Genomic DNA, 99,973 nt, shown 5'->3' on the forward strand with positions numbered 1-99,973 from the left:
AACTGGTCAGACGTGGTGGCGCATAGCGACGGCCTGATTGCGATTCTGATCCCCGATCAGGTGGATGATCGGCTGCGTACGGACCTCACGGCATTGGCGCAGTCGTTCGGAGACCGCGCCTTTCTGGCGCTGACCTTTAGGCGGCGTCCGGACGAGCTTGTGCGCTTACATGCATTAGCGGATCTGGCGCGTAAGACGGGCGTGCGTCCGGTCGCGACCGGCGACGTCTTTTATCATGCCCGCGAGGCCCGGTTGCTGCAGGATGTGGTGACCGCGATCCGAGAGAAATGCACGATCGACACGTTGGGGTTCCGGCGAGAACGGTACGGTGACCGCGCGCTTAAAAGCCCCGAGGAGATGTGCCGACGTTTCGCCGCCTTTCCTGATGCGCTGGCAGCTACGCTGGACATTGCCCGGCGTTGCACGTTCGATTTGGGCGAGCTCAGCTATCAGTATCCGCACGAAACCGTCATCGAGGGGCTGACCGCGCAGGAGGCGTTGAGCCAGCTCACGACTGCCGCGACCGATCGCATGTTTCCAGATGGCGTGCCGGAAGCCCATGCTCGGCAGATCAAACACGAGCTTAAGCTGATCGAGGCACAGGGCTACGCACCCTATTTCCTCACGGTCAACGCCATCGTTACCGAGGCTCGGCGTCGCGGTATCCTGTGCCAGGGTCGGGGATCGGCCGCGAACAGCTGCGTGTGTTTCGTGCTGGGCATCACCAGCATAGATCCCATCAAGCATGAATTGCTGTTCGAGCGGTTCATCTCTGGTGAGCGCAAGGAGCCGCCAGATATCGATGTCGATTTCGAGCATGAGCGCCGCGAGGAGATCATCCAGTGGATCTATGAGACCTATGGTCGCCAGCATGCCGCACTCACTGCCGTCGTAACCCGGTACCGGGCCCGGGGTGCGATCCGCGAGGTCGGCAAGGTGCTGGGCTTGCCCGAAGACATGACCAAGGCGCTGTCTGGTCTGGTTTGGGGTTGGTCCGCGGACGGCGTTGGCGAGAAACAGGCGACCGAATTGAACCTCAACGTTGAGGATCGACGGCTTCGTTTGGCGCTCGACTTGGCAAGCAAGCTGATCGGTACCCCACGACACCTATCGCAGCATCCGGGCGGCTTTGTGCTGACCCATGATCGGCTGGATGACCTGGTGCCGATCGAACCCGCGGCGATGGCCGATCGGCAGGTGATCGAATGGGACAAGGACGACATCGACGCGCTCAAGTTCATGAAGGTCGATGTGCTTGGCCTGGGAATGCTCGGCTGCATGAATCGAGCGTTCAATCTGCTGGAAACTGCCAAGGGTATCTCCGTCGGCATGGCCGATCTGCAGGATGATGATCCGGACGTGTTCGCGATGATCCAGAAGGCGGACACGCTGGGCGTGTTTCAGATCGAAAGTCGTGCGCAGATGGCGATGTTGCCGCGCATGAAGCCGCAGCGCTTCTATGACTTAGTGATCGAGATTGCGATCGTCCGACCGGGCCCCATCCAGGGCGATATGGTCCATCCCTATCTCCGTCGCCGGGAAGGGAAGGAGCGACCAGAATATCCACGGCCTGAACTGCGCGCGGTGCTCGAGAAAACCCTGGGCGTGCCCTTGTTCCAGGAACAGGCGATGAAGGTAGCGATCGTGGGGGCTGGGTTCACACCGGCAGAGGCGGATCAACTTCGCCGCGCCATGGCGACCTTCAAGTTTACCGGCGGCGTCAGCCATTTCTACGGCAAGCTGGTCGAAGGCATGGTGTCGCGTGGCTATCCGCGGGATTTCGCTGAGCGCACGTTCAAGCAGATCGAAGGGTTTGGCAGCTACGGCTTTCCCGAAAGCCACGCGGCCAGCTTTGCCAAGATTTGCTGGGTCAGTTGCTGGATGAAGCATCATCATCCGGACGTCTTTTGTGCGGCGTTGCTCAATGCCCAGCCAATGGGGTTTTACGCGCCGGCTCAGATCGTGCGCGACGCGCGTGACCACGGTGTGGAAGTTCGACCGGTATGCGTGAACGCGAGCCGTTGGGATTGTACGCTTGAGCCGGCGAAAGGGAATCAATTGGCGGTGCGGCTGGGACTGCGCTTAACGCGAGGGCTGGCCAACTTACACGGAGCCGCGATTGTGGTGGCCCGGGGCGATGCGCCATTTCAATCTGTCGAAGAGGTGTGGCGACGGGCGGGCGTTCCGCGGGCTGCCATTGAGCGGCTGGCGGAAGCCGATGCGTTTCATGCTTTCGGACAGGATCGGCGCCAGGGGATCTGGAAGGTCAAAGGGCTCGGCGAAGCACCGCTGCCCTTGTTTGCGGCTGCCGATGCGCGTGAGGATGCGTTCAGCCCCGAAGGGATCGAATCCGCTGTTGCTCTATCGCCAATGACCGATGGTCGGGAGGTGGTGGAGGATTATCGATCGCTTCAACTGTCGCTTCGCGCTCATCCGCTCACATTCTTGCGGGAGGACCTTCGCAGACGAGGAATCGTCACATGCGCTGACTTGGCCACCATCCGCGATGGGCGTCACGTCGAGGTGGCGGGTATCATACTGGTTCGTCAGAAGCCCGGAAGCGCCAAAGGCGTATTGTTCATCACGATCGAAGACGAAACGGGCATCGCCAACGGCATCCTTTGGCCCGACCGGTTTGAGTCGCAGCGTCGGTCAGTCATGACCTCTGCGATGGTCAGTCTCAAAGGACGGGTCCAAAAGGAAGGCGAGATCATCCACGTAATCTGTGACCGGATCACCGATCACACTGCTATGCTCAGCAGGGTAGGGGAGATGTCATTCCGCCCGGTTACGGGTCGCGGTGATGGAGCGCGCTATTCCGGTAGTCCCGATCGCGGCGATCCCGGCTGGCAACCTGCAGTTCGCAATTCCTATTGGCCGCCACACGACGGTGGAATGGATCCCGAAGATGTGGTCCGGGTCAAGACGCGCGACTTCCGCTGAGATGACAAGATTATCGCGACGTCAGCAGGTGATTGTCCGCCTGTATTTGCTGATCCTCGGCACCTGACACGAATCTATTGGTTCTCGACCAATCTGGATACGGCGATCCATCGCGAATGGGAATTATCATTGGGCAGGCGCGATGCGGTCTCCCGGCTCGCACATCTGTTCTGCGAACTCCATTCCCGCCTGGCCTTGGTTGGGCTGGCGGACGACACTGGATATCGGTTGAAGTTGACTCAGTCCGACCTTGCCGAATGCCTTGGTCTGACGCCCGTGCATATCAATCGATCGTTGCGTCAATTGCGCGAAGCGGGGCTGGTAACGTTTCGATCATCTCGGGTCGAACTGCATGATCTGGCAGGGCTGCGCGGCGTCGCCGAGTTCGATCCGGCATTCCTGTATCTTGAGCGCGTCGAGGTCTGACGCTTCGCGAGCGAAACAAGCGCTTGCTCAAGCAGCGCGAATTCAGCGAAATTTGCTTGGTCACACCGATAGGATGCGCAGATACAATGAAAGATACTCATCGGCCATCCTGTTAATACTGAAACGGTCGACTACGGCCTGCCGGACGGTCGTGCGATCGATGTCTGCCGCGCGTTCGATCGCGTCGATTGCCTGATGAATATTATCGACCAGAAAGCCGGTGACGCCAGGATCAATAATCTCTAGCATTGAACCACGGCGGTTGGCGATGACGGGGGTGCCACATGCCATCGCTTCAACCACCGATAGACCAAATGGCTCGTCGAAATTGATGAGGTGCAGCAGAGCGCGTGCGTTCCCCAGGGCGTCAAGCCGCACCTGACCGCCGACTACTCCATGATAGCGGATCGAGCTGTCGTTTAGCGCTGGCAGCACATGCCGATCGTGATACGCCGCGTCTTGCACGATGCCGTACAAGTCCAGCCGCCGCCCGCTTGCCTGCGCCGCCGCGATTGCCTCAGCCGCACCCTTGTCGGGATGAATACGGCCAAAGAAGAGCAGGTCGTCGCTGCCGGTCGGATTGAACGGAAAGGATTCGACCGGAATGCCGTGATGGATGGTCGCCGCATAGCGCAGCGCAGGATGTCGGTCCGCGGCGCTGATCGCGACATAATGCACGCGGTCCTGATAGGGCGCGTACATCGGCAAAATGCGGTCCGATGAAAATCCGTGGATGGTCGTGACGATCGGCGTGGTCGTCAGTGGCGCGAATGCATGAGCCGGGAAATCGGCCTGGTTGTGGATCAGGTCGAACTGGTCGGCGCGTTCGAACAAATAGGACAGATGCCGGAATTCCCAGACCTTTGCGTCGATGGCCGGGTCTTCGGAATAGGATCGCGGAACGACCCCGTCGAGCGTGCCGCTGGTCTCGCTATCGAGCGTGGCAAACAACGTCACGTCGATACCGCGCGCGACCAGCGCTTCGGTCAACAGGCTGGTCACCAATTCCCATGGGCCGTAATGGCGCGGCGGTGTGCGCCAGGCGATCGGCGCGAGCATTGCGATCTTCACGCCAGGATCATTCCTTCATTGGGCCTCAGCTTGCCCGGTTCGGGTGGGCCGGCCAGCGTGGACAAAAGCGGGGTCCCGCGCCAGTCGAAGATGACGGTTTCCGACGTCAGATTGAGCAGCACGCTCAGCCGTCGCCCATCTCCTATGCGCGCATAGGCCAGCACGCCAGCGGGGGCATCGACCAATGTCATCGCGCCCAGTGCAAGCGCCGGTTCGGACCGGCGCAGCGCCAGCAGCGCGCGATACAGTGCCAGCATCGAACCGGGGTCGGCGTCCTGCGCCGCGACGTTGCGCGTCGGCCAATCGGGGTGAAGCGGCAGCCATGGATCGCCCGCGCTGAACCCGGCATGGGGGGTGTCATCCCATGCCATTGGCGTGCGAGATCGGTCACGACCGATGTTCAGGCTCGGCTGGCGGAAATGCTGGGGATCGCGGATGCGGTCGGCGGGAATATCGACCTTGCCGATGCCGATTTCGTCCCCCTGATACAGGGTCGGCGTGCCGCGAAGCGTCAGCAGCAGCATCGCCGCGACGCGAGCCTGTGCCTCGCCGATTCGTTCGGCGATGCGCCGTGCGTCGTGGCTGCCGATTACCCAATTGGGCCATCCATGGGCGGGCAACGACGCTTCATAATCGGCGATGACCCGGCGCAGAACCGCCGTATCCCAGTTATTTTCGATCAATTGGAAATTGAAGGGCAGATGCACCTGTGGGCGCTCGATTGTACCGTACCATCGCGCATGGGCGTGGTTGGGGAGAAAGATTTCGCCGATCAGCACGCGGTCGCCGTACGCGTCGGCGAGTGCACGAAACTCGGCGGCGATTTCGTGCGCCTCTGGCTGGTCGGTCGAATAACGCTGGATCAGGCAGTCGCGTTCGGTCTGATCCGCAGTCCAGTTCGGGTTCGGCGGGTTATCGGGCAGCCCGTCCGCCTTCACGATGTGCCACAGCACATCGATGCGAAACCCGTCCACGCCGCGATCCAACCAGAAGCGCAGCACGTCCATCATTGCACGACGGAGGTCGGGGTTGCGCCAGTTGAGGTCAGGCTGTTCCTTCAGAAAGGCATGGAGATAATATTGCCCGGTGGCGGCGTCCCATTCCCACGCCGAGCCGCCGAAGTCGCTGATCCAATTGTTGGGAGGGCCGCCATCAGGCTTGGCATCGCGCCAGATGTACCAGTCGCGTTTGGGATTGTCGCGCGACGAGCGGCTTTGCACGAACCAGGGATGCTGGTCCGAGCTATGGTTGGGCACGAAATCGAGCAGCACCTTCAATCCGCGCGCGTGCGCCGCGGCCAGCAGCGCGTCGAATGCCGCCATGTCGCCGAACAACGGATCGATCGCGCAATAATCGGCCACGTCATAGCCGAAATCCGCCATCGGCGACGGGAAGACAGGGGACAACCAGATCGCATCGACACCCAGCCGGGCAATGTGATCGAGCCGCACGGCGACCCCCGCCAGATCGCCGACCCCGTCGCCGTCGCTGTCCTGAAACGAGCGCGGATAGACTTGGTAGATGACGCCCCGTTTCCACCACTGTGCCCGTTCGGGATTGTCGCTCATGGCGACGGTCTACCAGCGTTCGCCGGAAATCAGGAGCAAATCCCTGCGAGAACGACTGGCAGGCTTGCAGGATGAAACTTTGCTGAAGTGCCTTGATCAGCAACCTGTGACATCCATATACCATCCACATGGATGGTCTGGGGATGGAAAGAATGCCAGAGGTTCGCAAGATGCACGCCGACAGCGAAAAGATCACGATCAATCTCGGCTTCGTCGATCTGGGGCATATCGACCTGCTGGTGCGCGACGGCTTTTATTCCAACCGCACCGATTTCATCCGCACTGCCATCCGCAGTCAGATCGCGCGCCATGCGGACGAAGCGGGAAAGGCGGTCCGCCGTGCCGAACTCGATTTGGGTATCGCGCATTTCGACCGCGCTCGTCTCGAGGTGGTGGCGGCCTCCGGCGAGATGCTCGACGTCCGCGTGCTGGGCCTCGCCCGTTTCGACGAGGATGTTCCGCCCGAGCTTGCCCGCAAGACAATCCGCAGCTTGACCGTTCTGGGCGCGCTGCACGCCAGTCCCGCAGTCAAGGCGGCACTCGCCGACCGCATCACCTGATCCCGGCACCTTGCCTCTCCGATTATAGCGAAAGCCTCCCCATGACACTGTCCCCCACGATGCTCGATGCAATGCGCCTGATGAAATCCGGTGATCTCGCCAGCGCGACCGCGGCCCTTCAGGCGGGGCTTTCCCCGCATCGCTCGCCCAACCCGGACTTCACACCCACGATGGATCGTAATGTCATCGATCTGACGCCGACGCGCGTGACGTTGCGGCCATCGTCGGACACCGTCGGTTCCAAAGCCGTGCCCCGCCAGGGTGTCTTTTCCAGCGAGCGCCATGGGTCGACGGAGTACCGTCTCTATATCCCCACGGGCGCAGCGGAGGGGCTGCCGTTGGTGGTGATGCTGCATGGTTGCACTCAGACGCCCGAGGACTTCGCCACCGCCACCGGCATGAATGCGCTTGCCGACGAACTTGGCTTCATCGTCGCCTATCCGCGCCAACCGCAGTCGGCCAATCCCCAGAAATGCTGGAACTGGTTCCGCCCCGGCGATCAGCAACGGGGGCGCGGCGAGCCTGCACAAATTGCTGGCATCGTTGAGGACGTTGTGCGCGACCACCGTGCCGACCCTGCGCGCGTTTATGTCGCGGGGCTTTCGGCAGGCGGTGCTGCGGCCGCGATCATGGCCATGCGCTATCCCGATGTCTTCGCCGCGGTGGGCATCCATTCCGGGCTTGCCTGCGGCTCAGCCCATGATGTGCCCAGCGCCTTCTCAGCCATGCGTCGTGGTGGGGGGATACGGGATACGGCTAATGATGGCGTGATCGTTCCCGTAATCACCTTTCATGGTGACTGCGACCCGACCGTCCATCCCATCAATAGCGAAGAGATAGTCGCAATTGCCGCGGCAAGGTCGAGGACGCCACTTACGGCTCGTACCGAATATGGCGGTACGAAGAACGGTCAGACGTTTGAGCGGGAGATATCGATCGATGGGGCGGGAAGGATCGTCATCGAACAATGGACTATTCATGGTGCTGGCCATGCATGGTCGGGGGGAAATGCCCATGGTTCTTTTACCAACCCGACTGGACCCAACGCGTCACGCGCAATGATCGATTTCTTTCTTCATCACCGCCTACCTTAACGAGATTGTTTTAGGGTCGAGACTCGTTCAAAGCCAGAAGGCCACTGCGGCAGCGAGGCTTACGGCTGACAGGAAGTTTCGGGCGAGCTTGTCGTATCGGGTAGCAATGCGACGGAAGTCCTTTAGGCGGCAGACCATGGCCTCGACGCGCCAGCGGTCCTTGTAGCGGCGCTCATCGTATCGGATCGGGCGCTTGCGGTTGCGTCGACCGGGGATGACTGGGATCGTGCCCTGCTCGCGCAGGGCAGCCCTGATGCGGTTCGCATCGTAGCCACGGTCGGCGATCACCCGCTTCATTCCAGCCGTTTCGCCGATCAGCAGGTCAGCGCCTTTCACATCCGAGGTATTGCCGGGCGTCAGGACAAGGCGGAGGGGCCGCCCGAGGACATCGACAAGGGCGTGGATCTTCGTTGTCCGGCCGCCACGCGAGATGCCAATGGCATTGGCCCGCGCCCCCCTTTTGCGCCGCCGGCGGCGCGGTGAGCCCTGATGTAGCTGCTATCGATCTGACCGGTCTCCGCGATCCAGCCATCCTCGGTAAGCGCCGCCAGGATGCGGGTCCAGATGCCCCGGCGGCTCCACCGGTTCCAACGATTATAGACCGTCGTCGAGGGGCCGTATTCGAATGGGCAGTCCGCCCAACGGCCACCGCAACTGAGCATGTGCACGATGCCCGAGATAACCCGCCGGTCATCGACGCGCCGCGCTCCGGGCTGGTTCTTCGGCAAGTGCGGCTCGATTGCAGCCCACGCTTCATCCGACAACCAACACAAAGACCGCGAAATTCCTAAAAGCCTCCTCTCTCAGCGGAGACTCCCTGAATCAATGTGAGGGCAAAATTTCAAGAGGGTGATTGGGTTTGGACCCTAGCACACAAACCCGCCTTATCGCTCGCGTTCCGACGCCTTGCGCAGCGCGCTGACCTCCTCGGCCAGCGCACGCAGTTCGTGGAGAATTTGCTCTCGCTCGCTGTGCGCTTCCTCATCGGTCGCCTCGGACATGGCGTTGACGATCACACCGATGAACAGGTTGAGAACGATGAAGCTGGTCAGCAGGATGAAGGGCACGAAGAACGCCCAAGCGTGTGGATACACCTGCATCACCGGGCGCACGATCCCCATCGACCAACTTTCCAGCGTCATGATCTGAAACAGCGAATAGAGCGTCGCGCCGAAGCTGCCGAACCACTCCGGGAAGGCGCTGCCGAACAAATTGGTCGCCATCACCGCGCTAATGTAGAACAATAGCGCGAGCATGACGATCACCGTGCCGATGCTCGGGATCGCCTTGAACAGTCCGACGATCACCCGGCGCATGCTGGGCACCACCGATACCAGCCTGAGCGCGCGCAGGACACGCAAGGCACGCAGCACCGAGAACTGTGCCGAAGCCGGAACAAGCGCCACGCCGACGACGGCAAAATCGAAAACATTCCAGCCATTGCGGAAGAACTGAAGCCGGTAGACAAACAGTTTTAGCGCCAGCTCAGCCACGAAGATCGCGATCGCCACGCGATCGAGCAAGGCAATGACCCCGCCGAAGCGGGCCATCACTGCCGTCGAGGTTTCAAGCCCGAGACCGATCGCGTTGATCACGATCACCGCGACAACAGCCTGTTCGAAACGACGCGATTCGATCAGGGCACGCAGGCTTTGGCGATACGTCGGCTGGCTGTGGGTCACTGGCATAGCGGCGCGGATATAGACGCTGGCGGCGACAAAAACAGGGTTTAGAGCCGCGTATCGTTCCTTTGGCGACCGCCCGACAATGGCCCCTAGTTTTCCGACGTGGTCACGGGTGTACCATCACGCGGAGCCTCAAAGGTCGCCCAGTCGGCGTCACCGGGCGCCGGCGGCGGCGCGCCCGCGGCGCTTTCCGCTTCGTTGGCTTCGCGCGCGCGCAGACGGTGCAGGTGAACCTTGGCGATCATGTTCGCCGCGATTGGCGCGGTAATGAACAGGAACAGCGAGATCAGCAGTTCGTGCGCCGACCATTTCCCCTGATCGAGCTGAAAGAACAGCACCGATCCGACCAGCATTCCGCCCAGGCCCAGCGTGGTCGCCTTGGTAGGGCCGTGCAGCCGTTCCATCAGCGTTGGCAGCCGTACCAGCCCCCAACTGCCGACCAGCGCGAATCCCGCGCCCAGCACGATCATGACGCTGGTGGCGATTTCGGCGACGATGCCCAGGTCGGTCATTCGACGATGTCCCCCCGCAGCATGAACTTGCAATAGGCGACGGTGCCGACGAACCCGACCATCGCGAGCAGCAATGCCGCCTCGAAATAGGTGTCGTTGGCCTTGGCGATGCCGATCAGCACGATGACCGCGATGGCGTTGATGACCATCGTGTCGAGCGCGGCGATGCGGTCGCCGACGCTCGGCCCTTTCAACAGGCGCCACAGGTTGAGCGCGAGCGCGAGCGCCAGGCACGCAAAACCGAAGATGACGGCGTAGCCGATCATGCGAACACCCTTTTCAATCGGGCTTCGTAACGCGATTTGATCCGCGCGATCTCCGCAGCGGGATCGGCGGCGTCGAGCGCGTGGACGAGCAGATACTTGCCGCACGCCGATACGTCCGACGATACCGTGCCGGGTGTCAGGCTGATCGTGCCGGCGAACACGGTGATCGCCTCTGGCGTGTCCAGTTCCATCGGGATGACCAGCCAGACGGGCTTCAGGTCCCGGTTGCGTTTGAACAGGATGATCGCCGCCACCTGAAAATTGGCGACCACGATGTCCCACAGCACCAGGCCGAGATAGGCGAGACCGGCGCGGTAATTGACGTCGGGCCGCCCCGGCCAGAAGGGCGCGGTGAAGATCGGCAGCAGGATGCCGATGACTATCCCTAAGAATAGCCCGCCGAACGTCAGGCTGTTGGCCATCAGCAGCCAGACGATGACCAGCAGGACCGACAGGCCGGGATGGGGGATCAGGCGGCGCATGTCATCGCTCCCCCAGCACGGCGCGGACGCTGGCGGCGGAATCGAGCACTTGCGCGGCGGCGTCGTTCGCATAAGCGGTCGCCCATCCGGCACCGAGCGACAGCCCGCCCAGCAGCAGGATCGCGGCGATCGGCGCGATCATGTCGGTGCGCGCGATCTTTGTCGGCTCCGCGCCGTCGGTCGGCTCGCTTTCCTTCCAGAACACCGCGCTGCCCGTGCGCGCAAAGCCGATCACGCCGATCAGCGTCGTCGCCAGGATCGCACCCCATGCCCATCCCCAGCCACCGGTATCGGCGACCGATTCGAGGATCAGCAGCTTGCCGATGAAGCCCGACAGGGGGGGAAGGCCGGTGGCGGCGATTGCGGCCGCCATGAACAGCAGCCCGACCGTCTGCCGATCGGTAAAGACCGGACCGGCGCTGGCCTTGTCGGCAAAGCTCGCCCGCCTGCGCGCAACCACGTCGGCGACCAGGAACAGCGCCGCGCCCGCCAGCGTCGAATGGACGAGGTAATAAAGCGCCGCGCCCAGCGTATCGACCTGCCATCCGGCGACCGCGATCAACAAGGTGCCCGTCGATCCGATCACCGCATAGGCGGCCTGTTCGGACAGGCTGCGCGCGACGAACACGCCGGCAAAGCCGACGATCGCCGTCAGGATGGCGGCGGGAAGCAGCCAGGGGGCAGGGGCCCAGGCCGCAGCCCCTGCGCCGTCGCCAAACACTTGCGGCACCACGCGAATGATCGAATAGACGCCGACCTTGGTCATCAGCGCAAACAGCGCGGCGACCGCCGGGGTGGAGACCGCATAGGTGCGCGGCAGCCAAAGGTGCAGCGGCACCAGCGCCGCTTTCAGCGCGAACACGCTGACCAGCAACAATGCTGCGATGCGCAACAGCCCCTGATCCTCCGGCCCGATCGCCGCCACACGCAGACCCATATCGGCCATATTGAGCGTGCCGGTCAGCGCATAAAGCAGCCCCAGCGCGACGAGGAACAGCGACGACCCGACGATATTGACGACGACATATTGGACGCCCGCCTTCAACCGCGCCGGACCCTGACCATGCAGCATCAGGCCATAGGAGGCGAGAAGCAGCACTTCGAAGAACACGAACAGGTTGAACAGGTCGCCGGTCAGGAAGGCGCCGTTCAGCCCCAGCATCTGAAACTGGAACAGCGGATGGAAATGCCATCCCTTGCGATCGGCGCGGGTCAGTACGCCATGCAGCATCGCGATCAGCGACAGGGTCGCGGCGAGCGTCAGCATGATCGCCGACAACCGGTCGACCACCAGCACGATACCGAACGGCGCGGGCCAGTTGCCAAGTTCATAGGTGCGGATGGTGCCGTCCGCCGATGCGGAGAGCAGCACCAGCGCGGCAACCAGCATCGCCGCGCACGACGCGAAGGAAATGCCGACGCCCAGCCGCCGCTTGCGCCGCATGACGAGCAGCGCGATCGGCGCGGCCAGCGCCGGGATCACGACGGGCGCGATCGCGAGATGCGCGGTCAGGCTCATCGCTTCGCCTCCGCGCCCGGTTCGCTCGGCAATGTATCGTTCAGCCCGGATTCGCACGGATCGCCATCGACCTGGTCGCTACCCGTCTCAAGAAAGCTGCGAAGTGCCAGCACCACCGCGAACGCCGTCATGCCGAAGGTGATGACGATCGCGGTCAGCACCAGTGCCTGGGGCAACGGATCGGCGTATTCGGTGACCGCCTTCGACCAGATCGGCGGGCGGTTCACGGTCAGGCGACCGGAGGCGAACAGAAACAGGTTCACCGCATAGGAAAACAGCGTCAGGCCCAGCACGACCTGAAAGGTGCGGCCGCGCAGTGCGAGATAAATGCCGCCTGCGACCAGCACGCCGATCGCACTGGCGACGAGGAACTCAAGGGTCATGGCTGGCCCTCACTCTGGCTTTTCTTGTCCGCTTCGGCCTGAGCATGGGCACGCGCCGCACGTTGCGAAATGTGGCTGAGCTGCGCCAGCGCCAGCATCACCGCACCGAACACCACCGCGAACACGCCGATGTCGAACAGCAACGCGGTCGCCAGTTCGAACTCGCCGATCAGCGGCAGCGTATAGTAATCGAACGCGCTCGACAGGAAATTGGCGCCGAAGATCAGCGAGCCCAGCCCCGTCGCCATCGCCACCAGCACGCCGAAGCCGATCAGGAAATGCTCGCCGATCCGCCGTCGCGCATCGGTCCAGTCGAAACCGGATGCCAGATATTGCAGCAGGAACGCGATCGCCACGACAAGTGCGGCGATGAAGCCGCCGCCCGGCTGGTTGTGTCCGCGAAGGAAGATGTAGATGCCCGCCGCCAGCACCAGCGGCAACAGGATGCGCGTCGCCATCACGAACATCACCGGGTGGCGCTCGGGCGAATGCGGCATGTCTTCCTGCCACGACCGCAGCCGCGCGCCTGCCGCGCCGCGTGCGGTGGTGTCGAGCAGCGCAAAGATCGCGAGGCCCGCAATCCCCAGCACGATGATCTCGCCCAGCGTATCGAACGCGCGGAAATCGACCAGTGTGACGTTGACGACATTGGTGCCGCCGCCGCCGGCATAGCTGTTGGCGAGGTGATAGCCGGAAATCGGATCGTTGGGATTGCGCGTCAACATCGCCCAGGCCGCTCCGCCGACGACCGATCCCCCAAGCACGGCCAGCGCGGCATCGCGCCACCGGCGCGGCTTGCTCGACAGGAGCGGCGGCGTTTTGGGCAACAGGTTGAGCGCGAGCAGCAGCAACAGGATCGTCACCACCTCGACCGAGATCTGCGTCAGCGCAAGGTCGGGGGCGGAGAAATGGACGAAGCCCAGCGCGATGATCAGCCCGATCACGCTGATATAGATGAGCACCCGGAATCGCTGGCGTTCGGCAACCAGCACGGCGCCCGTCGCCGCGATCAGCAGCAGCCAGGCGAGGATCGCGACCGGCGATGCGGGCAAGCCTTCGCGCGGGCCGGTGAAACTGCCGCCACCGATGCTTGCGCCTTCGACCACGAGCAGCACGACGACCGCAAAGGTCGCGAACAACATGCGTTGCAGCGACGGCGTATGGGTGGCGACGATGGCCTTGCGAACGATCGCATCCGCGCCCGCCATGCCGCGTTCGAACAGCGATTTGGCGTCGGCGTGCCGTACCGCCTCGTACCGGCGCAGCAACCCGGGATGGCGCCACAGCAGCAGCGCACCGATGACGACTGCGGCGATGCTCATCATCAGCGCCATGTTGACGCCGTGCCATAAATACAGACCAAGGGCCGGTGCCGCGCCGCCGATCACCGCGCCCGCGACCGATGCCACGAGCGGCCCGGCGATCAGCATCGGGATCAGCCCCAGCAGCACCGCGATCACCACCAGCAACGCGGGCGATATCCACATGCCGATCCCCGGATCGTGCGCGCGCGCGTGCGGTTCGGGATCGCGGGGACGCCCAAAGAACAGATGTCCCGCCAGCCGCAGCGAATAGGCGACCGACAGCGTGGCGGCGATCGTCGCCAGCACCGGCACCAGCCAGGGCAGGCCGAACAATCCCACCGCCAGCGTCTCGTCGAGCATCAACTCCTTGGAAATGAACCCGCCCAGCGGCGGCAGTCCGGCCATCGCGGCGGCGGCGATGGTGGCGATGACGGCGGTGACCGGCATCACCTTGGCCAGCCCGCCCAGCCGCCTTATGTCTCGTGTGCCGGTTTCATGGTCGACGATCCCCGCCGACATGAACAGCGCCGCCTTGAACGCGGCATGGTTGAGGATATGAAGCACCGCCACTGCTGCGGCCATCTCGATCGAAAAACCGAGCAGCATGACCAGCAGCCCCAGCTGGCTGATCGTCGAATAGGCGAGGATGCTTTTCAAGTCGTGGCGGAACAACGCCACCCACGCGCCGAACACCATCGTCGTCAGCCCGACGCCGGTGACGATGACGGTGTAAAGATCGGTGCCCGACAGCACCGGCCACAACCGCGCGAGCAGGAACACGCCCGCCTTCACCATCGTCGCCGAATGAAGATAGGCGCTGACCGGGGTCGGCGCGGCCATCGCGTGCGGCAGCCAGAAATGGAACGGGAACTGCGCCGATTTGGTGAAACAGCCGATCAGGATCAGGATCAGGATGATCGGATAGAGCGGCGATGCCTGGATCACGTCGCCACTGTTCAGGATCGTCATCAAATCGAACGACCCGGCAACGATGCCGAGCAGCAGCATCCCCGCGATCAGCACCAGTCCGCCGCCGCCGGTAATCGCCAACGCCATCCGCGCGCCTTGCCGTGCCTCGGCGCTGTGCCGCCAGAAACCGATCAGCAGGAAGGACGACAGGCTGGTCAATTCCCAGAAGATCAGCAGCAGCAGGACGTTGCCTGAGATGACAATGCCCAGCATCGCGCCCTGAAACAGCATCAGGCTGGCGAAGAACCGCCCGGTCGCCTCGCCCTTGTAGAGATAGAAATGCGCGAAAATGCAGACCAGCAGGCCGATCCCCAGGATCATCCCCGCGAACATCAACCCCAGGGAATCGACGACAAGGGAGAAATCGAGCCCGATAGCTGGCACCCACGGCGTCGATACCGACAACACCTCGCCGCCGATCACCCGGCCCGCCAGCGACAGAATCAACGCAAAACCGATGGCGCTTGCGGCGATCGCGATCCCCGAATGGAGCGCGCGACCACGCGCGCTGCCGACAGCGATCAGCAGGGCTGCAACGAACGGCAGCACGACAAGCGTGTAGAGAGTCAATGGAATTGCCATTGGCTGACTGCGAAATTCCCCAAACCGATAATTCGCCGGTCGAGAACGCCGACCACCTGTTCACCCAGCCTTTAAGCGACGGATTTACGCTGGCGCAACCTTAACCGGTTTTCTGGGACGTTTATGTCGCCGACGCATGCCCGTGAGAACGCCAATCTTGTCCACCTCTGGAGCCAATTCCAACACCGCATTAGACCGCCGATCGAGGCTGTACGGTTGCAAACCAATGCCCGGCCACTGCGCAAGGCTTTCCGAGATTGCCGCCTCGTCCGAGGCTTACGGGGCGCCTACGTTCGATCCAATCCAGTTGGAGAGCGAGTCTGGGCAGGGCTATAGCCGGCTTCAGACAACGCAAACGCTTGCCGCGGCGGCCAGGTCCCTTATTCTAGGAGAGCCGTGGTCAGAGCAACTCGGGAGACTTGCGAACGCGCGCAAGTGTCTCGCCAGAACATTTTGATGCAGGGGGTGGGGCGTGGGAACCAAACGAACAACAGCGGCTGTTGCCTTTTTATCGCTCATTGCCGCGGCCCCTCCACAGACCCAGTCGCCGCCGCAGCGTGCTCGCGAAGCGGGCGTGACGATCGGTGTGCTTCCGCCAGGCCCCCTCAACGCCATCACTGATGTCGAAGGGGTTCGGGTTGGCCATGTCACGATTCGGGAGGGGCGCGATGTCCACACCGGCGTCACCGCGATCCTGCCGCACGGAGGAAATCCTTATCGCTCACGCGTACCTGCTGGCTTTGTCGCCTTCAACGCCTTTGGAAAGTTCATGGGCTCGACCCAGGTTGTGGAATTGGGCGAGATCGAAACGCCGATCTTGCTGACCAACACGCTCAGCGTCGCCGAAGCGGCGGCGGCGACAATCGAATGGACGCTCGCGCTGCCCGGTAATGATAAGGTGCGATCGGTAAACGCTGTGGTTGGCGAAACCAATGACGGGCTGTTGAACGACATTCGTCGCCGGCGCGTGACCATTGCCGATGCGCGGCGAGCCATCGAAATCGCAGCCGGCGGACCGGTTGCCGAAGGCGGCGTCGGTGCAGGTACTGGCACGGTCAGCTTCGGCTTCAAAAGCGGAATTGGAACGGCCTCGCGCCGCCTTTCCGGCGATATGGGCGGCTGGACACTCGGCGTTCTCGTCCAGTCCAATTACGGTGGTGTTTTGACCATCGACGGCCTCCCGGTGGGCGAACGGCTCGGCAAACATGCGTTCAGCGCCTTCAACGACCGGACAATGGCGGATGGGTCGGTGGTAATCGTGATTGCCACCGATGCGCCCCTTTCCGATCGCAACCTGCGGCGCATTGCGGAGCGTGCATTTATCGGAATTGCGCGCACAGGATCGTCGTTCTCCAACGGCTCCGGAGACTATGCCATAGCGTTCTCGACCAACTCTGCTGTGAGGCGTGAACAAGGGGTTTCACGAGCGTCCGGCCCAGAAATACGCAACGAAGCGATGACTCCGCTTTTTCAGGCGGTCGCCGAAGCAACTGAGGAAGCCGCGATCAACGCGTTGTTTGCGAGCACGCGGGTTGAAGGTCATCGCGGCACAGCTGAGCCCCTTCCACACGACGCAATAATGTCTTTCATGGGCGCGGAGCGGAAGTAGATCGGGATTATACTTCATGCTTGAACCGCTCTCCACTTGTCAGTGTTCCGATAATATATCTTATGTAAAGCGTCGAGATAGCGACGTCGCTTAGCGCGTCCTTAAGCGATCCGCGCTAGAGTTGCCGCCCATGAGCACCACACCTCGCACCCTCATCATCTTTGGCACCCGCCCTGAAGCGATCAAGCTGTTCCCCGTCATCGCCGCCCTGAAGGCGCGCGGCGATCTCGACGTGCGGGTGTGCGTCACGGCGCAGCATCGCGGGTTGCTCGATCAGGTGCTCGACATTGCCGGGCTGTCGCCCGACATCGACCTCGACCTGATGGAGCCGGGGCAGAGCCTAGACCGGCTGACCGCGCGGCTGCTGACGGGCCTGGGCGAGGTGATGGACCGCGAACGGCCCGACCGGGTGATCGTCCAGGGCGACACCGCCACCGCGATGGTTGGCGCGCTCGCCGCCTATTACCGCAAGATCCCCGTTTCGCATGTCGAGGCGGGGCTGCGGTCGGGCGACATCCACCATCCCTGGCCCGAGGAAGTGAACCGAAGGATCGTCGCTCCTATCGCCGACCAGCATTTCGCGCCGACTGAGACGGCGGCGGATGCGCTGCGTCGCGAGAATGTCCCGCCCGCTACCATCCATGTGACGGGCAATACGGTGATCGATGCGCTGCACGCGACGACCGCCCGGATCGAGGGCGATCCGTCGCTGGCCGCGGGGCTCGACGACATTGCCGTGCGCTTCGCAGGAAAAAGGCTGGTGCTTGTCACCACCCATCGGCGCGAAAACTTCGGCGGCGGAATGCTGGGCATTGCCGAGGCGATCGGCCGCATCGCGGCGCGCGACGATGTTGCGGTGCTGTTCCCCGTACATCCCAACCCCAATGTCGTGTCGGTGATGGACGACAGGCTCGGCGACCGCGCCAACATCGCGCGGATCGACCCGCTCGATTACCCGCATTTCATCCGCGCGCTGGGAATGGCCGATCTGGTGCTGACCGATTCGGGCGGGGTGCAGGAAGAAGCGCCCGCGCTCGGCAAGCCGGTGCTGGTGATGCGCGAAACCACCGAACGTCCCGAGGGTGTCGTGGCTGGCACCGCCAGGCTCGTCGGCACCGATCCGACGCGGATCGTTTCCGAAATCTCAACCCTCCTCGACGATGATGCCGCCTATCAGGCGATGGCGCGCGCGCACAATCCGTTCGGCGACGGCCATGCCTCGACTAGGATTTCGGGGATTATTGCGGATGGTTTCGGACTCTGAACTGAAGGTCGTCGTCCTCGGCCTGGGCTATATCGGCTTGCCGACCGCCGCCGTGATCGCGCGCACCGGCGCGCAGGTGCTGGGGATCGACGTCCACCAGTCGGTCGTCGACACCGTCAATTCGGGCAAGGTGCATATCGAGGAAATCGACCTCGACGGCCTCGTCTCGGGCGTGGTCGCGCGCGGCAATCTTCGCGCCTCCACTCAGGTCGAGCCTGCCGATGTGTTCGTGATCGCGGTGCCGACGCCGTTCGACGAGGATCACGCGCCCAATATCGGCTATGTCCTGAAAGCCGCGACCAATGTCGCCGCCGTCGTCAAACCGGGCGATGTCGTGATCCTCGAATCCACGTCGCCGGTGGGCACGACCGAGGAAGTCGCCAAACTGCTGTCGCAACTCCGCCCCGACCTCAAGGTGCCCGGCCACTGCGTCGGCACGCCCGACATCGCCATCGCCTATTGCCCCGAACGCGTCTTGCCGGGGCGTATCCTGGTCGAACTGGTCGATAACGACCGCGTCATCGGCGGGATCACCCCGCGTTGCGCTCGCAAGGCGCTGCAATTCTATCGCCGATTCGTGCGCGGGGCGTGCGTCACCACCAATTCGCGCGCGGCCGAAATGACCAAGCTGACCGAAAACGCGTTTCGCGACGTCAACATCGCCTTTGCCAACGAGCTGTCGGTCATTTCCGACAATCTGGGCATCGACGTGTGGGAAGTCATCCGGCTGGCCAACCGCCACCCGCGCGTCAATATCCTGTCGCCCGGCCCGGGAGTCGGCGGCCACTGCATCGCGGTCGATCCGTGGTTCATCGTGCACGGCGATCCAGAAAACGCCCGCATCATCCGCACCGCGCGCGAAGTGAACGACGCCAAGGTCGGCTATACGATTGGCCGCGCCGAAGCACTGATCGAAAGCCTGCCCGGCGTGCCGGTTGCGTGCATGGGCCTGGCGTTCAAGGCGAATATAGACGATTTCCGCGAGAGCCCGGCGATGAAGGTCGCCAGCCATCTGGCCCACCGCTTCGGCGACCGCATCCGCATCGTCGAACCCTATGCCGGCGCCCTGCCTCCCGCCTTCGACGGCAGCGGCGCGAGCCTGATCGACGTGGATGCAGCGATCGAGGATTGCCCGATCTTCATCGTGCTGGTCGATCACGAAATCTTCAAATCCATCCCGCTCGACGAGCGGGCGGACAAGCGGGTCTATGACACGCGCGGGATTTGGCCGGACCAGCCGCTTGACACCCCGGTCGAACATCCCCTCCGCATCGCGAGTTGACGCTCCCCTTCCGAAGCTGGCAGTCGATCGTTGCGACGCTCAGGCGAAGGCGCCGGCTTCCGGCTATTGAAGGATCGCAACGCCTTCGCTTCGCGGGTCGGCGGCACCTGCCCAGATGCCGTTGACGCGCTGAACCGCGTTGACCTTCGACCCGATCGACGCCTCTCTGACAATATGCCCCTTCGCGCGCAGACCCGCCAGCAGCCTCCCCGTATCGTTCGACGGCTCCATCAAGATCGTGTTTCCGTCAAAGAACAGGTTGGGCAGCGCGATCGCGTCTTGCGCCGATAGGCCGAAGTCGAGCACCCCGATAAGTGTCTTGGTCACGTGCATGATGATGCGCGGGCCACCAGCGGAACCGAGCGCAAGGATCGGTCGGTCGTCGGCGTCATAGACGATGGTCGGCGACATGGACGACAATGGTCGCTTGCCGCCTTCGACCCGGTTCGCAACCGGCAATCCGCCGCGCTCGGGCCGAAGGCTGAAATCGGTCAGTTCGTTGTTCAGCATCATGCCGTTGGCGACCAGCTGGCTGCCCCACACGCTTTCGATCGTCGACGTCATCGCAACGACATTGCCTTGCGCATCGACGGCGGAGAAATGCGTGGTTCCCGCCTCGGTCGACGGCGTGGGCGCACCGCGCGGTGGCGCGCCCGGCGGCATACCGTGTCGCACCGACGGCGCGGCACGATCGCTGCGGATCAGGCGCGATCGTTTTGCCAGATAACCGGGGTCGATCATCCCCGCCAGCGGCACCGATACGAAGTCGGGATCGCCGATATAATGATCGCGATCGGCGTAGGACAGGCGCATTGCTTCCGCGATCGCGTGCCACGCCTCGGGCGACTGCGCGCCCATCGCGCCAATGTCGAACCGCTCGATCATCCCCAATATGCCGAACACGGTGGTCGCACCGGACGATGGCGGCCCCATCCCGCAAACCTTGTACACGCGGTAACGCACGCACACCGCGTTGCGCGGGGTGGCGGCATAGCTGCCAATATCGGTCGTCGTCATCGTCGCCGGGTTGCGCCGACTGCCGCCGACGGCCGCGATGATCGCCTGAGCATTCTCACCCTCGTAAAATGCGTCTGGTCCCTCGCTCGCAATGCGTTTGAGCAACCGTGCGAGTTCGGGATTGCGGACCGTCGCTCCCACCTCGAGCGGACGACCACCGGGCGCATAGAGTGCCTGCGTTTCGGGAAAGTCCTTCCAGCGCGGGGTCGCGCTCGCGATGAAACGCGCCATCATGGGCGAGACGGTAAAGCCCTGTTCGGCATGGCGGATCGCGTGGTCGAACAATCGTGCCCAGGGCAGCTTGCCCCAACGCCGATGCGCATCCGCCATCAGCCGGATATTGCCGGGCACGCCGACCGACAGGCCGCCGGGATAGACGTCGGCATGATCGCGCGGCTTCCCGTCCGCTCCCAGAAAACGGTTCGGCGTCGCACCGGACGGCGCACGCTCGCGCCCGTCGATGGTATCGATCAGCCCCTGGCGCGCGTCGTGATGGACGAAGAATCCGCCCCCGCCGATCCCGCTCGATTGCGGTTCCACCACGGTCAGCGTCACCATCATCGCCAGCGCCGCGTCGGTGGCGCTGCCGCCCTCTCGCAGAATCGCAGCGCCCGCTTCGGACGCGCGCGGGTCGGCGGCGGAAACCACCCCTTGCGCAATCGCCGTGAGCGGGCTGCCGACCGCCAGCGCGAACAGAAGCGGCGCCAGAATGCCAAACCAAATCCGACTGATCATCCCGCCCTCTTGTTGCCATGCCGATCGACTGCACCGTTTGCACGGTGTCGATCGACGCTTCGGCAACCGCCAGTCGCATTCATTTCCTGTCGTGAAACCGACAGTTATGGCCGTAGATGGCGACTAGGCGACAGACGTCCATTTCTCCGCGCCGCGATCGTTGGCGATCATTGCTTCGATAAACGCCATTGTCCGCAGACCGTCATCGAGCGAGGGGAACCAGTGCGTCTCGCCCGCGATCGGCGCAGCGCTCGCGTCTACGCGGATCGCGGTGGCGAAATCGCGGTAGAGGTTGGCGAAGGCTTCGATATAGCCTTCGGGATGGCCCGCGGGGGTGCGCAAACGCGCCAGCGTGGTTTCCGCCAAAGCAGGGCCGCCTGCACGGACGATCTCGGCCGGACGGTCGAGCCAGCGCAGCGTCAGCGTATTGGGCTCCATCTGCGCCCATTCCAGCCCGCCGCGTTCGCCGTGGATGCGCAGCCGCAGGCCGTTCTCGTCGCCCGCCGCGACCTGGCTTGCCTTCAGCGTGCCGCGGGCGCCGCCTTCGAACCTCAGCAGCGCCGATACGTCATCGTCGAGGCGTCGGCCCTCGACATGGGTGGTCAGGTCGGCGCTCAGCGCCTCCACCCGCAAGCCCGACACATGTTCGGCAAGCTGGAATGCGTGGGTGCCGATGTCGCCCAGGCAACCGCCCATCCCTGCGCGTGCGGGATCGGTGCGCCATTCTGCCTGCTTGTTGCCGCCCGCGTCGATCGGCGCGCTCAGCCAGCCTTGCGAATATTCGACCTGGACCAGACGGATGGGGCCGAAATCGCCGCGCGCGACCCGCGCCCGCGCCTCCTCGACCAGCGGATAGCCGCTATAGGTGAACGCCAGCGCATAGAGCCGCCCGCTGCGTCGTACCGCTTCGGCGATGGCGCGCGCTTCGTTCAGGTTCAGCGCCATCGGCTTTTCGGACATGACGTGAAACCCCGCATCGAGCGCGGCGATCGCCATCGGCGCATGGAGGTGATTGGGGGTAACGATCGCCAGCGCCTCGATGCGTCGATCCTCCGGCAGCCCGCGCTCGCTGGCCAACAGCGCATCGATCGTGGGATAGACCCGGTTCGCCGCAATGCCCAGCGCATCGCCGCTGCGCCCATTGCGCGCCGCATCGGTGCTGAACGACCCGGCGACCAGTTCAAATTCGCCGTCGAGCGCCGCCGCCATCCGGTGCACCGCACCGATGAACGCCCCTTCGCCACCCCCCGCCATGCCGTAACGGATTTTCGATCTGGCGTTCATACTGACGTCACTCCTGAATTCGTATGCATGGTTGCGCTAAACACAGCCGGGGGGTTACATGCAGCGAACGATCGTTGCCAGAGCGGAGAGGATAATGAAATTTCTTATCGGGCTGCTGCCCGTCACGGCAGCGTCGCTCGCGTTTGCGTACTCCCCTGCACCGTCGGCGCCGGTCACGCCTGCCGCCAACCAAGGTGCCGCCACCTTTGCCTCTTGCAAGGCGTGCCATACGCTGAACGCCGGCGGGAAAAGCGTCATGGGACCCAATCTGCACGGCATCTTCGGCCGTCAGGCCGCAACCGACGCGACATTCAAGAATTACAGCCCGGCGCTGAAAAACTCCGGCATCCGCTGGAACGAGCAGACACTCGACCAGTATCTCGCCAACCCGACAAAGGTCGTGCCGGGAACCCGCATGGTGGTTCGCGTCGCCGATCCGGCCAAACGCAAGCAGCTGATCGTCTATCTCAAGGCGGAAACCGCCAAGTGATGCGGCGCGCAGCGGGGGTGACGGCATGAAGGGTCCGGCGGTCTTCCTCGCCCAGTTCATGGCCGACGCGGCGCCGTTCGACACGCTGGCGTCGGCGGCGCGCTGGATGGCCGATACGGGCTATGTCGGGGTGCAGATACCCACCTGGGACAGCCGCTGCATCGACCTGAAACGCGCTGCAGACAGTCAGGATTATTGCGACGAAATCGCCGGTGTCTGTCGCGAGGCGGGCGTCGAGATCACCGAGTTGTCGACGCACCTTCAGGGCCAGCTCGTCGCGGTCCACCCCGCCTATGACGCCGCGTTCGACGGCTTCGCGCCGGAAGCGGTGCGCGGCAAGCCGGTCGAGCGCCAGGCATGGGCCGTCGATCAGCTGAAGCTCGCCGCAAAGGCCAGCCAGCGCTTCGGCCTCGATGCCCATGCGACCTTTTCCGGCGCGCTCGCCTGGCCGTTCCTCTATCCCTGGCCGCAACGTCCGGCGGGACTGGTCGAGGAAGCGTTCGGCGAACTCGCGCGTCGGTGGCGACCGATCCTCGACGCGTTCGACGATGCGGGCGTCGATCTCTGCTACGAAATCCATCCGGGCGAGGATCTGCACGACGGCGCGACGTTCGAGCGGTTCCTGGCGGGCGTCGGCAATCACGCCCGCGCGAACATCCTTTACGATCCCAGCCATTTCGTGCTGCAGGCGATGGATTATCTGGATTTCATCGACCTTTATCACGACCGCATTCGCATGTTCCACGTCAAGGATGCGGAGTTCAATCCGACCGGGCGTTCGGGGGTCTATGGTGGTTATCAGGACTGGCTGAACCGGCCGGGCCGCTTTCGCTCGCTGGGCGACGGGCAGGTCGATTTCACCGGCATCTTCTCCAAACTGACGCAGCATGGCTATGAGGGCTGGGCAGTGCTCGAATGGGAATGCTGCCTGAAACATCCCGAGGATGGCGCCCGCGAAGGTGCCCCGTTCATCGCCGCGCACCTGATCCGCCGCCCCGAACGCGCGTTCGACGATTTTGCGGCAGCGAGCGATCCGACATTGAACCGGCGATTGCTCGGGCTCGAATGATCGAGCAGCTTGGGCAAGTATAAGACGAAAGCGGGAGGGGTAGCCGTGGAAACGATGGGGCTGAACAAGAGCAGGCTGTTCTGGCTGGCGGTGCTGGCGCTGTTCACGGCCGCGGCCAGCGCCGCGATCCGTGCGGCGATCGCGAGCAGCTTGAAGGCCGAATGGATCGATCCCATCGCGCCCATCGAAGCGGGCGAACTGATCGGCGCGGCGCTCGGCTCGGCCTTTCTCGGCTTCGCGGTCACCGTATTCGTGACCAGCGCCTTCATCGACCAGATCGGGATGCGGAGGATGCTGCTCGGTTGCGGTCTCAGCTTCGTTCTGGGTACCGGCATGATCGTCGGCGCGGGCACGGTTGCCACCGGCATGAACATCTACACGCTGGTGTGGCTCGGCATGTTGATGAGCGGAATCGGCTGGGGCCTCGCCGAAGCAGCGATCAACCCACTGACTGCGCAGCTTTATCCCGACGACATGACCCACCGGTTGAACGTGCTCCATGCCTGGTATCCGGGCGGGCTGATCGTCGGCGGGCTTGCCGGGTTCTTCCTGTCCACCACCTTGTCGTGGCAGGGGATCATGGCGCTGGTGTTCATCCCGGCGATCCTGGTCATCGTCATCGCCGCGACCACGCGCTTCCCGCCGCCGCTCGCCAGCGAAACCGGCACGACCTTCGGCGAGATGATTACCGAGGTGTTCCGCCGCCCCAGCTTCTTCATCTGGTTCGGCGCGATGTTCCTGACCGCCGCGTCGGAACTGGCGCCCGGCCAGTGGATCGATGTGGCGCTGTCGAACCGCGTCGGCATGCGCGGCATCCTGCTGCTCGTCTATGTCAGCGCATTGATGTTCGTGTTCCGCCATTTCGCGGGCAAGCTGGCGCATGTTCTGTCGAACCCCGGCCTGCTCTGGGTGTCGAGCCTGCTCGCCGCGATCGGCCTCTACATGCTGTCGCAGGCGCAATCACCGGTGGCGGCGATTGTCGCGGCAACCGTCTGGGGGCTGGGCGTGTGCGTGATGTGGCCGACGATGCTGGCATCGGTGTCCGAACGCTATCCGCGCGGCGGCCCCTGGGCGCTCGGGCTGATCGGATCGGCGGGGGCATTGTCGATCTTCTTCGTCCTGCCGCAGTTGGGCGCGATGTTCGACACCGCAAAGGTCGAATTCGCAGGCGGTCCCGCCGCGTTCGAAGCGCTGACCGGCGAAGCGCTGCGCCAGGTCGAGGATGCCGCCGCGTCGCTGTCGTTCCAGCGGCTTGCGCTGGTGCCGCTGGTGCTGCTGGTCGTGTTCGGGGTGCTGTGGCTCGCCGACCGGCGCAAGGGCACGCCACCGGCGGCGGCCGCATCGGAAGCAGCGGAATGAAGCTTTCGCGGCGATCGGTGATGGCGGCGGGGGTCGTCGGCGTCGGAGTGGTCGGCCTGTCCGGCATGGCCCCCGCGCAGGTCCGCCAGCCCTTTTCCCTCGGCTATGCTCCGCACGAAGGCAGCTTCAGAAGCCGCGGCAATCTGATCGAGCAGATCGCCTATGCCGCCGACCAGGGCTTTCGCGCGTGGGAGGACAATGGCGCGCGCGACCGCTCGGTCGCAGAACAAAATGCGATGGCCAAGGCGCTTTCGAGCCGAAGCATGACGATGGGCGTGTTCGTCGCATCGATGCCGCAATGGGCCGATTTCCGACCATTGCTCGGCGGCAACGACGATGCCCCGCGCGAAGCGTTTCTGGCCGACATCCGATCTTCGGTGGAGGTCGCCAAGCGGCTGAACGCCAAATGGGCGACGGTCGTCCCCGGCTTCATGGACCGCAAATTACCGGTCGATATCCAAACCGGGCGAGTCATCGACGTGATGCGCCGCGCCGCCGAAGTCTACGAACCCCATGGCTTGGTCATGGTGATGGAGCCGCTGAATACGCTGGTCAATCATCCCGGCGTATTTCTCCAGACTATCCCCCAGGGCTATGCCATCGCCCGCGCCGTCAACAGCCCGGCAGTCAAAGTGCTGGCCGACGTCTATCACGAACAGATTCAGGCCGGAAACCTGATCAACACGCTGGACGCGTGCTGGGGCGAAATTGGCTATATCCAGTTCGGCGACAATCCGGGGCGCAAGGAACCCGGCACCGGCGAAATCAACTATCACAACATCGTGCGCTGGCTGCGCGCGCGCAAATTCGCCGGGGTCATCGGCATGGAACATGGCAATTCGGTCGATGGCCGCGCAGGCGAGGATCGGCTGATCGCCGCTTATTGCGACATCGACCGGGCATGAAGGGTCAATTGAACGTGAAGATCGTTGCACAAATGACGGTAATCGCAGGCGTCGGCATGCTCGCGACCGCGAGTCTCGCGCAGCCGCAGGAAGCGCAGGACCGCCCCGGCTTCCGCGACACCCCCACCCTGCCCGGCACAACGTGGAAGGTTCACGACGCCGACCGCCCGCATCCGCAGGTCATCACGCCCGGCGCCACGCCGGGCGCACCTCCTTCGGATGCGGTGATCCTCTTCGACGGCAAGTCGATGGACGGCTGGACGCCGACCGGCAAGGTATGGACGCTGGCCGACGGCGCGATGACCGTGCCGGTGCGCAAAGAGGGCGAAGACGCCAGCACGCTCGTCAGCAAGGAGCGCTTCGGCGACGTCCAGCTTCACCTGGAATTCCGCTCCCCCAACCCGCCGACCCGCACCTCGCAGGATCGCGGCAACAGCGGCGTGTGGTTCATGGAACGCTACGAGGTTCAGATCCTCGACGGCAGCAACAACCCGACCTATGCCGACGGCACCGTCGGCGCGATCTATGGATCGACCCCGCCGCTGGTGAACGCATCCCGCGCGCCGGGCGAATGGCAAAGCTACGACATCATCTTCGAACGCCCGCATTTCGCCGCCGACGGATCGGTGACGCGCCCTGCCTATGTCACCGTCTTGCTCAACGGCGTGCTGGTGCAGAACCGCCAGCCATTTACCGGATCGACCGTCTGGCGACAGCTCGCCAAATATGAAGCGCATGGCGACGCCGAACCGATCGCGCTGCAGGATCACGACTCGCCCGTATCGTTCCGCAACATCTGGGTCCGCCGCCTGCCAGAAGCGGCCCGAAGCCATGACGCCCAAGGAGCCGCACGATGATCATCGACCGCAGAAACGCGCTGGCGGGCATCGCCGCGATGTTCGGTGCTGGGCTGTTCGCGCCGATCGCGCGCGCCGCGGGCGTACAGGTCGCCGCGATCAACACCGGGCCGCCATCGGCCGCGGTGTTCAACGCGAACCAGCGCGCGCTGGTGACGGCGCTCAGCGAGCGCGTGATCCCGACCACCGACACGCCGGGCGCGATCGCCGCGGAAGTCCCCGTCTTCATCGAAAAACTGCTCGCCGACTGGGCCAGCCCGGAGGACAAGGCACCGATCCTCGCCGGGCTCGACGCGATCGAGGCGCGCAGCAGGCAGGACTACCGTGTAGCCGCCGCGAAGGCGACGCCCGAACAACAGGACGCGCTGCTGACGCTGGCGATGAACAACGGGCTGCCCGGCGGAAATGACTTTTTCGAGAAATTCCGCCAACTCGTCATCACCGGTTACTACACGTCCGAAATCGGCATCACCCAGGAACGCGAATATCTGCCGGTGCCGGGCGATTATGACGGCGCCTTCCTCTATTCGAACGTCAACAAGGTCTATTCGTCATGAATATCGATCGACGTCACCTGCTGGTGGCTGGCGCTGCCTTGGTCACGGCCTGCGCCGCCGGGCCGTTGGTCTCCGCGCAGGGCACGGGCAAGGCAATCGGCCTGCAACTCTACACGGTCCGCAACCTGTTTACCGCCGATCCGATCGCCACGCTCGAGCAAGTCGCGGCAATCGGTTACCGCGAAGTCGAATATGGTGGTGGCGGCTATGAAAAGCTGGACCATGCCGCCCTGCGCCAGGCGATGGACCGACTAGGCCTGAAATCGCCGTCGATCCATGTCGGCTACGACATGCTGGCGAATGATTTCGCCGCGACGGTAAAGATGGCGCGCACGCTTGGCGCGGATACCGTCATCGTGCCCTATATGGACGAAAAGCAACGCGCGCCGGACGCCTGGCGCAGCGCGATCGACGGGTTCAACCGCTTTGCCGCCGAATTGCAGAAAGCGGGACTGGGCTTTGCCTATCACAACCATGATTTCGAATTTACGGAGATGGTCGGCGACCAGAGCCTGTTCGATCTCCTGATCGCCAGGCGCAGCCCACTGGTCGGGATTGAACTCGACCTGTTCTGGACCGTGAAGGCCGGCATCGACCCCAAGGCGCTGATCCGGCGTCTCGCGGGCCAGATCTATGCCTATCACGTCAAGGACATGACCGCGGGCGGCGACATGACCAGCGTCGGCAAGGGAACGATCGATTTTGCCGATATCTTCACGCTCAACGATGTGGCGGGCGTGACGCATTTCTACGTCGAGAACGACCAGTCCCCGGCCCCCTATCTGCCCGACATCACCACCAGTTTCCAGGCGCTCAGCCGCATCGGCGTCTGATCGACCTACGCAAGGATCATTTCAAATGTCAGCGACCGACACATTCGATGCGATCGTCATCGGCTCCGGCGTCAGCGGGGGCTGGGCGGCGAAGGAATTGACCGAAAAAGGCCTCCGCGTCCTGATGCTCGACCGCGGCGTGATGGTCGAGCATGGCGAGGATTATGATTTCGACGGCAAGGCGGCCTATGAAATTCCCGCACGCGACATGATGCCCAAGCCGCTGATCGACAGCGATTATTTCATCGCCACGCATGGCTATGTCTCGCCCAGCAGCCAGAAATTCTACAACAATGACCGACTGAACCCTTACGCCTATGGCGAGGGCGACAAATTCTACTGGATCCGCCCCGGCGCGGTGGGCGGCAAATCGCTGATCTGGGGACGCTGGTCGTTCCGCTGGGCGCCTGAGGATTTCGAAGCCAACAAGCGCGAGAATGTCGGCGGCGACTGGCCCATCCGATATGACGACGTTGCGCCGTGGTACAGCTATGTCGAGAAATATATCGGCGTATCGGGCAGCCGCGAGAACCTGCCCCAGTTGCCCGACAGCGAGTTCATGCCGCCCGTGCCGATGAACATCGCCGAGAAATGGCTGAAGGAACGGCTGGAGGCGACGTCGCCGGGACGCAAGCTGATCAACAGCCGGTTGTCGAACATTACCGAGGACAAGCCCGAACAGGGTCGGTCCAAATGCCAGAACCGCTCGCAATGCAGCCGCGGCTGTTCGTTCGGTTCCTATTTCTCGACCCAGTCGGTCACCCTTCCCGCCGCGCGTGCCACGAACCGGCTGACGCTGCGTTCGGACGCGGTCGTCACCAACCTCGAATATGACGCGCAGCGCAAACGCGTGACCGGGGTGCGCGTGGTCGATACCAAGACCAAACAGGCCGAGATCATCCCCGCGCGGCTGGTGTTCCTGTGCGCGTCGGCGATGGCATCGACCCAAATCCTGCTCAATTCGCGGCCCGCAGGCGCAGGCCGCAGCTATTTCGACACCAGCGGTACGCTCGGCCGCTATGTCATGGACCATATCTTCCGCGTCCATATCTCCGGCGACATCGCGGGAATGACCGACTATATCGAATATGGCCGTCGTCCCGGCGGCATCTATATCCCCCGGTTCCGCAATGTCGGCGGCGATGAAGGGATCGGGTTCAAACGCGGGTACGGCTATCAGGGCAGCGCCTATCGCAGCGCCGCCTATCCGGTCGGGTTCGGCGCCTCGATGAAGCACGGCATGCGCCAATATGCGCCGTGGCAATTCGGGATGATGGCGTTCGGCGAATGCCTGCCTTACGAGGACAACCGCATCTCGCTCCATCCCGACAAGGTCGATCGGTTCGGGATGCCGCAGGCTCAGTTCAACGTCACGTTCCGCGATAATGAAATCAAGATGATGGACGATGCCCGGACCGAGGGCGAAGCGATGCTTCGTCGCGCCGGGCTTCAGAATGTGAAGAGCGAACGGAAGGAACATATCCCCGGCGACGCGATCCACGAAATGGGCGGCGCGCGCATGGGCGCCGATCCGCGTCAGTCGGTGCTCAACAAATGGAGCCAAGCGCACGACGCCGCCAATCTGTTCGTCACCGATGGCGCGCAGATGGCGTCGGTATCGTGCGTCAATCCGTCGATCACCTTCATGGCGTTGACTGCTCGTGCCGCGGATTACGCGGCTAAGCAGTTGAAGGCGGGCAAGGTCTGATCGGGCGTCGACGGTAATGAGCAACGCCTTACCCCATCCGTCATTGCGAGCGTAGCGAAGCAATCCAGGGGCGGCATATGCGGCGTTCTGGATTGCTTCGCTTCGCTCGCAATGACGACCCCGCCCGAGGTGTCTCGACCTAACCCAGTCCCATTGCGCTCCGGTCAAGTCGGATCGCGTGAGTGCTCATCTCGCGCGTCGCCACCAGCCCGATCGCCGTGGCGATAAACGCCCAGCTCGAATGCGGCTTGGGCGGCGGGATCAGCGCCGCCGGGTCGAGCATCGCGACGTTGATCCCATTATCGCGGCGTGCGGACGGCGCTCGGATCGCCGCCACCTCAGCCGCGCGTGCCTCCGCGGCCAGCGCCTGGGTTTCCGCATAGTCGGTCGGATGAATCCATCGCTCGGACTTCTCCGAAAATGCGCCTCGGGTCAGGTCGATGGTGCGGTCCGCCATCACCTTGACCGCGAAGGCCGACATCGGCGTCGGGGTTGTCGGCAGTACGAAACCCGGCGACCGCGAAAACGCGACCAGTCGCCAATATCCGGCTTCGGTCACCGCGGTCTCGACATCCTCGCTGGCATAGAAAATGCCCGGCAGCACCTCAGGCGCGCGAAATCGCGATGGCCGCCCCAGCCCGTATCGGAACGGCGACGCCAGCAGCCACGGCAGCGCGCGGGCGCTTTTGGGAAGCGCGGGCTTTACTTGATCGGCCAGCGCCTCGAGCAGCGCCTGATCCTCGGCATTGGCCGCCAGGCGGTTGGTCGAGATGCGGTGTTGCGCCTCGACGACGCGGATAACACGCCCCGAATAGCCGCCGATGTCAGACGCGAGCGCGAAGCGCGTCGACATAGTCGCCGGTCCTGAGCAATCCCTGGACGCTCGGCAACAGATCGATCGGTCGCGCACCCAGGTCGAGATTGGGGGCCGTCAGCCACGACCGCGCCGAATGGTCGTCCTGCCCCAGCCAGCTGTCGAGCGAACGGAACAGGCGGAGCAGATGCTGCCCCAGCTCGAACGGCTTGCTGCCCGGTTCCAGCCGATAGCTGCCGCTGCGCAGGCGCGAAACCGTCGGCGCCGACAGTCCCAGGATCGTACCCAGCCGCGCATTCGACAAGCCCCACAGGTCGGCGATCCGCGAAATCGCCTCGCTCAAAACGCGCGCCGCGTTAGCGCTGGATAGGGACGCTCGGCTAGCCATAAGTCTTTGGAACGATAATAGTCCGTCCTGTTCCATTGAACAAGAGAATTGACGTTGGCTTAGGCAACCCATCTTTCCTGCAAGGCCCATTTAGTGCGTCAATTGAACGTGTCGGCGGTCAGCTCTGCCGCGCCGTGTCCGTCATCGGATCGGCCAGTTCGCGCGGAGTCGCGTCGCGCACGCCGGGCAGCGTGCTGGTCTGGCGTTCGATCATCCGATGGACGACCGGTTTGGCTGGCCCGCCATGCAGCGCCAGAATGTCGAGCGTGTTCTGCGCATCCTCGAACGTTCGGCGCTGGTTGTGGCGGACATAATCGAGCCAGGTCGCGACGTGATAGCGTTCGACCCACAGATCGCTCTCGCCCAGGTCGCGCAGCAGCGTCCAGTGCCGCGCTCCGTCGCGCCTGCGGATGCGCCTGCGTTCGTGCATCACGTTCAGAAAGCGCGGGATGTTGTCCGTCGCGATACGATATTCGATCGTCACCACCACCGGGCCGCTGCGGTCGTCGACCGACACCGCCGTCTCCGGTTCCGACCATTCGCGCAGCGCCAGGTTCAGGTCGCGCGCAATCGGAAGCGGCAGGATGTAACCCGACAGGATCGTCAGCGCCTGCACTGCTGCCGCCGCGAACAGGCTGATCTGAACGCCTTCAGCGTCAGCGATGGCACCGAACAACACCGCCCCGCTGGCCATCCCGCCGAACGCCGCCATCTGGTACAGCGACAAGGCGCGCGCGACGACCCAGCGCGGCGCCGACAGCTGCACCGTCACGTTGAACGTGGACAGCGCCAGCACCCATCCCCCACCGGCAAGCGCCAATGCCGGGATCGTCAGCCACAGGGTCGCGCTGACGCCCATCAGGACCGTGCCGATCGCCAGCGCGGCGGCAGCGGCGCGGACGATCGCTTCCACGCTCACCCGGTCGCGCAGGCGGCGCACCATCAGACCGCCGCCCACCGCACCGATTCCAAATGCCCCGAGCAGCAGGCCATAGGTCAGCGAATTGCCGACGATCACGTCGCGCGCCACCAGCGGCATCATCGCCGGGACCGCGCTGGCACCAACGCCGAAAATCAACGCGCGCGCCAGCACCGTTCGAATATCGGGCGACATCGCCACATAGCGTACGCCTGCGGTCATCGCATGACCCAGCGGCTCGCGCGGCAGGACGCGTTCGGGATGGTTGGGCTTCCACCGCGTCAACACCGCGATCAATCCGACATAGCTGACCGCATTGACCACGAACGCCGCCGCCGCGCCCGCCGCAGCGACGATCGCGCCGCCGATTGCCGGACCGACGCTGCGCGCTATGTTGAACCCCATCGAATTGAGCGCCACCGCCCCCGGCAATGCGGGGCGCGGCACCATATCGCCCACCGATGCCTGCCATGCAGGCCCGTTCATCGCCGCGCCGCAACCGATCAGAAAGGTGAACACCAGCAGCAGCCAGGGCGAAATCCACCCGGCAAAGGTGACGACCGCCAGCGCCACCGATACCGCGAGCATGAAGCCCTGCGCAGCCAGCATCACGCGCCTGCGATCCAGATTGTCGGCGACCGCGCCCGACCACAAAGACAGCAGCAGGATCGGCAGCGCCGTCGATGCCTGGACCAGCGCCACCATCTGCGACGACGGGGTCAGCGAAGTCATCAGCCACGACGCGCCGACCGACTGGATCAGCCCGCCGAAATTCGACGCCATGCTCGCGATCCACACCGCCCGAAACACGGGGACGGACAGCGGCGAAGGCGGATCGGTCTCGGCCATGCCCGCCCAGATGCGCGCTCGCGCCGCCGATGCCAAGCGCCGATGCTGGGGCTGGCGGCGCCTAAGCGAGCGTTTTGAGCGGAATAGCGGGATCGGCAAGCAACGCCGCATCGACGATCGCCCCATCGGCGACCAGCTTGCGACCCTGCACATAATCCTTGACCATGTTCACGCAGTCGAGCGCGATGACGCGGCCCTGTTTGCGGTACACGACGGAAAAGCTGCGCGTCGCCGGATCGCCGCGCGTGATCGCTTCGTCATGGCCCGACGACAGTCCGACGGTTTGCAGCTTCAGATCATATTGGTTCGACCAGAACCACGGCACCGCGTCGTAATGCGTGTCGATCCCTAGGATGGTCTTTGCCGCGACCGCCGCCTGGTCGGTCGCGTTCTGCACCGATTCCAGCCGAATTCGCGAGCCGCCCGCGTAGTGGTTGGCGTGCTCGGCGCAGTCGCCGATCGCAAACACATCGGCGAGCGACGTCCGGCACTGGCCATCCACCGCGACACCATTGGTGCCCTCGGCACCCGCGGCGAGCAATGGATCGACCGCGGGGACGATCCCGATACCGACGATCACCATGTCGGCGGCGACCTCTACGCCATCGGCAAACCGGATGCCCGTTGCCGAGGTCGTGCCGGTGATGCGATCGACGCCGACGCCCAGCCGGATATCGACGCCGTGCGCGCGGTGCTCGTCCTCGAAAAAGCGCGACAATACCGGCCCGGCAACCCGCGCCAGCACGCGGTCCAGTGCCTCGACCAGCACCACTTCGCGCCCCAGCTTGGCAAGCACCGCCGCCGCTTCCAGCCCGATATAGCCGCCGCCGACGATCGCCACGCGCCGCACATCGGGCAACGCCGCCATGATCGCATCGACATCGGCTCGGGTGCGAACATGATGCACGCCGGCCAGCGCCGCGCCCTCGCACGTCAGACGCCGGGCATCGCCGCCCGCCGCCCAGACCAGCGTATCGTAGTCGAACGCTTCCCCATCATCCGACCAGACCCCGTGCTTACCGGAATCGACCCGGACGATCCGGGTGGACGGCAGAAACGCGATCTCGCGCTCCGCCCAGAAGGACGGCGGACGGATCAACAGCCGCTCGAAGCTCTTGTCGCCGCTGAGGTATTCCTTCGACAAGGGCGGGCGTTCATAGGGAAGGTCCGCTTCCACGCCGATCACCCGGATCGGGTCGGCATAGCCGCCCTGCCGCAACGCAATCGCGCACGCCGCCCCCGCATGGCCCGCGCCGACGATAACGACGCCGGACGTCATTGGACCACCTTGTGAAGCGCCAAGGAGCAGGCGTGCGGATCAACCATGCCGCCGATCTCGATTACTACGCGCTCGACGTCAACGGGCCAGTGGCAGGTCGATCCGCAATTAAGGCCCGTGCATCACCAAGCCGGGGAATGTCGGGTGCAGTCAGCGCCTTGCGATCAACACCGCGCGATTGCCAAGCGGACGCGGCCTCCATATCCGTGTGCCAGGAGATTTGAATGAGCCGATCGACGCGAAGGGGTCAGGGTAGCGCAACCGTTCAGGACGTGGCGCGCGAAGCCGGGGTGTCGGCGATGACCGTCTCGCGCGTCGTCAATGGCGGATCGAACGTCCGCGAAGCGACACGCAAGTCCGTGCTCGATGCCATCGAAAAGCTGCGTTACCGGCCCAATGCCGCGGCACGAACGCTGGCAGCGGGCGAGGCAACCCAGATCGGCCTGCTTTATTCCAACCCCTCCGCCGCCTATCTCAGCCAATTTGTGATCGGCGCGTTGGAAGGTGCGCGGCGCGCGGGCGCGCATCTGGTGCTGGAGCCCTGCGAAGGCGACAGCGCGGACGAACAGGCGGAAGCGACGCGGCAATTTGCAGGCGCGGACGTTCAGGGCGTGATCCTGCCCCCGCCCCTGTCCGAATCCGCACCGGTCCAGGCCGAACTAGCGGCGGCTGGGATCCCCTGCGTCGCGATCGCGATGGGGCGGCGCGGCCCCGGCACGCTCAACGTGCGGATCGACGACTACGAAGCAGCACTCGCGATGACCCGTCACCTGATCGACCTCGGCCACCGCGACATCGCGTTCATCAAGGGCCATCCCAATCAGGTGGCGAGTGCCGAGCGCTATCGCGGTTTCGTCGCCGCGATGGAAGGCGCGGGCATCGATCTGGGCGCGCTTCGCGTCGAACAGGGCTATTTCACCTATCGATCGGGGATCGTCGCCGCCGAGCGAATCCTCTCGGACGCGAACCGACCGAGCGCCATCTTTGCATCGAACGACGATATGGCTGCCGCTGCCATCGGCGTCGCGCATCGTCGGGTTCGACGACACCGCGCTCGCCACCAATGTCTGGCCAGAACTCACCACCATTCGCCAGCCGATCGCCGACATGGCCGAAACCGCGGTCGCCATGCTGTTGACCCGACTGCGCACCCGCACCGACGATGCCGAGGAAGAGGCCGATCGCGTGTTGCCGCATGAATTGGTGATCCGCGAATCCTGCGCGCCGCCACGGACCGACGGATGATTGGCAGGTCAATCGCGCGATCGGAAAGCACAAGCTCTAACGCGGCTCTAGAGTTGTCGTCGAATGCCCAGACTGCGCTCGACGCGGGAGATGATGACTGACCTTCCGTCGCCTACATCGCAACTGCGCCCAACGCGATCACGCGAGTACAGAGCGATGGCTCTCTCAAGCGGCATAACACTCTCTGTTCTTGGCTACAAAAGACCTGGTCATGAGATGCTCAATCAGAGCTGCCATGCCCCGTCAATACGCGCCAGCGCGCCGCCCTGGCCACCGTCGCGCAGCGCGTCGGGCAGCAGGCCTTCGGGCAAGTCCTGATAGGCGACCGGTCGCAGGAAGCGGTCGATCGCCAGCGTTCCGACCGAGGTCGAGCGTCCGTCCGATGTTGCTGGGTACGGACCGCCATGCACCATCGCATGGGTCACTTCGACCCCCGTCGGCCAACCATTGGCAATGATGCGGCCGACCGTACGTTCGAGCACGGGAAGCAGCCGGCGTGCAGCGTCGTGATCGCCCGGATCGACCTGAAGCGTCGCGGTCAATTGGCCTTCCAGCTCGTTCAGCACGCCGACCAGCTCGTCAAGATCGGCACAGCGCACGACCACCGACGACGCGCCGAACACCTCGTGCAGATGTGCCGGATCGGCAAGGAAATCCTTGCCCGCGACGCTGAACAGCGCGGCGCGTCCTTGCGTCGGACCGGCAGGCTCGGCGCCTTCGGCAATGCGGGTGACGAACGGGCTGCCCGCCAGCTTCGCCTTGCCGCTTTCATAGGCGTCGTAAATCCCCTCGGTCAGCATCACCTGCGCGGCCTGGCCCGACAGCACTTCGCCTGCGCGCGCGACGAAGGCTTCGAGATCGGAACCGTCGATGCCCATCACCAAGCCCGGATTGGTGCAGAATTGCCCGGCACCCATCGACAGCGACGCGACATAGGCCTCCGCCAGCGCCGCCCCACGCGCCCTCAATGCTTCGGGCAGCAGGATGACCGGATTGATCGCCGACATTTCGGCATAGACCGGGATCGGGCGCGGCCGCGCGGCGGCGATCTTCATCAGCGCCTCGCCGCCGCCACGCGACCCGGTGAAGCCGACCGCCTGGATGCGCGGATCGGCGACCAGCGCTTCGCCCACCCGGCGCGAGGTGCCATTGACGAGGCTGAACACCCCCTTGGGCATTCCCGTCTTTTCGACCGCGCGTTCGATCGCGGTGGCGATCAGTTCGGCGGTGCCGGGATGCGCGCGGTGCCCCTTCATCACCACCGGGCAACCGGCGGCAAACGCGGCGGCGGTGTCGCCGCCTGCGGTCGAGAACGCCAAGGGGAAATTCGAGGCGCCGAACACCGCCACGGGACCGAGCGCGACCATGCGCAGGCGCAGGTCGGGCTTGGGGGGCGTGCGTTCGCGGTCGGCATGGTCGATGCGCAATTTCTGCCACTGGCCGTCGCGGACTTCCTTGGCGAACAGGCGGAGCTGGCCCGCAGTGCGCCCGCGCTCGCCGGTGATACGCGCGATCGGCAGACCGGATTCGCGCGACGCGCGCTGAATCAGTTCGTCGCCCAATCCTTCGATTTCGTCGGCAATCGCCTCCAGAAAGCACGCGCGTTCCTTAAGCGGCGCGGTCGAATAGGGGATGAACGCCGCCTCCGCCGCCGTGCAGGCGTCGGCGACATCGGCCTCGGTCGCGCCGTAAAAGCCCGCCTCGTCGATTTCCGCCCCCGCCGCCGGGTCATAGGCGCGAAAGGTTTCGGCCGACTGGCGGCGTTCGCCACCGATGAACAGGTCGCCGGTCAGGGTCATGAAATGCTCCTTGATTGTGTCGCGCGCTCAGTGATGACCGGGCGCGAACGGAAATTGGATTGCCTTGTAATGCTTTAGGCCGTGCACGGGCGGACGAACCCCCGGCGGCAATGCCCTTCCAGATATGTCTGAGAAATAGGCAAGGCAAGCATCGCGCCACCATGTGGCCTCTTTATGCTGGATCGAAAGGAAGTCGGTGACCTCCTTGTATCGCACCGGATCGACATGGGCTTCGAGCTTCGCCCATTCGACCTGCATCGCCGCGACTTCGGAGACGCCGCGATCGTAGCGCGCAACCAGTTCCTCCCACAGCGTCCGCCCCGACGGCATTCGCTCGTCCCACGATACGCGGTGGAACCAAAGCAGGAATTCCTCGGGCACCGTCTTGCGATTGCCGAACATCCGCGCGACTGGCGGCGCATATTGCGACACCGCGTCCGATCCGCTGCGGGTGCGGTCGAAGCCGATCCCGCCCTTGTCGGCACGGTGATAATAGACCGGGTTCCATTCGGGTCGCTCAAGCTCCGACACCCAGGGCGCCGGGCCGTAATGATGGCCGGTCGCCATCAGATGCCCCAGACCCAGCGGCGTCATGTAATCGACCACCGCCTCGCGCGAGCGCATCATCATCGCCACCGTCGGGGTGACGAAGGCGGGTTCGCGGGTGAAGGTCATCGCCGCCCATTCGGGTGCGATCTGTTCAGAGGACAGGCCGTGATCCCAGGCGAGGCGACCATAGGCATACCAGTTGCCTGATCGAACACCGATCCCGACCAATTCATGTCGCTGCCGATATTGGCAACCCCCGCCATGCCGGTGAGCGCGTGCCCTTCGAGCGAACCATCCACCACGCGCGCGACAGTCGAGCCCCTGCCCTTTGCCATCGTGTCGGCGTCGAGCGCCTCCTCCCACATCGGCTCCAGATAGGCGAGATGGGTTTCGAACCCCAGATACTCCTTGGTGATCTGGAACTCCATCATCAGCGGCGTCTTGGGCATCGCGCCGAACATCGGATGGAAGGGTTCGCGCGGCTGGAAATCGATCGCTCCGTTCTTGACCTGGACCACGACGTTGTCGGCGAACTTGCCGTCCAACGGCTTGAGGTCGTCATAGGCCTGTTTGTGGCGATCGTCGGGATTTTCCTGCTGATAGACGAAGGCGCGCCACATCACGACGACGCCATGCGGTTTGAAGGCGGCGGCGAGCATGTTCGCGCCATCGGCATGGCTGCGCTTGTAATCCTGCGGCCCCGGCTGGCCTTCGCTATTCGCCTTGACAAGAAACCCGCCGGAATCAGGGATCGCGTCATAGATTTCATCGGCCTTTGCCTTCCACCAGGCGGCGACCGCGGGGTCGAGCGGGTCCGCGGTCTTCAGCTTGTCCAGTTCGACCGGTGCCGACCAGCGGGCGGAAAGATAGACCTTGATCCCCTAGGGACGCAGGATGTCGGCCAGCTTCGCCGCCTTGGCGATTTATGCCAGGGTCAGGGTCAGCGCGTTGGCGTTGACGTTGTTGATGACCGTGCCGTTGATTCCGATCGACGCATTGGCGCGTGCATAGTCGGTGTAGCGGGGGTCGGCATAGTCGCCGAGCTTCCACCAATCCCAGATCAACTGACCCGAATAGCCGCCCTCGACCGTGCGATCGAGATTGCCCTAATGGTTGAGCAGGCGCAGAACGACCTTTGGCGCAGAAACGACGTCCAACGTGTCCAGCGACGCACCCGTCCGTATCCGGCGGATCAGGTCGAACGCACCATAAAGCAGACCGATATCGCGGTTGGCCGCAATCACGATCCCCTCGCCGCGGCGGCGGATGACATAGCCTTCATCCCCTACGCGTGTGAGCGGAAGCCCGGCGACTGCCGAAGATCGGTCGCGCGTGGCGAGGGGGACCGGCACGTCGACGCCAAACGCCGCCATCGCGGCCTCCAGTTCGGTCCGGGCAATGCGAACAGTCTCCGACTGGCCCAACGCAATCACCCGTGCGGCATTCACCGAAGTCGGCTGGAATTTGGTGTCGCGATATTGCAGCCACAAGAGATAGGCGTCCTGCGCCGCAGCGGACGGCGCAAGGATCAACAAGGCTGAGGCAATCAAGATCGTTTGAATCGTCGCGGCACGAATCGTGGCGGCGGCAGCTCGAACTGGCGCAACGATACGCACCGCGATTGCCGCTCTCAATCGACCTATCCCATCCATGAAAATGGTAGCGCTATCAGTTTAGAGCGGCGCGATCAATCGCAAAGCGTCGCTTGGGACCGACCGACCCGTTCCTCAAATTTACCATAGTTAGTGATCCTGGAAAATGAGCACATCGATCGGCAAATGCCGCGAGGTGTGCCCCGTCGACATCCCCCTCCCCACCCTGCTGCGCGGCTGGCGCGAAAAAAGCTGGCGCGAGGGTCTGGAGCCAGTTTCGGCGCGTTGGGGGATCGGCCCATGGTCGCGCCTCATTTCGCGCCCCTTGGCCTATCGCAGGGCCGTGAGCGCTGCCAACTGGGCGCTGCGACAGATCGGCAAGCGTTGGTTGCAAACCATCCCGCTCGGCGGTGGCTGGACACGACACCGCGATTTCCCCGCGCCCCAGTCGAGTGCGAGCTTCGTCGAACGTTATTCGAAGGGCGAACGCTGACCGCGCGCGATGCGATCCGCGCCGCTCTCTCCGGTGATGGCGCCAACAGCGACGCTATCGCGCCGCGCGCGTCCGAAATGGTCGCCAATGTCGAGCGCCCTGCCCCTGCCGTTCCGCTCGGCGACGCCTTCGCCGCCGCGCTCGGCAAATCATCGGTCGGCGCGAGTTTCGAAGCCGTCGCCGATGCGTCCGATATCGAGAACGCCATCACCCGTATCTGGCGGAACATGGATTGCCGGCGACCGTCCATCACGCGTCGCCGGGCATCGCTTGGTCGAAAGTCCCCCCTGCCCTCGCCCAGCCCAGCGACGGCGGCGTCGTTATCGCACAGGCCGTGGCGGCAGTGGCCGAGACCAGAACGCTGGTGATCGACACCGGTCCAAATTGCCCTATGCTGCCGCATTTCCTGGCGGTGCATCACATCGTTATCGTCCGCACGAACGATCTCGTCGCGCAGCTGGAGGATATTCCCGAGCCCGCGGCCATCCCGCGCAGTCGCTTCTGGATTACGGGTGTTTCAGGAACGACCGATATCAAAGGGCAATATGTCCGCGGCGCGCACGGGCCGCGCTTCCTGCACGTCATCCTGGTCGGTTGACGCAGCGCATACCTTTATCAGCGATAAATCAGACCGTGCCCCATTTGCTGACATAGGCTTTCCACCGGTCGATCAGCATCTGCCCCTCCAGCGTTTCAAGTTCGGCGCCAAGCTTCTTGCGGAATGCCGCGGCCATCACCGACACCGCATTGCCGTTGCCATAAATCGCGCCGATGCGATGAAGCTCGGGTGCGGTAAAATTTAGGTGATCGCCCTCGGGAAACCGAACCGCTGATGAAGGTAGAGCGCGGAGTTCGGGCGATGGCAGGCCCGCCTGCTCGTCCGGTTTCGCCACGGCCAGGTCGCGCGTCGCTCTGTCGCGCACCGGCAGCGGATTGATCGTCACCACCCCGGTATCGTTGGGATCAAGCTTGACCAGATGCCCCTTCACCGGCGGCGGCGCGTGGCGCAGCTTGATGATCAGATCACCCAGATCGACGCAGTGCCGCGCCTGCTGATAGACGCCCGACACCTCTTGCCACGCGCCGCGCACCGTCTGGCGGAATTTAAACATCTTCGACGACTCATTGCCCAGATGCTTGGCCAGATCGGCCCAGCTCAGCCGCACCTCGTCCCCGGGCTTGATTCTCGGCAGACGGTAAGCAAGCCAGGTATACAGATCGAGCTGCGTCGCAGATTTCTGCAAGGTCACGATCGCGCGGTCATTAAGCGGCACCGAATGCTTGATCAGATTATCGAAGAACGCCTCCGACAATACGAAATGGGTGACGAACTCACCGCCTGCCGTGCGTACGCCGCCATATTGGTTGACCAAGCGCATGTCGTTGATCGCGAAGGCATTTATGGCCGCGGGCTCGGCACCGGTCGATTTGCGACCCCTACCTTTATCAGCGGGAACCGGCACGGTTTCGTCCCACCGCATCGTCCATTCGCAATTCATCAGCCGGTCGATCTGCTCCTGAACCAGGCTGCGGGTCCCTCTCCGTCCGCCCGAATCGGTGTTGCTAATCCCCATCTTGCGCAGCCACGCCGAAAAGCTGCTGCCGAGAAAGATCGTTCGGCTGCGCGTGCGCACCGCTTCGGTCATGATGTAGATCAACACCAGACGGGCATGGCGACCGAAGGGGACGCCGCGGCGCACCGGCACGAATTCGCCGTTCGGCCCGTTCGGCTCCATTCGTTCGAGCGGCTGGATGATCAGCGACAATTTCCCGTCGCGGCGGATGATCGGCGCGTCCTCGTCGCTCGGACGCCTGACCGGCAGCGACATCGCGCACATCGCCGAATGCAGGAAATTGGGGAGGGATTCCTCCTCCATCGTATATTGCACGCTGTCGAAGATGCGCTGCGCTTCGGGCGTCTTGGCCAGCGCACGTACCTCGTCGAACGGCGCCTGTTGAAGCGCGTCGACGAACTGGGCGCCCAATGGCAAGCTCAGCTGCCGTTCGGTATGTTTCGCCCTCATCGAATCATGGCCCCCGAGTCGATCGTCCGCCCCCATGTCTGACGGATTGGCATGGAAATGCAACACCGCTGACGGTAATTCGCATTGCGTCCCGAAAAAACCGCCAATGGGCCGCTGACGAAGGTACGACCATCGGCTCGCGTGCCCCATCCTGCTCGCCCTCATTCAAATCCTCGCGGATCCTGACTTAGGAGCTTCCGCAAGGAAGAAGGTCGAAGAAGGCTAGATCGCCTACTCTCATCAGCGCTTTCGCTACCTTTTCCAGCGGTGGATCCTACCTCGATCAGCGATCCGCCCTACCCTCATCAGCGTCGATATACCTTTGTCAGCGATGCAAACGTTCGGTTGTCGGAAACCGGGTTTCCATTGACAAAAAACCGTCAATGGCCTTTTGATCGCCATCAAACGCAACAACGGGGACCATGATGGCTACTCTTCCTCTCGAGACGGAAGTCAGCACGCTCGAGCATATCGATCTGGCGCACCGGAAGGCCAAAAGAGTGCTCGAAAAGCTGCGCGAGCGCAACATCGCTGCCTCCCCTCCCCGCTCCGGCCCTACCTTCACCATCTCGCAGGCTGCCGCGTTGATCGATCGATCGGTTTCGTCGATCCGCACCGCCGAAGCGGAAGGGCGCTTGCCGCATCAGGAGCGCAACGAGCTGGGCCGTCGCCAAGGCTACACCCTACGCGAAATCGATCATATGCGCGAGGTGTTCGACACTCGGCCGTGGCGCGACGAAAGCGATCCGCCCGCGATCATTGCCTGCCAGAATTTCAAGGGCGGCGTCGGCAAATCGACGATCAGCGTCCATATGGCGCAGTATCTGGCGATCCACGGTTACCGCGTGCTGTTGATCGATGCCGACGCCCAGGCGTCGACGACCATGCAGTTCGGATACATTCCCGACAGCGATCTGGGTCCGCTCGACAGCATCTATGCCCTGTTGCAGGTGAAGCCCGAGCGCGGCATTCGCAGCCTGATCCGACCGACCCATTTCCACAATCTCGATCTGATTCCGGCCAATCTGAAGCTCTACAACGCCGAATATGAGGTCGCCGCGCGCATTCCGAAATTCGGGTTCAAGATCCTGGGCATATTGTCGCGCGAGATTGCACGGATCGCCGACGATTACGACGTCATCATCATGGACCCGCCGCCCGCGCTGGGAATGGTGTCGCTGTCGGTGCTGTATGCCGCCAATGCGTTGATCATTCCGATGCCACCCAGCACGGTCGATTTCGCATCGACCACGTCGTTTCTGGGAATGCTTTCAGAGACGATGGACGAGCTGAGCGAGCACGGGATGATCCCCGATTACGGCTTCATCCACATGCTGATTTCCAAGAGCGATTCGACGGTCGACGCGCAGCGCCAGGTCGTGGAAATGGCCAATGGCGTGTTCGGGAAAACGGTGATGGCGAGCGAATTGAAGACCTCGGCGGAATTTAACAACGCCTCGGTCCAGATGCAAAGCGTCTATGATTTACCCGGATCGACCACCAATCACGCGGTTCGCCGCCGTTGCCTGCGTCAGATCGACGCAGTGGGGCAAGAGACCGAGGGGCTGATCAAGGGTCTTTGGCCTTCAAAGCGCGCCGAACTTTGACCATTGGTCAGAGTGACGTCAAGATTCTGGAATATAACGACAATTCGACGGTTTCCAAAGATGCCGAATTTTTGATCTTTCGATTTTGACCAATGGTCAAACGCGAGCGAAAGCCAGCAAGTCCGGGCGAAATCGACAGTTGTCAAAGCACATGCGGAGCAAGGTTGAGGATCGAACTATGAACAAAAAATCGACGCTCGCCGGGATCGCCGATGAAATTCAGGCGGAGATCGCATCGGGTGCACTCGCGCCAGAGCCCAAGAGCGACGTGTTGGCTAGTCGCGGCCAGTCGATGCGCCAGTTCAGCGATGATCTCGTTTATGAGAGTTACGAGCGGATCGACCCCGCGCTGTGTCGTCCCTCGGCGCAGAATGCGCGGCAATATGGTTCGCTGACCTATGACGATTGCGCCGACCTGATCGAGACGATCAAATCCGAGGGACGCCAGATCATGCCTGCGGTCGTGCGGCATACCGGCGATCCCGAGACGCCGTACGAGATCGTCACCGGATCGCGACGTCACTGGGCGATCACCTGGCTGCGCAGAAACAGCCTGCCGAACATCAAATATCTGGTCGATATCCAGACGCTGGATGACGAGGCGGCGTTTCGGCAATCCGACCTGGAGAACCGTGCGCGCAAGGATGTCACCGATCTCGAGCGTGCGAAAAGCTATGCCAATGCCCTCGATGAGCATTACAAGGGTGACGTCAGCATGATGGCCGAGCGGATCGGCATCAATTATCGCGCGCTCTATCGTTATCTCGATCTGGCGGGGCTTGATCCTGTACTGATCGATGCGATCGGCGGGCCGCGCGTGGTCACCGTCGGCCATGCACGATTACTGAAGCCGATGCTGGGCAAGAACGGCGGGTCGCTTGATGCCGCGATGGAGTTGGCAGGCAATATCGCAGCCGATCAACGGGAGCGGGCAGGGGAGGGGCGTGCGCTGGTTCCTGCCGCCGATGTGATCAAGCGGTTGCTGAGCGCCAAGGCGTCCGCGCCACGCAAGGCGGGCCAGCCTCGTATTTATACGGACAAATCCGGCGCCCCGCTGTTCTCCTATCAGCCGCCATTGCGTCGGGCGGGATTGCAGCTTTCAATCCCTGCGAAATTCGCAGGTGACCTCGATGAGTTGAAGCGCGCGATAAGCGATTTGATCGACAGCACTTATTCGTGACCCTAGTTGGCGTTGAGGGATTGGTTCACGGACAAGGTAAAGGTCGAACTTTCGCGGGTAAGAACATATATAGAACGTACTGTAATCGCCCGCGAGTGGCCATTCTAGGCGATTTGGAGGGGCAGGCTGTCATCGTTTGGCGTTGCGGCCAAACGTGCCCTGGCGGGCATTTGACGAAGCCCTTTTTTAAGTGCTCCGGTCCTTGTTCGGTGGGCCATTCGAGCCGCCAAGACGGGGAGGGTGGTCACGAAGCCGTCCACTCCCGGGGTCGTCGGAACCGTGCCGCACCACCATTGACCTTGCATCGATCGGATTTCCGCCGGAAAAGGCCCGTCATGGGTGCGATGCGTGATTATTTCATCTGTTCGGTGGCTGACCACAAACTGGCGATCGCTGCCGATGCGGTATCCACGGTGCTGCCGATGCTACCGCTGTGGCGCGCCCCGACGCTTCCCGCTGCGGTCGTCGGCTTTGCCGAGATTCGCGGTGGCGTGCTGCCCGTGATCGCGACGGCGGTTGTTCTGGGCTGGCGCGAAGCGATCGGCGCGGTCGATGGCTTCTCGCACATCCTGTGCCTAAGCGAACCATCGGCGACGTGGCCGTGTCTGCTGATCGACCGGGTCGAGGAACGACGGGCGGTCGATCCGGATGCAATCGCGCCGGTCGATCCGGTGAACAGCCTGAACGGGGTGGTCACCGCAGAGATCGCGCTCGACGACGGCGTGGCGCACGTCATCGACCTCGACCGGTTGCTCGATTCATTCGAGCGCGAACGGCTGGAGCAGATGACCGAAATGGCCCGTGCCCGTGCGGACCATTGGGCCGAGCCGACGTCGGCGTGACTCGCACCCGGCGCACGCCGCCCGCGCTGTCCGCGCACGACCCGGCGTTCGAGGCGCTCAAGACGCGGATCATCGCGCGCACTGGCCACGACTATTACCGCGACAAGGACGATCAACTCATCGAGCGGATCGCCGAACGCCTGGCGGCGACAGGGCAGGGGGCCGACCCCTATCTCGCGCTGCTCGACGGCGACGATGGCGCGGACGAGTGGGCGGCGCTTGAAAGCGCAATCACCATCAACGAGACCTTCTTCTTTCGCTTTGCCGAACAGTTCGACGTGCTGCGCCGCACCTTGTTGCCCCGGCTGATTGCTGCACGTGCGCAGGACAAGCGATTGCGCATCTGGAGCGTGGGCTGTTCGACGGGGGCCGAACCCTATTCGATCGCGATCATTCTGTCCGACCTGTTGGGCGACCGCATCGCCGGTTGGCGCATCGCGATCACCGGCACCGATATCGACCAGGCCGCGCTCGATACCGCACGCGAGGCGCGCTACACCGGCTGGGCGATGCGGACGCTGGGCGAGGATGAGCGCGGGCGGCTTTTCGATCGCGAAGGGGCTGCCTATCGCCTGAAGCCCCGCTATCGCGGACTGGTGCGGTTCGAACGGCACAATATGGTCGATCTGCTCGGCGAAAGTGCCGCGCTGCAATTCGTCGATTTCGACCTGATCCTGTGCCGCAACGTGTTGATCTATTTCAGCCAGCCGATGGCAAAGGCGATGGTCGGCGCGCTGGCCAACCGGTTGGCGGTGGACGGGCATCTGTTCCTCGGCCATGCCGAACCCAGCCCCGATTTCGCAGAGGTCGCGCGGATCGTCGATCTGGCCGGGTTGCTCGTTTACCGCCGACCCGACGCCACGATTGAGACTCCAGCCGAGCCGGCAATCGTCGCGCCAACCGCTGCACCCATCGCCCGTCCGGCCCTCCCGCAGCCTGCGCGTGCGGCCAAACGCGCCCCGCGCCCCGCGCCGCCGCCCGAGACGCCACCGCCCCCCAGCGGCGTCCCGCTCGCCGAATTGCGTGCCGCGCTGGCGGCGGGTGATGCCGGCCAGGCCCTGCGGCTGGCGGACGAACGGGCGGCCAGCGTCCCCCGCGATCCGGTCGCCCATTATCTGGGCGCACTCGGTGCATTGGCGCTGGGGGAGAAGGCGCGCGCCGAACGGGGATTTCGCAATGCGCTCTATCTCGATAACAGGTTCGCGATGGGGCATTATCTGTTGGGACGCCATTTGCTGGCCGAAGGACGCGCCGACGAAGGTCGCCGCGCGCTCGGCAATGCGCTTCGCGCGGTGCGCGATCTGCCCGCCGATGCCGAACTGGTCGAAGGCGACGGCATGACCGCCGCGATGCTTGCCGATGCTGCACGGAGCGCGATGGCATGACGCGGACCGGCGACGTGCCCGTTCGGATCGATGGCCTGGACGAGGCGCAGGTCGCCGCGCTGCTGGCCGAGCGCCAGGCGCGATATGCCCGACGTGATGATTCCACCGATCGGGCGACCACGCGGCTGATCCTGTGGTCGATCGGCGCGGCGCGGTTTGCGCTGCCGCTGGCCGAAGTCGCGGCGGTCGCGCCGATGCCGCGGGTCACGCGCGTTCCCGGCGCGCCATTGCCGCTGGTCGGCGTGTTCGCCCGCGCGGGGATCCTGCACAATCTGTTCGATCCTGCGAGCATGCTTGGTGCTACGCCGACAGGGGAGGGCGACCGGATGGTGCTGGTGCTGCGACACGATCGCTGCCTGGCGCTGGCCATCGACCGCGCCGAGGGTATCGCCCACATCGACGTCGCGCTTGCGGTTTCGGATACCCTCACGCATTTCGTCGCCGGTGACGGCGAACCCGGTTACACGCTCGTATCGCTGCCCCATCTTGCCCGGCATCTGCTGGGTGAGGCGGGCAGACTGGAAGGATGACGCACTTGTCGATTTCGAACCGCATCCTGGCGGGGTTCGCCGCCATCACCCTGCTGCTCGCGCTGCTTGGCGGCTTTGCGCTTGTCCAGCTCGGCAACGTCAACGAAACCGTCGAACGCATCGTCGAACGTGACGTCGCCGCCGTGGTCCAGGTCGATCGCGTCACCACCGCCGAAGCGGCGATGCGCGAGGCGCGGCTATCGGCGGTCATCGCCTATCTGTCGGGGCGCGGAGGCACCGATGCGTTCAGCACCTGGCAGGGGCGATTGAGCGCCGCCGAAACCGAACTGAACCGCGCGCAGGAACTGGTTGCAGGCTACCAGGCGACCGCCATCAACAGCGAACGCGCGACATTGTGGCGCACCATGACCAACCAGTCGGCGCAGGCAGAGGCGGCGTTCGAACGGTTGCGCGCCAACAGCCTGGCGCAGTTCGACGCGATGCGCGCGGGCGCTGCCGATCAGGTTCAGGCGCGCGGTGCGGCAATCGATCGCGACCAGCAGCAATTCACCGAAGCCAACCGCGCGGTGCGCGCGTCGCTGGACGAAGCGATCGGTGCGGGACGGCGGACGATCGATGAAAGCTATGCGGCGACGCGCACCTCGATTCTGATCGGGCTGCTGTTCGCGGTCGGCCTCGCCTTCGTCATCGCTTGGGTAATCCGCCAGTCGATTACCGGACCCTTGAGCGAATTCATGGGCTTTGTCGGGCGGGTGGGGCAGGGTGACCTGACCGGAACCACCAAAGCGTCGGGCAAGGACGAACTCGGGCAATTGGGCACCACGCTCAACGCGATGGTCGAGGGGCTTCGGGAGATTGCGCGCCAGAGCCGTTCCGCGACCGAAAATCTGAACGCGGCGGCAAACGAAATCCGCGCCTCGACGCAGGAACAGGCCGCATCGGTCGAGGAGCAGTTGGCGGCCGTACAGGAAACTGCCGCGACGGTCGACGAGATCACCCATTCGGGCAGCCAGATCACTCGCCGCGCGCAGGAAGTGATTGCCGCCGCGCAGGCGACCGCGCAGGTCAGCGAAGGCGGCATCGCTGCGGTCGATGAAACCGGCCGGGCAATGGATGCGATCCGCGAACAGGCGGAGGCCGTCGCGCAGAACATTGTCGCCTTGTCCGAAAAAACCCAGGCGATCGGCGACATCATCGCCACCGTCAACGACGTTTCCGAACGGTCGCACCTGCTGGCGCTCAACGCGTCGATCGAGGCGGCGGCGGCCGGCGAACAGGGACGCAGCTTCGCGATCGTCGCGGCGGAAATGAAGACGCTTGCCGATCAGGCCAAGGGTGCGACGCGCAACGTCCGCGCGATCCTGGGCGATGTCCAGCGCGGCATCACCGCGTCGGTGATGTTGACTGAGGAAGCGGTGAAGCGTGTCGCGTCGGGCAAGGAGCGCACCGACGCCAGCCAGGCGGCGATCGAGGAACTGGCCGTTCGCATCCAGGAAAGCGTCCAGACATTCCAGCAGATCGTGGCATCGACCAACCAGCAGCAGATCGGCATCGAACAGGTGACGGTGGCGCTCCAGAATATCCGCCAGGCAAGCCAGCAGACCGCCGCCAGCACGCGCCAGCTCGATCAGGCGGCGGGCGATCTGACCCAATTGTCGGGGACGCTGGTGGGGCTGACCGCCCGCTACCGGCTGTGATCCGACGCTGACGTGGACGATCTCAGCGCCGCATTGCTTGCCGCCTTCGAGATGGAACTCGCCGAGCATCTCTCGGCGGTGCGATCGGCGCTGGGCGATGCGGCGGCGGGGCGTGTTGTCGATATCAGGGACGCGAGCAGGCGCGCTCACAGCCTGAAGGGCGCGGCGCGCGCGGTCGAACAGCCTGAAACCGAAGCGCTCGCGCATCAGGCGGAGGAATGGCTGCTGGCGGTCGAGGCGGGCGAACGATCCCTCGACTCCGCGCTGATCGCCGACCTGCGCGCGCTCTTCGACCGGATCGAGGACAGCGCCAGCGGCAAGGCGGCGGACGCCCCCGTGGTCGAGCCTGTTGCGGCCGAGCGGCTGCGCGTCGATGTCGCGCATCTCGAACGCCTGTCGCGCGCGCTGGGCGAATTATCGGTCGAAACCCAGGACGGTGGCGGGCTGGACGAGGGGCTGGGCGACGTTCAGGCGGAGTTGGTGGCGCTGGTGCGGCTGGCCGAAGGCGGACAGACGGGCGAGGTTGCGCGGCGGCTGGCGCGGGTAACGCAGGAGGTCGGGCGTCTGCGATCGGACGAGGCGCGGCGACGCGAACGGCTCGACCGCGCGACGATGACCATCGAGCATGACGCCGAACGGATGCTGTTGTCGCCGGTCGACAGCCTGTTCGACGGTCACGAGCGGATGGTCCGCGAAATCGCTGCGGCAGAAGGCAAACAGGCTACATTGATTGTCGAGCATGGCAATGCCGAGGCCGATCGCCGTGTCCTTGCCGCGCTGCGCGAACCCGTGCTGCATATGCTGCGCAACGCCGTCGATCATGGGGTGGAGACGCCCGAGTCTCGCAAGCATGCGGGGAAGGGTGAGGTCGGCGAGATTCGGGCTTCGGCGCGGGTGGAAAGCGGGCGGCTGACGCTGACCATCGCCGACGATGGTCGTGGCCTCGATCATGACGCGATACATGCCCGTGCGCGCGCCGCAGGGCTGATCGCCGCCGATGCGCCGCGTCTGCGCGATGCCGACCTGCGCGCGCTGATCTTTGCGCAAGGATTCTCTACTGCCGCCGCAGTCGGGCGGCTGTCGGGGCGCGGCATCGGCCTGTCGGTGGTGGCAGAGGCCGCGCGGCGGTTGCATGGCTCGGTGCGGATTGCGCCGAGCGCGGATGGCGGCACGCGTATCACGTTGTCGGTGCCCTCCGCATTGAGCCGACAAAGCCTTGTGTTCGCCGAGGCGGCGGGCGAAATCTACGGCATTCCCGCCAGCGCGGTTGCGAAAATGCTGCGGATCGAACGTGCAGCAATCGAGCGCAGCGAAGGCGCCGATCTGGTGGTGATCGACGGCGATGCGGTGCCGCTCGTCTCGCTCGCCGGGTTGGTCGGTCGCGCGGGCGAGGTCGCCGATGCCGATCGTTATTCTGCGCTGGTGCTCAAATCGGGCGACGAGCGTCGGGCGGTGATCGTCGATGCGCTGCTCGACGTGCGCGCGCTGATCCTGGGCGATCCGACTGCGATCGCCGCCGATGCGCCGCTCGTCTATGGCACGGCGCTATACGACGGCGCGCTGTCGATCGTGCTTAGCCCCGCCGAATTGATCGCTGCGGGTTCCGCGCAGCCGATCGCCGCGCGGTTCGTCGCGAAGGAAGCCGCCGAACGGGTGCAGCGCACGATCCTGGTGGTCGACGATTCGATCACCACCCGCACGCTGGAAAAAACCATTCTCGAAGGCCAGGGCTACCGGGTGCTGGTCGATGTCGACGGACTCGCCGGGCTGGAACGGCTGCGGTCGGGGCTCGAACGGATCGATCTGGTCGTCGCCGACGTCGAAATGCCGCGCATGGACGGGTTCGCGCTTTTGTCGGCGATACGGAACGATCCCGCGCTCAAATCGCTTCCCGTCGTCATGATGACCTCTCGCAACAGTCCCGACGATGTCGAGCGTGGATTGTCGCTGGGGGCGGACGCTTATGTCACTAAGCAGGAATTCGACCAAGGCACGTTGATTTCCGTTGTCCAGCAATTGATCTGATGACCAAGTCCCGCCCCATCCGGGTGATGATCGTCGAGGATTCGGCGGTCGTCCGCACGCTCCTGACCCATATCGTCGCTGCCGATTCGCGGCTGACGGTCGCCTCCGCCGTATCGTCGGCCGAAGAAGCGATCGCGGCGCTGCCTGCGGTGCGCCCCGACGTGATCTCGATGGATATTCGCCTGCCAGGCATCGACGGTCTGGAGGCGACGCGCCGGATCATGACCGATCAGCCGACGCCGATCGTCGTGATTTCGGCGAGCATCGACAAGACATCGCTCAAAAGCACGATGGATGCGCTGAACGCGGGCGCGCTTGCCGTGGTCGAAAAGCCGGTCGGCACCGGCCATGCCGATTATGCGGGGATCGCGCGCGAAATCTGCACCCAATTAGTCATCATGAGCCAGGTCGCGGTAGTCCGCCACCGTATCCGCCCGCGCGTGACGCCGACGGTGAACGGCACGACCGCCAAGCCGCCCGAGATGGTCCTGTGCGCGGCATCGACCGGCGGACCCCAGGCGCTGGCCAAGCTGTTCGTTGGACTGGGCGCGCTGTCGCTGCCGGTCTTGCTCGTCCAGCATATGGGTGCGGCATTCATGGACGGGTTCGCCACCTGGCTGGATAGCGTGGTGCCGCAGCGCGTGGTGATTGGTGAAGCAGGCGTCGAACCTCAGCCGAACACGATCCATGTCGCGCCGGGCGACCGCCATATGCGGCTGGCATCGGACCGACGCATCGCGATTTCGGGCGCGGCGCCCGTCGGCGGGCAGCGTCCTTCGGCGACGGTTCTGTTCGAAAGCGCGGCCGAAGCGCTCGACGGTGCGGCGCTGGGCATCGTGCTGACCGGCATGGGCGAGGATGGCGGCGCAGGCGTCGCAAGGCTCAAATCGCTGGGCGGCTCGGCAGTCGCCGAGCATGAGAATTCCGCAGTGGTGTACGGCATGCCCGCCGCCGCTGCGCGCGCAGGCGCGCTTGCGCTGCCGCTGGAGTTGATGCCCGCCCATCTCCGGCGGATACTGGCCCGGCCATGAGCGATCCACGCCTCCTGCTCGTCGAGGATTCGGACACCCAGGCGCTGCAATTCCAGCATCTGGTCGGGCGCCAGGGCTTCGTGATCGAGCGTGCGGCCAGCGCCGAGGATGCTCTTGCGATGCTCAACGCAAATATGCCCGATCTGTTGGTGGTCGATTACCGGCTTCCCGGCATGAACGGCGACGAACTGGTGCGGATGGTGCGCCAGTCGGCGGCGACGCGGACGCTGCCGATCCTGATGCTCACCGGGGATGCGGCCAGCGAGGTCGAACGGCAGGGACTCGACAGCGGCGCCAATGTCTATGTCCCCAAGACCAGCGGCACCGAAATCGTCGTGTCGCGGATGCGCGCCTTGCTGCGGCAACGGCGCGCAATCGCCACCGGGGTTGCGGACATCGATGGCGCGCTACGCGCCGCGCGGCTGCTGGTGATCGGTGCGGGCGAAGCCGATCGCGACATTCTCGCCGAGGTCATCGCTAGCGCCGGGTATGAGGCGCAGTTCGCCGCCACCTGCGACGAAGTCGCCGCTAGCCTCGACGCGCAGCGGCATGACTGCGTAATCGTCGATTTGGCGAGCGAAGGCGATGCGCTGGGCGCGATCCGCGCGCTTGATGCACGCCGCACCGATCAGGCGGCGGGGTTCGAGATCGTGGCGCTGGCCGCCGACGCGCAAAACGACTTGATGATCGACGCATTGGCGGCGGGCGCCGACGACGTTCTGCCGCGCGACGGCGACCGGGAAATGCTGGTGGTCCGCCTGCGCGCGACGGTGCGCCGGAAGCTCGCCCGCGACGAGGAAATGCGCGCCGCCGCACGCGAACGCGAACGCGCGCTCGAACTCGATTACGCGCGCGCCCAGGCGGAGACAGCCGCGGCACTCGCCGCGGCCAATGCACGGCTGCAGGAAACCCAGGCGCAGCTAGTTCAGTCGGCGAAGATGGCGTCGCTCGGCGAACTGGTCGCGGGGATCGCCCATGAGATCAACAACCCGCTCGCGTTCATCCTTGCCCACCAGTCCACCGTCGAACGCGCGGTCGCGGCGGCGCGAACCGCAGAGGTCGACGATCGCGATGCGCGGCTTGCCAAGGCGATCGACCGACTGGAATCGATGCGGACCGGGTTGCTGCGCATCCAGGACCTGGTGATCAAGCTGCGGCGCTTCTCGCGTCTCGATGACGAATCGACCGAACTCGACGTACCCGGGGCGATCGACGCGGTGCTTGCATTGCTCGCGCCGAAGCTGGGCGACATCGCGGTGGATCGCGACTATACGGCGCCGCCGATGCTCACCTGTTCGCCCGCGCTGATCAATCAGGTGGTGATGAACCTGGTCGCCAATGCCGCCGATGCGGTGCCGGAGGGGGCAGGGACAATCCGCATCGCGACATCGGTTGCCGATGGCGAATATCGGATCGCGGTGAGCGACAACGGCCCCGGCATCCCGGATGCCGTGGCGGAGCGGATTTTCGAACCCTTCTTTACCACCAAGCCGGTGGGGTCGGGCACCGGGCTCGGTCTTGCCATTGCCTACGGGATCGTCCAGTCGCATGGGGGATCGATCCGGATCGGCACATCGGCCGCAGGGGGAGCCGAATTCACGATCATGATACCCGTCACGCCGCCATGACCGACGCCCCGCACGCCCGCCGCACCCTGCTGGTCGTCGATGACGAGGCCGAAATCACCGTCGCGCTGACCGACCTGTTCGAGGATCGCTACCGCGTCCGCGCGACCACCAGCCCGCGTGAGGCGCTGGGCTGGCTGGCCGAAGACCCGTCAATCGCCGTGATACTGTCCGACCAGCGGATGCCCGATATGCCGGGCAATGTCTTCCTCGCCGAAGCGCGCAAGATCAGCAACGCGGAATCGATTCTGCTGACTGGCTATGCCGATCTGTCCGCGGTCGCCTCGGCGGTCAATCAGGGCGCGATTTCGGGCTATGTCCACAAACCCTGGGAGCCCGAGGCGCTGGTCGCGATGGTCGATGCCGCGGCTGAGCGGATCGCGCTGCGCGGCGCTCTGGCGTTCGAACGCAGCGTCTATCGCGCCTTGGTCGAAGGAAGCGCCGATGCGGTGTCGATCGTCGACGCGTCGCTGGCCCCGCTGCGAGGCAATTCGGCGCACGATCGACTGGCGGCGGCGCAATCGGGCGACGAATCTGCGGATCGCGCGGCGCTGACCAGCGGATATTCGGACAGCGAGCGCGAATGGACCGACCCCGCGGGCGACCATCGTTGGACCCGGACGCAACGTATTCCCTTCACCGACGAGCAGGGCGAACGCTATCTGCTGCGCATCGAAAGCGACCAGACCGAACGTCGCCTAGCCGAACGCAAGCTGTATCAGGGCGAAAAACTTCAGGCGCTGGGCACGCTGGCCGGCGGCATCGCGCATGATTTCAACAATTTGCTGGCGATCGTCGTTGGCAATCTCGACCTCGCCAAACGCAGCCTCGACGATCCCGATCGGCTGGGGACGCTGCTGGATCGCGCGCTTGACGCCGCCAGCCGTGGAACAGCGGTCAGCCGACGCCTGCTGAGCTTCAGTCGCCAGCGCGACATCGCCGTGGAAAGCTTCGACGCGGGCGATGCGATCAGCGGGCTGGCCGATCTGCTCGATCAGGCAATGGATGGTCGCGCAACGATCGCGCTGGAACTGGAAAAGGGATTATGGCCGGTGCGCGCTGATCCCGGCCAGTTCGAACTCGCACTCGTCAATTTGTGCATCAATGCGCGCGACGCCATGCCCGATGGCGGGACCATCCGCATTCGCGCCCGTAATGTCGCCAACGATCCGGCGAATGGCAATTTGCGCGGCGATCACGTCTGCATCGCGGTGATCGATCAGGGCAGCGGGATGACGCCTGAATTGCAGGCGCGGGTGTTCGAACCCTTTTTCACCACCAAACCGCACGGCGTCGGCACCGGCCTTGGCCTGCCCATCGTACGGTCGATGGCGCAAGCCGCAGGCGGCGACGTGCGGATCGAGAGCGAGGTGGGAAAGGGATCGACCATATCGCTGTGGTTGCCACGCAGCGAAGCAATCGACCGCGACCGACGACCAGCCTCCGACCCATCCGTGCAGCCCGTGCGTGACCTCCGCGTACTGCTGGTCGAGGACGATCCTGCGCTGTGCACTACCATCACCGCGCAATTGCGCGAAATGGGCCATGATATCGTCGCCTTCGGTTCGGCCGAAGCCGCGATCAAGGAAGCGGGATCGACCGGATTCGACGTTCTGATCACCGATTTCGCACTTCCCGGCATCAACGGTGCCGATCTGATCGCGCGCATCGCCGAGCAGCGGCCCGGCCTGCCGACGCTGTTGATCACGGCCTATGCCGAATATGCCGAATCGGCGTCCTATCCGGTGCTGACCAAGCCGTTCGCGAGCGAAGACCTTCGTGAAATGATCGCGCGCATCGTTCACGCGGCGGGTTGAGCACTCGCAAGCCAGGTTGCCCCCAGCCGAGCGCTGACCAACTGGCCTGACCATCATCCACCATCAGAAATGTCGCTTTAGCCGCATCTGCTGGGCGATCAGCATGCATTTCGCGATCTCGGTTAAGTGACACGCCGTAAACTGGCTTGACAATTGGGTGGTGACTGGACGACCAACAACGCCGTTGAACGCTCCGCTCATATTGTGAGATTGCATGTCCAAGATCATCGACGCTCGTGTAATCGTCACCTGTCCGGGACGGAACTTCGTGACGCTCAGGATCGAGACCGAGGACGGGGTTCACGGTCTCGGCGACTCGACGCTCAACGGGCGCGAACTGGCGGTGGCCAGCTATCTGACCGACCATGTCATCCCCTGCCTGATCGGGCGCGACGCGCACGGGATCGAGGATATCTGGCAGTATCTCTACCGCGGCGCCTATTGGCGGCGTGGCCCCGTCACGATGACCGCGAGCGCCGCGGTCGATATGGCGCTGTGGGACATCAAGGGGAAGGTTGCGGGGCTGCCCGTCTATCAGCTGCTCGGCGGAGCGGCGCGCGAAGGCTGCATGGTCTATGGCCATGCCAATGGCGCGACGATCGAACAGACGATCGAGGCGGCGCTCGACTATCAGGAACAGGGTTACAAGGCGATCCGGCTGCAATCGGGGGTGCCGGGGCTCGCGAGCACTTACGGCGTCAGCAAGGACCGTTATTTCTACGAACCCGCCGACGCGGACCTGCCGACCGAGAATCTCTGGTCGACCGAGAAATATCTCCGTTCGGTCCCGCCCTTGTTCAAAGCGGGACGGGAAGCGCTGGGTTGGGACGTACATCTGCTCCACGACGTCCACCACCGGCTGACCCCGATCGAGGCGGGGCGGCTGGGCAAAGATCTGGAACCGTATCGCCCGTTCTGGCTGGAGGATGCGACGCCGGCGGAAAACCAGGAAGCGTTTCGCCAGATCCGCCAGCACACCACCACGCCGCTCGCGGTCGGCGAGATTTTCTCGTCGATCCATGATTGTCGCGAACTGATCCAGAACCAGTTGATCGACTATATCCGCGCGACCGTGGTGCATGCGGGCGGGATCACCCATCTGCGCCAGATCGCGGCACTTGCCGATCTCTATCAGGTGCGGACCGGCTGCCACGGCGCGACCGACCTGTCGCCTGTCAGCATGGCTGCGGCGCTCCATTTCGGGCTGTCGGTCCCCAATTTCGGCGTGCAGGAATATATGCGCCACATCGCCGAGACCGACGCCATGTTCCCGCACCATTACAGCTTCAAGGACGGTCTGATGCACCCCGGCGACGCGCCCGGTCTGGGCGTCGATATCGATGAAAAACTGGCGGCCGGATACGAATATCGCCGCGCCTATCTGCCCGTAAATCGGCTGGAGGACGGCACGCTCTACAATTGGTGATCGACCGCGACAGACGGTTCGACGCCTGAATTTCTCAGGGAAAGACGAGGGGATTTGCGATGCGGATGATGGCTCTGCTGATGGCGACGGCTGCGAGCGTGACGGCAACCGCCGCACCCGCCGCCGCGCACGATGCGTCGCGAATGGTCGCCTCGCCGCGCAACACGCACAATCTCAACCCCGGCCGGCGGATGGTTCACGGCGATCAGAAGGGCGCGGAACGGCCGAGCTTTAGCGATGCGAAATGGCAGATGGTAACCCTCCCCAATGCATTCAACGAACGCGAACTGCACCGGACGCTGCCGCTTTACGCCGGGCTGGGCACTACCGGCCAATAATCCGGGCAGGCGATTTCGACCTGACCACGCGCGCTGCGACGATCGAAGCCGAAACTCAGGTCAGAAGCGACGACACGATTCCGCGCCGCATCGGGCTGCGCATCGATGTGTACGACCGAGAGGGCAGGGTGGTGGGGCAGTTCGACACCGCACCCAAGACCGTTCACCCCGGTAGCTTCGCCACCCTGCGAGCCGCCGAACGCGTGTCGGGCCTCAATTTCTGGAGTTGGGGCCACGGCTATCTCGACACCGTTACCACCAGTCTGATCGAGGATGGGCCGGTGATCGACAGCATCGATACCCTTACCGGCTGCCCGATTTCGTCGCCAAGAGCCTATGGCCCCAACCTCGTCACCTCCGGCCGCCGCTGATCTCGCCGCGACTGGAGCCTGCGCGTATCAATTGAACGGCTGGTATCGCGCGGGGCAGGGGGGCATGATCGCATCATGCCTTCTCCCTTGCGCCAGATGCTGGTTCGTCAGGTCCGCGCGATCTTCAACGACACCGCACGCGGTGAGCGGCCCGTCATGCGCTCCGACGACGCGCTATTCGCCAAGGACTCGCCGATCTGGCGCGTGCATGGCGACGTCACCAGCATGATGGCGGGCGGGGTCGCGGCGCTGCTGATGCAGATGCTGCACCCTTCCGCGCTGTCGGGCATCTGGGAACATTCGCGGTTTCGCAATGACATGCTTGGACGGCTGCGGCGCACCGCGCGGTTCATTGCGGTGACGACCTATGCGAGCCGCAGTGACGCGAAGGCCGCGATCGATCAGGTCAACGCGATCCACGATCGGGTGATGGGTGTCCGTCCCGACGGTGCACCCTATTCAGCGCGCGATCCGCGACTGCTTGGCTGGGTGCATGTCACCGAAGCGACGTGCTTCCTCGCCGCGTGGCAGCGTTACGGCAGCGCGCCGCTGGATGCGCGCGATCAGGACGCCTATTTCGCCGAGTTCGCGACGATTGCGAATGCGATGGGGGCCGATCCGATCCCGCGCAGCCGAGCCGAAGCCGAACATCTCATCACCACCTATCGCCCCGAACTTGCCGCCGATGCGCGCAGCCGTTCGGTCGCGCGGCTGATCCTCGATCCGCCGCAATCGCCGCTCCACCTGCTGCCTGCGCAAAAGATGATCGGCGCGGCGGCGATCGACCTGTTGCCCGATTGGGCGACGAGAATGCACGGGCTGTCGGTGCCGCTGCTCGCGCGCCCGGCGATCCGCGGTAGCGCTCGCGGGCTGGCGCAAACGATGCGCTGGGCGTTCCGCTAGACCGCTCGCAATGACGGCGGGGGTTCAATTCTAGAGATTGGGCAGGCTCTGGTCCGCTATGCCCCATCCCGCCAAGGGGGCGGACGCGGCACGGGCAATGAGGGTCTCCAAGTCGCCGACCGAATAGGCGCCGCCACCCTCGATTTTGTCCAACTCATCCCACGCGATCGGGGCGGCGACCGGTGCGCCTTCGCGCGCGCGCGCCGAATAGGGGAGGACGGCAGTCGCGCCGCGCTGGTTGCGCAGCCAGTCGATGAAGATGCGGCCCTTGCGCTTCGCCTTCGACATGGTGGCGACGAAGCGATTGGGATCGTTTTCCGACAGCGCCAGTGCAAAGCGTTGCGCGAAATCCTTGACCGCCGGCCATTCGGCCTCAGGGGTCAGCGGCACCACGACGTGCAGTCCCTTGCCGCCCGACAGCATCGCGAAGCTGGTCAGCCCCAGATCGTCGAGCGTGCGGCGAATATCTTGCGCGGCGCGGCGCACGTCCCGGAAGTCCAGCCCCTCGTCGGGATCGAGATCGAACACGAGCCTATCAGGCTTTTCGACATCATGGATCCGGCTGCCCCAGCCATGAAATTCGATCGTCCCCATTTGCACGCACGCAACCAGCGCGTCGGTCGAGGGGGCGTAGAGATAGGGTTCGGCCCCGCCGTCCTTTTCGCGAATATCGACCTGTCCGACCGCGTCGCCGAAGCTGCCCGCATCGTGTTTCTGGAAAAAGCATTTCTTGCCGCGCCCCTGCGGGCACCGCACCAGGCTGATTGGCCGGTCGAGCGCCCACGGCGCCATCGCCGGGCCGATCGCGTCGTAATAGGCGGCGAGATCGCCCTTGGTCACCTTTGAAGCGGGAAAAATCAGGCGATCGGGATTGGTGATCTTGATTGTCGACTTGGCCGGCGGCGCGGGCTTCGGCTGTTCGACCGAAACCTCGTCCGCGTCCTTGTCCTCGCGCAGGCCCAGGAAACTTGCGTGGCGCACCACGCCCTCGGCAGTGAATTCGGCAAAGGCGATTTCGGCGACCAGATCGGGCCGGACCCATTCGGCACCACGGCCTGCAACCTTGGGCACATCGACCTGCGGCGTCTTGCGGGACCGCCGCTTCAATTGCGCGATCAGTGCCTCTTCCGTCGCCGCATCGAAGCCGGTTCCGACCTTGCCCGCATAGCGCAATTCGTCGCCGTCGCGCGTTCCGAGCAGCAGTGATCGCAGCGACCGACCTTTCGTCTCCGATTTCAGCCAGCCGATGACGACGAATTCCTGGCGCCGCGTGCATTTGACCTTCAGCCAGTTGCGCGTCCGGCTCCCACGGTAGGGCGCATCGGCGCGCTTCGAGATGATGCCTTCCTGGCCCGCCTTGCACAGCGCGTCGAACAACTGCTCGCCCGCGCCCAGTACATGCTCGGCATAATGGATCGTGCCAGTGTTCGGGGAGTCCGCAAGCAGCGCGGCGAGTTTCTGCTTGCGCTCGACATTGGATACTCGGGTCAGATCCTTGCCCGCCAGCGACAGCAGATCGAAGGCGAACAGCGTAAATCCGCCCTGACCCGATTTCAGCGCCGCCTGTAGCGCGGAAAAGCTGGGATTGCCGTCACGGTCGAGCTTGACGATTTCGCCATCGATCAGGGCCGGGGGGAGGTCGAGAGCGGCGGCGGCCTCGACGATGTCGGCGAACTTGTCGCTCCAGTTGAGGCCGGAGCGAGTATAAACCTTCGCCTTGCCCCCGCCGACCGCGAGCAGGCAGCGATAGCCGTCATATTTCACCTCGTGGAGCCAGCCGTTCCCCGAGGGCACCGCATCGACCAGCGTCGCGAGTTGCGGCGCACGGAAGGATGGTGGATTGCCCGATTCTCCTCGGTACGCGGAGGGGGACCGCGAAGCGGTGGAGGGGGCCTTCCGTTTGTGCTGCACTTCGTGGCTACCCCCCTCCACCAGCTTCGCTGGTCCCCCTCCCCGCGAGCGGGGAGGAAAGCCACTCGCAATCTCCGCCATCGTTCGTCCGCTCGCGATGCTCGTCAGTTCGCGCGCGACCAGATCGTCCGTTCGACCCGCATGATCGTCGGCGACCTTGCGCAGCAACCAGTTCTCGCGCTTCTCATTCCCGCGCGGTTTCATGCGGACGAGCAGCCATTCGCCCTTCATCCGCTCGCCATCGAGCGTGAAATGGAGATGACCTTCGCCGATCGTCTTCGACGGGTCCTTGCCGGGGACGGGCGTCCAGGTCCCGCGATCCCACAGCATGACCGTGCCGCCCCCATATTCGCCCTTGGGGATCACGCCTTCGAACGTCGCGTAATCCATCGGATGATCTTCGGTGCGCACCGCCAGTCGCTTGTCGTCGGGATTGACGCTTGGCCCCTTCGTCACCGCCCAGCTTTTGAGTACGCCGTCCAGTTCCAACCGGAAATCGAAATGCAGCCGCGTGGCGTCGTGCTTCTGCACCATGAAGATGCGGCTTTTGCGGCGCACCCTGCCGCGCTTGCCCGCAGGCTCGGCGGTTTTCGCGAAGTCGCGCATCGCGTTGTAGGGGGCGAGGGGGTCGAGTTTGGCCATCGCGGCTTACGGCCTGCCCGTCATCCCAGCGAAAGCTGGGGTATCAAGCGGCTCCGGCACCGGCCTTCGCCAGATATCCCGGATTACGCCGGAATAAGGATTTGTGCCGGGGATCACGCCCGCTTCCGCGCAGGCGCCTTGGCACCCGGCTTCTTCGCCGCGGTCTTCTTCGCAGGCGTCTTCTTCGACGCTGCCGGTTTCGCCCCCGGCTTTTCCAGCGATTTCTTGAGCGCCGCCATCAAATCGACCACGTTCGATCCCGATGGACGCGGCGCATCGTCTTCGTCCGCAACGATCTTGCGCCCCTTGGCCTTTTGCTTGCGCGCGACGAGTTCCTTGACCGCATCGGTATAATGGTCGGTGAATTTCGCTGGATCGAACGCCTTGGTCTTTTTCTCGATCAGCGTGTTGGCCAGGTCGAGCAGGTCGTCGTCGGGCTTCGCATCGGGGATGTCGCGGAAATAGCCCTGCGCGCGGTTCACCTCGTCGGCATAGCGCAGCGTCTCCAGCACCAGTCCGCGTCCGCACGGCTTGATGCTGACGATATATTCGCGACCGCGCATCGCAAGCTGTCCCAGCGCCACCTTTTTCGATTTCCGAAGCGCTTCGCGCAGAACGATATAGGCTTCCTCGGCCAGATCGTCGGCAGGCACGACGAAATAGGGCTTCTCGTAATAGAGCACGTCGATCTCACCCTGATCGACGAACTGCACCAGCTCGAGCGTCTTCTTGCTTTCCAGCTTCACCGCTTCGATCTCGTCGGCATCGAGCAGGACGTAATTACCCTTCGACACCTCATAGCCTTTGACGATCTCGTCCGGATCGACGGCACCGATCCCCGCGACGGTCTTCTCATAGCGGATGGGCTTGCCGCTCGGCTCGTGAATCTGGCGAAACGCGACGCTCGCGCCCGATTTGGTCGCGGGAAAGATTTCCACTGGGATCGACACGAGCGCCAGCCTGATCTGTCCTCGCCAAGTTGCCCGGGCCGCCATTGAATCGCCTCCGTTACGAAACCGATTCAATTCTCGGGAAGGCTGGGGGTTCCACCCTTCGGTTGTCATGCCTGCGATCTGACCAGCGCTGCCTTGTATTGTCAGACCAGTTATGATTTCAGGGAAACTGATATCGCGTCATTCACGCCAGGGGATCGTCCGTTGTCCGACATGCTCGCCCTCCACCCCGACCGGCTGTTTCCGGCAGAAGCGGAGACGCGCGCGATCGCGCGTCGGCTGTATGAGGGCGTCGCGGACCTGCCGATCCTGTCGCCGCACGGGCACACCGATCCGAGTTGGTGGGCCGAGGACGCGGCGTTCGAAAATCCGACCGCGCTGCTGATTACCCCGGACCATTATGTGTTCCGAATGCTTTATTCGCAGGGCATCGATCTCGACACGCTGGGGATACCGCGTGCCGATGGCAGCGCGGCGGAGGTCGATCCGCGGGCGGTGTGGCGTATCCTTGCGGAGCATTACCATCTGTTCCGCGGCACGCCGTCGCGGATGTGGCTCGACTGGGTGTTCGCCAAAAGCTTCGGGATCGAGGTGGCGTTGTCGGCGGCGACGGCCGACCATTACTACGACACGATCGACGCCGCGCTGAAGACCGACGCGTTCCGCCCGCGCGCGTTGTTCGAACGCTATAATATCGAGCTGATTGCGACCACCGAAGGTCCGCTCGACGATCTGCGCCATCACCGCGCGATCCGCGAATCGGGCTGGCAGGGGAGGGTGATCACGGCCTATCGCCCCGACCCGGTGGTCGATCCCGAGTTTGAAGGGTTTGCGGACAAGGTAAAGGCGTTCGGCGCGCTGACCGGCGAAGAGGTTTCGACCTGGGCAGGCTATCTGGCCGCGCATCGCAATCGCCGAGCCTATTTCGCCAAGGTCGGCGGTGCGACCTCGACCGACCACGGCCATCCGACCGCCGCGACGGCCAATCTGTCGGCCGAAGACGCCGCGCAACTCTACCAGCGCGTGACCGCAGGCGGCGCGACCGCGAAGGATGCCGAGACGTTCCGTGCGCAGATGCTGACCGAAATGGCGAAGATGAGTCTGGCCGACGGGCTGGTGATGCAGATTCATCCCGGATCGTGCCGCAACCACAATGCTCGACTGTTCGACCGTTACGGTCGCGACAAGGGGGCGGATCTTCCGACCCGCACCGATTATGTCCACGCGCTCAAACCCATGCTCGACGTGGTGGGCAACGAGCGCGACCTGACGGTCATTCTCTTCACGCTGGACGAGAGCGCCTATGCGCGCGAACTCGCCCCGTTGGCGGGTCATTATCCGTGCCTGAAGCTGGGGCCGTCCTGGTGGTTTCACGATAGCCCCGAGGGCATGCGCCGGTTCCGTGAGATGACGACCGAGACGGCGGGCTTCTACAACACGGTCGGGTTCAACGACGATACCCGCGCGTTCCTGTCGATCCCGGCACGGCACGATGTCGCGCGGCGGATGGATTGCGGGTTCCTCGCTCGGCTGGTCGCCGAACACCGGATCGACGAGTATGAGGCGCACGATCTGGCCCATGCGCTGACCTATGATCTGGCCAAGGCGGCGTATAAGCTGTGAGGCTCGACCACTCCGCATTGGGCGTAACGCGGGACGGCGTCAGATGGCCCGGTTACGACCCGTCGGCGCACAAGGCGGGAATCGTCCATCTCGGCATCGGCGCGTTCCACCGCGCCCATCAGGCGGTTTATACCGACGACGTGCTGGCGAGCGCAGGCGGCGACTGGCGGATCATCGGCGTGTCGCTGCGATCGGCGGGGGTGCGCGATCAACTCGCACCGCAGGACGGGCTCTATTCGGTGCTGGAGATGAGCGATGCGGGCGAAAGCCTCCGCGTGATCGGCGCGGTCGAACGCGTGCTGGTCGCGTTCGACGACCCCAAGGCGGTGATTGCCGCGATTGCTGACGCGGAGACGCACATCGTGTCGCTGACCGTGACCGAAAAGGGATATTGTCACGACCCCGCGACCGGGCGACTCGACTCGGATCATGCTGGCGTCGCGCGTGAGCTGGCGGGCGGCGCGGTCGAGACCGCGATCGGCTATCTGGCGAAGGGCTTGCGCGCGCGTGCCGATGCCGGGGCGGGGCCGGTGACGTTGCTGTCGTGCGACAATTTGCCGCACAATGGCGCGGTGCTGGGCCAAGTGTTGCGCGATTATCTGCACGCCTCCGATCCCGCGCTGGTCGACTGGATCGACGCCAATATCCGCACCCCCGCGACGATGGTCGACCGCATCGTCCCTGCTACCACGTCTGCCGATCTTGACCGGGTCGAGTCCTTGCTCGGCGCGCGCGACGAGGGCGCGGTCAAGGCCGAACCGTTCAGCCAATGGGTGATCGAGGATGACTTTGCCGGGCCGCGACCGGCGTGGGAGGTGGTGGGGGCGCAATTCGTCGCGGATGTCCGCCCGTTCGAGCTGGCCAAGCTTCGCATGCTCAACGGCGCGCATTCGACGCTTGCTTATCTCGGCTTGCTCGCTGGGTACGAAACGGTGGATCAGGCGGTCGCCGCCTCCGCGATCCGGCCAATCGTCGATCGGCTAATGCGCGTCGAAGCGGCAGCGACGTTGCCGACAGTCGACGGCCTCGACCCGCAATCCTATGCCGATGCGCTACTCGCGCGGTTCGCCAATCCGGCGCTCCGCCACAAGCTGATTCAGATCGCGATGGACGGATCGCAGAAACTTCCGCAGCGGTTGCTCGGGACCATCGCCGATGCCCGCGCGAAAGGCATCGATCCGGACGCCGCAATCGCCGGGGTGGCGGGGTGGATGCTGCATGTCGATCGGCTGAAAGGCGGGATCGACGATCCGATGGCCGCCGAACTGGGCGGGATCGCGACCGCCGCTGCCGATGACGGCGAATTGATCGACGGGTTGCTTGGCGTTCGGGCGGTGTTCGGCGATCTTGCCGACGCCGTATGGCTCGGTGAGGCGCTGCGCTTCGCGGTGGCGCGCATCCGAAGCGGTGCGCGCGTCGCGGCATGACCCGGCTGCTCCATCCAGACGCCTCCGATCCGGTTGCCATCGCGCTCCGGCCGATCGCGCCCGGAGAGATGCTGGGCGACATTCCGGCGCGCGACGCGATCGCCGCCGGGCACAAGGTCGCGCTCCGTCCGATCGCGGCGGGGGAGGCGATTCGAAAATTCGGTCATGTCATCGGTCGCGCGACCCGCGCCATCGCCGCGGGCGAGCATGTCCATGTCCACAACCTCGCTTTCTCGCCGCAGGCCGCCGCCCGCGGCGTTGCGCGAACAAAAGCGGTCGCGTCTGCCGCGCGCGAGGCGTGGTTCGAAGGCTATGTCCGCGACGACGGGCGCGTCGGCACGCGCAATTTCATCGGCATCCTGACCTCGGTCAATTGTTCGGCGACGGTCGCGCGCGCGGTCGAGCGGCATTTCACCGCCGAACGCCTCTCGGCCCATCCTCATGTCGATGGCGTGGCCGCGTTCACGCATCAAAGCGGGTGCGGGCTGGCGCATGACGGGCCGGGGATCGCCAATCTGCGTCGCACCATCGCGGGCTATGCGCGCCATCCCAATTTTGCAGGGATCGTCCTGATCGGGCTGGGCTGCGAGGTGAACCAGATCGATCCGCTGCTGAACGACGCCGGGCTGGTCCCGTCCGACCGCCTGCGTGTCGTCGGCATCCAGGATGCAGGCGGCACCCGCGCCGCGATCGACGCGGGAATCGCCGCGGTCGAAGCCATGTTGCCGATCGCGAATGCCGCGCGGCGCAGCCGGGCGTCGGCGGCACACCTGACCATCGGCATGCAATGCGGCGGGTCGGATGGCTATTCGGCTCTCACCGCCAACCCCGCGCTGGGCCGCGCGGCCGACCGGCTAGTGGCGGCGGGGGGACGTGTGGTGCTGTCCGAAACGCCGGAGATTTTCGGTGCCGAGGACCTGCTTCTCGCCCGCGCTGCCGACGCGGACGTTGCCGACAAGCTGACCGAGCGGATCGACTGGTGGCAGGATTATGCCGCGAAATCGGGCGCTGACCTCAACAACAATCCCTCTCCCGGCAATATCGCCGGTGGCATCACCACCATCCTCGAAAAATCGCTGGGCGCTGTGGCGAAAGCCGGGTCTAGCCCGCTCAATGCCGTCATTGACTATGCCGCGCCGATCACGGCGCCGGGCCTGACCTTCATGGACTCCCCCGGCTACGATCCGGCGTCTGCCACCGGCCAGATCGCGGGCGGTGCGAACCTGGTCGTGTTCACGACCGGGCGCGGATCGGTATTCGGATCGAAGCCCGCTCCGACGATCAAGATCGCGTCGAACTCGAACCTCGCCTCGCATATGGCGGAGGATATCGACATGGATTGCGGGGGGCTGCTGTCGGGCGATGCGACGCTCGAGCAACTGGGCGAGGCGCTCTTCGCGCTGATCCTGCGCATCGCCAGCGGGGACCGCAGCGCGTCCGAACGAAGCGGGCTGGGGGGCGAGGAATTCATCCCCTGGGTGCCGGGCGCGATGTTCTGATGGCCATTCGATATGCCTTGTCAGCGATCCGCGCGAAATGGCAGAAAAGGCGATGACCGACCCTCAGACGCCGCGTCCGGCGCGCAAAACCGTGAAGACTGCACGCCTGTATCAAAGCGTCGCCGAACAGATTGCGCGATCGGTCGCTGCCGGCGATTATAGGCCCGGCGAACGCCTGCCGTCCGAACGCGAATTGTCGCAGAGCTATTCGGTCAGTCGCCCGACGGTGCGCGAGGCGATCATCGCCCTCGAACTCGACGGGCTTGTCGAGGTGCGCCACGCCAGCGGCGTCTATGTCGCGCAGGATGCGAAGCGGCACAAACCGGTTCAGCACGACATCGGCGTCATCGAGCTGACCGAGGCGCGGCTGCTGGTCGAAGGCGAGGTGGCTGCGCTTGCCGCCACCCAGATCACCGATGCGGAGGTCGAAGAACTGCGCGATCTGCTCGACGAAATGGCGGCGACCAACCTGAAGACTGTCAGCGCGGCGGAAATGGTCGATCGCCGCCTGCATCAGTGCATCGCGCGGATCGGTCGCAATTCGGCGCTGGCGTTGATGGTCGATCAACTCTGGACGATGCGCGACCGCTCGCCGCAATGCGTGCGCTTCTTTGAACGCTCGCGCGACCAAGGCAACAAACCCGACGTCGCCGAACACCGTGCGATCGTCGATGCCCTCGCCGCCCGCGATCCCGCCGCAGCGCGCGCCGCGATGCGCGACCATCTGACCCGCGTGCTCAACACCCTGCTCGACGCCGCCGAGGTGGAGGCGATCGAGGAGGCCCGCGCGCGCGTGGCGGCCCAGCGGACGCGGTTCAGCCACGGCGCCTGATGCAGCATCGCGTTATCTCGACTGCCTCTGGCAGAAAGGGCATGCGACGCGCTTAATGGGATGGGAGCAATAACGGGTGACGGGTCTATGCCGTAGGGCGCGGTACGACCTGACCTTTACATTCCTGTCGGTTGGCGCGAGTTGCAGGGCCGACATGTAGCGGACGGGCGGCATCGTCAGGCTGGCGCTACCGGGAGCAAGGCGATGTCGAACTATGAAATCGTGGAACGCGACAGGCGTGACCAGTTGGGCGAGGGATTGCTTTGGTCTGCGCGCGAGCAGGCCGTTTACTGGACCGACATCCTGTCGCCAGCGCTCAATCGCCTGTCGCTGACGACGGGTGAAGTCGATCGCTGGGCAATGCCGGAAATGATCGGCTGGGTAATCGAGCGCCGCGACGCACCCGGCTTCATAGCCGGATTTCAAAGCGGGTTCGCCGAATTGACGCTCGATCCGCTGACGATCACCCCGATCGTAAATCCCGAGCCCAATGTGCCCGATAATCGGCTGAACGACGCCAAGGCCGATCGGTGGGGCCGTATCTGGGCGCGGTCGATGCCGCTTACTGCCGACCGACCGACCGGCAATCTCTATCGTCTTGATCCTGATCGTAGCCTGACGCATATCGACAGCGGTTATTCGGTCGCCAACGGTCCAGCGATCAGCCCGGATCAGGATTGGCTCTATCACACGGACACGCCCGCTGGGATCGTCTATCGCTTTGCCCTCGACGCTGACGGCGTGAAAAACCGCGAGCCCTTCATTCGGTTCGAAGCCAGTTGGGGTAAACCTGACGGCATGACCGTCGATGCCGAGGGGTATTTATGGATCGCGCATTGGGGAGGATCGCGCGTCAGCCGCTTTTCACCCGATGGCGTTTTGGACAGCGTCATCGAACTGCCCGCCTCGCAGATTACCAATGTCTGTTTTGCGGGGGACAAGCTGAACCGCATGTTCGTCACATCGGCGGCGGTCGGTGTGCCGCATGAGAAATATGCAGGCTGCCTGTTCGAAGTCGATTCCTGCGTCACCGGACTAAAGCCCGGTCAGTTCTGCGACTGAAATCGGCGTTCTGTAGATCGGGCTGGAGACGACAGCGTCCCGTCGGTCGCGCGCGCCGCCGACACGGCGACCATCGGTTGGTCGATCCCGCCTGAGGCGTAGCGTGCGTTCGATACCGCGGCAGGAGAGGGGGGCGCCCCCTGAAACGGTGCATACATGTCGAACGGGTAGTATGTCGGGGTCCGGACCATCCGCTTCTTGTCGGTAAGGATCATCGCCTGAAGCAGGTTCACTATCTGCGCGATCGCGGCGAGCTTCACCCGGTCAGTATGGCGGTGTGAAATGTTGAGCGTGGTGAGTGCCGCGAAGTGCGCGTCGCGAAGCGACTTCTGCTGATAGAGGAAGCCCGGCGTTAAACCCTCTCACCGATGTACCAGGTGCCCCATTTGTCGACATAGAGGCCGACCCGCTTAGTTGGGCTGACGGTGATGATCGCCCGCTAGAAGGTGCCCGACATGGGACATATACGGCCTGTAATGGTCGTTTCTGCTGACCGCGGTGTGCGAATTTCTATGCTGTTCCACGCGCTGTGGGGTTGCAAGGTTATGAACGCAGAACCAGAAGCGCGGCTGCAATAGATCAGCCGGAAACTAACCGTGCAGCGGTGAGGAAACGGGCGCGACTTTCTGCTGATCGTTGCTGCAATTCGCGAAGGTCGCGCTCTTCGGCAGCGTCGAGCATCGATTCGAGCAGGCGGTTGAAATGCCGCCGCATCGCCAGCCTTGCACCATGCGAATCGCGATTGCGGAGCGCATCGACGATCTCGCCATGTTCGGACTGGCGCGCCGTACCATCCTGCTTGCACACCAGCGCATGGCTGGCGCGCACCTCGGGCAATTCGTTGCGTAACCGCCACAGCGTCGAGACGACATGAATGATCGCCTGGTTCCCCGAAGCGGACGCGATCGTCAGGTGGAAATCCCGGTCGGCGGCACTGATCGCGTCGTCGCTCAGGTCGTCATCGGCCATAACGCCCAGCAGACGGTCGAGCTTGTCGAGATCGGCGTCGCTGATCGTTGTCGCTGCCAAGGCCGCGGCTTCGGCCTCGAACAGCGAGCGCGCCTCGGTCAGTTCGAACGCGCTCACCTTGGGCAGCCCCTCTTCGTCGCGACCGGCATGCGAGGTGACATAGACGCCCGATCCGGTCTTGATCTTGACCCAGCCCGCCGCCTGAAGCGAGATTTCGGCCTCGCGCACGGTGACGCGACTGACACCCAGTTCCTCGGACAATTCGCGTTCGCCAGGTAACCGCGTACCGCGCGGGTAGGTGCCGTCCTCGATCCGCGCGATCAGTTTGTCGGCGATCTCCTGAAACAAACGACGTTCGGCCACGCACCCATTCTCCCAATTAATGGTCGATGTCGTTTGTCATACCCTTTGTGCGGACCAGTGCAAGGTCGGCGGCAGCGCGCTGAAAAGGGAGTGCACGCGCCGCCGCCGCCCCGCGCGTCACAGCCGGACGCGCGCGCTGAGGAAGTATTTCGATCCGTAGTAATGATATTGGCGGATGCTGCCCTGCACCGGCATGTCGGTCACCTTGGGCGCATCGAACAGGTTCAGCGCCTCGAACCTCAGCGAGAAATTGCGGTTGACGGCAAAGCTCGCGCGGAAGTCGAACGTCTCGTTATCGCGGACATAGCGCAGCTGGTTGTTGCCGCCGACAAAGTCCTGATAATAGTTGGATCGATAATTATAGATGCCCTGAAGCGAGAACGGCCCGGTTTCGTAATAGAGCTGGGCCGACAGCACATGGCGCGAGTAGCCGTGGATATTGGCGGGCGGGATGATCCCCGGCGTGACCACCCCAGTCACGCCGTCGGTAACTTCGCCCAGGCGGATGTCCTGGGTTTCGAAATCGCTGTCGGCGAAGTTGTAGCTGACTTTGCCACCGAACCCGTCGAACGGCGCGGGCAACCAGGAAAAGCGGTTGGCGAGTGTGAGCTCAAGGCCCCAGATCTTGCTCTTGTCGTCACTGTTCTGAGTCTGGGTGACCGGCACGGTCACCGTCGTGCCGTCGATCACGAAGCTTTCGTCAAACACCACAGGCTGAAAACCGCCGGTGAACTGTTTGTAGTATAGCGTTGCAGACAGGATCGAATCCCGGTTGGGATACCATTCGAGCGCAACGTCGCCGTTCCACGACATCAGCGGCTCCAGCCTCGGGCTGCCATTGGCGTTGATGTTGCGGATGGCGTCAGCGATGTTCACGAACGCGGCGCCATCCTCAAGCTGGATGGTCCGGCCGGCGCCCAGGCTGGACGGCGCCGGACGTGACATCGCACGATAAACGGCGGCCCGCGCCAGCACGTCGGGCGCCAGATCGAAGATCATGTTGATGCTGGGCAAGAACCGAGTGGTTTCCCCCTCCAGCGTCACGGTTTCGAAATCACCGGTTTCGACCAGCCGTATCGTGCCATCGCCATTGTTGACGACATCGAGATCGCTGCGAAGACCGAGCGAAGTGACCTTTGTGTTCACCAAGCGACCGCCGAAATTGCCCCGGATCGGCATGGTTCCAAGCGAACTGTTATAGGTCGCCATCACATATCCAGCGAGCGTGCGTTCCTCCACATCACGATTTGCGACGGAGCGAATATCCTCATTGCGACCCGGATCCTCGGTGCCCAGATATTCGCGGAATAGACAGAGCGGGTCGAACGATGCCCAGCTGGTGATGCTATTGCCTTCGGCAGCGCTCAAATAATCCCGCTGCGGGAAAATGGTGCGACAGGCAAGGTTGACCGGCAGGTTCGCAGCCAGATTGGCAGGCCGACCCGATATACTGATTTCGACCCGGTCGCTGTAATCCTCATACGTCTGGATCGTCCCGCGAACGCCCGCCTCGATCGAACTGAGGAAGCCGCCGTCCACCTGATATCGCAAGTCGATTCGCCCTGCCCAGATTTCGTTCTGCCGCCGCGTTTCGTCACGCCGCATTCGCGTGTCATCGCTGAACAATGCATGATTATTGATATCGAAGCGCGGATCGAGAGTGATTGTCGGTGCGAAATTACCCGGCAGGATTTCATAGACATAACCGATACGCTGGTTGTTGACCGGCGTTACGTTGTTGAAGATGTCGCGCGGATCGGTTCGCAGCCGCGTAGAACGCTGGGTTTCAGTGCGGATGGTTCGCGAATAGGACAGATCGGTCGATACCGTCAGGCGGTCGCTGGCGCGCCAGGCGATGTCGATGCCGCCGCCCAGATATTCCTCGTCCCGCTCGAGGAAGGTCGAGGTGGACTCGAGCGAGGTCAGGCCCTCCACCCGCGTCAGATAGCCGCCCGGCGCAATGGTCGGGTTTCGCAACCCGTAACGCATTTCCGACATGTTGAAGTCGGTACGGTCCTCGATGAAATCGCGGCGCGAATATTGGCCGTCGATGTTGATGTCCAACCGGTCCGACGGCTTCCACTGGATCGCGCCGAAGAACGCATCGCGCTGATCGTCTTCGCTGATCTGGCGCCAGGCGAAGGCGTTGGGCGCGAGGTAGAAGGGCGTACCCGCCGCCACCTGCTCGCGAGACGCCTCAGTGCAATTGCCGTTCAGGACCGTGATCGTCGCATTGCACGCGACCCAGGTCGAGCTGCCCGCCATCGTTTCTTCCGGGTTGGCGGTACGGCTGCGCTGAAAGCCCAGCGACACGCCGATCCGCCCGAGCGCGCCGACATCATATTGATCGACATAGGAGAGCGTCAGCCGCGATCCGGTGCCGCCGGAGCCGACGATGCGGTCCTGATAGGGATGGTAGTTCGCCTTGATTTCCGCCTGAAGCCGCGTGCGGTTGAAGTCGAGCGGGCGTAGTGTCTGAAGCTCGATCGATCCCGCAACGCCGCCTTCGACCAAATTGGCCTGTTGCGTCTTGTAGATCATGATCTTGTTGATGAGTTCGGAGGGGAACTGGCCGAAATTAACTGCCCGGTCGCCGCTGCCGTTGGTCGCGTCGCGCCCGTTGAAGGTCGAATTGGACAGGAACGGCCCCAGCCCGCGCAATGCAATTTCCGATGCATCACCCTTTTCGCGGTGGGTGGTCGCGCCGGTGATCGTCTGGATCGCCTGACCCACCGACAATGCGGGCAGGTCGCCGATGTCGTCCGCCGACAGCGCGTCGACGATCGCGGTTTCCTGGCGCTTGGTTTCGATCGAATCCTGAATGGTGGCGCGGATGCCCTGGACGATGATGTCCTCGCCCTCTTCGTCCTCCGGGGCAGGGGTCTGGGCTTGCGAGGGCTGCTGTTGGGCATGGGCTGGCATCGCCGCCAGCATCAATGTGCTGCCGCTGAGCAGGAATGCACGAAGTCCACATGCGCCTGGGCGCTTCAATCGGGTGCCGCGCATGCGACTCTCCTCTCCTGATGATGTATCTTGTTATGACAACTGGACTGGCCTCTAAGCCAGAATATGTCAAGACCAATCCGAAATCCCAATCTGCTCCCCGGCTGAATATTGGTCTATACCAATTGTCCAGTATGCGACGGACGTGCAGAGGCTTGCTCCCGTCAGGGGAGAATCTGGCTCCTGAGCGACGGCACAGCGACCGCCAGATCGCGGGCGACGACCTTTGCGATCGCCGTTGCCCCGACATCGCCCAGATGTGTGTAATCGAATTTCCGCGTGACATAGCCGCGCGGACCGGTCTGATTGGTCATCTCCGGCGAGTCCGGGGTGGGCGGCGCGGGTGCGGTCGTTCCCGTGGCGGCCGCGGCGCGGTCCTCTGCCGAGGGCGGTTCCTGGGCGAATGCCATCGATTCAACCGCCCCCATACGTTCGGTGATCGCGGCACTGCGCGCGTTGAGATCGACCAGCGGGGTCTTGGTCGCGGTCGCCACCTTGCGAACCTGTTCCGACCAGCTGGCGAGCGTGTTGCGCAGCTTGCCATCGCGGAACTCGCGACGGGTCAGCGGCGTGACCAGCACCGGCTCGGCCCCTGCGGCGCGCACCTCTTCGATCATGCGGCGCAGATTGGCGGGAAATTCGGTGGTCTGGTCGGTCCAGCGCTCGGGATTGCTGGTCGACTGATCGTTATGCCCGAACTGGATCACGACATAGCGCGCGCGATATCCCGGCACTTTCGCCTCGGCGATGGCGGCGTCCCACGACCCCTCGGCGCGGAAACTGCGCGTCGATCGCCCGCCACGCCCCAGATTGAGGCAGGCGACCGAAGATTTGACGTGCTTGGCGCAGAACGCGCCGCCCCAACCGCTATGCGGGGCCATCGTCGAATCGCCGACCAGAATGATCTTGTACGGCTCCAGTTTCGGCGCGTCGGTGCGTTCGCGCGGCGTGGTCTGCGCCAATGCGGCCAGTGGCATTGCGAGCGCCGCGCTCGCGATCAGGATGCGATAGATCACATAACCCTCCCCGGTGTTGCGCGGATCCGGTGCTTCAGGAGAAGCCCAGCCCGCCATTGATGTCCATGTTGACGCCCGTCAGGAAACCGCTGTCATCGCTGGCCAGCCAGACGATCGCCTCCGCGACCTCATCCGGCTGTCCTTCGCGGCGCAGCGGCGTGTTGCCCGCGACCGCGGCACGTCCCTCGGGCTTCGAGAAGATGTCGTGGAAGCTGGTGCCGATCAGACCGGGGCAGACCGCGTTGACGCGGATGCCCTGGGGTCCGAATTCCTTGGCCCAGGCACGGGTCAACGTCATCAGCGCGCCCTTTGCCGTGGCATAGAGCGATGCGCCCGGCCCGCCACCGTCGCGGCCCGCCAGCGACGACACGTTCACGATCGACGCGCCCTTGCCCATCAGCGGCTTGGCGGCGCGGGTGACCGCCCAGGCCGATTTGAGGTTCAGGTCCATCAGCTGGTCGTAAAAATCTTCGTCCTGTTCCTCGATGGTCTTGCGCGCGACCATGCCGCCAGCAAGGTTGACGAGGATGTCGATCCGCCCGTGATCGGCCTTCACCGCGTCCACCATCGCCTGTACCGCAGCCATGTCGGTCACGTCCGCGCGGTGCGCGCGAGCGGTTCCACCTGCGTCGGTAATCGCCTTTACCGTGTCGTTCGCGGCGTCGGCATTGTTGGCGAAATTGACGATGACCGTCGCGCCCGCCTTGGCGAGGCGCAGCGACACCGAACGGCCGATGTCACGGCCGCCGCCGGTCACCAGCGCGACTTTGCCCGATAATTTCATGCTTCATTTCCTGTTGTGATGGGGTTGGGACGGTTGGTGCTGAGCGCGACCGGCTGGACGCGGCCACCAAGCATCCAGATCGAAAGGAGCGACAGTGGCACGATCGCCGCCGAGAGGATGAACACCGGCGCATAGCTTTCGGTGGTGAGCACCGGCACCAGCCAGGTGACGATCAGCGTGCCTGCAACTGCAGCCATGCCGCTGATGCCCGCCAGGCTGCCGACCGCGCCGCCGCCGAAATAATCGGAAGGCAGCGTCTGGATGTTGCCGATTGCCATCTGGAAACCGAACAGGATCACCGCGATCAGCAGCACCGCGACCAGCGGATCGCCCGCCTGCGCCGTCGCCAGCAGCGCGGGCAACATCAACAGGCTGCCGATGGTGATCGCGGTCTTGCGCGACCGGTTGATCGTATAGCCTGCGCCGATCATCCGGCCCGACAGCCAGCCGCCGAACAGGCTGCCCAGCATCGCGCCAACGAACGGAACCCAGGCGAACATGCCGATTTCCGCGACGTTGAACCCAAAGGTTTCGGCGAGGTAGATCGGCAGCCACGACACGAACAGCCACCAGACGGGATCGAGGAAGAACCGCCCCGAAATCACCGCCCAGCTCTGGCGCTTGGACAACAGCTCGCCCAGCGGCGGCGCGGGTTCGGGCGGCGCTTTCGCATCGCGTCCGACGGCGATCAGCGCGCGTTCCTCGTCGGATACCCAGGGATGTGTGTCGGGATCGGCCTTGTAGTAATAGAGCCAGGGGATCAGCCAGACGAAGCCGAACAGGCCGATGATGACGAACGTCGCCTGCCAGCCGAAACCCACGAACAACAGGGCGACGAGCGGCGCGGACACGATCCCGCCCAGCGACGCGCCCGCATTGAACATGCCCTGTGCAAAGGCGCGCTCCTGCGGCGGAAACCAGATCGCGTTGGACTTGGCTGCACCCGGCCAGTTGCCGGCTTCGGACACGCCCAGCGTTACGCGCAGCAATGCGAGCAGTCCCAGCCCGCGCACCAGCGCGTGCGCCGCGATCGATGCCGACCAGATGACGATCGAGACGACGAACCCCATCCGCACGCCGATCTTGTCGAACACCCGTCCGAACAGTGCCTGTCCGGCGGCATAGGCGATCATGAACACGGTGACGAGAAGGGCGTAATCCTCCTTGGTCGCCCCGATGTCGGCGGAGACCGCAGGCCACATCACGGCCAGCGCGTTGCGGTCGATATAATTGATGACGGTGGCGACCGCGATCAGCCCGATCACGCCCCAGCGCACGCCCTTGCGGATCATTTCGCAGCTCTCGCATCGAACCGGCCTACCGGACCGGTCCAGCTCTGATTGCGCCCGCCGACGCTGGCGCGGTGGCTCGTGCCTTCGCTGGCATCGTCGGCGATGGCGATGGTGGTCGAGCGTCCGTCGAGGAAGGTGACGGTGACGAGATCGGCGTCGCCCGCTCGGGCATGAGTCAGCGATTTGACCTGGCTGCCGGTGTTGACGGTTAGTTCCGACCCGGCGTCGTAACTGCCATGCGGCTCCAGCAGGCCGACGAAGGTGGCTTCGCGCGCACCATCCTGCCGCTGGATCAGCGCGGGTTCGCGGCGCAGGTTGAAATCGGGGTCGTTCGCGCCGCTTTCGACGAACAGCAATTGCGTCCCCGCAGGCGCAGCCATCCGGTAGGTATAGAACCTCCCGCCGGTCATCCAGGTAACGCGCGGATCGCCTTCGGCAAGCGAGGCGGTCGCATCGACCCACAGATGCTGATATCCGTTCGCCTTGCCCAGCACCGGCCGGGTCGCGGCATTCGCCTGACGCTTCATGCCGGTGTCGATCAGATGGCCGTTATAATGGAGCGGCAGGTCGAACCGGTGCGCCTTCGCGCCGTTCGCGCGGAGCAGATCGACGACCAGCGGCGATCGGCCATTTCCCTGTTCGATCGTCACCAGCGCGCGGCGCATGGTGACGCCCGGATAGGCGTCCTTCATCTCTGCCACCGACCATTGCAGCCGGTCGTTGCGTCCGAAGGCGAGCTGGGTCGGCCATGCCGCTTCCGCCGGTTTCAATTGCCCGCGAAAATGGCTGGTCTCGTCGACGACCAGCGTGTTGTGCGCGACCGTGGTTTTCGCCCAGCTGTCGTTTTCGGGAAGGTAGCGCCCGCCCTGTTTGGCCTCGATGTTCAGGAAACGCGCCGCGCCATAATCGGTGACGATCGGGTTTCCGGCGTCGTAGAATAGCCAGTTGAGCTTGTCGAAATGGCCATGCCCCATGCCCTGCGCCGTATTCTTGGCGACCAGCAAAGATCCCTGGCCGTCCGTACCGCTGCGGATGATGCCCAGCGCGCCGCGGGTGCCGTCGGGGCCGTCGCGGAACATCTGCGTCGCGAAATCGAAGGGCTGCGCCTTGCCGCCCGCCAGATCGCGCGCCAGCGCCAGGCCGCCGGGGGTAAGCACGACGCGCCCTTGCCACTCGGCGATCGACAACAGGCCGGGGTCGCGCGTCGCGGCATACCCAATGGCGACTCCCTGATAGAGTTCTTCGGTCTTGAGCGACTTCTCGCGCAGCGCGTTGTTGATCGGGATGAAATAGCCGCGATGCGTCAGTTGGACCGCGGTGCGGATCGCCTTGGGCACGATGCCGTCGCGATGCTTGAAAATGCCGCGCTGCGGCTCGTTGCGCTCGATCGCATCGGCGAACACGACGAAGGGCTGGAGCGCGTAGCGCTGATAATAGGGACCTTCGGCATAATAGCCGTCGGGCGAGAACAACTGGTCGAGCTGGGCGAGAAAGCCGCCGGTGCCGCTCTTGTCGAGCCCCAACAGCGCCTTTTCGACCAGATCCTTGTCGCCCAGCACATAGCCCGCCATGCCGACGGCGGCGGCGGCCCAGGTGCCGTGGTTGTGAATCCGGTTGAACGTCCGCGCCGACCCTTCGGACAGGAACGTCGCCATCGGCCGGATCGCGCCCGTTTCGATCGTAGCGCGTTCCTGCGGCGTCATAGCCTCGCGCGCGGCGTCATAGCCCTGGATCGCGTGGACCAGAAACACGCTGTCGTTCAGGCTTTGCCAGAAGAGCCGCCCGGCGGTCTGGTTGGCACGGGCCGGATGGTCGCCCAATCCCGGATAGAGTTTGGCATATTCGAGCAGCAGATCGCGGACATGATCGGCATAACGACGCTCGCCGGTGATCCGGTACAGCGCGCCCGCGCCCTGAATGGTCAGGTAATTGCGCTTGTGCTGTTCATGCGTATAGCCGCCGCCCGGATCCTTCGGCACCGGCACGACGATCCCGCCGCGCATCGCCGCATCGACGCTGGCGCGCGCCCGCGCGACCTCTGCGGCGAACATCGGATAGCGATCCGCCTCCGCCGCCATCGCCTGCCATTCGGCGGGCGTTGCAAGCACGGTGGGCGCGGAAGGCTGGGCCGAAGCCGGAGCGACCAGCGCGATCGGCGCGGCAGCGATCAGGGCCATACGGATCATCAATTCTGCTCCATCCGGTTGGGGGCGAAGGTGCCGCGCGGCGGCCCTTTGTGGATCAGTTCGCGCACCACCGGCGCGGGCGTTGCCGCAAAGACGTTTCCGGTGACCTGCGTGTCGGGCGTGCCGACCGAGTGGGTCACCTCGACCGGCCCGGAGCGCGCGAAGCGGTTGTCCGTGACGCGTACCTGCTGCGCGCCCGAGAGGCGAAGCGACGCGGAGCCTCGTCCGCTGTCGGTGACGGTGGATCCGCTGATGTGCGCGAAGGGGCCGAAGGTGCTTTCGTCCGTCCCGCCGCGCAGCAGGTCGGCGACCATGCCCACGCGCGCGAAATGGCTGTCCGTGATCGTCAGTCTTTCGACCGGATAGAAGCCACGCCCCGTCGTCTCTCCCGCCGCCGCGACGACAGTGCGAGCGGTATCGAAGCGGCTCTGATCGATGCGGATTTCATCGGCGAAGGTGCCGGGCGACAAGGCGATGACGTCCTGCGCGCCATCGCCGGAAAAGGTCACGCGGGATAGGCCCAGCCGGTAATTTCCGGTCATCTGCGGCGTGACCGCGATGGCCGGTCGCGTGGCAGCCTGGACACGGAGCGACAGTCCCTCGACCGTGACCCCGCCGCCGCCTGCAATGTCCAGAAAGCCGCCTTCGGCAAGCGTGATCGTCGGGGCGGGATCGCCCGCGCCGCTCAGCGTCACGGTGCGCGTCACCGGGATGGCGCGCGCAACGGTGTAGCGCCCCGGCGCCAACGCAACCGTGCCGCCATCGTCCAGCGCCGCGACCGCATCCGCGATCGACTGGCCCGGCGACAGCGACACGGTGCGTCCGCTGCCGAAAGCGGCAGCGGCGACGGGTTTATACCAATTCACGCCCACCTCTGCCCGCGTCACCGGTTTCAGGTCGCGCGGCGCACCGATCTCGGCGAGCGCAGGGTCGGTCGGATAGAGCAGGCCGTTGGCGGCGCGCTCCAGCGTCAGTTCGGCCTGCGTCACGCCTTCGCTCAGCAGCGGCTTTGCGACCCGCGCCTGGACGTTTCCGGCAAAGGCAATGCCGCCGATCTCGCCCGGCGCGGTGAACGGATCGCTGCCGCCCGCGCCGCTGACCAGGTTGCGCTCGAACCGGCTGTCGATCGGCGCGGCGGATCGTTCGGCATCCGCCCCCGCCGCCAGCGTGACGCGCGCGACGTCGAGGATCGAATTGTTGTGGATCCGCGCATTGGCGACCTGATGATAACGGTTGATCGCCGAATCCGGCACGCCGTTCATCACGCTCAAAGCGCTTTTCAGGTCGCGGCCCGCCAGTCCTTCCAGATAATTGTGGCGCACCGTCTGATCGCGGTTGATGACGCGGATTCCGGCGGAATTGGCGACGCCGCTGCCCAGAAACACGTTGCGTTCGACCAGATTGCCGTTGCCGTGGCGTAACACGAAAGCACCCTGTGACGATAACACCAGATTTTCGCGCAGCACATTGGCGCCTGATTTGATCGAGATGATCTCGACCTCGCCGTCCGTACGCTCGAAAATGTTGCGCTCGACGATCGACGCACTGTCGCTCAGCGATTCGTCGCTGGTGCCGATACGGATGGTCTCGCCGCCATTGGCGCCGAGCGGTGGACGATGGCCGAAATAATTGTGATCGATGCGCGCGCGATTGGGGCCGGGCTCGCCCTTGGGCCGGATCACCGCCAGCGTGACGCCGGCATTGGTCTTGCCCTCAAAATGCGAATGGTCGACGCGGTTGTCTGTGCCATAGATTGAAACCCAATTGTCCTGCGTGCGGCGATCGGGCTTGTTGAACCGGTCGATGACCACTTCGGCCACGCGACTGTTGCTTGCATAATCGCCGGTGGTGCGGCGAAATGCGATCACGTCGCCGGTCGGGCTGTACCCGTCGCGGAACACCAGTCCCGACACGACCAGATGCCTGCCCGTCAGTCGTAGGTTCGACTGACCCGACAGGATGACGCCGCCCTTGGTCTCTGCGGTCAGCGTGATCGGCTTGTCGGCGGTGCCTTTGCCTGAAAACAGGATGCGGAAATCGCGCCACACGCCATTGGCGAGGACGATTGTATCACCTGCACGAGCCGCGCGCACCGCTTTGTCATATTCGGCCGGATTGGTGACGCGGACTTGCTGGTCCTGGGCAAGGGCAGGCGCAGACAGACTGAGCCCAACGGCACACACGGCGATCCGCGTCCAATACATAACCTCTCCCGCCGGGCTTTGTGCCCTGCCACAGGACTATTGAGAGATCATGCCAATAACAAGCCCATAAATTCGTCATTGGTATAGACCGGAGATAACCCTAGCGGCCTGGACTGGTTAGGCCTGAGCGAGTGGGGCCTTAGTCCTCTGAGTGCAGGGAGTCCCAACAGCTGACCACTGGAAATTGCGACCGAAATTCAGGGTTAGAATATGCGGATAAGGCGAGGGGGAGCGCTTGGGCAGGCGCGACCTGCGCGTGTCGAGCAGAATCATATCCACCAAGTCGGGCATCGCCGTGTGCGCCGCCCTGCTGTCGCCTGCCGCTACCGCCTCGAACACGCGGCGATGGTCGGGCAGGGGATCGCGCTGGAGCGGGCAGGCGCGCTGTTTGACGATCGTCGTCCACGCGACTGCTGCGCGGGCTCCCCTGTTCTGCGTTAGCAGAAGCGGCGTGCCCGACGCACCAATCAAAGCGGCGTGAACACTCTAGTCGGCGACGCGGCCTTGCTCGTCCGGGAGCGCGTGCCGCTCCACCCCTTCCAGCGCTCCGGCCATCGCGCCAATATGGGTGTCGGTGCGGCGCTCGGCGACAAGCGCTGCGGCTTCGGGTTCGACGATCTTGCGCAGCTCGAACAGGCTGTTCGTCGCTTGCGACATTCAGCCGCAGCACCTCGCCATGTCCATCTCGGGACGTCTCGGCAAAGGAATGAAAGATCGTCTGTCGCCAGGTCGGCCCGCGTCCCCACGCGTTGGGGTCGCTCGCGGGGGACAAATTGTTCTGGCAATTCGACTAGCGCTACTGGTTGCGCCATGCGCTGAAACCGGAGATCACCGGCTTGGCCCAAGTGCGCGGTTTCCGCGGTCCCACCGATTCTAGGGAGATCAGGAGCACCGGCTGCCCGCCGACCTTGAATATCTCCGCGGCTGGTCGATCTGGCGCAGGCTCATCCTAGCCTCCACCGAGTCGGTAATTATGCACAAAAACGCGTTATGATGCGATCTCGTCGAGAACTGGACGATTGGATTGCTTGAGGGGCGATCAGCCCGTGTGGATTGTCGGCATGGCCCAGCTGACCTTCGCCTCCTCCATTTTCCATCTTCCATCCCTTAAGCCGATTTGGGCTCAGGCTGTCGGTTATGACAGTTTGCCCGAGAGCAGGGATCGGAAAGCGAATGGGGCGGGAGTATTGAGACTCGGCCTTTCTCTGGGCACCCAACTGAACACCGGACTTGTCGGACCGGTTGATCCGTGAGCCGTACCTCTCAGGCAAACTGTCATGGGTGATCGAATCAGAAACAAATCGGGACTTTCACGACAACTTTGCTTGCCTCTGCGATTCGCACCGGTTTAGATTCACCGATGAGGAGTTGGTGAAATGGCTGAACAGGCTCTCGATTGCGGCGCGATTTTCGATCGTTTGTCCGAACATTCGTCGCGTCCGCGCTACGCGTTCATGGTGCTCAATCTGTTGGCCGAGCAGGCGGGGGCCGACAACCGCGCGGGGCCGGTCATCAACGACGGCGGAATGGCACTGCCGCTTCGCGAGTGGATCGGCCATAAATTATCGCGCGCATCTAGCTGGAAGACGCGTCGCGATGCGCTCGTTCGCCGGATTCGCCAGTCGCTCAGCGAGGAACTGCCCGACGACCTGATCGAGGCGCAGAAGATCGTCGATGCCAAGGTCGAGATGCACGTCCGGTCGGTTGGTGCCGACAATGCGAGCCGCGTGATCGTCGATCTGGAACGTGCGGGACTGCTCAAGCGCCATTACCAGGGATACCGCACGAACCACCGCAATCGCGGTGGGCTACGTCAGCTGGTCTGCGTGCTCGACGGCGACGCCGTTGCGGCGCTGCGGCGGCGCGATACGCTGATCTGAAGCAGATCGGCGACAAGCCGCACCAAGGTTAAGCACAGCGTAACCTTCCGGAGTTGCTCCCAGCCGAGATTTGTGACAGTGGATGTCTCAATCGAAATGTTTGGGATCCAGCCGGGACGTCGCCGATGCTTGAAGAACTGTCTCGCGAACTGGTGGCTTATGCGATTATCGGTGTCGTCCTGCTGATCGCAATCCCGACGATCGCGATCTCCTTGCGCAACCGTCGTCGTCAAAAGCTCCGTCGGCGGGGGATCAAGACGTACGGTCATTGATCGACACCCTCGTTTCGATCGGCGCGATGTCGCTTCCTCGCGGCGGCCAGCGTTTCCAGGCAAATTCGGTTCGCGAGTTCCTGTCCCTAAATCAGGCGGCGAACTGGTTCATTGTATTGTGGGCACCGCCGGCTTTCAGAGCGGCTTCGCCGGCGAAATATTCCTTGTGATCGTCGCCGATGTCCGAGCCGGACATGTTCTGGTGCTTCACACAGGCAATTCCCTGACGGATTTCCTGCCGCTGGACGTTCTTCACATAGCCGAGCATCGCGGCATCACCGAAATATTCGCGCGCGAGATTGTCGGTCGAGAGTGCGGCGGTGTGATAGGTCGGGAGCGTGATCAGGTGATGGAAGATCCCCGCACGGGCCGATGCGTCGCGCTGGAAGGTGCGGATGCGCTCGTCGGCTTCGGCGGCCAGATCGGTGGCATCGTAATCGACGCTCATCAGCCGGGCGCGGTCATAGGCTGAGACGTCGCGCCCTTCTTCCACCCAGGCGTCGAACACCTGCTGTCGGAAATTGAGCGTCCAGTTGAAGCTGGGCGAGTTGTTGTACACCAGCTTGGCACCCGGCACGACTTCGCGGATGCGGTCGACCATCGACGCGATCTGTTCGATGTGCGGCTTTTCGGTCTCGATCCACAACAGATCGGCACCGTTCTGAAGCGACGTGATGCAATCGAGCACGCACCGGTCGGCACCGGTCCCTTCGCGGAATTGGTAGAGGTTGGACGGCAGGCGCTTGGGCCGCATCAGCTTGCCGTCGCGTTCGATCACGACGTCTCCGCGCAGCGACGACAGATCGGTGACCTCTTCGCAGTCGAGAAAAGCGTTATACTGGTCGCCCAGATCGCCGGGCTCTTTCGAATAGGCGATCTGCTTTGTCAGCCCCGCGCCCAGCGAATCGGTGCGCGTCACGATGATCCCGTCCTCGACGCCGAGTTCGAGGAACGCGTATCGACACGCGCGGACCTTTGCCAGGAAGTCCTCGTGCGGCACGGTGACCTTGCCGTCCTGATGCCCGCATTGCTTTTCGTCGCTGACCTGATTTTCGATCTGGAGCGCGCACGCGCCCGCCTCGATCATCTTTTTGGCGAGCAGATAGGTCGCCTCGGCATTGCCGAAGCCCGCGTCGATATCGGCGATGATCGGCACGACATGGGTTTCGTAAGTGTCGATGGCGTTGGTCAGCCGCTGAACCTCGACCTCATTGCCCGCGTCCCGCGCATCGTCGAGGTCGCGGAACATCATGCCCAGTTCGCGGGCATCGGCCTGTTTGAGGAAGGTGTAGAGTTCCTCGATCAGCGCCGGCACGCTGGTCTTCTCATGCATCGACTGGTCGGGAAGCGGACCGAAATCGCTGCGCAGCGCGGCAACCATCCATCCCGAAAGATAGAGGTAGCGGCCCTTGGTCGATCCGAAATGCTTCTTGATCGAAATGAGCTTCTGCTGGCCGATGAATCCGTGCCAGCAGCCCAGCGACTGGGTGTAGTTGACGGGGTCGGCATCGTACGCCGCCATGTCGCGGCGCATGATCGCGGCGGTGTAGCGGGCAATGTCGATCCCCGTGCGGAACCGGTTCTGCAACTGCATCCGGGCGACGCTTTCGGCGTCGATCCCGTCCCATGTGCCGCCGAAGCGCTGGATAAGTTGCTGGTTCCCGGTGATCTGATCCTGATAGGTCATGGTCGAAACTCCCCCGATGGGCGGTGCGGGCAAGAAATGTCCGTCGGCACGCACGCGCACCGACGGACACCTTTCCTCCCCAGGAAATCATGGCCCCGCCGAATTCGTCGGGACCGATCGAATGACGCGTCAGCCGAGGCGGCCGAGGCGGTGATAGAGGTTCGAGAATTTGGACGAACGCGGATCGTCGGCGATCTGCTTGACGTAGTTCGCCACCGCTTCCTTCATCAGTCCGAAGTCCTCGTTGGAGAAGACGGCGCGGCTGCGCTGGGGGTCGGTCGGCATGTCGAAGCTCCTGCTCGGTTCGTTCGCATCGCTGCGGTGAGACGGTGATACGCGCCAAATCCGTCTGCATGTGATAGCAATTTACGGATTTTAGTGTCGCCAAGTCGCCAGCCGCGCTATGCAGCGTGTGTTTTTGTCATGATATTTACAGGTGGGCCGTGGCGCGTGAGAAACTGTTGGCGGGGCATGCGGTGCGACGATTGCGGCGTCGCAGCGGCCTGACCCAGGCGGCGATGGCGGAAATGCTCGACATTTCGCCCAGCTATCTCAACCTGATCGAACGCAACCAGCGCGCACTCCCTGCTGCGCTGCTGGTGCGGATGACCGACCAGTTCGATTTCGATCCGCGCGCGCTGGCAGCGGGCGAACCGGGCGGCGGCATGGACGCGATCCGGCGGCGGCTCGCCGACCCGATGTTCGCCGACCTCGAAATCGACCGGCACGAAGTCGAGGAATGGCTGGCGGCCGCGCCCGGCGGGGCGGAGGCCTTCGCTCGTGCATTCGATCGCACGGTCGGCGGGGCGGGGGAGGCGCTCCCGTCCGACGATCCGACCCGCCTCGTCCGCCGCGAGATCGAGCGCTGGCGCAATCATTTCGCCGACCTCGATGCCGCTGCCGAAGCGCTGGCGGACGAGTTGCGCCTGACCAATGCCGATACGCACGCAGCGTTGGTCGAGCGATTGCGCGTGCGGCACAGCCTGTCGGTTCGCATCCTGCCGGTGGATGTTCTGCCCGATGTGCTGCGCCGTCTCGACCTTCATGCGCGCCAGTTGCAATTGAGCGAGTTGCTCGACGGCCCCTCGCGCACCTTTGCGCTGGCCGCACAGCTTGCCCAGATCGAAGCGCGCGCCGAAATCGACGCCCTGGCGCGCGGGGCAGGCTTTGCCGATCGCATCGCCGAGCGCCTGTTCCGACGCCATCTGACCCATTATTTCGCCGCCGCGCTGATGATGCCTTATGGCCGTTTCCTGCGCGCGTGCGAGGCAACGGGCTATGACTTGGCCGTGCTCGAGCGACGCTTCGGGGCCAGCTTCGAACAGGTCGCGCACCGCCTGACAACGCTCAGCCGCGTCGGCGCGCGGGGCCTGTCGTTTTTCATGATCCGCATCGACCGCGCCGGTCAGGCCTCCAAACGCTATGGCGGGGCAGGCGGCGGGCCGCTGATCGACAGCGAGGCCCGCTGCCCCTTGTGGCGATTGCATCGTGCGTTCGACCGGCCGGGCGAAATCGCATCGCAACTGGTCGAGATGGAGGGCGAACGCTGGCTCACGCTGGCGCGCACCGTGCACGGCCAGGGAAGTCGGCCCGGCATGTCGTCATCCGAACGCGCCGCAGAATTCGCGATCGGCTTGGGCGTGGCCGCCGACCAGGCAAGCAGTATCGCCACCACCTACGATATCGACCCGCAAGGCCGTGCCACCCCCATCGGCCCCGAATGTCGCGCCTGCGTGCGACCGGATTGCGCGCAGCGTGCGCACCCGCCCGCAAACCGCGCACTGATCGTCAACGAACGCGAACGCGGTCTGTCGCCTTTTCCGTTCGTGAACGACTGAGCCGGAAATCGATGCCGGTTCGATCAGACCGAACGGCGCGGGCGTCTGCGCCACCACAACAGGTAACCGGTCACGACCAGCACGCTGGTCGTCACGCCCGACAGGAAAATCAGCAGACGACCCAGCGGTCCGAGTATCTGCCCGGAATGCAGGGCATATTGCCAGGCGAAGAACAGGTCGCCCGCGCTGTCGCCTGCGTCATGCCTTTGCGCGAAGGGTCGGGCGTCGGCCATCGACACATAGGTCCACAGCCGACCCTGATAATCGACGTCGCGCGAGTCGTAAGTGCGCACGGCATAGGCGGCATGGTCGGACAGGATGCGGACGCTGTGGACCTTTTCGCGGTCTGGCGTGACGGCGGCGATCGCGCGTTCGATGGTGACGGGGTTTGCCGGCGGTTCGACGTCGCCCCACGCCTCGTCCAGCCGCCCGCCGATCGGCGAGACCAGCGCCACCGCATCGCGGCTCGTCTCCGGCCAGGCGAGCGTGACGCCGGTCAGCGCGACGGCGAACGTCACCGGCCATCCACAGATGCCCGGCGCGCGGTGAAGGTCGAACAGACGGCGCAAACTGCCTTTCCTCCCCGCGACGAAGAACGCCTGAAGCCATTTCGCGCCGCGCGGCAGCGCCAGCCACAGCGCGATCGCATGGTCGATCAGCCAGGCCAGCGACACCAGCCCGAAGAACCAGGTCATCCACGCCCCCGCGAGCAGATCGACGTGCAGACCATAGACGATATCCATCGCGTGCCGACGGTCGAGCGTGAGTTCGCCGCTCACGCGCCACCCCAGCACGGTGCCGTCGCGCGGATCGGCGAACAACTGGATCGGCCGCGGGCTGCCATCGATCGGCGCGCGACCCAAGATCCAGATCGTATCGAGGGGACCGGTCGGCAGCAGGATGTTGTTCGCAACGAACCTCGGCAGCGCCAGATCCGCCCGCGCGACCACCGCATCGAGCGGCGCATGGGTCGTGGCGGCAACGGGGATCGATCGCCAGTCGGGATTCAGCCAGCGGTCGAGTTCGTCATAATAGGTGATCGCCGAGCCGGTCACCGCGAGCAGCAACAGCCACAGCCCGCCCAGGATTCCGAACCAGCGATGCCACAGCTTCGCTAACGGCCGCCACCGCCGTGGGCTCGACGGCGGCGCGAGCATCAGAAACGCAGCGCCGCGGTCAACCGGACGTTGCGCCCCGGCTCGGGCAGGCCCTGCACAATGTCGTAATCGGGTTCGCCGATCTGTGCGTAATCGCCGACGCTGGCATGCGCGCGATATTGCTTGTCGAACAGGTTATACACCGCCGCCTGCAATTCGAGCCGGTCGGTGCCGAACGGCTGCCACCGCGCGAACAGATCGACGACGCTGTAGCCGGGTTTGTCGATGAACCGGGTGCCGTCGATAAAGCCCAGTTCGGCCTCGCGGAACAGCACCTCGATGTCGTTCAGATCCTGATAGGTGGTGACGGTGGCGCGGAACCCGAGCGCGGGCGAGGGATCGAACCCTGCGCTGATCGCCCAATTATCGCCCATCGAATTGCCGAGCGCGATCTGTTCATAGCCTTCGATCCGGTTGCCGTTGAGGCGCGAATCATAGTGGTTGTAGTAACCGTCGATCGAGAACGGACCGGTGCGGTATCCCGCGCGCAGCTCGACCCCTTCGGCTTTGAAGTCGCCTACATTTTCGTAGAAAACCGTATCCTGCTGGGGTTGCGAGAAAGTGCGGCCCAGCTGATCGAGGATCACGTCGCGGATGCTCATCCGGTAATAGACGGCCGAGGCGCTGATCCCGTCGAGGTCGTATTTGACCCCGCCTTCGATATTCTCGACCCGCTCGGGCCGCAGCGTCGGCGACAGGCTGAGGCGGCCCGGACGTTTTTCGAGGGTGAAGGCGTCGCCGATTTCCTTGCCGCGAAACGCCTCGGCATAGCCCGCGTTGATCGACAGGCCGGGCGCGATGTCGAGCGTCGCGCCGCCGTTGACGCTGAACCCGTCGCTGTCGGTGCCGCCCCGATAGGTGACGAGGTTGACGTCATAGGCATCGTAGCGCGCGCCGAACGACAAGAGCAGCGGTTCGGCCACGCGCCAGCGATCCTGGATATAGACGCCCATCAGCGATCCGGTTTCCTCGAACCGCCCGATCGCGGGATCCCAGGCCCAGGGCTGCCACATGGCGGGATCGCCCAGATACTCGCTGACCACCCGGTCGCTGCGATATTCGGCGCCCATCGTCACGTCATGCCCGGCGCGGCGGATGCGCGCACGCGCATCGAAGCCATAGCTCTCGATCTCCGCGCCGTAGAGCCCCCAGCGATCGAACCGGTCTTGGGTAAATTGGGAGCGGGTCCAGTATCCCGTCGCCTCGATATCGATACCCGCGCCTGCGGCGAGACCGTAATTGGCGATCGCGGTCTGGCGTTTGCCCTCGACCGGGAACAGCCGGTCGTTCGCACGCGCGGGCCAGTTGGGCCGCTGCCCGAATTCGCCTTGCTCGTCGCGATGCTCGTAGCTCAGCGTCAGCCGGTGGCCGCCGCCCAGTTCGCCGCCGAGCTTTACGAAACCAAGCTGCTGGCGCGCGCCGGTGCCGCGCAGCGTATTGCCGTCGCCGTCACGGAAATCGTCGCGATCGACATGGACGAAGCTGCCCAGCACGCCGACATCGCCGAACAGCCGGGCATAGGCGGTGGCCGACAGCTTGTACCCGTCGTTGCTGAACCAGCCCGCCTTGGCGATGGCCCCGTAATCGCGGCCATTGCGCAGCAGATCGACGGGATCGACCGTGCGAAACCGGATCGCGCCGCCCACCGCGCCGAAGCCCGATGTCGCTTCGCCAGCGCCCGCCTGAACTTCGACGCTTTCGAGCAGTTCGGGCTCGATCGTCACGCGACCGACATGGTGGAACAACGTGCCGCGCTGCGGCGCGCCGTCGATGGTGACGTTGAGCAGCGAATCCTCAAGACCCCGGACATAGATTTTCTGCGCGATCCCCAGCGATCCGCCGACCGCGACCGACGGCACGTTGCGGAACAGGTCGTTCAGGTCGTTGGCCTGGGTCAGTTCGATCTCCTCGCGGTCGATCGCGACGTCCGTCAGCGCACCGACCACGACGATCCCTTCGGGATCTTCGTCTGCCGAAACCTGAGGCGCATCCTGTGCAAATACCGGCGTCGCCACGAGCATGGCGGCGCTCGCCAGCAGGTGCGGCGGCTTGAGGCGGCAATTCATCGATAATCCCCCGGTCGGTAAAGCTGGGCCGCCGTTACTGACTCTTGCGAATGATTGTCAACAGCAGTTGGTTCTCGGGCCATTTGCTGTTCCGGTGCGCATAGATTCTTGCAAAGCGTTCGCGAAGCCCTGATAAATTCGGGGTTTCAAGAGGCCGTCATTGCGAGCTGGGCCAGTTGAGCCGCTTGTGAGAATGATTTGCATTTACCCGCAACGCAAGTTTCGTTAAAGGCGTGCTCCTGACCGGTCAGGGGTAGGCGATGCGGTATCTGTTTGTTGCGAGCGAGATCGCCACTGCCATGTCTGGTGGCGGCGTCCTCTGCGGCTTCGAGCCGGAGAGCGCGGCATGACTCGCTCCACCGTCAAGGCGTGGGTGGGGGTGCACAAATGGACGAGCTTGGTATGCACCGCCTTTCTTCTGATGCTGTGCCTCACCGGCCTGCCGCTGATCTTCCACGACGAAATCGACGATCTGACCGAAAAGCAGCCGGTCTACGGCATGCCCGGCATCGGCTCTTCGAGCACGGCGGAGGGGCTGCTTTCGCTGGATGAAATGCTGGGCCGCGCGCTTGCCAACCGGCCGGGCGAAGTGCCGCTCTACATGGCGTTCGACAACGATCAGCCGTCGATGACCATCACCACCGGCCCGCGCCCGGATGCGCCGGGTGCGGAAATGACGATCCAGTCGTTCGACCGGTCGACCGGCGAGCAGATCGGCATGGTCGCGGAAAGCGACGGTGGGGTGATGCACTTCCTGCTGCAACTGCATACCGACATGTTCCTCGGCCTGCCGGGCATGTTGTTTCTGGGCGCGATGGGGGTGGCGTTCGTCGCCGCGCTCGTGTCCGGCGTGGTTCTCTATGCCCCGTTCATGCGCAAGCTCGATTTCGGAACGGTGCGCACCACGCGCAACGCGCGGGCCAAATGGCTCGACTATCACAACCTGCTCGGCATCGTCGCGCTGGCATGGATGCTGGTGGTCGGACTGACCGGCGTGATCAACGCGCTGGCCGTGCCGATCGAGGATGCGTGGAAAGCCAATGAGCTGGCCGCGATGACTCGCGAATATGACGGTCGCGCGCCGCTCGACCCGGCGCGTTACGGCTCGCTCGACACGGCGATGGCGGCGGCGCGCACGGCGCTGCCGGGCAACAACCCGCAATTCATCGCCTTTCCCGGCGGCACGTTCAGCTCGAACCATCATTATGCGGTGTTCTTCCAGGGTGACACGGCGCTGACCGAGCGGTTGCTGACCCCCGCGCTGATCGATGCCGAGAGCGGAGAATTCACCGCCGCCCGGCCGATGCCCTGGTATTATCAGGCGCTGTCGCTGTCGCGGCCGCTGCATTTCGGCGATTATGGCGGGCTGCCGCTCAAGCTGCTCTGGGCGGCGCTGACGCTGTTCACCATCCATGTGCTCGGCACCGGGCTGTATCTGTGGCTGGCCAGGCGCAAGACCGCCGCTCCAGCGCTGCCGCGCGCGGCCGAAATCCCGCTGGCGGAGCCCGCAGAATGACGCGCACGTCGCGCGCCCGTTCGCTTGCGGGCATTTTCGGCGCACCGCTGGCGATCTTCGTCGCCGGCCTTGCGGGCCTGATCGTCGCGCTCACCGGCGATGGTTGGCGCGATGCGACAGCATGGGCGGCGCTGGCGGCGCCGATCGCCGTCGTCGTCTGGGCCATGCGCACGCGCCGCGGCTGACGTTCCTCGAACCCTTACCTGCTAGGACCAACGAAACGTGATTACCCAGACTCTCCGGCATCGGCTGCTGCTCGCCACGGCATTGAGCATGGCCGCCTTCGCCGTCCCAGCCGCGGCGCAGGACAATATCGAGGACGAGAACCGCATCATCGTGACCGCCCAGCGCGAGAACCAGTCGGGCGTCGAGCAGCAAGGCAGCGTCGGGGTGCTTGGCGACAAGGATGCGGCGGACGTGCCGTTCAGCATTCGCAGCTACAACAGCGCTGATCCTCAACCAGCAGCCACAGACGCTGGGGCAGGTGCTGGAGAATGACCCCACCATCCGCACGACCACCGGGTTCGGCATTGCCGGCGAATTGTTCGTGGTTCGCGGCTTTGCGCTGGCGGGGGACGATATCGGCTATGACGGGCTGTACGGCATCCTGCCGCGTCAGCTGGTCGCACCCGAACTCTATGAATCGGTGCAGGTATTGAACGGATCAAGCGCGTTTCTGAACGGTGCCGCGCCGGGCGGGACCGGGATCGGCGGCAGCGTCAATTTGATCCCCAAACGCGCGGGCGACCGCGCCATTACCCGCGGAACGCTGGGTTATACCGCACCGGAGCATTTCGGCGGGGGATTCGATATCGGGCGCCGGATGGGCGGCAACGGCGAATGGGGCATTCGCATCAATGGCACGCTGCGCGGCGGCGATGCGTCGATCGACGACGAGTTCCGCAGCAGCCATGTTCTGGGTGCGGCGATCGATTACCATTCCGGTCCGTTTCGCGCTTCGCTCGACCTCGCCTATCAGCGGGTCGAGGTGTCGCATTTCCGGCCCAAGCTGCGGGTCAATTCGCTGTCCGTCATCCCCGAAGCGCCCGATGCTTCCACCAATTTCGGCCAGCCCTGGCAATATACCATCCTGCGCGACGTGTTCGGGCAGGCGCGGCTTGAATATGACATCGCGCAGGATGTCATGGTCTATGCGGCGTTCGGCGCGCGCGACGGGTCCGAAGAGGGGATCTACAGCACGCCGACGCTGGTCAATGCCGATACCGGCGAGATCACCGTCAGCAGTTCCTTCATCCCGCGCACCGACAATAACGAAGCCGCCACCGCCGGGCTGCGCGCCCGGTTCGACACCGGCGGCATCACGCACGAGGTCAATGCGGGCGGATCAATCAACTGGCTGGTCAACCGCAACGCCTTTGAGTTCTACGCGCTCTCGGCAGAGCGCAACAACCTCTATGCTCCCGTGGAAGTCACGCCGTCATCGACGGTCACCTTTATCGGCGGCGATCTCGACGATCCCTTCCCGATTTCGCGAACGCGGCTGAGCAGCGCGTTCGTCTCGGACACGATCGGGCTGTGGGATGACCGGATCCGGTTTACCGCCGGTCTGCGGTTGCAGGCGATCAACGTCAAATCCTACTCCAATGCGACCGGCGCGCTGACCAGCGAATATGACGAGGACAAGGTAACCCCGGTGTTCGGCCTGGTGGTCAAACCGGTGGAAGGGCTGTCGCTCTATGCCAACCGGATCGAAGCGCTGGTCCAGGGCGCCGTCGCACCCGCTAGCGGCGCCAATCCGTCGGGCGGCGCGGCGCTGCCGGTGACCAATGCGGGCGAGGTGCTGCCGCCCTTCGTATCGGAGCAATATGAAATCGGCGGCAAGCTGACGCGGGGCGGCGTCGATCTGTCGCTGGCCCTGTTCCAGATCGACCAGAGCACGGCGATCCTGCGGCCTGACCCCGATCAGCCAAACGCGCTGGAATTCGGTCCCTTCGGCACCCAGCGCAACCGCGGGGTCGAATTCACGGTTGCGGGCGAAATTGCCGATGGTCTGCGGCTGATCGCCGGGGGATCGATCATCGACGCGAAGCTGCGCGACACCCAGAATGGCGTCAACGAAGGCAATCAGGCGGTCGGGGTGCCCGAATATCTGCTCAACGCCAATGTCGAATGGGACGTGCCGTTCGCCCCTGCACTGACGCTGACCGGACGGGTGGTGCATACCGGCGAGCAGGCCGCCAACATCGGCAATACCCTGTTCCTCGACGACTGGACCCGTTTCGATATCGGCGCGCGTTACGTCGCGGTGATCGGTGGCCAGCCGCTGACGTTCCGCGTCAATCTCGATAACGTGGCGGACGCCGATTACTGGGCAGCAGCTTTTGACAGCTTCCGCCCGGATCTGCTGCTGGGCGCGCCGCGCACCTTCAAGGCGTCGGTCACCTACGATTTCTGACCATGAGCGGAGCGGTCATCGCTGCGGCGACGCATCTTCGGTCAGAAGACCGGGTTGTCCGTCGCCCGGCGCTCCGCGCTTTCTTTCTTTCCCTCGGCTTATTACGGTGAGCTTCTGATAACAGGAGATTTCGTTTGAAGCGCGCCGCCATCATCACCGTTGCATCGCTCGTTTCACTGTGCTCGGCGCAGGCCGTCGGTCAGACAGCCCCCACGGCTTCGCCGCCGTCCGACGACCCGTTCATCTGGCTGGAGGAAACGAGCAGCGACCGGGCGCTTGCCTGGGTTCGCGGCGAAAATGAGCGGGTCGACCGCACGCTCGCGAGCGATCCCCGTTTCGCCCAGCTCCAGGCCGAGGCGCTGACGATCCTCGACGCCAAGGATCGCATTCCGGGTGTCGGCTTCACCCCCTATGGCATGGTCAATTTCTGGCAGGATGCGACCAACCCGCGCGGCGTGGTGCGCGTGACGACGCTTGAGAGCTATCGAACCGACAACCCGAGCTGGCAGACGATCCTCGACATCGACGCGCTGGCCAAGGCGGAAGGGCGCGAATGGGTCTATAAGGGCATGTCGTGCCTGCCGCCTGCCGGAACACGGTGCATGGTCGCGCTGTCGGACGGCGGCAAGGACGCGACCGAGTTGCGCGAGTTCGACGTTACCACGCGCAGCTTCGTAGACGGCGGCTTCGTCCTTCCCGAAAGCCAGGGCGGCGCGCAATGGGTCGACGAGAACACGTTGCTCGTCAGCCGCGATTTCGGCGACGGCACGATCACCGAGAGCCAATATCCCTTCACGACGCGCGAATGGAAACGCGGCACGCGGATCGAGGACGCACGTGAAATCTACCGCGGGGATGCGAAGGATGTTTCCTCCGGCGCCGGGCTGCTTCGCGATGCCGCCGGCACGATTCATGGCCGGGTCGCACGTCGCGGCGTGTCGTTCTTCGAAAGCGAGACCCATGTCTGGCACGCGGGCAAGTGGACCAAGCTCGACATCCCGCTAAAGGCGAATCTGGGCGGCATCGTCGATGGGCGGATTCTTTTCTCGACCGACGTCGAATGGAAGAGCGGGGACCAGACCTTCCCGGCGGATTCGATCGTTTCCGCCGATCTCGCCGCCTTCAAGGCCGATCCGAACGGTGCGCCGAAAACGCTCGTGTGGAAGCCGGAGGCGCGCCAGACGAAGCGGGGCACCGCCATCACCGGCGACGCGCTCTATGTCAGCTTGCTCGACAATGTCCGGGGCCGGGTGTTGCGGTTCGATTTCGACAACGGCAAATGGGCGTCGAAGCCGGTCGCGCTGCCGCAGAACGCGACGGTCGGCATCGCCGCAGCCGACGAGGACAGCGGCCGGGTGATGTTCTCATCGACCGACTTCCTGACGCCGTCCCAGCTTTATTTCTCGGACGGAAGTTCTGCGCCGACCGTCATCAAGACCAGCCCGGCGCGTTTCGATGCCGAAGGGCTGGCGATCTCGCAGTTCGAGGCCACCAGCAAGGACGGGACCAAGATTCCCTATTTCGTGGTGTCCAAGAAAGGCGCCAAGCTCGACGGCAGCACGCCGACCCTGCTCTATGGCTATGGCGGTTTCCAAAGTTCGAGCCTGCCCGCCTATTCGGGCACCATCGGCAAGCTGTGGCTCGAGCGGGGCGGCGCTTACGTGCTCGGCAACATGCGCGGCGGCGGCGAGTTCGGGCCGGAATGGCACCAGACTGCGATGGGCGCGAACAAGCAACGCACCTGGGACGATTTCATCGCCATCGCCGAGGATGTGATCGCACGCGGCCTGACCAGCCCGCGGCGGCTTGGAATCATGGGCGGCAGCCAGGGCGGGCTGCTGGTCGGCACCGCCTTCACCCAGCGCCCGGACCTGTTCAACGCGGCAGTGGTCCAGATCCCGTTGTTCGACATGCTGCGCCTGCCGTTCATCGGTCGCGGGGCATCATGGGTCGGCGAATATGGCGACCCGCGCATTCCGGAGCAGCGCGCCTGGATCGAAGCCTATTCGCCGTACCAGAAACTGGTGAAAGGCGTCGAATTCCCGATGCCGTTCTTCTGGGCAAGCACCGCCGACGATCGCACCCATCCGAGCCACGCCCGCAAGGCGGCGGCACGGATGAGCGCCAACGGCCAGCCCTATTATTATTATGAGGACATGACCGGCGGCCATTCGGGCGGCGTCGACAACGCCCAGCGTGCGAAATTGCAGGCGCTGCAATATGTCTATCTGATGCAGCGGCTGATGGACTGAATTGGCAAGCTGCGCGAGGGGGTTACGGCAGAACGGAGGCGTGAGCCAAATCCGTTCTGCCGTTGATGGGTCCTTGGCCCTTAGGCTGCTCCGGCGGCAAACCTTTTCTCTCTTGCTCAAGGGCGATGAGGCGGTCCGCTGGCGATGTTCGACACGGTCTGCTGCGGTTCCATTTGGCTATGATGTTGAAAATCGAAGCCTGGGCGTGGAGTAGCCAACTTATCGGCCTTGATAATCGATCCAGCGCGCTGCCATCGATTTCACATCGACCCGTGCCTTCAATCGCGCGCCGAGCAACGCCGTCCCACTGATCTTGCGCTGGACGAACAGTGTTTCGACCGGCGGGATGTGCCAGGTCGAGCGATCTTCGGCCATTTCCATTCCCTGTTCGCGCAGCACACCGACGAACGCCCGGTCGCCGAAATCGAAGGGGCCGTCGCCTCCCAGTTCGGAAAGGATGACGCCGATCATCCGGTCGACCAGTGCGCCGTGCTGGGCAAGTGCTGCCTCACCCAGAAACCCGATCGCGCGCGCCGCTTCGCGCACGGCCTCCGGATCGTTAGCCAGACCGGCGCGAAACAGGATGCGATAGCCCTCAACCACAGCGGGGTCGACCGGCCGGCTCGCCCCGAAATCGAGCAGCACCAAACGGTCGTCCTGTGGCTGGTAACGGTAATTGGCAAAGTTCGGATCGGTCTGCATCACGCCGAATTCGAACAGTTCGCGCAGCACCAGTTCGATCAGCGTCGCCATGACGCGGTCGCGATCGACCTGAGGCGCTTCCTCCAACCGCTCGATCGGCTGGCTGTCGATATAGGTCATCGCCAGCACCTGACCGGTGCTGAACTCGGCGTCGGGTCGAGGCACGACGAATCGCGGGTCGTCCGCCAGCCGGTCGGCATAAAGCGCCATCTGTTCCGCCTCGCGCCGATAGTCGGCTTCCTCGCGCAATTGTCGCTTGGCCTCGGCAAGCAGCGGCGCGATGTCGAGCGTCCTGGGCAGCAGGCCGGAGATGCGGAGAAGAGTCGCCACATTGTCGATATCGCTGTCGATGCTGTCGGCGACGCCCGGATACTGGACCTTGACGGCCAGCACACGACCGTCGGGGAGCGTGGCGCGGTGAACCTGGCCGATCGAGGCGGCCGCGATCGGATGCGCCTGAAAATGGCGGAAACGGGTACGCCAGTCGCGCCCCCATTCGCGGGTCAGCACCTGATCCAGTTGCCGCGGGGGCATGTGATGCGCCTTGTCGCGCAGCTTCGCCAGGATCGCAGTCAACTCAGCAGGCAGAACATCGCCCGCATCCATCGAAATCATCTGTCCGAGTTTCATCGCCGCGCCGCGCAATTGCGACAGTTGGTCGGCGACCCGCGCCGCATTGCCCGGCGTCAGCATGAGGTCGCGCATCTGCGGTCGCTTTCCGCTCGCCAGTTCGCGCGCGCCCGACAGCATGACGTTGCCGACCACACCGCCTGCCATCCTGCCGAAACCGCCCAGCCGCGACAGGCGGGTGCGTGGGACGGCTTTGCCCGAACCGGGCGGCGGGTCGTCAGTCATGATCGAAGGTTCCTGTCCGGCCCCGACGGACGGAGCCGGACAGAGATAGGCGCGACCAGCCGGATTGGACAGGGCGTCAGGTCATGGCAGGTCGAAGAAATCGACCTCACCGCTGTCGAGTGCGGGTGCGATCGTCGCAACGGATGCGGCAAACGTTCCCGCCGCAATCAAACTACGTCGTGAAATGGTCGTCATGCGTGTCCTCCCTGTTGAATGATTTCCGGTAGTGTCGGTGGCTGCCCTCGCGTGCGCCACAGCGAATAAGCCACGCCCGCGATCAGGATCGACGCGGTGACCGATAGCGAGACGAGCGGCGGTATCTTGGCGAGACCGAGCGCATCGGCGACGAAGATCTTCGAGCCGATGAACACCAGCAGCACTGCGAGAGCGTATTTCAGGTAGTGGAATCGGTCCACGAGTGCCGAGAGCGCGAAATACAGCGCGCGCAGTCCGAGGATCGCAAAGATGTTCGAGGTATAGACGATGAACGGATCGGTGGTGATCGCAAAGATCGCGGGCACCGAATCGACCGCGAAGATCAGGTCGGCAAACTCGATCATCACCAGCGCCAGAAACAGCGGCGTGGCATGGCGCACCACGCTGCCGGTCTTCGCATCGGGCTCGTGGACGAAGAACGCCGATCCGCGCATCCCGTCGGTCACGCGCAGGTGCCGCTTGAGCCAGCCGAGCAGTGGCGAGTTGCCGATGTCGGGCGTGCGATCGGCCATGCGCCACATCTTGATGCCCGTGAAGATCAGGAACGCCGCGAAGAGATAGAGCACCCAACCGAATTCGGAGACGATCGTGGCGCCCAGTCCGATCATGATCGCGCGAAGCACGATCACGCCGAGAATGCCCCAGAACAGCACCCGGTGCTGATGGATGCGCGGCACCGCGAAATAGGTGAAGATCATCGCGATGACGAAGACATTGTCCATCGCCAGGCTCTTCTCGACGACGAAGCCGGTGACGTAGTGGATCGCTGCCGTCTCGCCCAGCTGCCACCAGACGAACCCGCCGAACGACAGGCCGAGCACGATGTAGAAAGCGGAAAGCAGCAGGCTCTCACGCACGCCGATCTCGCGCGCCTTGCGGTGCAGGACGCCGAGATCGAGCGCGAGCAGCGCCGCGACCAGCGCGAGAAAGCCCAGCCACATCCACACCGGCTTGCCGAGCCACAACAGATACAGGAATTCCATCGGTCAGCCCCAAATGGGCACGCGTCGTCCAGACGCGCGCGAAGGGGCGGCCCGACATCGCGCGCAGCAACATTCGCGCGCCAGAGGTGCCCGGACCGCCCAGTTGTCAATTCAGGTTACGCGGGGATCAGCGCGCGCCCGCGAGTTCGCGGCGCATGACGCCCGAAAGCCGGTCCTTCACCGCGAGTTTCAGCTTTTTTAGCCGCAACAGGCGAAACGCATCTGGCGCGCGCCGCTTGGTCTCACGCCGGATCTCTTCATCGAGACGGCGGTGAATCTGGCTGAGCCGGTAGAGAATTGCACTCAAATTTGCCTCCTGATCGATACGTGGATCGATCGGGCATCCGGGCACGCATGCGTGGAAAATCGACCTAGCCCTGCCTGCACCGGAATTACCCGATGCGGTCCGACATCGCGATCACATCGATCGCCAGAGGGGCCCGGTCCGCGCTGTGATAGTTGGACTGGCCGAAGTAGAAATCAAGGAGCAACGACAAAAAATCACCGTCCTTTGCCACATGTCGCCCGACGTCTAAGCGATAGGGCATCCTTAGTGAGCAATCAGAACCGGGAGAGCGAAGGATAATAAAAAGTCACGTGTCACTCCGTGAGAGGTCGTGCTGACTCCCGGTGACGTGCGCCCAACGAATCGAGCATCTGTTGAAGCGCCGAACCCACGTTGACGAGACAGCTTAGAATGTGGAACATTGCAGGAACAAAGTGAGTCGTTCCTGCAATGCCGCCTACAAATGCTCTTCGCGATCAGATCGCTGCCCTAAGGGCCGCCGTCGCACCGGATCGGACCGTGACAAAGGCTGTGCTTCCGTTTGGAATTGGCGAAATTGATGATCAACTCGCGGGCGGCGGGCTGATCACGCAGGCGCTTCATGAAATCGCACCTACGACGTCGACCTTGAGCGATGACGCGTGCGCCGCTCTGTTTACAGCAGGCATTGCTGCGCGATTTGCTTCGGCGCCAAACGCGAACGTGCTTTGGGCGCTGTCCCGCTATGATCTTTACGCCCCGGGACTCGAGCAGGTCGGCCTAGGCCCTGGAAAGCTGATCCACGCCGAAGCGCGCGAAGATGCCAATGTGCTTGCCTTGGTGGAAGACTCCGCGCGCCATGGCGCGTTTGCGGCTGTCGTGGGCGAGGTCCGGCAGGCGAGCATGACCGCATTGCGTCGGCTTCAGCTGGTCGCCGAGGATGCGGGGGTCCCAGTGCTTCTGTTGCGCCGGTGGAAGCGAGCTGCCAGATGCCCCCTATCCGAACCTTCAGTCGCGACGACGCGCTGGCGTATCGGCGCGGTCCCTTCCGCGCCACTCGGTGTGCCGGGCATCGGCAGA

At 64.1% G+C, this 99,973-nt stretch carries 80 protein-coding genes and 5 pseudogenes; 48 read left to right on the forward strand and 37 right to left on the reverse strand.

The window, feature by feature from the left end; genetic code table 11:
* Positions 1 to 2,943 (forward strand): error-prone DNA polymerase (locus ACX0GZ_RS13060; protein ID WP_458817138.1); only part of this gene is annotated, 2,943 nt, incomplete at its 5' end.
* A 129-nt stretch (positions 2,944 to 3,072) separates the two neighbouring features.
* Positions 3,073 to 3,369, forward strand: coding sequence for a Crp/Fnr family transcriptional regulator (locus ACX0GZ_RS13065; protein WP_458817139.1), 297 nt, complete (start codon positions 3,073 to 3,075; stop codon positions 3,367 to 3,369).
* Positions 3,370 to 3,429: 60 nt separating this feature from the next.
* On the opposite strand, the gene ACX0GZ_RS13070 is transcribed toward ACX0GZ_RS13065, so the two are convergent.
* Together ACX0GZ_RS13070 and ACX0GZ_RS13075 are read right to left on the reverse strand one after the other, a co-directional pair.
* Positions 3,430 to 4,440 carry a glycosyltransferase family 4 protein gene (locus ACX0GZ_RS13070; protein ID WP_458817140.1) on the reverse strand — a complete coding sequence of 337 codons (1,011 nt, stop codon included), beginning with the start codon at positions 4,438 to 4,440 and terminating at the stop codon, positions 3,430 to 3,432.
* Entirely contained in the window at positions 4,437 to 6,008 is a 1,572-nt protein-coding gene (locus tag ACX0GZ_RS13075) for an alpha-amylase family glycosyl hydrolase (RefSeq protein ID WP_458817141.1), read from the reverse strand. The genes ACX0GZ_RS13070 and ACX0GZ_RS13075 overlap by 4 nt, the downstream gene beginning before the upstream one ends.
* Positions 6,009 to 6,160: 152 nt before the next feature.
* Here ACX0GZ_RS13075 and ACX0GZ_RS13080 point away from each other — a divergent pair, with 152 nt between their 5' ends.
* Both ACX0GZ_RS13080 and ACX0GZ_RS13085 read left to right on the forward strand, forming a co-directional pair.
* Positions 6,161 to 6,568 carry a hypothetical protein gene (locus tag ACX0GZ_RS13080; protein ID WP_458817142.1) on the forward strand — a complete coding sequence of 136 codons (408 nt, stop codon included), beginning with the start codon at positions 6,161 to 6,163 and terminating at the stop codon, positions 6,566 to 6,568.
* A gap of 59 nt (positions 6,569 to 6,627) precedes the next feature.
* The gene (locus ACX0GZ_RS13085; protein ID WP_458817143.1) at positions 6,628 to 7,662 is read left to right on the forward strand and encodes an extracellular catalytic domain type 1 short-chain-length polyhydroxyalkanoate depolymerase; all 1,035 of its coding nucleotides are present in this window, start codon (positions 6,628 to 6,630) and stop codon (positions 7,660 to 7,662) included.
* 27 nt (positions 7,663 to 7,689) lie between these two features.
* Here ACX0GZ_RS13085 and ACX0GZ_RS13090 read toward each other — a convergent pair.
* From ACX0GZ_RS13090 to ACX0GZ_RS13125, 8 genes are all read right to left on the reverse strand, one after another.
* Positions 7,690 to 8,447 (reverse strand): IS5 family transposase gene (locus ACX0GZ_RS13090; protein WP_458817218.1). Its coding sequence is split into 2 segments (ribosomal slippage): positions 7,690 to 8,114 and positions 8,114 to 8,447, totalling 759 coding nucleotides; the frame shifts between segments, so codons are not numbered across the junction.
* A 99-nt stretch (positions 8,448 to 8,546) separates the two neighbouring features.
* Positions 8,547 to 9,350, reverse strand: coding sequence for an ion transporter (locus tag ACX0GZ_RS13095; RefSeq protein WP_458817144.1), 804 nt, complete (start codon positions 9,348 to 9,350; stop codon positions 8,547 to 8,549).
* Between the two features lie 86 nt (positions 9,351 to 9,436).
* Positions 9,437 to 9,859: a Na+/H+ antiporter subunit G gene (locus ACX0GZ_RS13100; RefSeq protein WP_458817145.1), complete on the reverse strand. Its 423-nt coding sequence runs from the start codon at positions 9,857 to 9,859 to the stop codon at positions 9,437 to 9,439.
* Positions 9,856 to 10,125 carry a K+/H+ antiporter subunit F gene (locus ACX0GZ_RS13105; protein ID WP_458817146.1) on the reverse strand — a complete coding sequence of 90 codons (270 nt, stop codon included), beginning with the start codon at positions 10,123 to 10,125 and terminating at the stop codon, positions 9,856 to 9,858. The genes ACX0GZ_RS13100 and ACX0GZ_RS13105 overlap by 4 nt, the downstream gene beginning before the upstream one ends.
* Complete coding sequence (locus tag ACX0GZ_RS13110; RefSeq protein ID WP_458817147.1) at positions 10,122 to 10,607, reverse strand: Na+/H+ antiporter subunit E; 486 nt, start codon at positions 10,605 to 10,607, stop codon at positions 10,122 to 10,124. The genes ACX0GZ_RS13105 and ACX0GZ_RS13110 overlap by 4 nt, the downstream gene beginning before the upstream one ends.
* 1 nt (position 10,608) lies before the next feature.
* Positions 10,609 to 12,126 carry a monovalent cation/H+ antiporter subunit D gene (locus ACX0GZ_RS13115; protein WP_458817148.1) on the reverse strand — a complete coding sequence of 506 codons (1,518 nt, stop codon included), beginning with the start codon at positions 12,124 to 12,126 and terminating at the stop codon, positions 10,609 to 10,611.
* Positions 12,123 to 12,509, reverse strand: a complete 387-nt coding sequence (locus ACX0GZ_RS13120) for a Na+/H+ antiporter subunit C (protein WP_458817149.1) — start codon at positions 12,507 to 12,509, stop codon at positions 12,123 to 12,125. Before ACX0GZ_RS13120 ends, ACX0GZ_RS13115 begins: the two co-directional genes overlap by 4 nt.
* On the reverse strand, positions 12,506 to 15,364 hold the full coding sequence (locus ACX0GZ_RS13125) for a monovalent cation/H+ antiporter subunit A (RefSeq protein WP_458817150.1): 2,859 nt from the start codon (positions 15,362 to 15,364) through the stop codon (positions 12,506 to 12,508). Before ACX0GZ_RS13125 ends, ACX0GZ_RS13120 begins: the two co-directional genes overlap by 4 nt.
* A 472-nt stretch (positions 15,365 to 15,836) precedes the next feature.
* On the opposite strand from ACX0GZ_RS13125, the gene ACX0GZ_RS13130 reads away from it, so the two are divergent.
* The 3 genes from ACX0GZ_RS13130 (at position 15,837) to wecC (ending at position 19,519) form a co-directional block, all read left to right on the forward strand.
* On the forward strand, positions 15,837 to 16,973 hold the full coding sequence (locus ACX0GZ_RS13130) for a P1 family peptidase (protein ID WP_458817151.1): 1,137 nt from the start codon (positions 15,837 to 15,839) through the stop codon (positions 16,971 to 16,973).
* A gap of 130 nt (positions 16,974 to 17,103) precedes the next feature.
* Positions 17,104 to 18,237 (forward strand): non-hydrolyzing UDP-N-acetylglucosamine 2-epimerase, encoded by a 1,134-nt coding sequence (wecB, locus tag ACX0GZ_RS13135; protein ID WP_458817152.1) that lies wholly within the window; start codon positions 17,104 to 17,106, stop codon positions 18,235 to 18,237.
* Complete coding sequence (wecC, locus tag ACX0GZ_RS13140; protein WP_458817153.1) at positions 18,221 to 19,519, forward strand: UDP-N-acetyl-D-mannosamine dehydrogenase; 1,299 nt, start codon at positions 18,221 to 18,223, stop codon at positions 19,517 to 19,519. The genes wecB and wecC overlap by 17 nt, the downstream gene beginning before the upstream one ends.
* A gap of 63 nt (positions 19,520 to 19,582) precedes the next feature.
* Here the strand turns inward: wecC and ggt are convergent, their stop codons facing one another.
* Positions 19,583 to 21,271 (reverse strand): gamma-glutamyltransferase, encoded by a 1,689-nt coding sequence (ggt, locus tag ACX0GZ_RS13145; protein ID WP_458817154.1) that lies wholly within the window; start codon positions 21,269 to 21,271, stop codon positions 19,583 to 19,585.
* Between the two features lie 123 nt (positions 21,272 to 21,394).
* Positions 21,395 to 22,555 carry a Gfo/Idh/MocA family protein gene (locus ACX0GZ_RS13150; protein ID WP_458817155.1) on the reverse strand — a complete coding sequence of 387 codons (1,161 nt, stop codon included), beginning with the start codon at positions 22,553 to 22,555 and terminating at the stop codon, positions 21,395 to 21,397.
* 94 nt (positions 22,556 to 22,649) lie between these two features.
* On the opposite strand from ACX0GZ_RS13150, the gene ACX0GZ_RS13155 reads away from it, so the two are divergent.
* From ACX0GZ_RS13155 to ACX0GZ_RS13190, 8 genes are read left to right on the forward strand one after another with little or no spacing between them, the layout of a single operon-like run.
* Positions 22,650 to 23,045 carry a c-type cytochrome gene (locus ACX0GZ_RS13155; protein WP_458817156.1) on the forward strand — a complete coding sequence of 132 codons (396 nt, stop codon included), beginning with the start codon at positions 22,650 to 22,652 and terminating at the stop codon, positions 23,043 to 23,045.
* Positions 23,046 to 23,070: 25 nt separating this feature from the next.
* Positions 23,071 to 24,114 carry a sugar phosphate isomerase/epimerase family protein gene (locus ACX0GZ_RS13160; RefSeq protein WP_458817157.1) on the forward strand — a complete coding sequence of 348 codons (1,044 nt, stop codon included), beginning with the start codon at positions 23,071 to 23,073 and terminating at the stop codon, positions 24,112 to 24,114.
* Between the two features lie 54 nt (positions 24,115 to 24,168).
* Complete coding sequence (locus ACX0GZ_RS13165) at positions 24,169 to 25,473, forward strand: MFS transporter (RefSeq protein WP_458817219.1); 1,305 nt, start codon at positions 24,169 to 24,171, stop codon at positions 25,471 to 25,473.
* On the forward strand, positions 25,470 to 26,378 hold the full coding sequence (locus ACX0GZ_RS13170) for a hydroxypyruvate isomerase family protein (protein WP_458817158.1): 909 nt from the start codon (positions 25,470 to 25,472) through the stop codon (positions 26,376 to 26,378). The genes ACX0GZ_RS13165 and ACX0GZ_RS13170 overlap by 4 nt, the downstream gene beginning before the upstream one ends.
* Before the next feature lie 14 nt (positions 26,379 to 26,392).
* Positions 26,393 to 27,235 carry a 3-keto-disaccharide hydrolase gene (locus ACX0GZ_RS13175; protein WP_458817159.1) on the forward strand — a complete coding sequence of 281 codons (843 nt, stop codon included), beginning with the start codon at positions 26,393 to 26,395 and terminating at the stop codon, positions 27,233 to 27,235.
* The gene (locus ACX0GZ_RS13180) at positions 27,235 to 27,792 is read left to right on the forward strand and encodes a gluconate 2-dehydrogenase subunit 3 family protein (protein WP_458817220.1); all 558 of its coding nucleotides are present in this window, start codon (positions 27,235 to 27,237) and stop codon (positions 27,790 to 27,792) included. The genes ACX0GZ_RS13175 and ACX0GZ_RS13180 overlap by 1 nt, the downstream gene beginning before the upstream one ends.
* Positions 27,789 to 28,625: a sugar phosphate isomerase/epimerase family protein gene (locus ACX0GZ_RS13185; protein WP_458817160.1), complete on the forward strand. Its 837-nt coding sequence runs from the start codon at positions 27,789 to 27,791 to the stop codon at positions 28,623 to 28,625. The genes ACX0GZ_RS13180 and ACX0GZ_RS13185 overlap by 4 nt, the downstream gene beginning before the upstream one ends.
* A 25-nt stretch (positions 28,626 to 28,650) precedes the next feature.
* Positions 28,651 to 30,333, forward strand: a complete 1,683-nt coding sequence (locus ACX0GZ_RS13190; protein ID WP_458817161.1) for a GMC oxidoreductase — start codon at positions 28,651 to 28,653, stop codon at positions 30,331 to 30,333.
* A 139-nt stretch (positions 30,334 to 30,472) separates the two neighbouring features.
* Here the strand turns inward: ACX0GZ_RS13190 and ACX0GZ_RS13195 are convergent, their stop codons facing one another.
* The 4 genes from ACX0GZ_RS13195 to ACX0GZ_RS13210 form a co-directional block, all read right to left on the reverse strand.
* Positions 30,473 to 31,186, reverse strand: a complete 714-nt coding sequence (locus ACX0GZ_RS13195) for an RES family NAD+ phosphorylase (RefSeq protein ID WP_458817162.1) — start codon at positions 31,184 to 31,186, stop codon at positions 30,473 to 30,475.
* Positions 31,158 to 31,535: an antitoxin Xre-like helix-turn-helix domain-containing protein gene (locus ACX0GZ_RS13200; RefSeq protein ID WP_458817163.1), complete on the reverse strand. Its 378-nt coding sequence runs from the start codon at positions 31,533 to 31,535 to the stop codon at positions 31,158 to 31,160. Before ACX0GZ_RS13200 ends, ACX0GZ_RS13195 begins: the two co-directional genes overlap by 29 nt.
* A 118-nt stretch (positions 31,536 to 31,653) precedes the next feature.
* Positions 31,654 to 33,303: an MFS transporter gene (locus ACX0GZ_RS13205; RefSeq protein WP_458817164.1), complete on the reverse strand. Its 1,650-nt coding sequence runs from the start codon at positions 33,301 to 33,303 to the stop codon at positions 31,654 to 31,656.
* Positions 33,304 to 33,364: 61 nt separating this feature from the next.
* A complete protein-coding gene (locus tag ACX0GZ_RS13210; RefSeq protein WP_458817165.1) occupies positions 33,365 to 34,582 on the reverse strand; it encodes an NAD(P)/FAD-dependent oxidoreductase in 1,218 nt (405 codons plus the stop codon).
* A gap of 224 nt (positions 34,583 to 34,806) precedes the next feature.
* On the opposite strand from ACX0GZ_RS13210, the pseudogene ACX0GZ_RS13215 reads away from it, so the two are divergent.
* A pseudogene (locus ACX0GZ_RS13215) lies at positions 34,807 to 35,827 on the forward strand (LacI family DNA-binding transcriptional regulator).
* A gap of 224 nt (positions 35,828 to 36,051) precedes the next feature.
* Here ACX0GZ_RS13215 and ACX0GZ_RS13220 read toward each other — a convergent pair.
* Complete coding sequence (locus ACX0GZ_RS13220) at positions 36,052 to 37,626, reverse strand: aldehyde dehydrogenase (NADP(+)) (protein ID WP_458817166.1); 1,575 nt, start codon at positions 37,624 to 37,626, stop codon at positions 36,052 to 36,054.
* A gap of 27 nt (positions 37,627 to 37,653) precedes the next feature.
* Positions 37,654 to 39,752: pseudogene (locus tag ACX0GZ_RS13225) on the reverse strand (alpha-glucuronidase family glycosyl hydrolase).
* A gap of 358 nt (positions 39,753 to 40,110) precedes the next feature.
* Here ACX0GZ_RS13225 and ACX0GZ_RS13230 point away from each other — a divergent pair.
* Positions 40,111 to 40,260 (forward strand): hypothetical protein, encoded by a 150-nt coding sequence (locus ACX0GZ_RS13230; protein ID WP_458817167.1) that lies wholly within the window; start codon positions 40,111 to 40,113, stop codon positions 40,258 to 40,260.
* Between the two features lie 232 nt (positions 40,261 to 40,492).
* The gene (locus ACX0GZ_RS13235) at positions 40,493 to 40,858 is read left to right on the forward strand and encodes an LUD domain-containing protein (RefSeq protein WP_458817168.1); all 366 of its coding nucleotides are present in this window, start codon (positions 40,493 to 40,495) and stop codon (positions 40,856 to 40,858) included.
* A gap of 28 nt (positions 40,859 to 40,886) precedes the next feature.
* Here ACX0GZ_RS13235 and ACX0GZ_RS13240 read toward each other — a convergent pair whose 3' ends face one another.
* Positions 40,887 to 42,284 (reverse strand): replication protein RepA, encoded by a 1,398-nt coding sequence (locus ACX0GZ_RS13240; RefSeq protein WP_458817170.1) that lies wholly within the window; start codon positions 42,282 to 42,284, stop codon positions 40,887 to 40,889.
* A 425-nt stretch (positions 42,285 to 42,709) separates the two neighbouring features.
* Between ACX0GZ_RS13240 and ACX0GZ_RS13245 the strand changes: the two genes are divergently transcribed.
* From ACX0GZ_RS13245 to ACX0GZ_RS13310, 14 genes are all read left to right on the forward strand, one after another.
* Positions 42,710 to 43,891, forward strand: a complete 1,182-nt coding sequence (locus ACX0GZ_RS13245) for an AAA family ATPase (RefSeq protein ID WP_458817171.1) — start codon at positions 42,710 to 42,712, stop codon at positions 43,889 to 43,891.
* 178 nt (positions 43,892 to 44,069) lie between these two features.
* Entirely contained in the window at positions 44,070 to 45,071 is a 1,002-nt protein-coding gene (locus tag ACX0GZ_RS13250) for a ParB/RepB/Spo0J family partition protein (RefSeq protein ID WP_458817173.1), read from the forward strand.
* A 335-nt stretch (positions 45,072 to 45,406) separates the two neighbouring features.
* On the forward strand, positions 45,407 to 45,913 hold the full coding sequence (locus tag ACX0GZ_RS13255) for a chemotaxis protein CheW (RefSeq protein ID WP_458817174.1): 507 nt from the start codon (positions 45,407 to 45,409) through the stop codon (positions 45,911 to 45,913).
* Positions 45,910 to 47,298 (forward strand): CheR family methyltransferase, encoded by a 1,389-nt coding sequence (locus ACX0GZ_RS13260; RefSeq protein ID WP_458817175.1) that lies wholly within the window; start codon positions 45,910 to 45,912, stop codon positions 47,296 to 47,298. The genes ACX0GZ_RS13255 and ACX0GZ_RS13260 overlap by 4 nt, the downstream gene beginning before the upstream one ends.
* Positions 47,295 to 47,828 (forward strand): chemotaxis protein CheW, encoded by a 534-nt coding sequence (locus ACX0GZ_RS13265; RefSeq protein WP_458817176.1) that lies wholly within the window; start codon positions 47,295 to 47,297, stop codon positions 47,826 to 47,828. Before ACX0GZ_RS13260 ends, ACX0GZ_RS13265 begins: the two co-directional genes overlap by 4 nt.
* Positions 47,829 to 47,833: 5 nt before the next feature.
* Positions 47,834 to 49,486 carry a methyl-accepting chemotaxis protein gene (locus ACX0GZ_RS13270; RefSeq protein ID WP_458817177.1) on the forward strand — a complete coding sequence of 551 codons (1,653 nt, stop codon included), beginning with the start codon at positions 47,834 to 47,836 and terminating at the stop codon, positions 49,484 to 49,486.
* A 12-nt stretch (positions 49,487 to 49,498) separates the two neighbouring features.
* On the forward strand, positions 49,499 to 51,511 hold the full coding sequence (locus ACX0GZ_RS13275; RefSeq protein WP_458817178.1) for a hybrid sensor histidine kinase/response regulator: 2,013 nt from the start codon (positions 49,499 to 49,501) through the stop codon (positions 51,509 to 51,511).
* Positions 51,511 to 52,542, forward strand: a complete 1,032-nt coding sequence (locus ACX0GZ_RS13280; protein ID WP_458817180.1) for a chemotaxis protein CheB — start codon at positions 51,511 to 51,513, stop codon at positions 52,540 to 52,542. Before ACX0GZ_RS13275 ends, ACX0GZ_RS13280 begins: the two co-directional genes overlap by 1 nt.
* Positions 52,539 to 54,170, forward strand: coding sequence for a response regulator (locus ACX0GZ_RS13285; RefSeq protein WP_458817181.1), 1,632 nt, complete (start codon positions 52,539 to 52,541; stop codon positions 54,168 to 54,170). Before ACX0GZ_RS13280 ends, ACX0GZ_RS13285 begins: the two co-directional genes overlap by 4 nt.
* Positions 54,167 to 55,984: a response regulator gene (locus tag ACX0GZ_RS13290; protein ID WP_458817182.1), complete on the forward strand. Its 1,818-nt coding sequence runs from the start codon at positions 54,167 to 54,169 to the stop codon at positions 55,982 to 55,984. The genes ACX0GZ_RS13285 and ACX0GZ_RS13290 overlap by 4 nt, the downstream gene beginning before the upstream one ends.
* Positions 55,985 to 56,198: 214 nt before the next feature.
* Complete coding sequence (gene manD, locus ACX0GZ_RS13295) at positions 56,199 to 57,410, forward strand: D-mannonate dehydratase ManD (RefSeq protein ID WP_458817183.1); 1,212 nt, start codon at positions 56,199 to 56,201, stop codon at positions 57,408 to 57,410.
* A 59-nt stretch (positions 57,411 to 57,469) separates the two neighbouring features.
* Positions 57,470 to 57,748 carry a hypothetical protein gene (locus ACX0GZ_RS13300; protein WP_458817185.1) on the forward strand — a complete coding sequence of 93 codons (279 nt, stop codon included), beginning with the start codon at positions 57,470 to 57,472 and terminating at the stop codon, positions 57,746 to 57,748.
* Positions 57,655 to 58,119 carry a hypothetical protein gene (locus ACX0GZ_RS13305; protein ID WP_458817186.1) on the forward strand — a complete coding sequence of 155 codons (465 nt, stop codon included), beginning with the start codon at positions 57,655 to 57,657 and terminating at the stop codon, positions 58,117 to 58,119. The genes ACX0GZ_RS13300 and ACX0GZ_RS13305 overlap by 94 nt, the downstream gene beginning before the upstream one ends.
* Positions 58,120 to 58,194: 75 nt before the next feature.
* Complete coding sequence (locus ACX0GZ_RS13310) at positions 58,195 to 59,022, forward strand: oxygenase MpaB family protein (protein ID WP_458817187.1); 828 nt, start codon at positions 58,195 to 58,197, stop codon at positions 59,020 to 59,022.
* A gap of 30 nt (positions 59,023 to 59,052) precedes the next feature.
* Here the strand turns inward: ACX0GZ_RS13310 and ligD are convergent, their stop codons facing one another.
* Both ligD and ku read right to left on the reverse strand, forming a co-directional pair.
* The gene (ligD, locus tag ACX0GZ_RS13315) at positions 59,053 to 61,575 is read right to left on the reverse strand and encodes a DNA ligase D (protein WP_458817188.1); all 2,523 of its coding nucleotides are present in this window, start codon (positions 61,573 to 61,575) and stop codon (positions 59,053 to 59,055) included.
* 113 nt (positions 61,576 to 61,688) lie between these two features.
* Positions 61,689 to 62,570, reverse strand: coding sequence for a non-homologous end joining protein Ku (gene ku, locus ACX0GZ_RS13320; protein ID WP_458817189.1), 882 nt, complete (start codon positions 62,568 to 62,570; stop codon positions 61,689 to 61,691).
* Positions 62,571 to 62,741: 171 nt separating this feature from the next.
* Here ku and uxaC point away from each other — a divergent pair, with 171 nt between their 5' ends.
* The 5 genes from uxaC to ACX0GZ_RS13345 all read left to right on the forward strand — a co-directional run bounded on the left by uxaC (position 62,742) and on the right by ACX0GZ_RS13345 (position 68,971).
* On the forward strand, positions 62,742 to 64,151 hold the full coding sequence (uxaC, locus tag ACX0GZ_RS13325; protein ID WP_458817221.1) for a glucuronate isomerase: 1,410 nt from the start codon (positions 62,742 to 62,744) through the stop codon (positions 64,149 to 64,151).
* Complete coding sequence (locus tag ACX0GZ_RS13330) at positions 64,148 to 65,578, forward strand: mannitol dehydrogenase family protein (protein ID WP_458817190.1); 1,431 nt, start codon at positions 64,148 to 64,150, stop codon at positions 65,576 to 65,578. The genes uxaC and ACX0GZ_RS13330 overlap by 4 nt, the downstream gene beginning before the upstream one ends.
* A complete protein-coding gene (locus ACX0GZ_RS13335; protein ID WP_458817191.1) occupies positions 65,575 to 67,077 on the forward strand; it encodes a UxaA family hydrolase in 1,503 nt (500 codons plus the stop codon). Before ACX0GZ_RS13330 ends, ACX0GZ_RS13335 begins: the two co-directional genes overlap by 4 nt.
* Positions 67,078 to 67,129: 52 nt before the next feature.
* A complete protein-coding gene (locus tag ACX0GZ_RS13340) occupies positions 67,130 to 67,909 on the forward strand; it encodes a FadR/GntR family transcriptional regulator (protein WP_458817192.1) in 780 nt (259 codons plus the stop codon).
* A 204-nt stretch (positions 67,910 to 68,113) separates the two neighbouring features.
* A complete protein-coding gene (locus ACX0GZ_RS13345; protein ID WP_458817193.1) occupies positions 68,114 to 68,971 on the forward strand; it encodes an SMP-30/gluconolactonase/LRE family protein in 858 nt (285 codons plus the stop codon).
* Here ACX0GZ_RS13345 and ACX0GZ_RS13350 read toward each other — a convergent pair.
* The 9 genes and pseudogenes from ACX0GZ_RS13350 to ACX0GZ_RS13390 all read right to left on the reverse strand — a co-directional run.
* A pseudogene (locus ACX0GZ_RS13350) lies at positions 68,956 to 69,261 on the reverse strand (alpha-L-arabinofuranosidase C-terminal domain-containing protein); the annotation flags it as partial. The gene ACX0GZ_RS13345 and the pseudogene ACX0GZ_RS13350 overlap by 16 nt on opposite strands.
* A 289-nt stretch (positions 69,262 to 69,550) precedes the next feature.
* The gene (locus ACX0GZ_RS13355) at positions 69,551 to 70,303 is read right to left on the reverse strand and encodes a FadR/GntR family transcriptional regulator (protein ID WP_458817194.1); all 753 of its coding nucleotides are present in this window, start codon (positions 70,301 to 70,303) and stop codon (positions 69,551 to 69,553) included.
* 117 nt (positions 70,304 to 70,420) lie between these two features.
* A complete protein-coding gene (locus ACX0GZ_RS13360; RefSeq protein WP_458817195.1) occupies positions 70,421 to 73,309 on the reverse strand; it encodes a TonB-dependent receptor in 2,889 nt (962 codons plus the stop codon).
* A 161-nt stretch (positions 73,310 to 73,470) separates the two neighbouring features.
* Entirely contained in the window at positions 73,471 to 74,322 is an 852-nt protein-coding gene (locus tag ACX0GZ_RS13365; RefSeq protein ID WP_458817196.1) for a rhamnogalacturonan acetylesterase, read from the reverse strand.
* A 34-nt stretch (positions 74,323 to 74,356) separates the two neighbouring features.
* The gene (locus ACX0GZ_RS13370; protein WP_458817197.1) at positions 74,357 to 75,106 is read right to left on the reverse strand and encodes an SDR family NAD(P)-dependent oxidoreductase; all 750 of its coding nucleotides are present in this window, start codon (positions 75,104 to 75,106) and stop codon (positions 74,357 to 74,359) included.
* Positions 75,103 to 76,398, reverse strand: coding sequence for an MFS transporter (locus tag ACX0GZ_RS13375; RefSeq protein ID WP_458817198.1), 1,296 nt, complete (start codon positions 76,396 to 76,398; stop codon positions 75,103 to 75,105). Before ACX0GZ_RS13375 ends, ACX0GZ_RS13370 begins: the two co-directional genes overlap by 4 nt.
* Positions 76,395 to 78,584, reverse strand: coding sequence for an alginate lyase family protein (locus ACX0GZ_RS13380; protein ID WP_458817199.1), 2,190 nt, complete (start codon positions 78,582 to 78,584; stop codon positions 76,395 to 76,397). The genes ACX0GZ_RS13375 and ACX0GZ_RS13380 overlap by 4 nt, the downstream gene beginning before the upstream one ends.
* Positions 78,584 to 80,788, reverse strand: a complete 2,205-nt coding sequence (locus tag ACX0GZ_RS13385; protein WP_458817200.1) for a chondroitinase-B domain-containing protein — start codon at positions 80,786 to 80,788, stop codon at positions 78,584 to 78,586. Before ACX0GZ_RS13385 ends, ACX0GZ_RS13380 begins: the two co-directional genes overlap by 1 nt.
* A 117-nt stretch (positions 80,789 to 80,905) precedes the next feature.
* Positions 80,906 to 81,445 (reverse strand): annotated as a pseudogene (locus ACX0GZ_RS13390) (FadR/GntR family transcriptional regulator).
* 71 nt (positions 81,446 to 81,516) lie between these two features.
* Here ACX0GZ_RS13390 and ACX0GZ_RS13395 point away from each other — a divergent pair.
* The 4 genes and pseudogenes from ACX0GZ_RS13395 to ACX0GZ_RS13410 all read left to right on the forward strand — a co-directional run.
* Positions 81,517 to 81,782 (forward strand): annotated as a pseudogene (locus tag ACX0GZ_RS13395) (sugar transferase); the annotation flags it as partial.
* Between the two features lie 67 nt (positions 81,783 to 81,849).
* Positions 81,850 to 82,041: a hypothetical protein gene (locus tag ACX0GZ_RS13400; protein WP_458817201.1), complete on the forward strand. Its 192-nt coding sequence runs from the start codon at positions 81,850 to 81,852 to the stop codon at positions 82,039 to 82,041.
* Positions 82,042 to 82,164: 123 nt separating this feature from the next.
* Entirely contained in the window at positions 82,165 to 82,668 is a 504-nt protein-coding gene (locus ACX0GZ_RS13405; RefSeq protein ID WP_458817202.1) for a hypothetical protein, read from the forward strand.
* Between the two features lie 125 nt (positions 82,669 to 82,793).
* Positions 82,794 to 82,940, forward strand: coding sequence for a hypothetical protein (locus tag ACX0GZ_RS13410; RefSeq protein WP_458817203.1), 147 nt, complete (start codon positions 82,794 to 82,796; stop codon positions 82,938 to 82,940).
* A gap of 91 nt (positions 82,941 to 83,031) precedes the next feature.
* Here ACX0GZ_RS13410 and ACX0GZ_RS13415 read toward each other — a convergent pair whose 3' ends face one another.
* Positions 83,032 to 84,627: an isocitrate lyase gene (locus tag ACX0GZ_RS13415; RefSeq protein WP_458817204.1), complete on the reverse strand. Its 1,596-nt coding sequence runs from the start codon at positions 84,625 to 84,627 to the stop codon at positions 83,032 to 83,034.
* A 129-nt stretch (positions 84,628 to 84,756) separates the two neighbouring features.
* Positions 84,757 to 84,912: a hypothetical protein gene (locus tag ACX0GZ_RS13420; protein WP_458817205.1), complete on the reverse strand. Its 156-nt coding sequence runs from the start codon at positions 84,910 to 84,912 to the stop codon at positions 84,757 to 84,759.
* A gap of 158 nt (positions 84,913 to 85,070) precedes the next feature.
* Here ACX0GZ_RS13420 and ACX0GZ_RS13425 point away from each other — a divergent pair, with 158 nt between their 5' ends.
* Entirely contained in the window at positions 85,071 to 86,465 is a 1,395-nt protein-coding gene (locus ACX0GZ_RS13425) for a helix-turn-helix domain-containing protein (RefSeq protein WP_458817206.1), read from the forward strand.
* Positions 86,466 to 86,488: 23 nt separating this feature from the next.
* Here the strand turns inward: ACX0GZ_RS13425 and ACX0GZ_RS13430 are convergent, their stop codons facing one another.
* Both ACX0GZ_RS13430 and ACX0GZ_RS13435 read right to left on the reverse strand, forming a co-directional pair.
* Complete coding sequence (locus ACX0GZ_RS13430; RefSeq protein WP_458817207.1) at positions 86,489 to 87,622, reverse strand: PepSY-associated TM helix domain-containing protein; 1,134 nt, start codon at positions 87,620 to 87,622, stop codon at positions 86,489 to 86,491.
* Positions 87,622 to 89,688, reverse strand: coding sequence for a TonB-dependent receptor (locus ACX0GZ_RS13435; RefSeq protein ID WP_458817208.1), 2,067 nt, complete (start codon positions 89,686 to 89,688; stop codon positions 87,622 to 87,624). Before ACX0GZ_RS13435 ends, ACX0GZ_RS13430 begins: the two co-directional genes overlap by 1 nt.
* Before the next feature lie 346 nt (positions 89,689 to 90,034).
* On the opposite strand from ACX0GZ_RS13435, the gene ACX0GZ_RS13440 reads away from it, so the two are divergent.
* The 5 genes from ACX0GZ_RS13440 (at position 90,035) to ACX0GZ_RS13460 (ending at position 95,872) form a co-directional block, all read left to right on the forward strand.
* The gene (locus tag ACX0GZ_RS13440; RefSeq protein ID WP_458817209.1) at positions 90,035 to 91,204 is read left to right on the forward strand and encodes a PepSY-associated TM helix domain-containing protein; all 1,170 of its coding nucleotides are present in this window, start codon (positions 90,035 to 90,037) and stop codon (positions 91,202 to 91,204) included.
* Entirely contained in the window at positions 91,201 to 91,389 is a 189-nt protein-coding gene (locus ACX0GZ_RS13445) for a hypothetical protein (protein WP_458817210.1), read from the forward strand. The genes ACX0GZ_RS13440 and ACX0GZ_RS13445 overlap by 4 nt, the downstream gene beginning before the upstream one ends.
* A 37-nt stretch (positions 91,390 to 91,426) precedes the next feature.
* Complete coding sequence (locus tag ACX0GZ_RS13450; RefSeq protein WP_458817211.1) at positions 91,427 to 91,702, forward strand: hypothetical protein; 276 nt, start codon at positions 91,427 to 91,429, stop codon at positions 91,700 to 91,702.
* Positions 91,689 to 93,620: a TonB-dependent receptor gene (locus ACX0GZ_RS13455; protein WP_458817212.1), complete on the forward strand. Its 1,932-nt coding sequence runs from the start codon at positions 91,689 to 91,691 to the stop codon at positions 93,618 to 93,620. The genes ACX0GZ_RS13450 and ACX0GZ_RS13455 overlap by 14 nt, the downstream gene beginning before the upstream one ends.
* Positions 93,621 to 93,754: 134 nt before the next feature.
* Positions 93,755 to 95,872: a prolyl oligopeptidase family serine peptidase gene (locus ACX0GZ_RS13460; protein WP_458817213.1), complete on the forward strand. Its 2,118-nt coding sequence runs from the start codon at positions 93,755 to 93,757 to the stop codon at positions 95,870 to 95,872.
* Positions 95,873 to 96,091: 219 nt separating this feature from the next.
* Here the strand turns inward: ACX0GZ_RS13460 and ACX0GZ_RS13465 are convergent, their stop codons facing one another.
* From ACX0GZ_RS13465 to ACX0GZ_RS13475, 3 genes are all read right to left on the reverse strand, one after another.
* Positions 96,092 to 97,429: an ABC1 kinase family protein gene (locus ACX0GZ_RS13465; RefSeq protein WP_458817214.1), complete on the reverse strand. Its 1,338-nt coding sequence runs from the start codon at positions 97,427 to 97,429 to the stop codon at positions 96,092 to 96,094.
* Positions 97,430 to 97,620: 191 nt separating this feature from the next.
* A complete protein-coding gene (locus tag ACX0GZ_RS13470; RefSeq protein WP_458817215.1) occupies positions 97,621 to 98,628 on the reverse strand; it encodes a TerC family protein in 1,008 nt (335 codons plus the stop codon).
* Between the two features lie 127 nt (positions 98,629 to 98,755).
* Entirely contained in the window at positions 98,756 to 98,935 is a 180-nt protein-coding gene (locus ACX0GZ_RS13475) for a DUF465 domain-containing protein (protein ID WP_458817216.1), read from the reverse strand.
* 498 nt (positions 98,936 to 99,433) lie between these two features.
* Between ACX0GZ_RS13475 and ACX0GZ_RS13480 the strand changes: the two genes are divergently transcribed.
* Positions 99,434 to 99,973: ImuA family protein (locus ACX0GZ_RS13480; RefSeq protein WP_458817217.1), on the forward strand; the 540-nt coding region annotated here is incomplete at its 3' end.

It is taken from the genome of Sphingomonas aestuarii, from assembly GCF_054457155.1.

Excerpts from the sequence above, each read along its gene's own strand:
- ACX0GZ_RS13205 (WP_458817164.1), bottom strand. The coding sequence starts at position 33,303 with ATGGCCGAGACCGATCCGCCTTCGCCGCTGTCCGTCCCCGTGTTTCGG.
- ACX0GZ_RS13385 (WP_458817200.1), bottom strand. The coding sequence starts at position 80,788 with ATGTATTGGACGCGGATCGCCGTGTGTGCCGTTGGGCTCAGTCTGTCT.
- ACX0GZ_RS13360 (WP_458817195.1), bottom strand. The coding sequence starts at position 73,309 with ATGCGCGGCACCCGATTGAAGCGCCCAGGCGCATGTGGACTTCGTGCA.
- ACX0GZ_RS13265 (WP_458817176.1), top strand. The coding sequence starts at position 47,295 with ATGACGCGGACCGGCGACGTGCCCGTTCGGATCGATGGCCTGGACGAG.
- ACX0GZ_RS13250 (WP_458817173.1), top strand. The coding sequence starts at position 44,070 with ATGAACAAAAAATCGACGCTCGCCGGGATCGCCGATGAAATTCAGGCG.
- ACX0GZ_RS13190 (WP_458817161.1), top strand. The coding sequence starts at position 28,651 with ATGTCAGCGACCGACACATTCGATGCGATCGTCATCGGCTCCGGCGTC.
- ACX0GZ_RS13305 (WP_458817186.1), top strand. The coding sequence starts at position 57,655 with ATGGCAGATGGTAACCCTCCCCAATGCATTCAACGAACGCGAACTGCA.
- ACX0GZ_RS13440 (WP_458817209.1), top strand. The coding sequence starts at position 90,035 with ATGACTCGCTCCACCGTCAAGGCGTGGGTGGGGGTGCACAAATGGACG.
- ACX0GZ_RS13195 (WP_458817162.1), bottom strand. The coding sequence starts at position 31,186 with ATGTCGACGCGCTTCGCGCTCGCGTCTGACATCGGCGGCTATTCGGGG.
- ACX0GZ_RS13110 (WP_458817147.1), bottom strand. The coding sequence starts at position 10,607 with ATGCGCCGCCTGATCCCCCATCCCGGCCTGTCGGTCCTGCTGGTCATC.
- ACX0GZ_RS13420 (WP_458817205.1), bottom strand. The coding sequence starts at position 84,912 with ATGCCGACCGACCCCCAGCGCAGCCGCGCCGTCTTCTCCAACGAGGAC.
- ACX0GZ_RS13415 (WP_458817204.1), bottom strand. The coding sequence starts at position 84,627 with ATGACCTATCAGGATCAGATCACCGGGAACCAGCAACTTATCCAGCGC.
- ACX0GZ_RS13370 (WP_458817197.1), bottom strand. The coding sequence starts at position 75,106 with ATGAAATTATCGGGCAAAGTCGCGCTGGTGACCGGCGGCGGCCGTGAC.
- ACX0GZ_RS13255 (WP_458817174.1), top strand. The coding sequence starts at position 45,407 with ATGGGTGCGATGCGTGATTATTTCATCTGTTCGGTGGCTGACCACAAA.
- ACX0GZ_RS13410 (WP_458817203.1), top strand. The coding sequence starts at position 82,794 with ATGCTTGAAGAACTGTCTCGCGAACTGGTGGCTTATGCGATTATCGGT.
- ACX0GZ_RS13200 (WP_458817163.1), bottom strand. The coding sequence starts at position 31,535 with ATGGCTAGCCGAGCGTCCCTATCCAGCGCTAACGCGGCGCGCGTTTTG.
- ACX0GZ_RS13345 (WP_458817193.1), top strand. The coding sequence starts at position 68,114 with ATGTCGAACTATGAAATCGTGGAACGCGACAGGCGTGACCAGTTGGGC.
- ACX0GZ_RS13430 (WP_458817207.1), bottom strand. The coding sequence starts at position 87,622 with ATGCTCGCGCCGCCGTCGAGCCCACGGCGGTGGCGGCCGTTAGCGAAG.
- ACX0GZ_RS13085 (WP_458817143.1), top strand. The coding sequence starts at position 6,628 with ATGCTCGATGCAATGCGCCTGATGAAATCCGGTGATCTCGCCAGCGCG.
- ACX0GZ_RS13220 (WP_458817166.1), bottom strand. The coding sequence starts at position 37,626 with ATGACCCTGACCGGCGACCTGTTCATCGGTGGCGAACGCCGCCAGTCG.
- manD (WP_458817183.1), top strand. The coding sequence starts at position 56,199 with ATGTCCAAGATCATCGACGCTCGTGTAATCGTCACCTGTCCGGGACGG.
- ACX0GZ_RS13310 (WP_458817187.1), top strand. The coding sequence starts at position 58,195 with ATGCCTTCTCCCTTGCGCCAGATGCTGGTTCGTCAGGTCCGCGCGATC.
- ACX0GZ_RS13405 (WP_458817202.1), top strand. The coding sequence starts at position 82,165 with ATGGCTGAACAGGCTCTCGATTGCGGCGCGATTTTCGATCGTTTGTCC.
- ACX0GZ_RS13240 (WP_458817170.1), bottom strand. The coding sequence starts at position 42,284 with ATGAGGGCGAAACATACCGAACGGCAGCTGAGCTTGCCATTGGGCGCC.
- ACX0GZ_RS13170 (WP_458817158.1), top strand. The coding sequence starts at position 25,470 with ATGAAGCTTTCGCGGCGATCGGTGATGGCGGCGGGGGTCGTCGGCGTC.
- ACX0GZ_RS13340 (WP_458817192.1), top strand. The coding sequence starts at position 67,130 with ATGACCGACCCTCAGACGCCGCGTCCGGCGCGCAAAACCGTGAAGACT.
- ACX0GZ_RS13095 (WP_458817144.1), bottom strand. The coding sequence starts at position 9,350 with ATGCCAGTGACCCACAGCCAGCCGACGTATCGCCAAAGCCTGCGTGCC.
- ACX0GZ_RS13120 (WP_458817149.1), bottom strand. The coding sequence starts at position 12,509 with ATGACCCTTGAGTTCCTCGTCGCCAGTGCGATCGGCGTGCTGGTCGCA.
- ACX0GZ_RS13115 (WP_458817148.1), bottom strand. The coding sequence starts at position 12,126 with ATGAGCCTGACCGCGCATCTCGCGATCGCGCCCGTCGTGATCCCGGCG.
- ACX0GZ_RS13150 (WP_458817155.1), bottom strand. The coding sequence starts at position 22,555 with ATGAACGCCAGATCGAAAATCCGTTACGGCATGGCGGGGGGTGGCGAA.
- wecC (WP_458817153.1), top strand. The coding sequence starts at position 18,221 with ATGGTTTCGGACTCTGAACTGAAGGTCGTCGTCCTCGGCCTGGGCTAT.
- ACX0GZ_RS13105 (WP_458817146.1), bottom strand. The coding sequence starts at position 10,125 with ATGATCGGCTACGCCGTCATCTTCGGTTTTGCGTGCCTGGCGCTCGCG.
- ACX0GZ_RS13100 (WP_458817145.1), bottom strand. The coding sequence starts at position 9,859 with ATGACCGACCTGGGCATCGTCGCCGAAATCGCCACCAGCGTCATGATC.
- ACX0GZ_RS13435 (WP_458817208.1), bottom strand. The coding sequence starts at position 89,688 with ATGAATTGCCGCCTCAAGCCGCCGCACCTGCTGGCGAGCGCCGCCATG.
- ACX0GZ_RS13155 (WP_458817156.1), top strand. The coding sequence starts at position 22,650 with ATGAAATTTCTTATCGGGCTGCTGCCCGTCACGGCAGCGTCGCTCGCG.
- ACX0GZ_RS13300 (WP_458817185.1), top strand. The coding sequence starts at position 57,470 with ATGCGGATGATGGCTCTGCTGATGGCGACGGCTGCGAGCGTGACGGCA.
- ku (WP_458817189.1), bottom strand. The coding sequence starts at position 62,570 with ATGGCGGCCCGGGCAACTTGGCGAGGACAGATCAGGCTGGCGCTCGTG.
- ACX0GZ_RS13285 (WP_458817181.1), top strand. The coding sequence starts at position 52,539 with ATGAGCGATCCACGCCTCCTGCTCGTCGAGGATTCGGACACCCAGGCG.
- ACX0GZ_RS13470 (WP_458817215.1), bottom strand. The coding sequence starts at position 98,628 with ATGGAATTCCTGTATCTGTTGTGGCTCGGCAAGCCGGTGTGGATGTGG.
- ACX0GZ_RS13185 (WP_458817160.1), top strand. The coding sequence starts at position 27,789 with ATGAATATCGATCGACGTCACCTGCTGGTGGCTGGCGCTGCCTTGGTC.
- ACX0GZ_RS13245 (WP_458817171.1), top strand. The coding sequence starts at position 42,710 with ATGGCTACTCTTCCTCTCGAGACGGAAGTCAGCACGCTCGAGCATATC.
- ACX0GZ_RS13280 (WP_458817180.1), top strand. The coding sequence starts at position 51,511 with ATGACCAAGTCCCGCCCCATCCGGGTGATGATCGTCGAGGATTCGGCG.
- ACX0GZ_RS13075 (WP_458817141.1), bottom strand. The coding sequence starts at position 6,008 with ATGAGCGACAATCCCGAACGGGCACAGTGGTGGAAACGGGGCGTCATC.
- ACX0GZ_RS13290 (WP_458817182.1), top strand. The coding sequence starts at position 54,167 with ATGACCGACGCCCCGCACGCCCGCCGCACCCTGCTGGTCGTCGATGAC.
- ACX0GZ_RS13125 (WP_458817150.1), bottom strand. The coding sequence starts at position 15,364 with ATGGCAATTCCATTGACTCTCTACACGCTTGTCGTGCTGCCGTTCGTT.
- ACX0GZ_RS13400 (WP_458817201.1), top strand. The coding sequence starts at position 81,850 with ATGGCCCAGCTGACCTTCGCCTCCTCCATTTTCCATCTTCCATCCCTT.
- ACX0GZ_RS13080 (WP_458817142.1), top strand. The coding sequence starts at position 6,161 with ATGCCAGAGGTTCGCAAGATGCACGCCGACAGCGAAAAGATCACGATC.
- ACX0GZ_RS13165 (WP_458817219.1), top strand. The coding sequence starts at position 24,169 with ATGGGGCTGAACAAGAGCAGGCTGTTCTGGCTGGCGGTGCTGGCGCTG.
- ACX0GZ_RS13465 (WP_458817214.1), bottom strand. The coding sequence starts at position 97,429 with ATGACTGACGACCCGCCGCCCGGTTCGGGCAAAGCCGTCCCACGCACC.
- ACX0GZ_RS13445 (WP_458817210.1), top strand. The coding sequence starts at position 91,201 with ATGACGCGCACGTCGCGCGCCCGTTCGCTTGCGGGCATTTTCGGCGCA.
- ggt (WP_458817154.1), bottom strand. The coding sequence starts at position 21,271 with ATGATCAGTCGGATTTGGTTTGGCATTCTGGCGCCGCTTCTGTTCGCG.
- wecB (WP_458817152.1), top strand. The coding sequence starts at position 17,104 with ATGAGCACCACACCTCGCACCCTCATCATCTTTGGCACCCGCCCTGAA.
- ACX0GZ_RS13210 (WP_458817165.1), bottom strand. The coding sequence starts at position 34,582 with ATGACGTCCGGCGTCGTTATCGTCGGCGCGGGCCATGCGGGGGCGGCG.
- uxaC (WP_458817221.1), top strand. The coding sequence starts at position 62,742 with ATGCTCGCCCTCCACCCCGACCGGCTGTTTCCGGCAGAAGCGGAGACG.
- ACX0GZ_RS13380 (WP_458817199.1), bottom strand. The coding sequence starts at position 78,584 with ATGATCCGTATGGCCCTGATCGCTGCCGCGCCGATCGCGCTGGTCGCT.
- ACX0GZ_RS13160 (WP_458817157.1), top strand. The coding sequence starts at position 23,071 with ATGAAGGGTCCGGCGGTCTTCCTCGCCCAGTTCATGGCCGACGCGGCG.
- ligD (WP_458817188.1), bottom strand. The coding sequence starts at position 61,575 with ATGGCCAAACTCGACCCCCTCGCCCCCTACAACGCGATGCGCGACTTC.
- ACX0GZ_RS13375 (WP_458817198.1), bottom strand. The coding sequence starts at position 76,398 with ATGATCCGCAAGGGCGTGCGCTGGGGCGTGATCGGGCTGATCGCGGTC.
- ACX0GZ_RS13335 (WP_458817191.1), top strand. The coding sequence starts at position 65,575 with ATGACCCGGCTGCTCCATCCAGACGCCTCCGATCCGGTTGCCATCGCG.